The following is a 100146-nucleotide window of genomic DNA, read 5'->3' as shown; positions in this document are numbered from 1 at the left end:
AAAAAGGAAGGAAAGTATTAATATCGCGCATAAGAACGCCGGTTTGTTAGATGTGTTTGCTCGCACGAACATCATCAACCAAATCGGCGTTCTTGTTTCTGTGTTTCCCGGGATTCCGTGAAGAACCAAAAAAAAACCCGGCACCTTCAAGGGCCGGGTTTTCCACTGACGCCGCCCTCAGCGGGCGGCGCCGAGCTGGCCCTTATCGTCGGAAAACACGATCTCGACGCGGCGGTTCTGGGCCCGGCCACGCTCGGTGGCATTGACGTCCACCGGGTAGTCGTCACCGTAGCCTTCGACCTCGATGCGCTTTTCGTCGATGCCCAGGTCCACCAGCACATCCGCCACTGCCTGCGCACGGTCGCGGGACAGTTTGAGGTTTTCCTGGCGGCCACCGGTGCTGTCGGTGTAGCCCTCGATGCGCACCACGCGCTTGGGGTTGAGCTGCAGGAACTGGACGATCTTGAGCACGACCCGATTGGCCGAATTCTTCAACTCCGCTTCGCCGGTGTCGAACAGCACATCGCCCAGCGTCATCACCAGGCCGCGATCGGTCTGGGTAGTGGCCATCGCCATGATCTGTTCTTCAAGCCACTTGCCCTGTTGCTGCACGCTGAGCAACTTGGATTCGCGCAGGGCCAATTGCAGGCGCTGGCGCTCCAGTTCGAGCTTCGCCGCACGCTCTTCATTGAGCACCTGGTTGCTGTGCTCCCGGGCGATCGCGCTGTAGCGCTGGCTCAGGTACGCGTAGTGCTGCACGTCTTCCCCGCTGCCCCAGTAGGTGGACAAGCGATCGGCACGGGCCAGGGATTCGCCGGCGCGAATCACATCCCTGGGCGCGGCACGCAGCACGTTGGCGTCTTCCTTGACCTTCTGGAAATCGGCGCTGGCCTGGTCGAGCGCGGCTTCGCTGCGCTGGCCGGCACAGCCATACAGGCTTGCCAGGCCGGCCAGGACCAGGCCGCCGAGGGCGTGGGAGGACTTCATTGGGCATCCTCCCGCAGCTGTTTGCGCAAGCGCTTGATGCGTGTGTCGAGCACGTTCAGTTGCTCCTGGCTCTTGAGGGTCAGCACCTTCGCTTCAGCCAGGCGCGCATCCAGTTCAGCCTGTTCGGCACGCATGCGCGCCTTCTTGTAGGATTCGTCGGCCATGTTGGATTTGGCCCGGGCGAACTTTTCTTCAGCCAGTTTCAACTCCGGCACTTCGTCGGCATTGGCACCCACGGCCCGGGCTTGCTCCAGGGCCTGTTCGGTCAGGCGGATCTGTTCATTCGGCGCCGGATCGGCTGCGCAGCCCGCCAGAGCCAGGACGGCCAGGGCAGCGAAAAGAGGTCGAATAGTCACTAATATTCCCTACTGTTTTGGAGCACTGGCAGGCGTCTGCAACTGTGTGTTCCAGCGCTCCAGATTGCGTTGCAACACAGCCTCCGCCAGGCCGGACGCGGACAATTCTGTCATCTTTTGCGCCAGCTGTCCGCGTAACCATGGATCATTGCAGGCGGAGTTATGGGAAACCGCGAGGAACAGGCCAGGCTGGTCCACCGGTTGCGGCGCGGCCTGCAGGTCCTTCGCCATCCCCAGCGTCTGCGCCATCGCCAGGCCCGAATAGCGTCCCGCGAGGACATATTCCACCTCCCCCAACAACAATTTCTGAAAGGCCTGGGTCAGGTTTGGCGTGCGGGTCAGGGACAATTTCTGCTCTGCGAAAACGCCAAATTCCGCGGTCATGCGAGACTTTTCAGACAAGGCCCCCGAATGCCCGTGAAGGTCCTCGGCGCCGTTGACCACCAGCGTCGAGTCCTTGCGGGTCCAAACCAGGTAATCGTTCTGCAGCAACGGCGGATGGACGTAGTCCAGGGCTTCGAGCCCCGCCGTGGTCAGTGGCGCATCCGTGAGCAAATCCATGCGCCCACTGCGCACTTCGTCCAGCGCCTGGGCGCGCTTGCCGGCGTAGAGCAACTCGATCTTGATCCCCAGCTCCGTCGCCACCTGTGCCAGCAGGTCGGCGCCGGCGCCAATCAGGTGCTTGGGATCCTGAGGGTCTTGCCACAGATAAGGCGGCGCATCCGGACTGCCGGTGGCGATCAGTCGTTCACATTTGCCGGCAGCGAGCGTCAGCCCCGGGCCAACCGCCAGCAGCCCCGACAACGACCAACCAGCCAAACGGCGAAGATCCATGGCGATGCGCTCCCCTTGAAAAAATGCAGACAATAAAAAGCCCGGCCAGGGCTAATATCAGTCGCTTGACCGACTGGCATTAGCCCAAAACCGGGCTCTTTATAAGTGAAGACGCCGGATTAGACCAGCTTCTCCAGCTCGGGGACGGCTTCGAACAGGTCTGCCACCAGGCCGTAATCGGCCACCTGGAAGATCGGTGCTTCTTCGTCCTTGTTGATCGCGACGATCACCTTGGAGTCCTTCATGCCCGCCAGGTGCTGGATCGCGCCGGAGATACCGACGGCGATGTACAGCTGTGGCGCGACGATCTTGCCGGTCTGGCCGACCTGCATGTCGTTAGGCACGAAGCCGGCGTCGACCGCGGCGCGGGAAGCACCGACGGCAGCGCCCAGCTTGTCGGCCAGGGCGTACAGGTGCTTGAAGTTGTCGCCGTTCTGCATGCCGCGGCCGCCGGAAACGACGATCTTGGCAGCGGTCAGCTCTGGACGATCGGACTTGGCCAGCTCTTCGTTGACGAAGCTGGAGATGCCGGCGTCGTGGGCAGCACCTACGGCTTCGACAGCGGCCGAGCCACCTTCGGCGGCAACCGGGTCGAAACCGGTGGCGCGAACGGTGATGACCTTGATCGCAGCGCTCGATTGCACGGTGGCAATGGCGTTACCGGCGTAGATCGGACGCTTGAAGGTATCAGCGCTTTCCACCGAGATGATCTCGGAGATCTGGTCGACATCCAGGGCGGCGGCCACGCGCGGCAGGATGTTCTTGCCGTTGGACGTGGCGGCGGCCAGGATGTGGCTGTAGCCCTTGCCCAGCTCGGCCACCAGCGGTGCGACGTTTTCCGGCAACTGGTGCGCGTAGGCGGCGTTGTCGGCCGACAGCACCTTTGCCACGCCCGCGATTTTCGCAGCGGCTTCGGCCACGGCGCCAGCGCCTTGACCCGCCACCAGGACGTGGACGTCGCCACCGATTTTGGCAGCGGCAGCAACGGTGTTCAGCGTGGCCGGGGCCAGCGCCTTGTTATCGTGTTCGGCGATTACCAAGATAGTCATGTTCAGATTACCTTCGCTTCGTTTTTCAGTTTCTCGACCAGTTCAGCCACCGACTTGACCTTGATGCCCGCGCTGCGTGCAGCCGGCGCTTCGACTTTCACGGTCTTGTTGGTGGAGGCGGTGGAAACGCCCAAAGCGTCAGGCGTCAGCACTTCAAGCGGCTTCTTCTTCGCTTTCATGATGTTTGGCAGGGACGCATAGCGCGGCTCGTTCAAACGCAGGTCGGTGGTGACGATGGCCGGCAGCTTCAAGGAAACGGTCTGCGCGCCGCCATCGATTTCACGGGTCACGGCAACGCTGTCGCCGCTGACTTCGACCTTGGACGCGAACGTGCCCTGGCCGTAGCCGCTCAATGCAGCGAGCATCTGGCCGGTCTGGTTGTTGTCGCTGTCGATGGCTTGTTTGCCGAGGATCACCAGCTGGGGCTGTTCCTTGTCGACAACGGCCTTGAGCAGCTTGGCCACGGCCAGGGAGGTCAGGTCTTCGGCGGATTCGACGAGGATGGCGCGATCGGCACCCAGTGCCAGCGCAGTGCGCAGTTGCTCCTGGGCGGTGGTCGGGCCGATGGAGACAACGACGATCTCAGTCGCCACGCCTTTTTCCTTCAGGCGCACGGCTTCTTCTACGGCGATTTCGCAGAAGGGGTTCATCGACATCTTGACGTTGGCGAGGTCGACGCCGGAGTTGTCCGCCTTGACGCGAACCTTGACGTTATAGTCGACCACTCGTTTGACAGCTACAAGAACCTTCATGGATTCCTCGTTACTCTCCGGTGAAAAGAAAGTCGCCTAGGCGAACCTGGCGGTTGATGCTCATGGGCGCAAGGGCACCTCTAAAAACGCCGGCATGAACCACACATGACCCTGCTCACGGGAGTGAAGACCACTGGTCGGCGAGACCGATGAGTCATTCAATATCGCGGCGTGTAAACTGCGCATCCGAGCCACGCAATACGTCACTTCGTGCTGCCTTCGCCCTGTCTTTAGAGGTGCTCTTGAAACCAACAGTCAGCCTACGGCGAGCGCAAAACCGCCCGTATCTTGACCGGAACGCCTATTCCGGTCAATACGGCAAAATGGCCAGTCATAAGCCGTACGTCAGTGATTTATCTGGGCTGCGGCAATTTCAAACAAACGTTTGTATTGGACCCTGAGAGTGGTGTAGATATAATGCGCCACCAAGAGAGACCCGCGTCTCATCCCTTGTCGCTTTCGTCGATTTCGCGAAGGAAACAACGGATGCAACGCCCAACCTCCAATTAGAAAACACCGTGAGCCTTGAGTAGGAGATAGCCTGTGGAACGCGAATACATGGAATTCGACGTGGTCATCGTCGGTGCCGGCCCCGCTGGCCTGTCTGCCGCTTGCCGACTGAAACAGAAGGCCGCCGAAGCCGGTAAGGAAATCAGCGTCTGCGTGGTCGAAAAAGGCTCCGAAGTCGGTGCGCACATTCTCTCCGGCGCGGTGTTCGAACCCCGTGCCCTGAACGAACTGTTCCCGGACTGGAAGGAATTGGGCGCGCCGCTCAATACCCCGGTCAAGGGCGATGACATTTATGTCCTGAAGAGCGCCGACAGTGCGAGCAAAGTCCCTGGCTTCTTCGTGCCCAAGACCATGCACAACGAAGGCAACTATATTATTTCCCTGGGCAACCTGTGCCGCTGGCTGGCCCAGCAGGCCGAGAACCTGGGCGTGGAAATCTACCCCGGCTTCGCCGCCCAGGAAGCGTTGTTCGACGAGAACGGCGTGGTCCGCGGGATCATCACCGGCGACCTGGGCGTCGACCGTGAAGGCCATCCGAAAGAGGGCCTCTACACCCCCGGCATGGAATTGCGCGGCAAGTACACGCTGTTCGCCGAAGGCTGCCGTGGCCACATCGGCAAGCAACTGATCAAGCGCTTCAACCTCGACAGCGAGGCCGATGCCCAGCATTACGGCATCGGCTTGAAGGAAATCTGGGAAATCGACCCGGCCAAGCACCAACCGGGCCTGGTCGTACACACCGCCGGCTGGCCGCTGGACATCATGGGCACCGAGAACACCGGCGGTTCCTTCCTCTACCATCTGGAAAACAACCAGGTGGTGGTCGGCCTGATCGTCGACTTGTCCTACAGCAACACCTACCTGTCGCCCTTCGACGAATTCCAGCGCCTCAAGCACCACCCGGTGCTCAAGCAATACCTGGAAGGTGGCAAGCGCGTCAGCTACGGCGCCCGCGCCATCTGCAAGGGCGGCCTGAACTCGCTGCCGAAAATGGTCTTCAAGGGCGGCGCCCTGATCGGCTGCGACCTCGGCACCTTGAACTTCGCCAAGATCAAGGGCAGCCACACGGCCATGAAGTCCGGCATGCTCGCCGCCGAGGCCGTGGCCGATCGCCTGTTCGCCGAATCCGAAGGCGGCGACGAACTGACCGCCTACGTCGACAACTTCAAGAACAGCTGGCTGTACGAAGAGCTGTTCGCCAGCCGCAACTTCGGCGCGGCGATCCACAAGTACGGCGCGATCATCGGCGGCGGCTTCAACTGGCTCGACCAGAACATCTTCGGCGGCAAGCTGCCGTTCACCCTGCATGACAACAAGCCTGACTACGCTTGCCTGAAGCTGGCGGCCGATTGCAAGAAGATCGACTACCCGAAACCGGACGGCAAGCTCAGCTTCGACAAACTCAGCTCGGTGTTCATCTCCGGTACCAACCATGAAGAAGAACAGCCTTGCCACCTGAAGCTGACCGACCCGAGCATCCCGCTGGGCAAGAACCTGCCGCTGTACGACGAACCGGCCCAGCGCTACTGCCCGGCCGGCGTCTATGAAGTGGTGACCAAGGAAGACGGCGAGAAACGCTTCCAGATCAACGCCCAGAACTGCGTTCACTGCAAGACGTGCGACATCAAGGACCCTGCCCAGAACATCACCTGGGTGACCCCGGAAGGCGCTGGCGGACCGACTTACCCGAACATGTAAGCCGACGCCCTGAACATCGAGGCTCCCGCAACGGGGGCCTTTTTGTTGCCTACATTTCAAGGCATGCCACAGTCCAAATGTGGGAGCGAGCTTGCTCGCGATAGCGGTTTTTCATTCAATACAGATGTCGACTGACACACCGCTATCGCGAGCAAGCTCGCTCCCACAGGGCGACATCAGTGAATCAAGCGACGCGCTCTTCCCCAGGGCTGCGATCGAAGTAGCGCTTGTACTCCCGGCTGAACTGCGACGGGCTCTGGTACCCCACCTCATGGGCGACCTGGGCCACCCCCATGCCTTCGATGAGCAGCAGCCGCTGGGCCTTGAGCAATCGCAGTCGCTTGAGGTACTGCACGGGCGACAGCAACGTGCTGCGCTTGAAATGTTCATGGAAAGTCGAGGCGCTCATGTTGGCGCAACTGGCCAGGGTCTCGACGTTCAGCGGCTCGGTGAAGTGCGCGTGCAGGTGGCTCAGGGACGCGGCGATCCGGGCAAACTGCCCCTGCTGCTCCACCAGCGCGCGCAGGACATCGGCCTGCGGCCCGCGCAGGGCGACGAACAGCAACTCCCGCAACCGCGCCTGGCCCATGACCTGGCATTCCAATGGGTCGTGCAAACAGCGCAACAGACGTTCGACGCACCCACGCATGGCGTCGTCGAGCACTGCGCAGGTCATGGATTCCGGCGTCTGCGGCGGCAGGTTGCGCCCCGGCACCAGCCCCATGGCCAGCACCAGTTCCCCGAGCATCACCCGATCGATCGCCACGGAAACCCCGAGCAACGGAGCATTGGGCAAAGCGTAGGTTTCGCATTCGAACGGCACCGGCAACGCCTGGATCAGGTAATTGCCGGCACCGTACTCCAGCGTGCGCGGCCCCAGGTACGCCAGTTTGCTGCCCTGGGCGATGATCACCAGGCTGGGCTCGTAGAGCTGCGGGCCCCGGGCGACGTCCTGGCTGGCTCGGAGCGCCGCTACGCCAGGCAGTCGCGTGGGCACGAAACCGTCGCGGGTCGCCAGGGGTTCTATCAGCGAGACCAGGGTGGCGTTGGCATCAACATGACGGGTCAGCAACATGGGAAAACTTCACGGAAAAAGGGATGGGAGCATCATCGCAGGTCTGGCAAAGCATAGGATCAAAGCGCGGCCAATGTCGGAGGATTAGGCATGAGACGCGTAGGAATCGCCATCGTCGCCTGTCGTCCAGACTCCCACAATGGTCCCCTCACCGTTCAATGCTCAGCGAGGTCCATCATGTACACAGCCATCGGCTACGCCGCCCAATCGCCTACCACCCCCCTCGCCCCAATGAAATTCGAACGCCGCAGCCCTCGGGCCGACGACGTGGCGATCGAGATTCTCTACTGTGGCGTCTGCCATTCCGACATCCACCAGGCTCGCAACGAATGGGGCATCGCCGTCTACCCGTTGATGCCCGGCCACGAAATCGTCGGCAAGGTGACGGCCGTCGGTGCGGAAGTGACCCGCTACAAGGTCGGCGACCTGGTCGGCGTCGGCTGCATGGTCGATTCCTGCCGCGAGTGCGAAGCGTGCCGTGCGGATCTGGAACAATACTGCTACGAAGGCATGACCCAGACCTACGCCAGCCCGGACCGTATCAGCGGCGGCCATACCATGGGCGGCTATTCCAACAGCATCGTGGTCAGCGAACACTTCGTGCTGCGCATTCCGGAAACCCTCGACCCGGCCAGCGCCGCGCCGCTCCTGTGCGCCGGCATTACCACCTACTCGCCCCTCAAGCACTACGGCGTGAAGGCCGGCGACAAGGTCGGCGTGCTGGGCATGGGTGGCCTCGGCCACATGGGTATCAAGTTCGCCAAGGCCATGGGCGCCGAAGTGACGGTGTTCACCCGCTCGGCCAGCAAGGCCGAAGAAGCCCGCCGCCAGGGCGCGGACCATGTGATCGTCTCCACCGACGCCGAACAGATGAGCGCCGCGGCCGGGCGCTTCCACTTCCTGCTGGACACCATCCCGGTGCAGCACGACCTCAACCCCTACCTCGCCACCCTGCGTTTCGACGGCGTGCATATCCTGGTGGGCCTGGTCGAGCCGATCGATCCGCCGGTCCATGCGGCCAACCTGATCATGGGCCGTCGCGTCCTGGCCGGCTCGCTGATCGGCGGCATTGCCGAAACCCAGGAAGTGCTGGAGTTCTGTGCCGAACACAACATCAGCTGCGACATTGAAATGCTCGACATCCGCCAGATCAACGAGGCCTACAGCCGCATGATCGCCGGGGATGTGAAATATCGCTTCGTCATCGACATGGCCACGCTCAAGGCCTGACGCCCGTCAGACCTTGGCGCCCAGCTCCGCCGACAGCCGGGCTGTGACCCCTTTGACCAGGGGAATCAGCTCGGCCATCTTTTCCAGGGGCATGTACGGCACGGTACTGGCGATGCTGATACCGGCGACAATCCGCTTGCCGGCATCGCGAATCGGCGCCGCCACGCAGCGAATCGACGGTTCGTTGTCTTCCAGGTCGAACGCATAGCCCCCCGCCACGTATTCCAGCATCCGTTGCTGGAACTGCTCCCAGGATTGCTCCTGATGCTGAGGCCAGAACTGATTCTTCCCACCCGCCGGCAGGCTGATTTCATACAAGCGCTGCCACGTTTCCGGGCTATCGTCGAGCATCAACGCCTTGCCGATCCCGGTGCGCGCCAAGGGCATGCGATGGCCCACGCGCGAACGCATTTCCGGGCCATTGCGCCCTGGGTTCTTCAACAGGTAAAGGACTTCGTCGCCTTCGCGAATCGCCAGGTGCACGGTGTCCCCGGTGAGCGCCGACAGTTCGTCCAGGTACGGCCCCGCCAGGTTCACCAGCGGCAATTCCTCCCGGGCCTGGAAACCCAGCTCGATCAACTTCGGCCCGAGCAGGTAACCCACTTGCGGGACCACCCGCAGGTAACGCTCATCCACCAGGCAACTGGCGAGGCGATGGGTGGTGCTGCGGGTGGTGCCGATCAGCCGGGCGATTTCCTTCAGGTCACGGGCGCCACTGGCGACCGCCTGGACCACGCCCAGGCCACGCAGCAGGGTCTGGGTGCCCGTAGGCGCCGCGTCCTTGGTGGTTTTTGGATCGTCTTGCTGCATAGCCGGCCTTCAACAGTGAGCGGGAACGGGCGGCATTATGGTCGCCCGCCCCGTCGGACTACAACTCGATGCGCTCGACCTTCCCGACCAGCAGGATGTAGGACAGCGCGCCAACCAACGCCAGCACGGCGATGTAGGTGATGGCCGGGGCGAACGAATCGCCACTGGCCAGGAAGCCGATGACGATCGGCGTGGCGATGGCCGCCAGGTTGCCGATGAAATTGAACACCCCGCCCGTCAGCCCGAGCAAGCGCGCCGGCGCCAGGGTGGACACCAGCGACCAGGTGATCGACGCCAGGCCATTGCCGAAGAACGCCAGCGCCAGGAAAGCGATCACCAGCGGCGTCGACTCGACGAAGTTGGCGCCGATGATCGCGGTGGAGATCAGCAACCCGCCAATGATCGGCAATTTGCGCGCGAACCCTACGGTGGCACCGCGCCGGATCAGCCAGTCGGAGAAGAACCCGGAACACAGCACGCCGACGAACGCGGCCAGGAACGGCAACGACGCCAACAGGCCGGACTTGATGAAGTCCATTCCGCGATATTTCACCAGGTAGGTCGGAAACCAGGTCAGGAAGAACCACAGCGTCGAGTTGAGGCAGAACTGCCCCAGGTAGATGCCCCACAGCTTGCGCTGGGTCAGGACGATGCCGAGATCGGTCCAGCTGAATGTCGCCTTCACTTTGGCGGCCTCGGCCTGGATGTCCACCAGCCCGCCGCCCTCGCGGATCAGTTCGATCTCGGCGGCATTGGCGCCCTTGAAATCCCGTGGTTCGCGATACACCGCGTACCAGATCGCCGCCCAGGCAATGCCCACCGCACCGGTCACCACGAACACCATGTGCCAACCGAAGGCGTGTTGCAGCCACGCCAGCACCGGCGTCAGGAACGCCAGCCCGACGAACTGCCCGGAGGTGTAGAAACCGATGGCCGTGGCGCGCTCCCGTTCAGGGAACCAGGTGGTGACCACGCGACTGTTGATCGGGTACGCCGGCGCTTCCAGGGCACCGACCGCCATGCGCAGCACGAACAAGGCGATGAAGCTGGCGGCGAAACCGAGCATCACCGTCGCCGCCGACCACAGCAGCAACGCCACGCTGTACAGGATGCGCGGCGGCACGCGGTCCACCAGCCAACCGCCGGGAATCTGCATGGCCGCGTAGGTCCAGCCGAACGCCGAGAAAATCAGCCCGACATGAATCGGGTCGATGCCCAGTTCACTGGTCAGCGCAGGCGCGGCGATCGACAGGTTGCTGCGGTCCAGGTAATTGATCACCACGGTGATGAACAGCAGGACCATGATGAAAAAACGCTTGCGAGTGGGCGTCACCAACGACGCCTGCGCGCTCAGGGTGTGCGCTTGCATGTGAGGTGCCTCTTTTTATATTTGTCGAATACGGCAAGGATTGAGCAAGACCCTGTGGGAGCAAGGCTTGCCCGCGATGCAGACGATGCGTATTCCAGTCGGACCGCGTTATCGTTCATCGCGGGCAAGCCTTGCTCCCACAAAACTCCTTTGCTCCTACGCAGTGACTAGGCGTGACTCACCACTCGGCAAAACTGCCATCGGCATGGCGCCAGATCGGGTTGCGCCAGCGGTGGCCGATGGCCGCGCGCTCGATGACGTACTCTTCGTTGATCTCGATGCCCAGGCCCGGGCCGTTGGGGATCTTCACGAAGCCCTGGTCGTAGTCGAACACCCGCGGGTCCTTGATGTAGTCCAGCAGGTCGTTGCTCTCGTTGTAGTGGATGCCCAGGCTCTGCTCCTGGATGAACGCGTTGTAGCAAGCGGCGTCCAGTTGCAGGCACGCCGCCAGGGCGATCGGCCCCAATGGGCAGTGCAGTGCCAGCGCCACGTCGTAGGCCTCGGCCATGTTGGCGATCTTGCGGGTCTCGGTGATGCCGCCGGCGTGGGACGCATCCGGCTGGATGATGTCGACGTAGCCCTCGCTGAGCACCCGCTTGAAATCCCAGCGGGAGAACAGCCGCTCGCCCAGGGCGATCGGGGTGCTGGTCAGCGGCGCCAGTTCCTTGAGCGCCTCGTAGTTTTCACTGAGCACGGGCTCTTCGATGAACATCAGCTTGTACGGATCCAGCTCCTTCATCAGCACCTTGGCCATCGGCTTGTGCACCCGGCCATGGAAGTCCACGCCGATGCCGACGTTCGGCCCGACCGCGTCGCGCACTGCGGCGACGTTGGCCAGGGCCAGGTCGACCTTCTCGAAGGTGTCGAGGAACTGCAGCTCTTCGGTGCCGTTCATCTTCACCGCGGTGAAGCCGCGTCCTACGGCTTCTTTCGCCGCCCGAGCGGTGTCCGCCGGACGGTCGCCGCCGATCCACGAATACACGCGGATCTTGTCGCGCACCTGGCCGCCCAGCAGGTCGCTGACCGACACCCCCAGGGCCTTGCCCTTGATGTCCCACAGCGCCTGGTCGATGCCGGCCAGGGCGCTCATGTGCACTGCGCCGCCGCGATAGAAGCCGCCGCGATAGAGCACGGTCCAGATGTCTTCGATATTGCGTGGGTCCTTGCCGATCAGGTAGTCGGACAATTCCTCGACGGCCGCCGCCACGGTGTGGGCACGGCCCTCGACCACGGGTTCGCCCCAACCGGTGACCCCCTCGTCGGTCTCGACCTTGAGGAAGCACCAGCGCGGCGGAACGATGTAAGTGGTCAACTGGGTGATTTTCATCTTGTTGTCTCTCTTGTCAGATGCAGCGCACGGGGCGCTGGAAAAGTCTTCAGTTCAAGGCATTCCACGCGGCCACGTAGGCCTTGGCGCGCACCGCCACTTCATCCGCGGTCAGGCCCGGTTTGAATAACCCGGAACCGAGGCCGAAGCCCTTGACGCCCGCCTCGACGAACGGCGTCATGTTGTCCGGCGTGATCCCGCCCACCGGCACCAGCACGGTCCCGGCCGGCAACACCGCGAGCCAGGCCTTGACCACCGCCGGGCCCATTTGCTCGGCGGGAAACATCTTCAGCACATGGGCGCCCTCGGCCAGCGCGGCGAAGGCTTCGGTCGGGGTGGCGACACCTGGCGACAGGTACAGCCCCGCCGCTTTCGCCGCCCGCAGGACCTTGGCATCGCTGTGGGGCATGACGATCACCTGGCCGCCGGCGGCTTTCACCTGCGTCACCTGTTCCGGCGTGAGCACGGTGCCGGCGCCGATCAGGCAATCGGCGGGCAAGGTCTCACGCAAGATGCGGATACTGTCGTACGGTTCGGGGGAATTGAGCGGCACCTCGATGACGCGAAATCCGGCGCTGTACAGGACTTCGCCGATGGCGGCCGCCTCCTCGGGACGCAGACCGCGCAGGATCGCGATCAGCCCGTTGTGCGCCAGTGCTTGTGTGAGCATGTCCAGACCTCCAGTCAGGGTTAACGCGATGCGGTGGAACCGAGCAGCCCGGCCGCCACGGCCAGTTGCCACAACCCACGTTCGGTGGCCTGTTCGGCCAGGGTCACCCGGGCAAAACCGCAGGCGTCGAGGGCCCGTTGATAACGGGCACAGAGTTGGGAATTGCCGATCAGCACCACCATTGGCAGATGGACGCTGTTGCGGCGCTGGCGCTGTACGGCGGCCAGGGCCGTCAGCTCATGACCGATCAACAGGCCCGAGAGATAGTCGGCCTGGGCACTGGCGCCGAGTTCACCGGTCAACCCCAGGCTGCGGGCGCTGAACACCGTGGACAACGGGCCGGCCTGGCCGTCCGCCGACAACGCCACCTGCACCCCGCGATCGAAGGCCACGCCATCGAACGCCGCGCCACGCTGCTGGGTGCGGCCGAGAATGCTGTGGTCGCTGAGCACGGCGAAGATCTCGCCAGTCATGAAGGTATCGAAATGCACGATGCAGCCCTCGGCCACTTCCACCCATTTCGAGTGGCTGCCCGGCAGGCCGATCAGCACGGCTTCGTCCGGCAGGCTGGGCAACGCGCCGAGCACCTGGGTTTCTTCGCCACGCATCACGTTCGGCAGCCGCGAACGCTGGATCACGCCCGGCACGATGTGCACATCGACACCACGAAGGCTGCGAATGACTTGTAGGGAATGTCCGAGATCGGCCACGTTGGCCGGCGTGTCGCAGTAAGGCGCTTCGCGCCAGCCCTGGGCGCTGCCCACCATGCCGCAGGCAATCACGGGCAGGCCTGGCTGGGCATCGAGCCAATCGCCACAGGCTTCGTCGAACGCCAGTTCGAAACCGTCGACACACACCTGGCCGGCAACGGTTCGCGGCCCAGCGGGCAATTGCATGATCCCCGACGACAGCGAGCGCTGGTCCAGCACTTCGCCTCCGGCGGCGAGTTTATAAGCCCGTAGTGAGGTGGTCCCCCAGTCGAGCGCGATCAATTGCGCCTGCATCCGCTTCACCTGTTCTGTTTTTTGGCAGTGAGTGAGGCGGACTATAAACCTGCGCGCAGAAGAATCTCAATATATAAATGACTCTCCCATATATTGGGACATATGCGATTCCCTACAAAGCTGATCGCCATTCATCCAAGACCCTGCTACGTTTTCTGCCGGACGCCAAACAACTCAGGGAAAAAGTGATGGGACAACTGCTGAAAATCCTCGGCCGCACTTCCTCGATCAACGTCAGAAAAGTGCTGTGGACTTGCCAGGAACTGGACATCGCCTACGAGCGGGAAGATTGGGGCATCGGCTTTGCCTCGACCCATGACCCGGCGTTCCTGGCCTTGAACCCCAATGCCCAGGTGCCCGTGATCATTGATGAGAATGGCGTGCTCTGGGAATCGAACACCATTTGCCGCTACTTGGTGGGCAAGCACGGGCGCCACGATCTGTTGCCCGTCGAACCTGCCGCGCGGGCACGTGTCGAGCAGTGGATGGACTGGCAAGCCACGGAGCTCAACCCATCCTGGGGCGATGCATTCTACGGACTGGTGCGCAAAGACCCGGATTGCCAGGATCCGCAACTCATTGCCGCTGGCGTCAAAGGCTGGAACGAGAAGATGGCTTTGCTGGAACAGCAGTTGAGCCGCACCGGGGCCTACGTGGCCGGTACGGCATTTTCCCTCGCGGACGTGCTCATCGGTCTGTCCGCTCACCGCTGGCGCCAGACGCCCATGGAGCGCCCGGATTATCCAGCGGTGGCCGCCTACTGCAAGCGCCTGGAACAGCGTCCCGGATTTGCCGAGTACGCATCCAGCGCGTACTCATGAGTTCAGTTGCCGTTGGCGAAATCCCGTAGCACCTTGCCGTCCATGCGGTAGCGCACCCATTCCTCCTGGGGCTGCGCGCCGAGGGACTTGTAGAACTCGATGGCCGGGGTGTTCCAGTCCAGGACACTCCATTCGAAACGACCGCAATCGTTGTCGCAGGCGATCTTCGCCAAGTGCCGCAACAGTGTCTTGCCCGCCCCGCCGCCGCGCTGGTCGGGGGTGATGTAGAGGTCTTCGAGGTACAGGCAATTGCTGCCCAGCCAAGTGGAGTAGCTGAAGAAAAACACCGCGAAACCGATCGGCACGCCATCGCGCAGGCAGATCAGCCCGTGGGCGGTCGCGCCTTCGCTGAACAGGCTGCGCTCGATGTCGGCCACACTGGCGATGACTTCGTGACGGGCCTTTTCGTAATCGGCCAGCTCGGTGATGAACGCAAGGATTTGAGGCGCATCGCTGGGTTGCGCGGGACGGATCTCGATCGACATGGACAGGCCTTGTAGCCAATTGAAAGCGCCATACTAAGCCGCTACGTCGCGCTCGTCACGGGTGGCATCCAGCTTCGCCGAGGCGGCCAGGCGGTTTTCCCGACACGCCATTCGTCGCCCCCCCGGCACCAACCTCGAACCGCCAAGGCCCAAGATCAGGCAAGCATTCAAAAAAATGGAGGCGACACCATGATCACTTCAAGGCTGACTGCATTGACCCTGGCCACGCTGCTGTCCTCGGCGGCATTCGCGGCGACCACTTCCGGCACCGGGCCGACCGACCCGGTGCAGGCGCCCAACTCTCCGGCCACCCAAGGCCTGCCCAAGTTGAACACCGACGGAACCGGCGGCGGCACCTTGAACAATGGTCAACCACCGGCGACCGGCACCGATCCGCGCGTACAGGGCAATGACACGGGTCGCCAGGGCGGGTTGAACACCCCGGACGCCACCGCCCCCGACAACGCCGGCACCGGCGTCGGCTCGAAAACCACCACCGGGGGCTCGGGGTCCGAAGGCGGCGGCGCCAGCCAGTAAGCGCTGTTCACACACTGGAGGAGGAAGGTCTCATGCCTCGAGGAAGCAAAGACAAGTACACCGCCGAGCAAAAGCGCAAGGCCGAGCACATCGAGGAAAGCTACGAGAAGAAAGGCGTGTCCGAAGATAAGGCCGAGGCCCGGGCCTGGGCGACGGTGAACAAGCAATCGGGTGGCGGCGAACGCGCCGGCGGTTCGGGCAAGGCCAAGCCGGCGGCGCAAAAGAAAACCGACCGCAAGGAATCCGCCCGCCGCGCCGCCCAGACCCGCGAAGGGCACCCCCGCACCAGCAAGGCCTCCCACCAGACGCAAACGGTGGACAGCCTGATGAAGGAAGCCCGGGCGAAAAACATCCCGGGCCGCTCGAAAATGCGCAAGCAGGAGCTGGTGGACGCATTGCGCAAGGCGGGATGACGCCATCGCGAGCAGGCTCGCTCCCACACTGGATGTGCGCTGCCCCCGAGGGGTGAGATCCAGCACAATCCTGTGGGAGCGAGCCTGCTCGCGAAAGCGGTGGGTCATCCAATGCAATGTTGAAGCTGACGACGCCTTCGCGGGCAAGCCCGCCCCCACCCTGGATGTGCGCTGCCCCCCGAAGGGTGAGATCCAGCACAGAACCTGTGGGAGCGAGCCTGCTCGCGAAAGCGGTGGGTCATCCAATGCAATGTTGAAGCTGACGACGCCTTCGCGGGCAAGCCCGCTCCCACACTGGATGTGCGCTGACCCCGAGGGGTGAGATCCAGCACAAAACCTGTGGGAGCGAGCCTGCTCGCGAAAGCGGTGGGTCATCCAATGCAATGTTGAAGCTGACGACGCCTTCGCGGGCAAGCCCGCTCCCACACTGGATGTGCGCTGCCCCCGAAGGGTGAGATCCAGCGCAGAACCTGTGGGAGCGGGCTTGCTCGCGAAAGCGGTGGATCAGTCGCCAGTGATCAGTGCTGCTTCAGGCGATCGATCACCACCGCCAGCAACAGGATCGAGCCACGGATGACGTACTGGTAGAACGTATCGATGTTCTTCAGGTTCATCGCGTTCTCGATGATCGCCAGGATAAGCACGCCGGCAATCACGTGGCGAATCATGCCGATGCCGCCGCTCAGCGACACCCCACCCAGCACGCAGGCCGAGATCACGGTCAGTTCGAAGCCCTGGCCGATCATCGGTTGGCCCGAGGTCATGCGCGACGCCAGGATCACACCGGCCAGCGCGCCGATCACGCCGTGCACGGCGAAGATGATGATCTTGGTGCGATCGACGTTCACCCCCGCCAGCAACGCCGCTTCCTGGTTACCGCCGATGGCCATGGTGTTGCGCCCGTAGGTGGTGTAGTTCAACAGCCAGCCGAAAAACAGGAAGCAGGCGATGGTGATCAGGATCGGCACCGGCACGCCGAACAACTGGCCGTTGCCATACACGAAGAATGCTTCCTGGGACACGCCCACCGCTTTACCGTTGGCGAAGATGTAGGCCAGGCCGCGCACGATCTGCATCGTCGCCAGCGTGGTGATCAACGCATTGACCCGCAGCTTGGCGATGACGATACCGTTGATCAGGCCGACGATCAGTCCCATCACCAGCGCCGCGCCGATGCCCAGGAACACGCTGTTGGTGTCGCGCATCACCACCGCCGCGACCACGCCGGCGCAGGCGATCACCGAGCCGACCGACAGGTCGAAATGCCCGGATGCCAGGCAATACAACATGGTGCAGGCGGCGATGCCGGTGGTGGAAATCGCCAGGCCCAGGCCGCGCATGTTCAACGGCGAGAGGAAGTTGTCGATCAACAGCGTGCAGAGCACGAAGATGCCGATGGCCGCCAGCAGCATGACCCAGTCGTCCAGGAAGCGGCGCAGGTCCAGGGGTTTGCGTGCCGTTGGCAGTGCATTGTTTTGAATGGTCATGATTACCTCTCAGTTCGCCGCGTCGGCAACGCGTTGGCGCGGCAGCGCCAGTTGCAGCAGGTTGGATTCATTGGCCTGGTCACGCGGCAGTTCGCCACGCATGGCCCCTTCGCAGAGCACCAGGATTCGGTCGGAAATGCCCATCACTTCCATCAGGTCGCTGGACACCACGATCACCGCGATGCCGTCGGCCGCCAGGTTGTGGATAATCTGGTAGATCTCGGCCTTGGCGCCGATGTCGATGCCACGGGTCGGCTCGTCCAGCAACAGGACCTTCATCGGCATCGACAGCCAGCGACCGAGAATGGCCTTCTGCTGGTTGCCGCCGGACAGGTACATGATTTTCTGGCTGGCCGCCGGGGTCTTCACCTTCAGGGACTTGATCTGCTTGTCGGCATTGCCCCGCTCCCAGTCGCCGCGCAGCAGGCACCCCAGCGCGGAATGAGCCGGGCGCGCACTGATGTTGATGTTCTCGCCGACGCTGCCCAACGGGATGATGCCTTCCTTCTTGCGATCTTCCGGGCAGAGCAGCACGCCGGCGGCGATGGCATCCCGGGGTGAACGCAGCTTCAGTTCCTGGCCGTGCAGGACCAGGCGCCCCTCGCCCTGGCGCTCCAGGCCGCTGAGCAAGCGCAACAGCTCGGTACGACCGGCGCCGACCAGCCCGAACAAACCGAGGATCTCACCCTTGTGCACCTGGAAGCTCACCGGCTCGCGCAAGCCCGGCCCCATCAGGCCCTCCACGTGCAGCGCCACGTCGCCGCGCTCCCGGGGACGGTAGTCGTAGATGTCCTGGATATCGCGACCGACCATGCAGGTAACCAACTGATCGTGGGTCAACTCGCTCATGTTCTCGAAGGTGCGCACGTAGCGACCGTCCTTGAACACCGTCACCGCGTTGCAGATGCGGAACACTTCTTCCATGCGGTGGCTGACGTACAGCACCACTTTGCCCTCGTCCCGCAGGCGCGCAATGATCGCCATCAAGCGGTCGATTTCCCGGGCCGACAGGCTGCTGGTGGGTTCGTCGAAGGCGATGACATGGGCGCCACGGGACAACGCCTTGGCGATTTCCACCAGTTGACGCTGGCCGAGGGACAAGCGGCCGACCTTTTCCTGGGGGTCGATTTCATCGGCCAGCCCCTTGAGCAGGTTCAGCGCCTGCTGGCGCAGCAACCCGCGATTGACCAGGCCGAAGCGCGCCGGCAGATGGCCGAGGAACAGGTTCTCGGCCACGGTCATTTCCGGCACCAGGTGCAATTCCTGGTGGATCACCGCCACACCGCTGGCAATGCTGTCGGCGGTGGATTTGAAGGCCATGGTCTGCTCGCCGATCTGCAACTCGCCGCTGCTCGGGATATAGGCCCCGCCAAGGATCTTCAGCAACGTGGACTTGCCCGCGCCGTTCTCGCCCATCAGGGCATGGACCTGCCCCGGATGCGCGACGAAACTGATGTTGGACAGCGCCTGCACGCCGGGAAAGGATTTGCCGATCCCGTTGAACCGCAAGCTGCCGCCGCTGTTGTGTTGTTGTGTCGCTGTTTGCGCTTGCATAACCACCTCGAACTCACAGAGATCGAGCGGCCCTTTGCCAGGGCCACTCTTGAATCAACCGGCCGTCAGTTCCACAGGCCGATTTTTTCCAGCTCCTGCTTGAAGTTCTCGCGGGTGATCAGCGTCACCTCGTCCATGGCGGTGTACTTCGGCGGCTCCTTGCCAGTGGTGATCCACTCGTACATCATCTCGGCGGTCTTGTAGCCTTCGATGTGCGGGCTAGGCAGCATCGAACCGAAGAAACCGCTGTTGGGTTTTTTCAGCTCGCCGATGGCGTCGGTACCGTTGATGCCGATGCCGATCACGTTATCCGCCTTGAACCCCGCCGCTTCGGTGGCGCGCACGCCGCCCAGCACGGTGTTGTCGTTCATGCCGCCGATGATCAGGTTCTTCGCAGCGCTGGGCAGTTTCACCAGCGCCGAGTTGGTGGAGTCCATGCTGCCGGGCACGTCGAGGGTCTTGAGCGCCGAAAACAGGATGTGGTCTTGCGGCATCCCGGCCTTCTTCAGGGCGTCGACCGAACCGTCGGTGCGCTTCTTGCCGGTGTCCAGTTCGTTGAAGGTGTTGATCACCGCGTAGGTGTCTTTCCAATCCCAGTTGCGCTTCTTGGCTTCAGCCGCCATGGCGGCGCCCTGCTTCTGGCCGACCTCGAACGCGGCCATGCCCAGGTACGGCACGTCCTCCATGAACTTGCCGTTGGCGTCGACGAAGCGGTCGTCCACGGCAATCACCTTGAGATCGTTGAGCTTGGCCTTGGCCATGATGGCCGGGCCGAGGGACACGTCCGGCGGGCAGATCACGAAGCCCTGGGCACCGTTGGCCGCCAGGCTGTCGATGGCCGAGAGGGTCTTCTCGCCGTCAGGCACGGCGATCTTGATCAATTCGAAGCCCTTGTCCTTGCTCGCCTTCTCGGCGAAGGCCCATTCGGTCTGGAACCAGGGTTCCTCGGCCTGCTTGACCAAAAAACCGATTTTCACAGGATCAGCCGCCAGCAAGCTGCTGCTGAGGCTGACCGCGGTAACCGCCAGGGCGGCGCGGCACAGGGAACGGATTCCACGACGATGATTCATAGTTGACTCCTTGTTTTTTTTATTGAAAGCCAAACGTCCAGGGGTCTGCTCCACCGTCGGTGACAGCGCAGGCTGGGCGGTTACAGCAAGTTGCTACACAGCATAGGCCTAAATAGTCATATCGTATGATGATTGAATGACAGGCGAAGTTTCACCTTGCCATCCAGATTCGTTCAGTCGTGATACAGGACCGAACGCCCACCATCGATGGTGATGCATGAGGCATTGATAAAAGGTGCTTCATCGCTGGCCAGGAACACCGCCGTCATGGCCACTTCGATTGGTTGCCCGATACGTCGCGGCGGGTGCAGGTCCAGCGCCCGCTGGCGTTCGGCATGGGGATCGGCAAAGCCGTTCCAGTAGTCGACGTTCAGTTGGGTTTCGATGTACCCCGGGGCGATGGCATTCACGCGTACGCCCTTGGGTGCGTATTCGATGCCCAGGGCACGGGTCAGGCCCAGCAGGCCATGCTTGGCCACCGGGTAGGGGAAACAGCCGGGAATGATGTGGGACGAATGGGTCGAGGCAATGTTGATGATGCTGCCCACGCCCTGCTCGATCATCTGCGGCAACACGGCCTTGCAGCCGTACCACGCACCATCCAAGTCGATGGCGAAGCAACGCCGCCAATCCTCTTCGGTCATTTCCAGCGGGTCACGGAAGACGTTGACGCCGGCGCAATTGACCAGCACGTCGATGCGCCCGTGCAGCTCGACGGCCCGGCGGGCCATGGCGTCCAGGTCCTGCGGGTTCGATACGTCGGCCTGCAGGGCCTGGACGTCCGCCCCGCGTTCGCGCCAGAGCGCGGCCACCTGTTCGACCTTGTGCGCCTGGATGTCGCTGATGACCAGGCGCGCCTGCTGCGAGGCGAACGCGGCGACGATCGCTTCGCCAATACCCTGGGCGGCCCCGGTCAACAGCACGACCTTGCCCTTGAGGCGCTCGCCCTGGGGCGGCTCCGGCACGGGTGGCAGGCGAAGCGCATCAGCCATGGGCCAGGTCTCCGGTATGCAGGCATGGCGAAAACCGGGCATCCACGGATGACCGGTCCAAAGGCGCCTGGAGAACCACTGTGTCGCGTACGCCAGCGAGGCGTACGGGGGAAGATCGTTGCATCACGTCACCTGTCTTGTTTTTTTAGTGAGTGCGTCTTGCTGATGGAACCGACTATAAACCCGGCCACCCAACAATCTCAATATATATATTTACATCCCATATTTTGGGATTTATCCAGCAAACCGCGTACACGCCACGCCCGGCACATCGACCCGCATCGACAGCACCGCGCCGTCCAGTGGATGGCCCAACGGGCTCGCCGCGCTGGTGATGTACAGCGTCTTGAGGTCTTCGCCGCCGAACACGCAACTGGTCGGGCGGCTGACGGGTAACTCGACCACCCGATCGACCTGGCCGTCCGGCGTCAGCCGCAGCAGGCAACTGCCGTCCCAGCGGGCGTTCCAGATATAGCCGCGGGCATCCATCGCCGAGCCATCGGGCCCGCCGCGCGGATGAGGGCCGAACCAGACCTCGGCCGGCGCCAGGTGACCTTCAGGGTAGATAAAGTGCCGATAAAGCGTGCCATTGAGGCTCTCGCCGAAATACACCGTGGTGCCGTCGGGGCTCCAGAGCAGCGTGTTGGGAATGCCCAGCCCACGCAACAACGGCATGACCCGGCCATCGCCGCCGACGCGAAACAAACCGCCGGAACGCCGTTCGATCGGCAAGTCCTCACCCGCCTCGCCGATGTTGTTCTGCATGGTGCCAAGCCAGAGCTGGCCTTGGGCATCGCACCTCGCCTCGTTGGGCCGATTGCCCGGCTGGGGATCGGCCATGCACAGCAGCGTGAGGCGCGGTTCGAGGCCCGGCGAATCCAGGTCGAGCCGATAGACACCGCTGCTCAGGGTCACCAGCGCGTCGCCCCCCTGGGTCGGGATGAATGCCGAGACATGCTCGGGCATCTGCCAGATCTGCACATTGGCGCCGATCAGCCGCAGCGCCTGCTTGCCGGCGATGTCGACCCAGTACAGGGCCTGGGTCGGTTCATCCCAGAACGGCCCTTCGCCCAATTGCGCACGGTGTTCTGTCACGGCCTTCCACTTCATTGAAATCTCCTGTTCCCGATGGGTCCGGCGGTCTCCGTGCGACCGGCCATGACGGTGGGGTAGAAACGCTTGATGGCCAGGTCGGCATTATCGATCAGGGTCATGCAGGCCCAGACGCCCCGCGCCGCGTCACGGGCGGCGATGGCGTCGGCGATGTCCTTGTGGATGGGCAAGGTGCGTCGCAGTTCATCCGGGTCGGCCGCCGACACCTCGAACGACACCGCCAGCAGCGCCCCGAGGGCCGGGACCATCTGTTCGATGAACTGATTATGGCTGGCGGCGAGGATGCATTCGTGGAAAAACTGGTCGGCGCGGTTGTAATCGGCGCCGCTGTCCACCGCCCGTTCCAGGGCGTGGTAGGCCAGGCGAATCGCCTGCACCTGATCACCCGTGGCCCGCTCACAGGCCCAGCGCACCGCCATCGGCTCGATGGTACGGCGCAAGTCGAGCAAGTCATCGACGAAGTTTTCCGGCAAGCCGCTGCGTGACAACCAGCCAACCACCTGGGGATCGAACAGGTTCCAGCGCCGCACCGGCAACACCCGGGTACCGACCTTCGGCCCGACTTCCAGCATGCCCTTGGCGACCAGGGTCTTGATCGCCTCGCGAATCACCGTGCGGCTGACGCCCAACTGCTCGCCCAAGTCCGCCTCGACCTTGATGGTCTGCCCGGGCTTGACCTGGCCGGCGGCGATCCAGCCGCCCAGCCAATCGACGGTCGACGCGTGAAAACTGCTGGACATGAACACCCCGCTGGCCACTCTTATAGGTGGCTCACGCTAATCATCATATGATTGGGTGTCAATTTGAATTTTACGGCATCTCATCTGTGGGAGCGGGCTTGCTCGCGAAGCGGTGGGTCAGCTGAAAATATTGGATGTACTGGCGCCTTCGCGAGCAAGCCCGCTCTCACAGGGGAATCAGGGTTCCAGACCTATCGGGAAGAATATCCCGCCGCTCCACACGCCCAGCCATCGCTGCCCGTCGATCTCGCGGCTGACCGCCAGCTCCACCAGTTGGTAGAACACATTGCGATGGATCAACGCTTCGAGATTGCTGCGCACATGCACGTAGGGCGCCGGCTCCTCCGTCCGAGGATCGATCACCACCCGCAGCGGATGCTCGGCGCCAGCCTCGGTGATCTCGTCGACATTCGTGGTAAAGCGCAACACCTGGCCCTCCCCCTGCCCTTTGACCTCCAGGGTCACGGCCACGAACGGCGCGTCGTCGACCTTGATACCGACTTTTTCCACAGGGGTGATCAGGAAATAATCATCGCCGTCGCGGCGGATGATGGTGGAGAACAGCTTGACCATCGGCTTTCGCCCGATCGGCGTGCCCAGGTAGTACCAGGTGCCGTCCCGGGCGATGCGCATGTCGATGTCGCCGCAGAAGTCGGGGTTCCACAAGTGGACTGGCGGCAGGCCTTTGGTCTTGGGGATCTGCCCCAGCAAGTCATTGGCTTTTTGCGGTCCGCTCATGGTGACTCCTCATGGTTACTCGTCGCTCATCCCCAGCAGGCTGCGGGCATATTCACGCAATGGCGCGGCGATGAGGTCTTGGGGTTGTTCGTCGTGGAACGTCAGTAAACCGCCACGACTCTTGATGCGTGCAGTATCGATCAAATACTGGGTGCTGGTCTCGATCAACATGATCTGGATGACGCTGGTGTCGACACCCAGGCGATCCACCGCTTCCTCATCTGCCCATTCGTCGCTGTTGCCGATGCGGTTATCCGCCTTGGCGAAACGGGTGTACAGCAGGTAATGGGCGCCGGCCGCACGGGCTTCGCCCATGGCCTGGTCGAGGCCTTCGGGGGCGCGGGCGCGACGGACCATGGGGAAGTATTCGATGAAGCCGTTGAAAGCTTCCTCGGCCACCACGTTGGGCCGCGGATAGGCGCCGCCTGGCGGGGCGAAGGCGCCCTGGGCGATGAAAATGAACGAATCCGGCTGGATGCGCAGGTTGTTCACCCGGCGACTGTCACTGTGGTCCAGCAGGCCGGCATCGCTCATGTGATAACGAACGCCCTCCCCCATGTCGCTGACATTCATGCAACCGCCAAGCGCCAAAACGGCCAGCAGCAAAACCAGGCTACGCATCCTACCCTCCAAGAACCGGTGTCGGAAAACCGGCGAATGGTCGTGGGATGCAGCTTTTGCGCCAGCTCGAAGAGGGGACGCTTCGTTATTCCTGTGGCGAGGGGATTTATCCCCGCTGGGTGCGTAGCGCCCCAAAGGATAGGAATATCCGACCTGACGCTCCGAGGCGATTGTTCTTGGGGTTGCTGCGCAACCCAGCGGGGATAAATCCCCTCGCCACGAAAAACCGGTCAGCCGCCAATGATTTTCATGATGGTCGCGCCGCCGGAGAACGCCACGTCCTGCTTGTCCCCCAAGGCCTTGACCAGCAAGCGCTGGAGCGCCGGCAAGGCCTGGTGGCGGGGCTTGTCCAGGAGGTCGCCGACGAAGTGACGGTTACTCGACGACAGGCAACCGTGCAGCCAACCCGTGGAAGACAACCGCAGCCGCGAGCAGGTACGGCAAAACGGCACGCTTTCGTTGGCAATCACGCCGAAATACCCCACCCCAGGGATTTCGTAGCGTACCGCCGTGGCGTCCACCGGCGCGTCGGCTTGCAGGTATTCGTATTGGTCGCCGATCAGGCTCAACAACTGCTGGAGGCTGACGAACTGTTGCAGGAATGCATTCGAGTCGCTGGCCAGGTGCCCCATGCGCATCAGCTCGATGAACCGCAGTTCATAGCCACGCGCCAGGCAGTAGTCGAGCAGCGGCATCACCTGGTCCAGGTTCTGCCCGCGCAGCGGCACCATGTTGACCTTGATCTTCATCCCGGCGGCCCGGGCCTGCCCCATGCCATCGAGCACGGTCGCCAGGTCGCCCCCCCGGGCGATGCTGCGAAACGCCGAAGGATCCAGGGTGTCGAGGGAGACGTTGATGCGACGGATCCCGGCGTCCACCAGCAACGGCAGCTTCTTGGCCAGCAATTGGCCGTTGGTGGTCAGACTGATGTCTTCCAGGCCCATCTGCCCCACTGCCGCCATGAATCGTTCGAGCTTGGGGCTGACCAACGGCTCGCCGCCAGTGATGCGCAACCGCTCGATACCGGCGGCCTCGATCAGGTAGGCCACGCCCCGCGCCATCGCGTCGGCCGACAGCTCATCCTGCGCAGCCACCAGCCGCTTGCCGTCAGGCACGCAGTAGGTACAGGCGTAATTGCAGGCTGAAGTCAGGCTGATCCGCAAATTGCGGAAACGCCTGCCTTGACGGTCAACGATCATGGATCACTCCGGCGGAAGGATAATCGGGCTGCTAAAACTTGACCTAGAAATCAAGTTTGCGCAAGACCCATGCCTGAGTATATTCCTGGGGCAATGCGCCATGTAAGCGGACATGGCGCAATCAGGCAGCTGAATGTCAGTTGTTCGGCACGTCCGTATCGCGCTTGCGCTTGTTGCCCATGCGCACGCCGATGTCCATCAGGAACTGGAAGAAGCCTTCCTGGTCTTCCAGCACATTGCTCCAGAACGGCGAGTGATACAGCGCCACCGCGCCGTGCACCAGCGCCCAGGCCGCGCAGTAGTGGAAATACGGCGGCACGTCTTCGAGCTTGCCTTCGGTGATCCGGCCCTTGATCAGCAGCGTCAGGCGTTCGAAGTTCGAGGCGCGGATCTTGTGCAGTTCCTCGACCATCTCCGGCACCTGGTTGCCCTTGACCACCTTTTCTTCCAGGCGATCGAACAGGCGATAGCGCTGCGGGTCGCGCATGCGGAACTCGAAGTAGGCCCGGGACAGCGCCTCCTTGTCCTTGTCGACGTCGGCCGAATGCAGCAGCTCGTTCAAATCACGCTCGTAGTCGAGCATCAGGCGCAGGTAGATCTCCGCCTTGGATTTGAAATGTTTATAGATCGTGCCTTTGCCGATACCCACGGCATCCGCAATCATCTCGACGGTGACGCTGTCTTCACCCTGGTCGAGGAACAACTTGAGCGCGGTGTCGAGAATTTCCTGCTCACGGCGGCGAAACTCACGGACCTTACGGGGTTCTTTGTGCATAAGAAAAAGGTCTGAAGGGTCAAAATTCGAAGCCGGGTATTATGCCTAACTTACGCAAAAATGCACGGATCATCCGTTCTCGATAGCAGTTCTTCAGAAAACCGTGCATTCGCGTATCCCGGGATCGGGCTCGATACGCTCTGCCTCCCGGGCCGCGGCCACAGTGAGAACCTATCCGAAGCGAGCGTATTCCAAATTTGTTTAAAAACCGTCCGGGCCAGACTGGACGGGTCGGCATACTGATCAATACTTGAACTGTCGGCACGACATCTCCCCCAAGTGACGCGCCGATAAAGGTACCAAGGGACCGAGTGCCTTTGTTTTACTCCTAATGGTCTTAACCCGGATTCACCCCCCAGAACCCGGGTTTTTTTTGCATGAAATTCAGGCCTGCGCCGACCGCACATGGGCCAGCGGAAACAATTGCTTAAAATTCTCCGTGGTCTGCTCGGCGAAACGCTCGTAGGGCTCCCCTCGCAGCATCGCCAGGAACTCCGCCACTTCCCTTACGTATTGCGGCAGGTTGGGCTTGCCGCGATAGGGAATGGGCGCCAGGTAGGGCGCATCGGTTTCCACCAGCAGGCGATCGGCCGGCACTTTGCTGGCCACGTCGCGCAAGGCGTCGGCATTGCGAAAGGTGACGATCCCGGACAAGGAAATGTAATAGCCCATGTCGAGGGCAGCCTTGGCCATGTCCCAATCTTCCGTGAAGCAGTGCAGCACCCCAGCCTGGGGCAACGCGGCTTCGCGCAGCAAGGCCAGGGTGTCGGCCCGGGCACCCCGGGTGTGGATGATCACCGGCTTGCCGGTCTGCCGCGCCGCCTCCAGGTGCAGGCGGAACGACGCTTGCTGGACGTCGGCGGCTTCCGGCTCGTAGTGATAGTCCAGGCCGGTCTCGCCAATGGCGACCACCCGAGGGTGATCGAGCTCGCGCAACAGCCAGTCGAGAGCCGGCTCGGCGCCAGGCTGGACATCCAGCGGGTGCACGCCGACCGAACAATCGACATCGGCATAGCGCTCGGCCAGCGCCTTGACGTCGGCAGCGTTGTCGGCGCTGACGCCGATGCACAGGAAATGCCCGACGCCTCGTTGACGGGCCGCGTCCAGTGCGGCATCCAGGGAGCCGTCATGGGCTGCGAGGTCGAGGCGATCGAGGTGACAATGGGAATCTACGAGCATAAAAGACGGGCTACATCGTATGAGTGGGACGGTCGGACTTCAGGGAGCCGGCCAAGTGGGTTTCGATCTGGTTGCGGGCTGAATTGTCGCCATCGCTGAATTGCACGCCGACACCGGCGGCGCGGTTGCCCTGGGCGCCCCTGGGCGTCATCCAGATCACCTTGCCGGCGACCGGGATCTTTTCCGCTTCGTCCATCAGGCTGAGCAACATGAACACCTCATCGCCCAAGCGATAATGCTTGTTCGTGGGGATGAACAGGCCGCCATTCTTGATGAAGGGCATGTAGGCAGCGTAGAGCACCGACTTGTCCTTGATGGTCAAGGACAGGATGCCGTTGCGTGGCCCGGGGCTGAGAGGTTCGTTCATGCTGATCTCCACTGCGGTTGAGCTCAGTCTAGGCGGTGCCTGTCAGTTGCGGCCAGGCAAACTCGCCCACTGCACCAACAGCGCTTCGAGCAACAGTACCCGATTGAGGTTCGCCTTGCTCAGCACCTTCTGACGTTGGGCAAGAATCCAGTCCTGAATGTTCAAGATTTTCTCCTGGCTGCTTTTCTGCGCCAGGTACTGGATCACCTTGCGCATGTCCGCCAGCCCCAGGCCGGCCTCGTCCTCGGTGAGCTGGTAGCGCAGGACCAGGCTCGACCAGTCGCAGAACCAGTCGAACAACAACAGCAACGGTATGGCGTTCCAGCCTTCGGCCAGTTGCGTGGGCGATTGCTGCTGCTTGAGCAATTTCTTGACCCCGTCCACCACCAGCGCCCGTTGCTCGCGCACGCCCTGGGCCTGGAGGCTGACCGCCGCCAGGGGCGAGCCGGCCGCGAGGGTCAACAGCTGCGCACGCTCCTCATCGGTACTGTCGGGCAACGCCCGGGCCAGCCATTGCAGGCTCATCGCCTCGCTAGGCAGCGGACAGGCCTGCTGCACGCAACGGCTCTTGATGGTGGGCAGCAAGCGGCTCGGCTGGTGGCTCACCAGCAACAGCACGGTGTCGCCGGAAGGCTCTTCAAGGCTCTTGAGCAAGGCGTTGGCGGCGTTGATGTTCATCGACTCCACCGGTTCGATCAACACCACCTTGCGTCCGCCCAACTGCGAGGTCTGGACCACGAAGCTGACCAGGTCGCGCACCTGGTCGACCTTGATCGCCTTGTCCGCCTCTTCCGGCTCCAGCACGTAATTGTCCGGATGGCTGCCGGCCTTGAGCAGCAGGCAGGACTTGCATTCGCCACAGGCGTTGGAATCCGCCGGGCGCTGGCACAACAGGCTCGCCATCAGGCGTTCGGCCAATGCCCGCTTGCCGATCCCGACCGGGCCGTGCAACAGGTAGGCGTGGGCATGCTGGGCACGACCGGCCAGTTGCTGCCAGAGCCCGTCTTGCCAGGGATAGGCTTCAGCCACGGGCGCGCTCCAGCAAACCAGGCAGCAAAGCGTCCAGGGCCTGTTGGACCTGGGCCAGGGATTGAGCGGCGTCGATCAACAGGTAGCGCGCCGGATCGGCCTTGGCGCGGTCCAGGAAAGCGCTGCGCACCGCGTTGAAGAAGGCCTGGCCTTCCAGTTCGAAACGATCCAGCCGGCCGCGGGCGCTGGCGCGGGCCAGGCCGATCTCCACCGGCAGGTCGAACACCAGGGTCAGGTCCGGCCGCAGATCGCCCTGGACGAAGGTTTCCAACGCAGCGATGCGCTCCAGGGACAAGCCCCGGCCGCCGCCCTGGTAGGCATAGGTCGAATCGGTGAAACGGTCGCAGAGCACCACCGCGCCACGGGCCAGCGCCGGGCGTATCACTTCGGCCAGGTGCTGCGCCCGGGCGGCGAAGACCAGCAGCAGCTCGGTGTCCGGGTCCATGAGTTCGTCGATGGGCGCCAACAGCACCTCGCGAATCCGCTCGGCCAGCGGCGTACCGCCCGGTTCACGGGTCAACACCACTTCGATGCCGGCGGCCCGCAGGCGCTCGGCCAGGTAATCGCGGTTGGTACTCTTACCGGCGCCTTCCGGGCCTTCGAGCGTAATAAACAAGCCTGTCACGGGCGGTCCTTAATCAGAGTCATGCGGGCTCGGCGGCTCGCTGGCATTCGGCTCCGGGGCCGGTTGCTGCGCCGGCACCTGGGGCACGGCTTCAGGTTGCGTATCGGGCGAGGCGGCAGGAATCGGAGCCTGCTCCTGCGGCGCGACCGGGGCCGGGCTGGAACGGTAATCAGCCCGGCGCTTGAGCTGGAACTCGCGCACGGCGTTATTGTGCGACTCCAGGTCATCGGAAAACACGTGGCTGCCATCGCCCCTGGCGACGAAGTAGAGGCTGTCGCCCGGTGCCGGGTTCAACGCCGCATGGATCGCCTCGCGGCCCACCATCGCGATCGGCGTCGGCGGCAGCCCTGGCACCAGATAGGTGTTGTACGGGTTTTCCTCCTTGAGGTGGGCGCGGGTGAGCTTGCCGGTGTAGCGCTCGCCCAGGCCATAGATCACCGTGGGATCGGTCTGCAGCAGCATGCCCAGGCGCATGCGCCGCACGAAGACGCCGGCGATCTGGGCGCGCTCCTGGGGCACCCCGGTTTCCTTCTCCACCAGGGACGCCATGATCAGGGCTTGATAAGGCTGGGTATAGGGCACATCGGCGGCGCGCTGGGCCCATTCCCTGGCAAGCACGTCCTCCAGCCGGTCGTAGGCCTTTGCCAGCAGGTCGACATCCGTTGTCCCGCGCACGAAGCGATAGGTGTCCGGGAAGAACCGCCCCTCGGGGAACACGCCGGGATGCCCGAGGCGTTCCATGACCTGGCTGTCGCTCAGCCCGGCCAGGGTCTGCTGCAGTTTCTCGGTCTTGGCCAGCGCGGCACGCACCTGGCGGAAATTCCAGCCTTCCACGAAGGTCACGCCGTACTGCACCACTTCGCCGCGCTTCCAGACACTGATCAGGCCGTCCATGGTCATGCCCGGCACCATCCGGTATTCACCGGAGTGCAACGGCTGGTCGGCAAGGTTGAAGCGCCAGTAGATGCGCAACCAGAAAGCGTCCCTGATCAGGCCATCGGCCTCCAGGCGCTTGAGGGTTCCGGTCGGGGTGGTCCCGTTGGGTACGTCCAGCATTTCTTCCTGGGTGATGTTCAGCGGCTGTTGCAGCGCCGAATGAATCTTCCAGGCAGAAACGCCCATCAGCAGCCCTGCCAGAACCAGACCGGTCTCCAGCAGCAGCAAGAATTTACGTCTCACGAATCAGGCATCCAATAATGCGCGGGCAAGGGTCTGCAGTTTACGGGTGAGCGGTCCAACCGACCAGCGCGCCGAACCACATGCGCGCACTGGCCAGACGCCATAGACGCTGTTGCAGACGAACACTTCGTCAGCCTGGTGCAATTGTTCGAGGGCAATATCGGTGATCCGCGTGGCAATACCCCGGGACTCGGCTTGAAACAATAATTCCGCGCGCATCACCCCAGCCACGCCGCAACGGCCCAGGTCCGCCGTGATCAATACGCCATCGCGCACCATGAACAAGTTGCTGAATACCCCTTCGATCACCCGCCCGGAGGTATCCAGCATCAAGCCCTCGGCGTACTGTGCATCGGTCCATTCGGCGCGGGCCAGCACCTGTTCCAGGCGATTGAGATGTTTGAGGCCGGCGAGCAAGGGCTGCTCGGACAGGCGCACGGTACAGGGAAACAATTGCACGCCCTGTTCGGCGTGAGTGGCAGGATAAGCCGGCGCAGGGTTGCCTTGCAGGATTCGCCGCGCCGGGGCCGCAGGGTCCGCGGCATAGCCGCGCAGACTGTCGCCCCGGGTCACGATCAGCTTCAGCACGCCGTCGCCCAGGCCACGGGCATAGGCCCCCAGCTCGGCCCCCAGCGCCACCGGATCGACCTTGAGCGCCAATCGCCGGCAGCCGGTCTCCAGGCGTTGCAGATGACGCTCCAGCAGCACCGGTTGGCCGCCACGCACGGCGAGGGTTTCGAACAACCCGTCGCCGTAAGCCAGGCCGCGATCTTTCAGCGACAGGACGTCGGCCGGCAGACCGTCGACCCAGCTCTCCATCAACCGGCGAATCGGCGGAACACCAGCGAGCCGTTGGTCCCGCCGAAGCCGAAGGAGTTGGACAACACCACATCGATGTCCATGCCGCGGGCCGTGTGGGGCACGAAGTCCAGGTCGCAGCCCTCGTCGGGCTCATCCAGGTTGATGGTTGGAGGCGCCACTTGGCTGTTGATCGCCAGCACGCTGAAGATCGCCTCCACCGCCCCTGCCGCGCCCAACAGGTGACCGGTCATGGACTTGGTCGAACTGACCGCCAGCTTGTAGGCGTGATCGCCGAACACCGTCTTGATCGCCTGCGCTTCGGCCAGGTCGCCGGCCGGGGTCGAGGTGCCGTGGGCGTTGATGTACTGCACCTGGTCACCGTTGATCCTGGCGTCACGCAGGGCGTTGGCGATGCAACGGGCGGCACCGGCGCCATCGGCCGGTGGCGAGGTCATGTGGTAGGCATCGCCGCTGGTGCCAAAGCCGATCAGCTCGGCGTATATGGTCGCGCCGCGCGCCTTGGCGTGCTCCAGCTCCTCGAGCACCAGCGCACCGGCGCCGTCGGACAGCACGAAGCCATCGCGACCCTTGTCCCACGGCCGGCTGGCGCGGGTCGGCTCGTCGTTGCGGGTCGACAAGGCACGGGACGCGCCGAAGCCGCCCATGCCCAGGCCACACGCGGCCATCTCGGCGCCACCGGCGATCATCACGTCGGCTTCGTCGTACATGATGTTGCGCGCGGCCATGCCGATGCAGTGGGTGCCGGTGGTGCATGCCGTGGCGATGGCGTAGTTGGGTCCCTGTGCGCCCAGGTGGATGGACAGGAAACCGGAAATCATGTTGATGATCGAGCCCGGCACGAAAAACGGAGAAATCCGCCGTGGTCCCGAATCGTGCAACGTGCGGCTGGTCTCTTCGATATTGGTCAAGCCGCCAATACCCGAGCCCATGGCGACGCCGATGCGCTCACGGTTGGCGTCGGTGACCTCCAGGCCCGCGTTGCGCACTGCCTGGAAACCGGCTGCCAGGCCGTATTGAATGAACAGGTCAAGCTTGCGGGCTTCCTTGACCGACAGGTATTCCTCGACATTGAAACCCTTTACCGAGCCGCCAAAACGGGTGGAATAGGCAGAAAGGTCGGTGTGTTCGATCAGACCAATGCCACTGCGGCCAGCCAGAATGCCCTGCCAGCTGCCCGGCACATCCGTGCCCAGTGGCGACAACATACCCATACCGGTGACTACGACGCGTCTACGCGACACAGCACTCTCCTTTTTCTAATGACGACTTTGCATCAGGCCTAAAGAAAAAACCGCACGCCGTTATGGCAGTGCGGTTTTTCCATGACAGCGAGCAACGACTAAAAACGATTAGCCCTGGTGGCTGGTAACGTAGTCGATAGCAGCTTGTACAGTAGTGATCTTCTCAGCTTCTTCGTCAGGAATCTCGGTCTCGAATTCCTCTTCCAGAGCCATCACCAGCTCAACGGTGTCAAGGGAGTCGGCACCCAGGTCTTCAACGAAGGAAGCGGTGTTCACAACTTCTTCTTCTTTAACGCCCAGTTGCTCGGCAACGATTTTCTTGACGCGCTCTTCGATGGTGCTCATACCTTGTTTTCACTCCTAATGGACAAATTCAGGCAGCTGGCCAGTGGGTAAGTGTATAGAAGAACTTTTCGATTTTTCAACCGAAAGCTTCACTCCTCAAACCCTGCGGCCCGCTGTCTATAAATTGGTTGCAGCTTTATAACGGATTTTAGACAGCTCGTATGACATTTTTTTGAAGCAATCCGTCACATTTAACTCATGTACATCCCGCCGTTCACCGGGATTGTAGCCCCGGTCACGTATGCCGCACCGTCCGACGCAAGAAAAGCGACCACGGACGCGATTTCTTGAGCTTGCCCCAGACGGCCCAGCGGAATCTGTGTCTGCAGGGCTTCGCGCTGTGCTTCCGGCAATTCACGGGTCATGTCGGTGTCGATGAAGCCCGGAGTCACCGAGTTCACCGTAATCGACCGCGAGCCCACTTCACGCGCCAGTGCACGACTGAAGCCTTCCAGGCCGGCTTTCGCCGCAGCATAGTTTACTTGGCCTGCGTTGCCCATGGCACCCACAACCGAACCGATACTGATAATTCGACCCCAACGGGCCTTCGTCATGCCGCGCAGGACGCCCTTGGACAGCCGGTAAAGGCTGTTCAGGTTGGTGTCGACGACGTCGAACCATTCGTCATCTTTCATGCGCATCATCAGGTTATCGCGGGTGATACCGGCATTATTGACCAGGATCGCCGGTGCGCCGAACTGCTCCTGGATGCTGGCCAGCACGGCCGCGACGGATTCGTCACGGGTGACGTTCAGCTCCAGGCCAGTGCCCTGGATGCCATGCTCCTTCAGGGTCGCGGCGATGCGCTCGGCACCTGCGGCGGAGGTCGCGGTACCCACGACAGTGGCGCCTTGGCGACCCAATTCCAGGGCGATGGCCTGGCCGATGCCACGGCTCGCACCGGTCACCAGTGCAACTTTACCTTGCAGACTCATGCAAGCTTCTCCTGTTCAGGCCTGCGCTGCACGGGCGGCAGCGAAGGCGTCTGGGGTGTTGAGGTTGGAAGTCGACACGCCTTCGGCGCAACGTTTGTTCAGGCCGGCAAGCACTTTGCCAGGGCCGCATTCCACCAGTTCGGTCGCGCCCTTGGCGGCCAGGGTCTGTACCGACTCGACCCAGCGAACCGGCTTGTAGAGTTGTTCCAGCAGGTCACGCTTGAGTGTCTCGAGATCCGCCGCCACGTTGGCGCTGACGTTCTGCACCACGGGGATCTGCGGCGCCTGCCAATCGATGGCGGCGATGGACTCGGCAAAACGCTCGGCAGCCGGACGCATCAGTTCGCAGTGCGACGGCACGCTGACCGGCAGCGGCATGGCGCGCTTGGCACCACGGGCCTTGCAACCTTCGATGGCGCGCTCGACGGCCGCCTTGGCACCGGCGATCACCACCTGGCCCGGCGAGTTGAAGTTCACCGCACTGACCACATCGCCTTGCGCGGCCTCGGCACAGGCCGCCAGCACATCGGCATCGTCCAGGCCCAGGATCGCGGCCATGCCGCCCTGCCCGGCCGGAACGGCCTCTTGCATCAGCTGGCCACGACGCTCCACCAGCTTGACGGCGTCGCCGAGGCTCAGGCTGCCAGCGGCCACCAGGGCACTGTATTCGCCCAGGCTGTGGCCGGCGACGAACGCCGGGCTCGCGCCACCTTCGGCCAGCCACAGGCGCCACAGCGCGATCGAGGCGGTTAGGATGGCCGGTTGGGTCTTGTCGGTTTGATTGAGCAACTCTTCCGGCCCCTGCTGGGTCAGCGCCCACAGGTCATAGCCAAGGGAATCGGAAGCTTCTTTGAAGGTTTCAAGGACCAGCGGGTATTGCGCGCCCAGCTCGGCCAGCATGCCGAGGGACTGCGAACCTTGTCCTGGAAAGACGAATGCGAGGGAAGCAGACATGAAAACAAAGCCCCTAATGATCTTGTCGTCAGAAAGTGACGCCCCTGGGGGCGCTAGGAAACTGACAATTGGATGGCCGGTTGAACCAGCCGGTCACATTTAAGCATTGTCGGAGCCAAACGCCTAAGTTAACAAATCTTCGAGGCGGCCATGCAGGCGCTCGGGGAGGTTCTCCTGGATCTCGATCACCGCTCGGTTGATCGCACTTTGAAACCCCTGTACACCCGCCGAACCATGGCTCTTGATCACAATGCCCTGTAGCCCGAGGAAACTCGCACCGTTGTGCCGCGCCGGGGCCAGGTCCGCCTGCAACCGGCGCATCAAGGGCAGCGCCAGGGCGCCCACCACTCGCGAGACCAGGCTTTGCCTGAACAGGGCCTCGATCCGTTCGCTGATCATCGTGGCCAGGCCTTCGCTGGACTTGAGCAGGATATTGCCGACAAAGCCATCGCAGACCACCACGTCGGCCTCGCCACGGTACACCCCGTCACCCTCGACGAAACCGATGTAGTTGATGCCCCGAGCGCTCTGCAGCAGGGTGGCCGCCAACTTGACCTGCTGATTGCCCTTGATGTCTTCGGTGCCGATATTCAGCAGCGCCACCCGGGGCCGCACGATGCCCAGGGTCTGCGCCGCGACCGAGCCCATCACGGCAAACTGCAATAGGTGCTCGGCGCTGCAATCGACATTCGCCCCCAGGTCGAGCAACTGGCAGAAACCTCGCTGGGTGGGAATCGCCGCCACCATGGCCGGCCGGTCGATACCGGGCAGGGTCTTGAGCACATAGCGCGACAGCGCCATCAGCGCCCCGGTGTTTCCCGCACTGACGCAGGCCTGCACCTTGCCGTCGCGCAGCAGCTCAAGGGCCACTCGCATCGAGGCATCGGGTTTGCCGCGCAAGGCTTGCGCCGGCTTCTCGTCCATGGTGATGACTTCGGACGCCGGCGTAATCGTCAGGCGCGCGCGATCGGCAGCCGATTGGCCGTTGAGCAGGTCTTCCAGGAGGGAGGGTTGACCGACGAGGGTCAGGTGCAGCGAGGGCGTAGCATTCAGGCAAGCGAGACTGGCCTGAACAATGCTGCGGGGACCGAAGTCCCCGCCCATTGCGTCAATCGCGATGACTTGAGCGGACAAGGATTACTCGTCAGCGCCCTTGTCGATCACTTTACGACCACGGTATACGCCTTCTGGCGATACGTGGTGACGCAGGTGAACTTCACCGGTGGTCTTTTCTACGGACAGGGTGCTAGCCTCGAGAGCGTCGTGCGAACGGCGCATGTCACGGGCAGAGCGGGATTTTTTGTTCTGCTGAACAGCCATAATTGATTAACTCCTAAACGTTTGGGTCACGCTTTAACTGCGCCAATACACTGAACGGGTTGGACCGCGTTACCTCGTCCTCGCTCGGTTCGGGCTCATCTGCTCCCGCCGGCTGCTGGCATTCTTCCGGATGATGAGCAGGCACAATGGGCAAGGCGAGCAGAAGCTCCTCCTCGATCAGTGACTGCAGATCCAATGGATCTTCGCCCAGTTCCAGCACGTCATAACCTTTCGGCAACGACTGGGTATTCGCACCCTCCTTCACCACGGCGTAACTGCATTCGCTGTGGATCGGCAGGGTGACCAGCTCAAGACAACGCTGGCAAACCATTTTGACTTCAGTGTCGATAAAGCTGTGGATCACCACAGATTTACGTTCATCTCGTTCAAAAACGAATTTAGCCTGGACCGTACCGACATCGTCGGAAAGCGGGTCGCAGAGTCTCTTCAAATCGGCCAGCAGCAGTTCACCCTGGAGGGTGGTGCCACGGTCAGCCAATTTGCGCGGGTCAACGTGAGGTGGAATCGGGTCATTCAACATAGGCGCAGCATTATAGGGATACACCCTGCCATGTCAAAGGAAATTCAGCCCTGTCCGTCACTTGCGCGGCTCGCTAGAATTCGCCCCTGCCTCTTGGAGATGCCCATGCTGCCTTTATTACTTGCCTCCAGCTCGATCTACCGCCGGGAATTGCTCGCCCGCCTGGGGCTGCCATTCGTCTGCGGCACCCCCGGCATCGACGAAAGCCATCGCGCCGGCGAGCCAGCCCTCGAACTGGTGAAGCGCCTGGCCCGGGAAAAAGCCCAGGCATTGGCGAGCAGCCACCCGGCACACCTGATCATCGGCTCGGACCAGGTGGCCGTGCTCGGCGAGCGCATCCTCGGCAAGCCGCACACCTTCGAAAAGGCCCGCGAACAACTGCTCGCGGCCAGCGGCAAGCAGGTGACGTTCCTGACGGGACTGGCACTGCTCAATAGCCAGACGGGAGCCTGCCAGGTCGATTGCGTTCCGTTTACCGTCAACATGCGCACACTGGATCCGGCGCGCGTGGAACGCTACCTGCGAATCGAACAGCCTTATGATTGCGCCGGCAGCTTCAAGGCCGAGGGGCTGGGCGTCAGCCTGTTCCAGAGCACTGAAGGCCCGGACGCCACCAGCCTGGTCGGCCTGCCACTGATCCGCTTGGTGGACATGCTGCTGGCCGAGGGCGTGCAGGTGCCCTGATCCAACATACAACGTGTGGCAAGGGGATTCATTTGTGGGAGCAAGGCTTGTGTGGGAGCAAGGCTTGCCCGCGATCCAGGCACCGCAATGGTACAGGCCAGCCGAGTCAGCGCTCATCGCGAGCAAGCTTTGCTCCCACAGCAATCTCCTCGCCACAGAAGATCGCGGGAAACGAGGAACTAGCGCAACGCTGGCCCCTGGAAGCCCATCCACATCGCCAGGTGCTCGGCGATGCTTGCGCCGAGCTTTTTCGAGAAGCGGTCGAACGGCGACTCTTCGATGGTGAAGTCCACCAGTTCCTTTTGCCCGATGACATCGCGCGCCACCGAACTGGCACTGCCCAGGCCGTCGATCAGGCCCAGCGGCAGCGCCTGCTCGCCCGACCAGACCAGCCCGGAGAACAGCTCGGGATGCTCCTTGTCCTTCAGGCGCTCGCCCCGGCCTTTCTTGACGCTGGCGATGAACTGCTTGTGGGTGGTGTCGAGCACGCCCTGCCAGAAGGCGGTTTCCTCGGGTTTCTGCGGCTGGAACGGGTCGAGGAAGGACTTATGTTCGCCAGAGGTGTACACCCGGCGCTCCACACCGAGCTTTTCCATGGTCCCGACGAACCCATAGCCGGCCGCCGTCACGCCGATGGAGCCCACCAGGCTGGCCTTGTCGGCATAGATCTGGTCTGCCGCACTGGCGATGTAGTAGGCACCGGAGGCACCGAGATCGGAAATGACCGCGTAGACCTTGATATCCGGGTGCAACCCACGCAACCGCACGATCTCGTCATAGACATAGCCCGACTGCACCGGACTGCCACCCGGGCTGTTGATGCGCAGCACCACGCCCTTGACCTTCGGATCCTCGAACGCAGCCCGCAGGCTACCGACGATGTTGTCCGCGCTGGCGGCCTCCTTGTCGGCGATCATGCCTTCGATGTCGATCAATGCGGTGTACGCCGAACCGCTGACGGCGCTTTTCTCCATGTTCATCAACGGCGTGAACAGCGCCAGCGCCAGAAAGATGTAAATAAAAGTCAGCGACTTGAAGAAAATACCCCAGCGACGGGCACGACGCTGCTCCTGCACACTGGCCAGCAGGGTCTTTTCCAACAGCTTCCAGCTTTTGTCATCCCCGCCCTCGGCGCTCGCCTTGGCAGGTGCCTTCCATTCATCGGTCATGCGTGGTTCCCCAGCAAACGTTAACGGGCGCGCCGGCTCAGCCAGGCGTGCAACTCAGGAAAATGATCAATGGCCAAGCACGGCTCGAACGCCCGCAGCGCCTCGATCGACTGGGCCCCGTAGCTGACCGCCACCGAACCCATGCCGGCATTGCGCGCCATCTGCAGGTCGAACGACGAGTCGCCCACCATCAGCGCCTGATCCGGACGCATGTTGCAGTGCGCCAGGATCTGCTCAAGCATCAGAGGGTGTGGCTTGCTGGCAGTTTCATCGGCGGCGCGGGTGATATCGAAATAATCGTCCCAGCCATGGGACCTGAGCACCCGGTCCAACCCGCGCCGGGCCTTGCCGGTCGCCACGGCCAGGCGATACCCCTCGGCGCGCAGGGCGTCCAGGGTGGCCGCCACGCCATCGAACAACGGCGAAGGCTCGGCTTCCAGGGCAATATAGTGGTCCGCATAGTGCTGGCGAAAAGCAGGCAGCGCCAGGTCATCGATCTCCGGGTAGAGACTGCGGATGGCTTCCGGCAACCCCAGGCCGATGATGCCCTTGACGGCCATGTCATCGCACCGGGCGAACCCCATGCGATCCGAGGCGGCATGCATCGCCTCCACGATCCGCTCGATGGAGTTCGCCAGCGTGCCGTCCCAATCGAAAATCAGCAGTTTGTAGTCAGGATGCACTCAACCGCTCCACGGTCTTGGCCCACATCTCATCCACCGGCGCCTGCAATTTCAGCTCGCCGCCATCAGGCAACGGCACGGTGAGCATGTAGGCATGGAGAAACAGGCGCTTGCCGCCCAGCTCGCGGATTTCCTTGGTGAAATCCTCATCGCCGTACTTGCTGTCGCCCGCGATGCTATGCCCGGCGTGCAGGGTATGGACGCGAATCTGGTGGGTACGACCGGTCACCGGCTTGGCCTCGACCATCGTGGCGAAGTCACCGAAGCGGCGCAGCACTTTGAACACCGTCAACGCCTCCTTGCCCTCCTCGTTGACCTCGACCATGCGCTCGCCAGACCGCAGGTTGCTCTTGAGCAGCGGCGCGCGCACCTGCTTGACGGAGGTTTCCCAGCGACCGCGCACCAGAGCCATGTAGCGCTTGTCGACGCCGTCGCCCCGCAATTGCTCATGCAAGTGGCGCAACATGCTGCGTTTCTTGGCGATCATCAGCAGGCCGGAGGTGTCGCGATCGAGGCGATGGACCAGCTCCAGCTCCTTGGCCTCGGGGCGCAGCTGACGAAAGGCCTCGATCACGCCGAAGTTCAGCCCGCTGCCGCCGTGAACGGCAATGCCCGCGGGCTTGTTGATCACGATCAGGCCTTTGTCTTCATGGACAATCGAGGCTTCCAGGCGCTGCAGCAGGCCCTGGGCCAGGGGCACCGGCTCATCGCGCTCGGGTACCCGCACGGGCGGGACGCGCACGATATCACCGGCCTGGAGCTTGTATTCGGGCTTGATCCGCCCCTTGTTCACCCGCACTTCGCCTTTGCGCAAGATGCGGTAGATCAAGGTCTTGGGCACGCCTTTGAGCCGGGCCAGCAGGAAGTTATCGATTCGTTGGCCGGCATATTCCGGCGAGACCTCGAGCAGTTGAACGCCAGGGGTCGAAGGGGCAGTAGTCGTCATGGCGGCGATCATAACAATTTTTTATGGAATTGAAGCACTTAATCATTGCTGCTATAGTCGCGAACGCCGCCAAAAGTGGCTGGACAGCGGACTAACGGTCAAAAACCGGCCCTGACCAACGCAATTCACGAGGACGAGAGGCCGTCCTACGGGGCTTTCGCTACGAACGGTAGAGTTTGCAGGTGTAACGAGCGCAGGTGACATGAGGCCTGAAATACGCCGCAAAGCAGAGTTCTGACTCGCCTTGCGCGCCACATTCACGGCCAGTTCACAAAGTGCAGTCAGCTACGAACGACCCCGAGCGAGAGCTTCGGAAACAACGCCTAAATGAGCCATGATGCGTGACCTCCCCTTCCGGAGCTCACGGTAAATGCCAACCCGCTGCGGATTCTGCGCGCGGCAGCACCCGAATTATCAGGGATACGTGTAGGGTGGAGATGTACAACCGTCGGACTGTGTAGCACTAGGCTTATATTTAGACGCTTCATCTCGTCCACAGGCGTCGGTTGATTCCTCCTCCTGACTGAGTGCTTGAGTACCAGCAAGCAGGACGCGTCCGTCGCGACTTCGCCATCATTGGGTCGAACTCGCTGGGCACTGGGGTGGCCCTGCCACTTCCAGGACGCACCTGACACCGACCGTGAGAAGTCGTGTGTGCCGAACGCCGTTTCCGGCAGCCCGGAAACCGACGGTACTACATGAAAAGAATGCTGATTAACGCAACTCAACCCGAAGAGTTGCGTGTTGCCCTGGTAGACGGCCAGCGCCTCTACGACCTGGATATCGAATCCGGTGCACGCGAGCAGAAGAAGGCCAACATCTACAAGGGCCGGATCACTCGCATCGAACCCAGCCTGGAGGCTGCCTTTGTCGATTTCGGCTCCGAGCGCCACGGCTTCCTGCCCCTCAAGGAAATCTCCCGCGAGTACTTCAAGAAAGCCCCTGAAGGTCGCGTCAACATCAAGGACGTCCTGAGCGAAGGCCAGGAAGTCATCGTCCAGGTCGAAAAAGAAGAGCGTGGCAACAAGGGCGCCGCCCTGACCACCTTCATCAGCCTGGCCGGCCGTTACCTGGTCCTGATGCCGAACAACCCGCGCGCCGGCGGCATCTCGCGCCGCATCGAAGGCGAAGAGCGCAACGAACTGCGTGAAGCCCTCAATGGCCTGGTCGCGCCAGCCGACATGGGCCTGATCGTTCGCACGGCCGGCCTCGGCCGCAGCAGCGAAGAGATGCAGTGGGACCTCGACTACCTGCTGCAACTGTGGACCGCCATCAAGGAAGCCTCGCTGGACCGCTCCGCGCCGTTCCTGATCTACCAGGAAAGCAACGTGATCATCCGGGCCATCCGCGATTACCTGCGCCAGGACATCGGCGAAGTGCTGATCGACAGCGTCGAAGCCCAGGACGAAGCCCTGACCTTCATCCGCCAGGTGATGCCGCAGTACGCCAGCAAGATCAAGCTGTACGAAGACAGCGTGCCGCTGTTCAACCGCTTCCAGATCGAAAGCCAGATCGAGACCGCCTTCCAGCGCGTCGTCGAGCTGCCGTCCGGTGGCTCCATCGTCATCGACCCGACCGAAGCCCTGGTGTCCATCGACATCAACTCGGCCCGCGCCACCAAAGGCAGCGACATCGAAGAAACCGCCCTGCAGACCAACCTTGAAGCGGCCGAGGAAATCGCCCGCCAGTTGCGCCTGCGCGATATCGGCGGCCTGATCGTCATCGACTTCATCGACATGACCCCGGCCAAGAACCAGCGCGCCGTGGAAGAAAAGGTCCGTGAATGCCTGGAAGCCGACCGTGCCCGCGTACAGGTCGGTCGCATCTCGCGCTTCGGCCTGCTGGAGATGTCCCGCCAGCGCCTGCGTCCCTCCCTGGGCGAGAGCAGCGGCATCGTCTGCCCACGCTGCAACGGCACCGGCATCATCCGTGACGTCGAGTCGCTGTCCCTGGCGATCCTGCGCCTGATCGAGGAAGAAGCCCTGAAGGACCGCACCGCCGAAGTGCGTGCCCAGGTGCCGATCCCGGTGGCCGCGTTCCTGCTCAACGAAAAACGCAACTCGATCACCAAGATCGAACTGCGCACCCGCGCCCGTATCGTCATCCTGCCGAACGACCACCTCGAGACGCCGCACTTCGAAGTGCAGCGCCTGCGCGATGACAGCCCGGAAGCCCACACCAACCAGTCCAGCTACGAGATCGCCGCTGCCGCTGCCGAAGCGGAAGACGTCCAGCCGGCCGCCGCCACCCGCACCCTGGTTCGCCAGGAAGCCGCGGTCAAGACCGCACCGGCCCGCGCCAACGCGCCAGTGCCGACCGAAGTCGCCGCCCCGGTTGCCGCACCGGCCGCCGCGCCCGAGCCAAGCCTGTTCAAGGGCCTGGTGAAGTCCCTGGTCAGCCTGTTCGCCACCAAGGAAGAGCCTGCCGCACCGGCCGTCGTTGCCAAGCCTGCCGCACCCGAGCGCCCTGCCCGTAACGAGGAACGCCGTAACGGTCGCCAGCAGACCCGCAACCGCAACGGTCGCCGTGACGAGGAGCGCAAGCCTCGCGAAGAACGTGCGCCACGTGAAGAACGCGCACCGCGCGAAGAGCGTGCACCGCGTGAAGAGCGCGCCCCACGCGAAGAGCGCCAGCCTCGCGAACTGCGTGAAGACGCCCCGGCCGTGGCCCGCGAAGAACGCGCACCGCGTCCGCCGCGTGAAGAGCGCCAGCCTCGCGCACCGCGTGAAGACCGCAAGCCGCGTGGCGAGCGTGAAGAACGTGTTCGCGAACTGCGTGAGCCCCTGGACGCCGCACCTGCTGCTGCCGCCACCGCTGAAGAGCGTCCGGCCCGCCAGCCTCGTGAAGAACGCGCACCGCGTCCGCCGCGTGAAGAGCGTCAACCACGCGCCGAGCAGGCCGCCGCTGCCAGTGAAGAAGAAGTGCTGAACGCCGAGGAACAACTGCAGGAAGACGGCCAGGACAACGCCGAAGGTGATCGTCCACGCCGCCGCTCCCGTGGCCAGCGTCGTCGCAGCAACCGTCGTGAGCGCCAGCGTGACGCCAACGGCAACGTGATCGAAGGTTCGGAAGAGTCCGAGTCCTCCGAGAACGCCCCGACCCCGAGCGCTGCCGACCTGGCTGCCGGCCTGGCCGTGACCGCCGCCGTGGCCAGCAGCGCCATCAGCGCCCCTGCCGAAGCCGAGGCTCACCAGCAGGCCGAACGTGCGACCGCTGCCGTGGAAAGCGCCCCGGTGGCTGAAGCGCCAGTGGTTGAAGCCACGACGCCGGTGCAAGCCACCGCTTCGCCGGAAGTTGAACGGGCCCCGGCGGCTGAACCCCAGGCGCAAACGCCAGTGGTTGCCGAGCCTGCACCGGTGGTCGAGCAGCCAGTGGTTGCCGCTGAACCGGTCGTTGAACCGGTCGTTGAAGCACCTGCCGCGCACCAGGCATCCGAGCCCGTGCGCGAAGAGCAGACCGCGTTCAACTGGAGCGCCGAGCCAGCCGCTCCGGCACCGGTTGCAGAGCCAGCGCCGACGCCAGAACCGGTGAAGGCGATCGAGCCTGCAGAGGTCGAGACTGCGCCCGTGGTCGAAGCCCCTGTCGTTGCCCCAGTGGCGGCGCCCGTGCAGGAGCCGGCACCTGCCAGCGCCCTGACCGAAAACGGCCGTGCACCGAACGATCCGCGTGAAGTGCGTCGTCGCAAGCGTGAAGCCGAGCGTCTGCAGAAGGAAGCCGAACAAGCTGCCGCTGCCCAGGCGCCTGCCGCCGAGCCTGCACCGGTCGTGGAAGTCGTCGAGGCGGCCCCTGCCCCGGCGGTTGAAACCATCGTCGAGCCAGCTCCGGCTGAATCGGCCCCGGTGATCGACGAGCCGCTTCACACCGCTGAAGAAGTCGCACCGCGTCACACTGAAGCCCTGGAAAAAGAGCACGAGCCTAAACCTCACGCCTGATTCCACCGCCCAGTAAAAAGCCCCGCCTGGTCATGCCAGGCGGGGCTTTTTTATGCCTGCGTACTTATCCACAGTGGGTTGATGCCCACTGGGGACCCACTGTGGGAGCGGGCCTGCCCGCGAAGGCGTCGGGCCAGGCGATACACCGCCTTCGCGAGCCACCCCGCTCCCACAAGGATCCGCGTCGCCTGTTATTTGAAGGCCAGGGCCTCGGGCCCATCGACGTCCCACGTCACACCCGGATCGTCCACCGGCACTTCGACCACGCGAGCCCCGGCAAACAACGCCTTGGCGCCGCGATCCCCGCTCAATGCCATCAGCTTCGCCGCAAATGCCCGGCCGAACCCGACCGGGTGACCATAATTACCCGCGAAAACCGGCACGCTGATGCCATCCTCATGAATCCCCTCCACCACCCGCTCGATACTCGACGGCAGGATGAACGGCATGTCGCCCAGCACAACCAGCCATCCCTCAAGGTCCGGGCAGGCCCGGACGCCCGCGGCAATGCTGTCGCCCAGCCCTGGGGAGTCCAGTTCCACGCAATCACACCCATAGGCCTGGGCCATGCGCACGGCTTGGGGACGGTCCTCACGGGTCACCAGCACGCGCCGCTCCAGATGGGCCGGCAGATTCACCAGCACCTGCTCGATCACCGATCGCACGCCGCCGTCACGCCCGGTGCAGTCGGCCAGCAGCTTGTCCTTGTCCGGGCCGGCCACCTGGCGGAAACGATTGCCCAAACCGGCTGCGAGAATGATCACGCCAATGGTTTCACTCATACGCCCTCCTTGCCTGCGACTTACAGCGATTTCTTCTGGCGCAGTTCAACGCCATTCTTGATCGCGACGATTTCGGCCAACAGCGACAAGGCGATCTCCGCCGGGGTGTGACTGCCGATGTGCAAGCCGATCGGCCCATGCAGCCGCTCGATGGCCTCATCGGACAAGCCTAGCTGAGCCAGGTTATCCCGGCGCTTCTGGCTGTTGACCCGCGAGCCCAGCGCACCGACATAAAAGGCCCTGGAGTCCAGCGCCGTCAGCAAGGCCATGTCATCCAGCCGCGGGTCGTGGGTCAAGGCGACGATGGCCGTGCGCTCGTCGGTCTGGATATTCAACACCGCCTCGTCGGGCATCCCCGTGACGAAGCGTCCGTGCTGTTCCTCCCAGCCATAGACGAACTCCTTGCGCGGATCGCAGATCAGCACCTCGAAGTCCAGCAAGCGGGCCATTTGCGCCACGTAGCGCGACAGTTGCCCGGCACCGATCAACAACAAACGCCAGCGCGGACCGTAGATGGCGCGCAGCGTGCGGCCATCGAACACCAGCCCATCGCCCTTGTCGGCCGGTGTCAATGTCACATGGCCGCCGGCGATATTCAGTTCGCGGGCGACAATCTCGTGGGCCTCGCAACGTCGCAACAGTTCAGCGACCCACTCAGGGTCGCCGATCCGTTCTTCAGTCAAGCGCAAGGTGCCGCCGCACGGCAGGCCGAAACGCGCCGCCTCTTCACGGGTGACACCATAGGTGATCATCTGCACCGGCGGGCCGTCCGCCGGGATGCGCCCGTCATGCAGCCGGGCGATCAGGTCATCCTCGACACAACCGCCCGACACCGAGCCGATCACCACGCCGTCTTCGCGCAGGGCCAGCATCGCCCCCGGCGGCCTGGGCGCGGTTCCCCAGGTCTGGACCACGGTGAACAACACCACCCGCTGCCCGGCGCGGCGCCACTGGAGCACGCTGCGCAGAACGTTCAGATCAACGCTGTCCATCAGGCGCTGGCCTGCTGCCAACCCTGCAACTGATAACGCACGGGCAAGCTACGAATGCGCTTGCCGGTGGCGGCGAACAGCGCATTGCACAGGGCCGGCGCAATCGGCGGCACACCCGGTTCGCCGACGCCGCCCAGCGGCACCTCGCCCGGCGGCGTCACCAGGTGCACCGCCACTTCCTTGGGCGCCAGGGACATGCGCGCCACTTCGTACATGTGGAAGTTGTCCTGCTGGACCTTGCCGTCCTTGAAGCTGATTTCCCCCACCATCGCGTTCCCCAGGCCCATGACACAGGCCCCTTCGAACTGCGAGCGAATACGCTCGGGGTTGATCTGCGGACCGCAATCCACGGCGATATCGGCCTTGTGCACGATCACCGTGCCATCGTCCTTGACCTCCACCTCGATGACCGCGGCGACATAGGTGACGAAGCTGTAGTGCACCGCCAGGCCGAGGCCGCGGCCCTTGGGCAGTGTCCGGCCCCAACCGGCGGCCTTGGCCGCTGTTTCCAGGACTGTCCTTATCCGCGCCGTGTCGATGGGATAACGTTCGGGCGACTCGCCGTAGTTCCACTCGTCGCTGACGGTGCGCGGATCGATCTTGCGGTCCGGACCGAGCAACTTGAGCTGGTACTTCAACGGATCCTGCCCAGCCTTGTGGGCCAGTTCATCGATGAAACTCTGGATCGCGAAGCCGTGGGGAATGTTCGACACCGAGCGGTACCAGCCCACCCGGGCATGTGCCGTCGCCTCGGGGTTCTCCATGCGCATGTTGGGAATAGCGTAGGCCATGTTGGTCACGCCCATGCCGATTTCGAACGGCGCTTCGTGGGTCATTCCCGGCGCGAACAGCGCGGTGATGCTCGGCGCCACGGTGCGGTGCAGCCAGCCGGACGGCATGCCGTCCTGGTTCAGGCCGGCCTTCAGGTATTCGGCCGATACGGTATGGAAGTACGAGTGGTGGATGTCGTCCTCGCGGGTCCATTGCACCCGGATCGCCTGGCCGGGGAATTCCTTGGCCAGCACCGCCGCCTCCACGACGAAATCCGGCTTGGACTTGCGCCCGAAACCACCGCCCAGCAACGTGATGTTCACCGTGACCTTGTCGAACCCGATGCCCAGGCGCTCGGCGATGCGCTCGCGCGTTACCTGCGGGGCCTGGCTCGGCGCCCAGGCTTCGCATTGGCCATCCTTGAAGCGAGCGACGGCGACCATCGGTTCCATCGGCGACTGGGACAGGTGCGGCAGGTAATACGCCGCCTCCAGCGTCGAGTCGGCCTTGGCCAGCGCGTCGTCGAGGTTACCGCTGCTGCGCACGACCTTGCCGGGCTTGAGGGCGGCCGCTTCCAGTTCCTTGCGATAGGCGATGGAGTCATAGCCGGCGTTCGGGCCGTCGTCCCATTCGATTTTCAGCGCTTCACGGCCCTTGATCGCCGCCCAGGTGTTCTTCGCCACCACCGCCACGCCGCCCAGGGGCTGGAATTCCGACGGCAGCGGGCGGCCTTCGATGGCCACCACCTTGACCACGCCGGGTACTTTCAGCGCGGCGCTGCTGTCCACGGCCCTGACCTTGCCACCATAGACCGGCGGGCGGGCCACGACGGCATAGAGCATGCCGTCGAAATGCACATCGGCGCCAAACACCGCGCGACCGTTGACGATGTCCGCGCCATCGATGGCGCGGCTCGCTTCCTTGCCGATGTAGCGAAATTCCGACGCCTGCTTCAGGCGCAAGCTGTCGCGGGCCGGCACGGGCAAGGCACTGGCAGCGGCCGCCAACGCGCCATACCCCAACTCCCGACCAGAGGGCTGGTGCAGCACTTTGTGCAACTGCGCCCGGCATTCCGTCACCGGGACGCCCCATTGCGCGGCAGCGGCCTGCTCCAGCATGGTCCGCGCGGCGGCCCCGCAGCGGCGCATCGGCTCGTACCAGTGACGCATGCTGCGCGAGCCGTCGGTGTCCTGGTTGCCGAAGCGCGCTTCATCGGCCGGTGCCTGTTGCACCTTCACCAGCGCCCAGTCGGCCTCCAGCTCGTCGGCCACGACCATGCTCAGGCTGGTGCGTACGCCCTGGCCCATTTCCGAACGGTTGCAGATCACCGTCACGCTGCCGTCGGCGGCAATGCTCACATACACCTTCGGATCATCGACCGCACCATGGGGCATGCCCTCGGCGCCGAATTTCTTGTCCTCGGCAAAGGCATCCGGCAGGCCCCAACTGGCGGCCAGCACCAGGACGCCGGTGGCGCTCGCGCCCTTGAGGAAACCGCGACGGCTGAGGTTGCTCAACACAAAATCCGTGGGCAAGCGGCTCATGCCTTGGCCTCCTTCAGGTGGGTGGAGGCTTGGCGGATGGCGGTCTTGATCCGGTTGTAGGTGCCGCACCGGCAGATGTTGCCGACCATGGCTTCCTCGATCTGCTCATCGCTCGGGTTGGGGTTGGTCTTGAGCAAGGCCGTCGCGGACATGATCTGTCCGCCCTGGCAGAAACCGCACTGGGCCACGGCGGTATCGAGCCAGGCCTTCTGCACGACTTGCCCGATCGGGTCGGCGTGCAGTTCGTCGATGGTGCTGATGGCTTGCCCTTGCACCGAGCCGATGGGGGTGATGCAACTGCGCGCAGGGGCGCCGTCGATGTGGATGGTGCACGCGCCGCACAGGCCCATGCCGCAGCCGAACTTGGTGCCGTTGTAGCCGGCGACATCGCGGATCGCCCAGAGCAGCGGCATGTCCTCGGTCACATCCAGTTGATGGTCTTTTCCATTGAGTTTCAGGGTAATCATGGGCACGCCCGCATAGTGGTCGAGTTATGGGGTCGAGCAATCTGCCGCTTGGGTAACGGTTCGGGTATCGCAGACTGGCTCAGGCTGATCGGCTCTCTTATGCACACGCACACAGGCGTCTGCACCGGGCCTTGCGGATGCGATGGTCGCATCGTTTGGAGGCTAAATTAACCCAGGATCAAGCAAAACGCCCTGCACAATCCTGCACAAATGCTCTTTGCGCACGATTGGACAGGGCGTCGCCGGGTCGTCATGACCAAAGACCGGTTCAGTAGCGGTTGGGTTCCATTTCCAGCTCCACCTGGAAACGCTCGGCGATGTCTCTCTGGATGCGCTGGGCCAGTTCCAGCAATTGCAGGCCCGTGGCGCCGCCGTGGTTGACCAGCACCAGGGCCTGCAACGCATGCACCCCGGCGTCACCCTCGCGGAAACCTTTCCAGCCGGCCCGTTCGATCAGCCATCCGGCGGCGATTTTCATCTGCCCTCCAGGCTGTGGATAAGCCACCAGGTCCGGGTATTGCTGCTTGAGGTGCGCGACATGCTCGGCCGGCACCAGCGGGTTCTTGAAGAAACTGCCGGCATTGCCGAGCACCGCCGGGTCCGGGAGTTTCTCGCTACGGATGCTGCAAATGGCCCGGCTGACATCCGTCGGGGTCGCCTGGTCGATGCCCTGCTCGTTCAACCGCTGGCGGACCGGGCCGTAGTCCAGGTGCAGGTGGGCGGCGCGACTGAGGGCGAAGCGCACCCGCAGGATCAACCAGCGGCCCGCTTGCTGCTTGAACAGGCTGTCGCGATAAGCGAAGCGGCATTGCTCCAGGTTGAACTCGCGTAATTCGCCGGTCTGGCGATCGAGTGCCGTGAGGCCGGCGAAAACGTCCTTGACCTCCACGCCGTAGGCGCCGATGTTCTGCATCGGGGCCGCGCCGACGGTGCCAGGAATCAGGCTGAGATTCTCCAGCCCCGACCAGCCTTGCGCCAGCGTGTACTGGACAAAGGGGTGCCAGGGTTCGCCGGCTTCGGCCTCGACCACCACCCGTTCGCCGTCATCGCTGAGCAAGCGAATCCCCTGGCTGGCCATGCGCAACACCAGCGCGTCGATGTCCCCGGTCAGCAACAGGTTGCTGCCACCGCCAATCACCAGCAGCGGTACGTCGTGGTCGCGGGCATAGGCCAGCGCCTCGCGGACATCCCCGTCGCCGTGGGCCTCGGCGAACAAGCGTGCCGCCACGTCGACGCCGAAACTGTTGAACGGCTTGAGGCTGACGCCGGCCTGTAGCTGCAAGGTCATAACCGTCCCTTCAATTCGATCACCAGGCGATCCGTGGCCTGTTCAATCAGGTCCAGCACCTGCTCGAAACCTTGTTCGCCGTCGTAGTACGGGTCCGGCACCTCGTCGAGTTCGGCTTCGTAGCGGCGCAGGAACAGGTCCAGCTCGGCCCTGCCCTTGGCCGGCTGCAGGGCCTTGAGATTGCGCAGGTTGCTGTTGTCCATGGCCAGGATCAGGTCGTAGGCCGCGAAGTCGGCGCGGGTCACCTGCTGGGCACGCTGGGCCGACAGGTCGTAGCCACGGCGCAGGGCCGCGGCCTGGCTGCGTTTGTCCGGGGCCTTGCCGACATGCCAGTCACCGGTGCCGGCGGAGGCGACCTCGACCTGGTCGGCCAGGCCGGCCTCGCGCAGCTTGTGCCGCAGGATGCCTTCGGCGGTGGGTGAACGGCAGATGTTGCCGAGGCAGACGAACAGAACCCGCATCAGGCCTCCAGCAGGCGACGAACGCGCTCGAGGTCTTCCGGGGTGTCGACCCCTGTCGGCGGGGCGACCAGCGCATCGGCGACATGAATCCGCACGCCGTGCCACAAGGCGCGCAGTTGCTCCAGCGCCTCGGTGTCTTCCAGCCAGCAGGGCCCCCAGGCGACGAAATCCTGGAGAAAGCCTGCGCGGTAGGCATAGATGCCGATGTGGCGACGATACGGCACGCCTTCGGGCATCACGTCGCGGCCCTGGGCGAATGCTTCGCGGGCCCACGGCAATGTCGTGCGGCTGAAGGTCAGGGCCAGGCCGTTGAGGTCACTGACCACCTTGACCACGTTGGGATTGAACAGGGCCTGCACGTCGTCGATCGGTTCGGCCAGGGTGGCCATGCGCGCCTCGGTGTGGGCCGCGAGGTTGGCGGCGACCTGATCGATCACGCTGGGCGGGATCAGCGGCTCGTCGCCCTGGACGTTGACCACGATGGCCTCCGGTTCAAGGCCGAGCTTCACCGCGACTTCCGCCAGGCGATCGGTGCCGGAATTGTGGTCCTCGCGCGTCAGCACGACGTCGGCGCCGAAGCCCTTGCAGGCCTCGACGATGCGCGCATCGTCAGTCGCCACCACCACACGCTGGGCGCTGCTCTTGCAAGCCTGCTCCCACACATGCTGGATCATCGGCTTGCCGGCGATCGACAGCAGTGGCTTGCCTGGCAGGCGCGTCGAGGCGAAGCGCGACGGAATGACAACGGTAAAGGCGGTGGTCATTTATCCAGGCGCTCGTCGGTGCTCAGGGTCCGGGCTTCGCTTTCGAGCATCACCGGGATGCCGTCACGAATCGGGTAGGCCAGGCCGGCGCCCTTGCTGATCAGTTCGGTCTTGTCGGCGCTGAGCTTGAGCGGTCCCTTGCAGACCGGGCAGGCCAGGATATCGAGCAGTTTGGTGTCCATGGAAATTCCCTTGGATGAAAGGTGTTAAGGCAAAAGTCGATCCGGCAACAGGCGCATCAGTTGGGTGTCGAACCAGGTCGCGAAGGCCGGTGACGGCGCAGCATCCACCGCCAGGTACCACCAGTCGGGACCGGCGAAGGCACGGCACTTGACCGCGTCCTTTTCCGTCATGACCAATGGCAGCGAAGGCGTGAAATCCAGGGCCTGGGCGCTGTAGTGGGCATGGTCGGCAAACCCGTGCGGTATGGGTCGCCAGTGTAGCGTCTCGAGGGTCTTGAAGAAACGCTGGGGATTGCCGATGCCGGCCACGGCGTGCAAGGCCTGGCCGGGCGGGAAATGGTCGAGGTCGCGGCGTTCGCCGCTGGCCAGGTTCACCAGGGCAGTGGGCCGCAGTTCAAAGGCGAAGCCATCGTCGCGATCGGCGCGGGCGCCGTTGTACAGCACGGCATCGACCGCTTGCAGGCGCTCGACCGGCTCGCGCAACGGCCCGGCCGGCAGGCAGCGGCGATTGCCCAGGCCGCGGGCGCTGTCGATCAGCACCAGCTCCAGGTCCCGGGCCATACGGTAATGCTGCATGCCATCGTCGGACAGGATCAGGTCCAGCGCCTCGCGCTCCAACAGCGCCTGGACCGCGCGGCTGCGCTGCGGGTCGATCATCAGCGGCACGCCGGTGCGCTGGACGATCAACAGCGGTTCGTCGCCGGCCACGTCGGCGCCCTGCCCGGCCTCGACCCGCCATGGCAGCTGCGGCGGCTTGGCACCATAGCCGCGGCTGACCACGCCGACCCGCAGGCCGCTGCGCTGGCAATGCTCGATCAGCCACAGGATCATCGGCGTCTTGCCGGTCCCGCCGACCGTGATATTGCCGACCACCACCAACGGCACGGGCGGTTGGTAGATCGAGCCGTCACCGGCCAGGAAGCGCTCGCGCTTGCGCACGACTACGCGCCGGTACAACCACTCCAGCGGCCGCAGCAGCGCCAGGGCCGGATGCCCCTGGTACCACGCGGCAAGCAAACGATCGGACATGGCCATCAGGGTGCGGGCGCCGCCTCGACCGTGGTCATGCGCAAATGGCTGAAACCGAGCTTGCCGGCTGCATCCATGGCGGTGATCACCGATTGATGAGGGGTCTTGCCGTCGGCGCTGATGGACAACGGCAGGTTGGTGTCGCCGCCGGACTCTTTCTGCAGGGCCTCGATCAGGCTCGCCAGGTCACTCTTGGGCAGCAGTTGGTTGTTCACCGAGAACGCCCCTTCGGCGCTGATGGTGACTTCCAGGTTCTTGAGTTGCTGGTCCTCGGCCGGCGAGCCACTGACGGCCTGAGGTAACTCGACCTTGAGCTGGGTTTCCCGGGTGAAGGTGGTGGTCACGACGAAAAACAGCAGCAGGATGAACACCACGTCGATCAACGACGCCAGGTTGATCTCGATGTTTTCCCGGGGTTTGCGACGGAATTTCACTTCTTGTCCCCGGCCAGGTCCACATCACGATCGCCCTGCACCACCTCGACCAGCTTGATGGCTTCCTGCTCCATGCCCACCACGAGTTCGTCGACGCGGCGTTGCAGGAACCGGTGGAAAAACACCGAGGGGATACCCACCATCAGGCCGGCAGCGGTGGTGATCAGCGCCTTGGAGATCCCGCCCGCGAGCACGGCGGCGTTGGTGGACATGCCGGAACCGGTGAAGGCGCTGAAGATATCGATCATGCCCAGCACCGTACCCAGCAGGCCCAGCAACGGGGACATGGCGGCGATGGTGCCCAGGGCGTTGATGTAACGCTCCAGCTCATGGATGACCCGGGCGGCGGCTTCCTCGATGCATTCCTTCATGATCTCGCGACCATGCTTGGAGTTCGCCAGGCCGGCGGCGAGGATCTCCCCCAGGGGAGAGCTGGCGCGCAGCTCCTTGAGTTTGTCCTTGTTCAGCTGCTTGTCCTTGATCCACACCCAGACCTGCCCGAGCAGGTGCTCCGGGGTCACGCGGCTGGCCCGCAGGGTCCACAGGCGTTCGGCAACGATACCCAATGCCGCGATGGAACTCAGAATGATCGGCAACATCATCCAGCCGCCGGATTTGACCAATTCCCACACAGTGACTGCCCCCTCGAAAAAGTGCGCCACTTTATCACACAGACTCGCCTTGGAGACCCGGCTCGCCGATAGGCGCGCGCCCGCTTGAGCTGGATCAATGCTCGCCCGGGGCGCCGGAGGGCGGTGGGTCGCGCCAGTAGCGGCGCTGCCCGGCCTGGGTCCGCGGCGGGGCAAAGGCGCCCAGTTGCAGACGAATGGCACCTTGTTCGGCGCTGTCGTAGATCGCCATCCCCGCGCGCCGGTAGCGGGCCATCACCTGGGGATGAGGATGGCCAAAGGCATTGCCCTGGCCGCGCGAAATCAGCACCGAGTGAGGCTTGAGGCGTGCCAGCAGCGCCATTGATGACGAACTGCGGCTGCCATGATGGGGCGCGGCCAGCCAGTGGATCGGCAGCGCCAGGGGACCGTCGAGCAAGGCGCGCTCGGCCTGGCGATCGATGTCGCCGGTCAGCAACAAGCGTTCGCCACCCGCCTCCACCAACAAGACGCAAGATTTCTGGTTGCTGTCGACGGCAGAGGACCAGTGCCACAACTCGAAGCCGACGCCGTCCCACTCCCATCGCTGGCCGCTGTCGCAGGGGCCGGCCGACAGCGCCTCGGGCAGCGCGGCAGGATCGCCACTGATCAACCGCCGGGTGGGTAGCCCGTTGCGCACCGCCTGGGCACCGCCGGCATGGTCGGCATCGGCATGGCTGAGCAGCATCAGGTCCAACCCTCGCACGCCCAGCTTGCGCAAGGTGGGCAGCACGACACGCTCGCCCGCATCGGCGTCGCCGAAACGCGGCCCGGCGTCGTAGAGCAAGGCATGGCCCCGGGTGCGCACCAGCACTGCCAACCCCTGGCCCACGTCCAACTGCCAGATTTCGGCCTGGCCGGGCGGCAGGGTTTCCCGTGGCGCCAAGACCATCAAGGGCAACATCGGCCAGCCCAGCACGCGTAGCGGCACCCCCTTGGGCAACAACAGCAGGAACGCCCCCAGCGCGGCGATCCCCAGAGCCCACGGCGGAACCGCCGCTGAGTTCCAGGCAGGCACCTGCCCGGCCACCCGCGCCAGCCCCCGGAACCACAGGTCGAGCAGCCCTCCGGCGATCCACAACAGGCCCTCGCCCATGAACGGCACGGGCAGCAGCAACGTCCCGAGCAGCGCCGGCGGCAGCACCAGCAGGCTGATCCAGGGCACCGCCAGCAGGTTGACCAACGGTCCGCTGAGGCTGACCGGTAACCCCAGGATCAACAACAACGGACACAGTCCAAGGGCAACCAGCCACTGCGCCCGGGTCCAGGTTTGCCACCAGCGCCAGGGCCCCAGGCGGCCGCCGAAGGTGAACATCAGGATCGCCACGGCGGCGAATGACAGCCAGAACCCCGGCCGCAGGCAGGCGAGCGGATCGAACAAAAGCACCCCATCGAACGCCAGCAACCAGGCCCGCCAGGGCGCCGGGGGCTTGAAGCGCCAACGCCACAGCAACACCAGGCCGATCATCGCGCAGGCCCGCCGCACCGGCACCTCGAACCCGGCCAGCAAGCCGTAGCCCAGCGCCGCCATGAAAGCCAGCGCGCAGGCCCAGGGCAGCCACGGCAGGCTCACTGGCCACAAGCCAACACGCGCCGCCCCCGCCACCAGCAGGTACACCAGGCCGGCGAGCAGGCCAATGTGCTGCCCGGAGATCACCAGCAGGTGGACCGTGCCGGTGTCTTGCAGCACCCGCCAGTCTTCGCGGCTCAACCCGCCGCCATCCCCCAGCACCAACGCCATCAGCGCACCCGACCGGCCCTGGGCATCGACCCCCGCCAACGCCTGGCGCACTCCATCGCGCCAGGCGCCCTGGGCCGGCTGCAGCAGCTGGCCTTCCTTGATCGTACCGGTGGCGCCGACGCCCCGGCTCAACAACCAGGCCTCGTAGTCGAAACCATGAGGGTTCGACAGCCCGGCGGGCCGCTTGAGCTTGACCGCCAGTCGCCAACGCTCGCCACTGCTGACCGGCGGCCCTGCGAACCAGGCGAGTCGCATCAACGCCGGCAGCCGGTCGCGTCGTGAGCGGGCATCGGCCAGTTCGAAGCGCACCACGCCATCGCCCTGTTGCGGCAAACCGACGACGCGTCCTTCGACCCAACGGGTTTCCCCGTCCAGCGCGACCGGCAACCGGTCGTCCAGCGCGGACTGCGCCGACAGGCACGCCCAGGCCAATCCGCAGAGGAAGAACCCCAGCGGGTAGGTTCGAAACGGCAGCGTCATCAGTGCCAGTACCGGCAGCGCCACGATCAACCACGGCGGCGGCAACGCCGGGAAAAAAACCGGGGCCACCAGCCCCACTGCAAGCGCGACCAAACCCGTGCGCATGACCCATCCTTGAGAGTTGCCCTCTCCAGGCTTAGCCGCTGGATCGCACCCCGGGCGTTATCAATTGTCACAAAGTCTGAATCTGCCGACCGTAGAATCCGGACATACTTGCCGCCTTACTGCTTTGAACCGACCGAGAAGCCTTATGCCCCGGCGCCTATTCAAACGTTACATGCCTGACCCGCAGAGCATCCGGGAACACAAATCCTTACGCTTTCTCGGCACCTTGCTGCACGATCCCAACCTCTGGCACCTGAACCGTCATTCCGTCGCGCGCGCCATGGCGGTCGGCCTGTTTGCCGCGTTCCTGCCCATCCCGTTGCAGATGTTGCTGGCCGCCGCCCTGGCCGTCGCGGTACGCGGCAACCTGCCGATCGCCGTGAGTCTGGTCTGGCTGACCAATCCGATCACCATGCCGGCGGTGTTCTTCTGCACCTACCAGACCGGCGCCTGGCTGATGGACGTACCCGCCCGGACCCTGCCGGAAGCACTGACCTGGGAATGGATCAGTGGCCAGCTGTCGACCTTGTGGCAACCGTTCCTGCTTGGCTCGGTGGTCACCGGCCTGGTACTGGGCGCCCTGGCCTACTTCGTCACCATGAGCTACTGGCGTTGGTGGGTGACCCGGCAATGGAAACGGCGCAAGAAAAGCCGGATGTGAAATGCAAAAAAGGCCTCCTGGAATGGAGGCCTTTTTTGTGCTGCTCTATGGGTGCTATCGCGAGCAGGCTCGCTCCCACATTGAAATGCATTGCCTGGTGGGAGCGAGCCTGCTCGCGATAGGCGATGTATCAGTCAACACACAGGCCGGGTCAGGTGCGCATGCCGCGCCCGCTGACCAGCAACCGCGAACAACCGATGTAGAGCACCACGGTGGCCACCAGCATGAAGGTGATCGCGATGCTGATCTTGATATCGGAAACCCCGAGGATGCCGTAGCGGAAGGCGTTGACCATGTGCAGCACCGGGTTGGCCAGGGAGACGGCCTGCCAGAACGGTGGCAACAGGGAGATCGAGTAGAACACCCCGCCCAGGTAGGTCAACGGCGTGAGCACGAACGTCGGGATGATGGAGATGTCGTCGAAGTTGCGCGCGAACACCGCGTTGATGAACCCCAGCAGCGAAAAGATCGTTGCCGTGAGCACCACCACCAGGACCGTCACCCCCAGGTGATGCACCTGCAGATGAGTGAAGAACAGCGACAGCAACGTCACGATCAGTCCCACCGCCAGGCCACGCAACACGCCGCCCAGGGCATAGCCGATGAGGATCGTGTGGGGTGAAACCGGCGAGACCATCAGTTCCTCGATGGAACGCTGGAACTTGCTGCCGAAGAAACTCGACACCACGTTGCCGTAGGAGTTGGTGATCACCGACATCATGATCAGCCCCGGCACGATGTAGTCCATGTAGGTGAAGCCACCCATGTCGCCGATCTGCCGACCGATCAGGTTACCGAAGATCACGAAGTACAGGACCATGGTGATCGCCGGCGGCAGCAGGGTCTGCGGCCAGATCCGCATGAAGCGCCGCACTTCACGGTAGACAATGGTATTGAGGGCGATCAGGTTGGGGCGCAGTTCGGAACTCATACCGCCACCTTCGCCAGGTTTTTTTCCACCAGGGACACGAACAACTCCTCGAGGCGATTGGTCTTGTTGCGCAGGCTCTGCACTTCGATGTTCTGCAAGGCCAGTTGGCCGAACAGGCCGGTGATGCCGACGGCCTTGTCCACCTGGACCTCCAGGGTGTGGCTGTCCACCAGGCGGGCCGGGTAGCCGCTGAGTTGTGGCGCGGCCCTCAGGTCGTGCTTGAGGTCCAGCACGAAGGTTTCCACATGCAGTTGGCCGAGCAACTGCCGCATGCTGGTGTTCTCGACGATGGTGCCGTGGTCGATGATGCCGATGTTGCGGCACAACTGCTCGGCCTCCTCCAGGTAATGCGTGGTCAGGATGATGGTGATGCCTTTCTGGTTCAGTTCGGTCAGGAAGGTCCACATCGAACGACGCAGCTCGATGTCCACCCCCGCCGTCGGTTCGTCGAGAATCAGCAGGCGTGGCTCGTGCACCAGCGCACGGGCAATCATCAGGCGGCGCTTCATGCCACCGGACAATGAACGGGACGGCACGTCGCGCTTGTCCCACAACCCCAGCTGGGTCAGGTACTGCTCGGCACGCTCGTTGGCGATCTTCGGCGGGATGCCGTAGTAACCGGCCTGGGTCACGACGATGTCGAAGGTCTTTTCGAACTGGTTGAAGTTGAACTCCTGGGGCACCACGCCGATGCAGCGCTTGAGGGCGGCGGGCTCGCGGTCCAGGTCATGGCCGAAGACATTCACCGTGCCGCTGGTCTTGTTCACCAAGGTGGAAAGAATGCCGATGGTGGTGGATTTGCCGGCACCGTTGGGGCCGAGCAAGGCAAAGAAGTCACCTTCGGCGACGTCCAGATCGATACCACTCAGGGCCTGGAAACCGTTGCCGTAGGTTTTGGTTAGCTGCCGGATGGACAGAGCGGAACTCATATCGGATTACGCACCAAGAAGGGAGGAAAGAAGTACATGAGGGCGCGCGGCGAGCAAAACAACCACGGCGCACGAAGGCCATGGTGCGGGGCGTCGCCGCACAAGTACAGTCAAGCGTGTCGATAGTAAGTATTAAGTCAACGCGGTCATGACCGCCTTGCGGTACGCCGGACGCTGCTGCAACCGGTGGTACCAGGCTTCCAGGTGCGGCAAGTCGGCCCGCTCGATGGGCATCTCGAACCAGGCATAAATGAAACTGCCCAAGGGCATGTCGCCCATGCCGATCTGCGCGCCGCTCAGGTACGGTTGTTCGCCCAGCGCGCGGTCGGCCATCGCCAGCAAGCCGTCGCATTCCTTGATTGCGGCACGGATGGCCGGCCAGTCCTGCTGCTCGGCCGGGGTGCGCAGCACGCCCCAGAACACCGTCCGGAACGGTCCGGCAAAGGACGAGGTGGTCCAATCCATCCATTTCTCGGCGCTGGCCCGCGCCTGGGCATCGGCCGGGTACCAGGCCGAATCCGGCGCATGGCGAGCCAGCAGATAGCGCACGATGGTGTTGGATTCCCACAGCACGAAACCGTCATCCTCGATCATCGGGACGCGCCCGTTGGGGTTCTTCGCCCGGTACTCGGGCGTGTCCACCACCCCGAATGCGCCGCCCGCGTCGATGGACTCATAGGCCAGTCCCAGCTCCTCGGCACACCAGAGCGCCTTGCGCACGTTCGACGAGTTCTTGCGACCCCAGATCTTCAGCATCACGGTTTCCTTCAATGGATAAAGTGCCGCAGCAGCATACGCCGGATCAGCCGCGACTCAAATCGTCCTGCATGTCGCCGAGCAAGGGCGGCGCCTGATCACCGAACAGGTGTGGATAACATTTTTCCAGGTGCTCGAAAAAGAACGTTTCGGGGACGTCGACGAACTGGCCATGGTCGGTGATGTACTCCATCAGCTTCGCCCCTTGCCGATTGAACGGGTGGAAAACGCTGTCATGGCGGCCGTCGAATTCCAGCGGCGCGACATCGAACAACTCGCACAGGCTTTGGTTGAACGCCGGCGTGGCCTTGACCCAGCGCTCCCCCAGGTACAACTCGGTGTAACCGTGCATGGCGAACACGTCGCTCCTGAGCAGTGCCAGCAAGCGCGGCGTGGACAGGTGATTGCGCACATCCGCCAGGCCAATGCGCGCCGGGATACCGCAGTGCCGGGCGCAGCCGGCAAGCAAGGTGGCCTTGGGCACGCAATAGCTTTCGCCGTGGGCAAGCGCATGGCTGGCGCGCAGCGTCGCCGGATCGCGGCTGAAGGTGTAGGGGTTGTACCGCACCGCCTCGCGCACCGCGTAATACAGGCTGACCGCCTGCGCCAGCGGCGCGCGATCGGCACCGCGATGCGCCTCGGCGAAGGCGATGACCGCTGGATGATCACTGTCGATGAAGCGGCTGGGGCTCAGGTAGGGCTGCATGCTGGAAACGCCTCCGGGGAGTGCCGGCTGTCGTGGCTGGCATCGTTGGAACCGGAGTCTATCCATAGCCCCGCCGCCGCGATAACGGCGTTTCGGCCAAACAATGGCGTTTTCTCACCTGTTTGACGAACGATTTCCCACGGCTGTTGCCAACCAGACTGGCGCATCGCATCCAGGGTTTCCCACGAAATCAATCACATCGCGCCGACCGCCGGTTTTGCAGAGGCCGTCTAAGCTCTGTGGGTCGGTTTTGCCCTGGTTCACGGAGGATTACCTATGCTGTTGTTGTGGATACTGGTCCTGGTCATCGGGATCGCCTGGCTGGCCCATCGGCGCACCGACCCGTTGCCGGCGCTGGGCATCGTCGCGGTCTACCTGCTGGCCATGGGCATTTTCAGCCACGCCCCCGGATGGCTGATGCTGGTCCTCTGGGTGGTGCTCGCCGCCGTCGCGGCCCCGTTGCTGCTACCGGACCTGCGTCGCCGCTATTTCAGCGCGCCGATGTTCGACTGGTTCCAGAAAACCCTGCCGCCCATGTCCCAGACCGAACGCGACGCCATCGACGCCGGCACGGTGTGGTGGGACGGCGAACTGTTCAGCGGGCGCCCGGACTGGGACCTGCTGCTGTCCTACCCCAAGGTGCAACTGACCGAGGAAGAACAGGCGTTCCTCGACGGCCCGACGGAAGAACTCTGCGCGATGGTCAGCGACTGGCAGATCGGCCAGGCCATGGACCTGCCGCCCGAAGCCTGGGCCCATATCAAGGCCCACGGCTTCTTCGCCCTGATCATTCCTAAGGAATATGGCGGCAAGGGGTTCTCCGCCTACGCCCACTCCCAGGTGGCGATGAAGCTGGCGACCCGCAGCGGCGACCTGGCCTCCACGGTGATGGTCCCCAATTCCCTTGGCCCGGCGGAACTGCTGCTGCACTACGGCACCGATGAACAACGCGATCACTACCTGCCACGGTTGGCGCGGGGCGACGATATCCCCTGCTTCGCCCTGACCGGTCCGCTGGCCGGTTCGGACGCCGGGGCGATGCCCGACACCGGCATCATCTGCAAGGGCGAATGGGAAGGCCGGGAAACCCTGGGCCTGCGCCTGAACTGGGAAAAGCGCTACATCACCCTGGGCCCGGTGGCCACCCTCCTCGGCCTGGCCTTCAAGGCCTATGACCCCGATCACCTGCTGGGTGACGAAGAGGACCTGGGCATCAGCCTGGCGCTGATTCCCACCGACACCCCCGGCGTGCACATCGGCCGCCGTCACCTGCCGCTCGGCGCGGCGTTCATGAACGGGCCGAATTGGGGCAAGGACGTGTTCATCCCGCTGGACTTCCTCATTGGCGGCCAGCCAATGCTCGGCAAGGGTTGGATGATGCTGATGAACTGCCTGTCGGTCGGGCGCTCGATCTCCCTGCCCGCAGTGGGCACCGGCGCGGCGAAGTTCACCAGCCTGGTGACGGGCCAGTACACCCAGGTACGCGAGCAGTTCAACGTACCGCTGTCGGCGTTCGAAGGCATCCAGGAAGCCATGGCGCGCATCGGTGGCAATGCCTGGATGATGGACGCGGCTCGCATGCTGACCGCCAACGCCGTGGACCTGGGGGAGAAACCCTCGGTGCTGTCGGCGATCCTCAAGTACCACCTGACCGAGCGCGGTCGCGAGTGCATCAGCCACGCCATGGACGTGCACGGCGGCAAGGGCATCATCATGGGCCCGAACAACTACCTGGGGCGCAGTTGGCAAGGCGCGCCGATCTTCATCACCGTCGAAGGCGCGAACATCCTGTCGCGCAACCTGATGATCTTCGGCCAGGGCGCCATCCGCTGCCATCCGTTCGTGCTCAAGGAAATGGCCCTGGCCACCCGCGAGGACAAGGACCAGGCCCTGCTGGAATTCGACGGCCTGTTGCTCAAGCACATTGGCTTTGCCGTCAGCAACGCCGCCAGCACCCTGGTGCTGAACCTCGGCCTCGGTCGCTTCGAGCGCGCCCCGGGCAACGCCTTGAGCCAGGGTTATTTCCGCGCGCTCAACCGGCAGGCGGCGGCATTCGCCCTGCTGGCGGACCTGAGCATGATGCTGCTGGGGGGCGAGCTCAAACGTCGAGAACGTCTGTCGGCCCGCCTGGGAGACGTGCTAAGCAATCTTTACCTGGCATCCGCAGCCCTCAAGCGCTACCACGACCTGGATTCGCCCGACCATATGGCGCCGCTGTTCAGCTGGGCCATGGAGGAAAGTCTCGGTCAATCGGAGCGCGCGCTGGACGAATTGCTGGCCAACTTCCCGAACCGACTGCTGGGTTGCCTGTTACGTGTTGTGGTATTCCCGTTTGGTCGTCGCCACAAGGGCCCGAGCGACCGGCTGGATGCCGAGGTGGCCACGGTGATAGGCCGGGCCAAGGGCGACCCGACCCTCGAGGAATTGCTGCAAGGTTGCTATCGCCCTCAATCGGCGGAAGATCCAGTGGGCGCCCTGCAGCATGCCGCCGACCTGCTGGCCGCCGCCCATCCGGTGCAGAAAAAACTCCACGGCGCGCTCAAGCAAGGGCAGCTTAACCCAACGCCAGGCGAGTCCCTCATCGATGCAGCCCTCGAAGCCGGGGTGGTGCAGGCGGGTGAGGCCGAGGCCCTGCGCGTGGCCGAAGCAGCGCGGCGCAAGGTCATCGACGTGGATGACTTCGACAAGGAGGCGCTGACGCTGGCCGAGGCCAAGGTCCGCTGAAACCGTGGCGAGGGGCCTGGCTCCCTCGCCACGGCGTCATCCTGATCCACGGCCATGTAAAAGCCGGCGCAGGGGCTTTATACTCCTGCGCCCGTTTTGCTCTTGAGGACTTATCTCGTGTCCAATGTCGTTGCCGATCACCTTGTCCTGCTCGACCACCTGCGCAGCATCCTGGTCGCCGTAGGTGAGGCCGAACAGGTTCCCGAAGAAAGCCATGCCCTGTTCCTGGAGCGCTTCGACGAACTGCGCGCACAGCTGCCCGTCGACCCGATCGAAAGCCAGTACCTGGGCCAGGACCTCCTGTGCCAGGTGATCGTCCGTTATCCACAGATCGCCCACCTGGTGCCGCGCGACCTGCTCTGGTACTTCGGCGGCGACTGCCTGCACTACATGCCCGACGAGGAAATCGACCTGTACCAGGCTTTGGAGGAACGTCGTTTCGAAGCCGAACAAAACGACGAGCCCTTCGACTGGAACCAGGAGAAACAATTGCTGGCGATGTCGGACCAGGACAGCAAGCACTGATCGCACCCTGTTGCACGAAGGCCCGCATGGATCACCCTGCGGGCCTTTTTCATTGCGTGGGCGTGCCATCGACCTCATTCCCTTTGCAACTTGTATCGAAGTCATAATATCTGGCACTGCCAGCTCGAAGAAAACTCAAGTTCAACCACTATCTATCGCACTTGGGGCGCCAAGCCGAAACAACATGAATCATCATGTCGTTAACGGTAATTCTTTTTTGACTGAAATGTACGCTGCTCGCCTTGCATAATGCCGGCCGTTTCCGAATGGATGAAACGCGCCACACATCCTTGGTTCGCTCCAAATACTGCGGAGGCGGACACTCGTTGGCACGGTTCATTCACAATCAAATAGAGCAATGATGGTTATATGAAGGCGATCAGTTTAGTGAGCGGACGACAATTGAGCCTGGTGAATCACGACGAGCTCAAGACACTGCCTGTCGATGGTGTGGAGATAGATGTTGTACTTTCCGGTATTTGCGGAACCGACTTGGCGGTGTTATCCGGCCGAGAAGAAGGACAGCTGGGAATCGTTCGCGGCCATGAAGCAGTCGGCGTCGTCGTCAATGTCGGAACCGGCGTCACCCGCACGCATATAGGCATGCGTGTGGTCATAGATCCCAACGAATACTGCGGTCACTGTGAATATTGCACCTCAGCCAAAACCCACTTATGTAACGGTGGTATGGGTGCTGGCCTGGACATCGCCGGCGTCAACAAGCACGGTACGTTTGCCGAGCGCTTCGTCACACGCGAACGTTTCGTGCATGGCATCCCGGACGATATGAACTGGGAAACAGCCGTCCTGATCGAACCCGTCGCGTGTATCTTGAATAACATCGAGCAAGCGTCGATCAAAGCGGGCGAACGCGTACTGCTGCTTGGCTCAGGCCCAATGAGCCTAGTCGCGCAGATACTATTGCGGGCGATAGGAGTTCATACGCGTGCCACCGACCTGAACACCTTTCGAATTGAATTCGGACGCTCCCTGGGCTTGGACATCGTCCTCCCCGAGGCGCTGGAGCGCCATGGACAGGTCCCTGAAAAATTTGATGTGGTCATCGATACCGTCGGCAATCAACTGGAAATAGCCGCCAGCAGAATCAACCGGGGTGGCCGAATTGTTCTGTTCGGTTTCAACGGAAACTACCAGTACTCACTTGCTGTAAAGCACTTCTTGGTGAATGCCATCAGTATTATTGCAGCGGGAGAATACAACCAACACTTCCCCCTGGCGCTGCGTATGGCCCATAGACTTCCTGAATTAGGAAAGCTGGTCACCCATCGTTATCCCCTTGAGGCGCATCCAACAGCCTTCGATCGTTTGCTGAATGATCCGTGCGCGCCAATGATCAAAAGTGTTTTCACCCCCAACCTCAAGTACCTGTCACGTTAATTTTCCTCAGCACTCCAAGTGAAGCCCTATGAAAGTCACTGTATTTAGCCAGATCTCCATCGATGGCAAGCTTACGCTCGGCAACGAAGCATCCAGCAAACCGCTTTTCCAGCATTTCGACGAGGAGGACATGCGGTTCATTCACACATTCCGCAGCCAAGTAGATGCCATCATGGTCGGGCGTAATACGATTATCACCGACGACCCTCAGTTGACCAATCGGTACGGAACCGGCCGCAATCCTGTTCGTATCATTCCGACGGCCTCGCTGAACTTTCCTGCCTCAGCAAAAGTTCTAAGCTCCCCCGAAAGAACGATTATCGCGACCACGGAACAGGCCCGTCACCACGAAATGGTCGAGCAGATCCGCGCCCAAGGTAAGGAAGTGCTATTTGCGGGTGACGCGCGTGTCGACTTCAAACAACTCTTTCCCATGCTGGAAACACGCGGAATAAATCACATCATGGTTGAAGGTGGCGGTCATCTGAACTGGCAGGTATTCAACCTTGATCTGGTCGACGAAATAATGCTCATGCAATTACCTATCATCATTGGCGGATCTGACACCACCACGCTAATCGACGGTGAAGGGTTCCAGAATATTGAAATGACAAAAACCTTCAAGCTGCATGAGTTCGAGGCACGCTCACACTATAACTTCTTGCATTTCAAGCGAGATCCCAAACAACCGCGCGTGCACTGATGTCGACTATCCAAGGCTTCATTTTCGATATGGACGGTGTCCTGGTTGACAGTGAGCCGCTCTACATGGAACAGGAAAGAGACTCTTATGCACGCCATGGCGTGGTCCTTGACGAGATGTCCCTGTCGCGATTTGTAGGCACCACGCAGCGGCATATGTGGAGCGTCATCAAGGCTGAATACGGGCTTGTCGAATCCCTGGACTGCCTGATGGCTGAGCATCACCAGCAGTTGATGACCATGCTCGCTTCAGTGCCCCTGCCTCCGATGCCCGGGGTCACAACACTTCTCGGTGCACTTCAGGTGGCGGGAATCCCGTGCGCGGTAGCCTCTTCTTCACCTCGGGAACTGGTTGAGCTGGTGTTGCGTAATGCTGGGCTTCACCTTTTTTTCAATGAAACCGTTTGCGGCGATGATGTTGAGCGCAGCAAGCCGCATCCCGAGATTTTCCTCAAGGCCGCCATGCAACTGGACATCCCACCTTCGTCTTGCGTGGTGATCGAAGACTCCACCCATGGTGTAGCGGCGGCAAAAGCCGCCACCATGTTCTGCGTGGGCTTGCTCAACCCCAATTCAGGACAGCAGGACCTGAGTGCGGCGGACCTGTGTGTTCATCAGCACAGTGAAATAAATCATTGGTTTTTTCGGCGATGACAACATGAAAACACTGAGTCGTTCAGATTGGACGTGGATCAACATGCCCGAACGGTCGTCCATCGGTGACGACGAAATCATTATCCATACCACCCCGGATACTGATTTCTGGCGAGGTACCTATTACGGCTTGGAATATGACAATGCTCCGGCCATCGTGATTGCCAGCGAAGAACAGTACTGGACATTGAAGGCCAAGGTATCTTTTACCTCAAGCACCTACTTCGACCAATGTGGCCTGTTCATCTATCAAGATAAAAACACGTGGATGAAAAGTGGCATCGAGTATCAGAATAACGGCTTTCAACAACTGTTTTCCGTCGTGACCAACCATGGCTTTTCAGACTGGGCCATGACCAACTTTGACCGTGTTACCCAGACTATGTATTACCGGCTCAGCCGAAGGGGCAGTGATTTCCTTCTTGAAAATTCGGTGGATGGTCAACAGTTTTGCATGATGCGTATGTTCCATCTCTTTCACGCAGAAAAACTCGTTCAATTCGGCTTCTTTGCCAGCAGTCCAGGTGATTCCTCCTTCGCCGCGCGCTTCTCGGCGATTGAATGGACTGAATGCTGCTGGAAGGCACACGACGCCCCACGTTTCTAACTTCAAGAGTTCCATGCCTGATGCCTGCCGCCAAACCCGATCGCTACGCGCTTTACGCCTGTTATGCAGCCATGATGTGCTTGGCCATGGCCCTCAACTTTCTGCCGGTCTATCTGACAACGTTCAGTGATGCCTTCGGCTCCTCGTCAGGCTTGACGACGGAGCAGCTGGGGCGAATTCCCGCGGTCATGTTCCTCAGCTTTATAGTGGCCATCCTGATAACCGGCCCCCTGGCGGACAGAGGGGAGCCGAGGCTGATCATCCTATTCGGGCTGCTAACCACTTCGGCGGGCCTGGGCCTTGTAGCTGTCGCCCCTTCCTATGTCTTCCTGCTGGTGGCCGTCGCCATCATGGGATTTGGTGCAGGGGTGCTGGACATGATCCTCAGCCCCCTTGTTGCAGCGCTGCAACCCGAACGGCGAAGCGCCGCCATGAACTGGCTGCATTCGTATTTCTGCATCGGCGCGGTAACTGCCGTGCTGATGGCAAGTATTGCGCTGAAATGGGATATTTCCTGGCGCATTGTCGCCCTGGCCCTGGTCGTTGTCCCGCTTGTCACCTTCATGGCGTTCATGCGGTTACCCTTGCCGCCTCTGGTACAGGAGCACACGCAGCGTGAACCATTGCCAACCCTCATCAGGCAGCCCTATTTCATCGCCTGCATGATCGCGATCTTTCTAGGAGGGGCTACGGAAACGGGGTTGTCCCAATGGCTGCCCGCCTTTGCCGAACAAGGATTGGGGTATTCGAAAGAAGTGGGTGGTTTTTCTCTGGCCGGGTTTTCAGTCGGCATGGCCCTCGGGCGCATGGCTGCTGCCCTGCTGCAAGATCGAGTACCCGCCATTTCACTGATGCTGGGCTGTTGCGCCGTGACCGTCGGCCTGTTTTTCGTGATCAGCTTTTCGCCCAGCCCCGCCCTGGCGCTAACCGCTGCCATCACCGCTGGGTTCTCAGGCAGTTGCCTATGGCCCACGATGCTCGCCATTACTGCAGATGCCTTTCCGCAAGGGGGAGCCACCATGTTCTGCGTATTGACCGCCGCTGGCAATGCGGGGTGCAGCCTGATTCCCTGGCTTGTGGGGATTATTTCGGCGCACTCGGATCTGCACATAGGACTATTGGTGGTAACGCTCTGCCCCGCCAGCATGATGCTATTACTGGCATGGATGTCTCGGTGGCCGCATAAACAACCTCATCCGTGTCGCACCTAGTGTCCTGTCTCGCAAATAAGCTGTTCACTTTTGGCGGCGTCTTGAGCGCCCGGCCGGCGTTGCCACTCCTCGCCATAGCCCTGCTATGACTCGTCGCGGCGCCTTGGCCGAACACCCAAGCCACTCGCCAAAAGAGAACGTACTTGCGAGACAGGACGCTAGCGTCCCGTCATCCCCAGCCATGATCTAGAGAGCCGTGACGAAACCACCCCGCCATCCAGGCATGACGTCCTTGCCGGTTGGAGGGGATTTTTTCACAGGCATAAAAAAACGCCGCTCAATGAGCGGCGTTTTTTTGAATTTGGAGCGGGAAACGAGACTCGAACTCGCGACCCCGACCTTGGCAAGGTCGTGCTCTACCAACTGAGCTATTCCCGCAAATGGCGTCCCCTAGGGGACTCGAACCCCTGTTACCGCCGTGAAAGGGCGGTGTCCTAGGCCACTAGACGAAGGGGACACGCTGCCCGGAACACATGGTGTGTGTTCCAGTGCCCAGGCCCGCATCCGAAGATGACGTTCCTGGTTTCACTCAGCGTCGCCCGAGAGCAACGCTGTTTAAAATTGGAGCGGGAAACGAGACTCGAACTCGCGACCCCGACCTTGGCAAGGTCGTGCTCTACCAACTGAGCTATTCCCGCATTGGCGTCCCCTAGGGGACTCGAACCCCTGTTACCGCCGTGAAAGGGCGGTGTCCTAGGCCACTAGACGAAGGGGACACACGTACAACATTCACTGCTTATGGCGTTTCGCTGAGTGCTTTACGCTGTAAGTGGCGCGCATTCTATGGATGGATTCGAGGGTCGTCAACCCCCAGATATAAATTTATTTAAATCAATGACTTCCCAGGGTTTGAGGGCGATTCGGCGATTTGGCTCAGCCGATCTCTGACGCCTATATTCTGTCACTCGCCAAGGCGTTATAGTCGCACCCGACAAATAGTGGCAATGTGCACCCATTCGCTCGCGTTCCCGCGTAAACAGCGCGACGCCCGTCTAATCGCGTCGCCCGGGCCTATGCGCTTAAAAGCCAAGCCACTACACTCATGACATGCGTACCCCAATAAAGAGGTCTTACCGGTGACACCACTCATGATCACCCTGCTCGTCGTAGCCGGGATCGCACTGTTGATCGCCATTGGCTACATGAACCATGTGGTGGAAAACAACAAGCTGGAAAAGGTCCGCACCAAGGTTGAACTCAACGACCGGATGCGGCGCTGTGGCGAGCTCACCGAAACCTTCCCCGGGCAATTGATGACGCCGGCCTTGAAGCTGCTGCTGACGCGCCTGGAGATGAACGTCTGCCAGCGCTTGCTGAACCTGGACAAGACCAACACAGGGGTCAAGGCACGCCTGGACGAACTGACCGCGCTGGCCGCCCAGGGTGAATCGATACCGGTGGGCAATCCGCCGGCACCGATCCTGACCGAAGCCAAGGCCAAGGACGTCCGCTTCCTGCTCGAAGCCCTGCACGGCCAGATCACCCGCGCCGCCCAGGACGGTTTCCTGCCGCCCAACGAAGCCAAGCGCTGGATCCGCGAAGTCCGGCACATCCTGGTCCTGCTGCACATCGAGTTCTTCAACAACCTCGGTCAGCAAGCCTTGCAACAGGAACAACCGGGGCAAGCGCGCCTGGCGTTCGAACGTGGTGTGCAATACCTGCGCAAGCAGCAGGAGCCACAGGTCTACGCTGAACAGCTCGATTACCTGGAAAAGCTCCTGGCCCGCGCCAACGCGATGGTCCTGGCCAGCACCCAGCCCGTCGAAGGCGAGGTCAACCAGTTGACCGAAGGCTTGAAGGAAGACGAAATAAACGACGAGTGGAAGAAGAAGAAGGTCTACGACTGAGACGGCAGGGCCGGACCGAGTTCCTTCGTGACGAGGGAGCTTGCTCCCGCCGGGCCGGCCCGATACTTCGGGCGCAACGGCCCATCTTTAACCAGGGTGCCTGGCGCCCAGGCGAAACCAACGCCACAGGTTCAGATGTCGGGGCAGCACCGACTCACAGCTTGAAGTGCCCCACCATTCCCTTCAGCTCAACCCCCAACTGCGCCAACTCGATGCTGGAAGCGGCATTGCCCTGCATCGCCAGGGAGGATTGATCGGCACTGGCGCGAATGCTGGTGACGCTGCGGTTGATCTCTTCCGCCACCGAACTCTGCTGCTCGGCCGCCGCCGCGATCTGCTGGTTCATCTGCTGGATCAACGACACCGCCGCCGCGATACTGCCCAGGGCGCTTTCGGTTTGCAGCGCATCGCTGACCGCCATCTTGACCAGCTCGCCGCTGCTCTGGATCTGCTGCACGGAGGCCTGGGCGGCTGAACGCAACGCGCTCACCAACCGCTCGATCTCCTCGGTGGACTGCTGCGTGCGCCTGGCCAGGGCCCGCACCTCGTCCGCCACCACCGCAAACCCCCTGCCCTGTTCGCCGGCCCGGGCCGCCTCGATGGCGGCGTTGAGCGCCAGCAGGTTGGTTTGCTCAGCGACGCTCTTGATCACGCTCAACACCGTGCCGATGTTCTGGATCTCGGCACTGAGGCTTTCGATGCTGGAACTGGCCGACGTGGCCGAGTCAGCCAACTGTTCGATACGCACCATGCTCTGGCGCACCACCTGCTGGCCGCTTTCGACCTTGTCATCGGCGGTCTGCGCCGCCTGGGCCGCTTCTTCGGCATTGCGCGCCACGTCATGCACGGTGGCGGTCATCTGGTTCATGGCCGTGGCAACCTGTTCGGTCTCCTCTTTCTGGCTGCTGACTTCCAGGTTGGTCTGCTCGGTCACGGACGACAGCGATTGGGCGGAGTTGGCGAGTTGTTCGATCCCCGCCTGCAAGCCGCTGACGATGCCGCTCAGTCCCGCGCCCATCTGCTGCATGGCAAGCATCAGCTGGCCGATCTCATCCCGGCGTGTCACTTCGACCGTGGCGCTCAAGTCGCCCGCCGCGATCCGCTGGGCGACGCGAATGACGCTACGCAGCGGGGCGACAATCAGCCGGGTAATGACCCAGGCGGCAACCAGCCCCACCAGCAGGGCAAGGGCCGAGGAACCGATGATCAGCAGCGAGTTCTTCTTCAACTCGACCTGCATCGCATGGTCTTCGGCGGCGTAGGCCTGGTTGACCCGCTCCACCACCTGGCCGGCACGTTCGTGCAGTTGCTGGTAGACGCCTTTTTCCTTCGCCAACAGGCCGGTGTACTCGGCCAGTTGCGTATTGAACCCGGCGATGTGCCCGGCCACTTCGTTGAGCACGGTCTGGTAGCCCGGGTCCTTGACCTGGGTCTTGAGCTCTTCGGCCTGCTTCATGGCTTGCTCGGCCTGCTCGATCTGGCCTTGCCCGCCGTCCTCGCTGCCCTTGCGGCTCTGGTCCAGGCGCACGCGCGCCTCGTTCATGGCTTGCAGCATCAACCGCGACACTTCGCTGACCTGGTTGGCCTGCTCGATGAACTCGGCCCCTTCCTTGCCTTCGGAATCCTTCAGGGTGTAGGCGCCATCGTCCGCCAGCCCGGCCTGCAACACGTCCAAGTTGTTGGCGACACTGGACACCGACCAACTGGCCATTTCCAGCGCCAAGTCCTTGCTCTGGCTCAACCCGACGAACTCATCGAAGGCCTTGCGATAGTCCGCCAAGGCCTGCTGCACATCGTTCATCACCGGCACGTTTTCGGGTGACTGGGCCTTGAGCGCATCGGCCTGGGCCACCAACCCGTCGACACCCTGGCGCAGGGCGTCGGCCGTCTTGGGGTCGGAGCGCAACGCGTATTCCTGCTCGAGCAAACGCACTTTCAGCAGTTCGCCGTTGAGGGAAGACATCTGCTTCAGGCCGTCGAAACGCAGGCTGATGGTGCGTAGGGACCACACGCCGATGGCCGCGACCACGGCAGTGAGCAACAGTACCAGGACGAACCCGATACCCAGTTTCTTTGCCATACCGAGGTTGGCAAAACGTCCTTGCACGGCCGATTTCATTGCGCTCAGTCCTCTGCCAGTGTGTGTTGTTCGCAGATTCGCAACGAGACGCCCTGCAACACAAGATGCCGGCGTCGGAATAATGGCAAAAAGCTACAGCCGCGTCGTTTTCAGGATACTTGAGGTCGATCCAGGGCCGCTCCGCGGAAAAACGCCAACGCCCTCGGATCACAGGCGTAAGCCACGTTGATCCGTAGCCAGGGGCCGTCGGTGCCCGAAGGGCTGAATGCGCTGGGCGAGGACAGCTGTACGTCGAACCGCTTGGCCAGGCGCTGCAATCGAGCATAGTCGCACAAGGGCGGACGTGCCCAGATGAACAACCCGCCACTCGGCTTGCCGAAGACGTCCCAATCGGCATCCTCCAGTGCCTGCAACACCACCGCCATGTCGGCCCCCAAACGCTGCCGCTGGCGTTGCACCAGCTTGCGATAGGCACCGTTGGCCAGGAGATTGGCCAGCACCGATTCGCTGAATCGCGAAACGCCCAGGCTGGTGATTTCCTTGACCTCGCTCAGCCGAGCGATGACGGGGCGTGGCGCCACCACGAAGCCGACGCGCAACGAACTGCTCAGGGTCTTCGAGAAGCTGCCCACGTAGATCACCTCGGCGTCCAGCGCGGCCAACCGGGTGCGCGTCGAACCCTGGAAATCGGCGTAGACATCGTCTTCGATCACCAGCATCGCGTGTTCCCTGGCCAACGCCAGCAAGCGTTGCGCTACCACCGGGGCCAGGCTGCTGCCGGTCGGGTTATGGCAGGCGCTGTTGACGAACAGCGCACTGGGCCGGTGAATCGCCAACAGGTTCTGCAACGCCTCGACATCCGGGCCACGCGGGGTCCTGGGCAGTTCGAGCATGTCGATGCCGTGCAGCCTCAACAGGTCGAACAGTTTCGGATAGCCAGGGCTCTCCACCACCACGCAGCTGCCGGGCGCGAGCAGTGTGCGCACAATCAGGTCCAGGCCTTGGGTGGCGCCGTGGGTGGTCAGGATAAGGTCTTCATCGGCAGCGATATTGAGGTGCTTCAAGCGCCGGGACAGTTGCTCGCGCAGGGCAGGCAGGCCCAACGGTGTGCTGTAGCCGAACAGCCCCGCCATGTCGGTGCGGGTGACCTGGCGGATGGCATAGCCCAGGTCGTCGCTTTCACGCCAGCTTTCGGGCAGCCCGCCCTCACCCAGCTTCAACGCCGACGGTGGGCTGCCGGCGAGGCCGTCCCGAGGGAATGACGGGTGCTCCTGGCACGTCCTGTCGTTGGAGGCGGGTCCGAAGGAAGGAGGCGGCGCGACGAAGAAACTCGAGCCATGCCGGGACGCCAGCAAGCCTTGGGCGACCAGGCGTTCACACGCCTCATTGACACTCGACTGGCTGAGCAGGTTCTGCCGCGCCAATTGCCGGATGGACGGCAACCGTGTCCCCGGTTGTACGGCGTCCTGGCGGATCCAGCCGGTCAGCGCGTCGACTATTTGCTGCACGACAGGCACCAGGGCCTGTCGGTCGATTCTCAATTCCATGAGTAACCAGACTCCTAAGCGTTTGTTTTATTTCCGGAAACAGTTAAGCACAGGCCGCCCTTCGGCGATGTACGACAAACCCGCCAAAGCAGCGTTTTCACATCCCTTGAAATACATTGAGGGGCCGCCTCGGGACTTTTGCCATCACCCAAGAAAAAGCCCGCAACAGTGCGGGCTTTTTCCTACAAACCTGGGTTCGCGTCCTCAGAACGCCGTGACACCGCCGTCCACCGCCAGGGAATGGCCGGTGGTAAAGGCCGCGCCATCGCTGCACAGGTAGAGCACGGCGCTGGCAATCTCTTCGACCTTGCCGATCCGTCCCACCGGGTGCATGGCGTTGGCGAAATCGGCTTTTTTCGGGTCCGCTTCATAGGCCCGCCGGAACATATCAGTGTCGATCACGGCCGGGCAGACCGCATTCACGCGGATTTTCTTCTTGGCGTACTCGATGGCCGCCGACTTGGTCAGGCCGATCACCGCATGCTTGGAGGCCGCATAGATGCTCATTTTCGGTGCCGCGCCGAGGCCGGCCACCGAGGCCGTGTTGACGATGGCGCCACCGCCCTGGGCCAGCAGCAACGGCAACTGGTACTTCATGCACAGCCAGACGCCCTTCACATTGACGCCCATGATCGCGTCGAATTCATCGAGGGTGCCATCGGCCAGCTTGCCCTTCTCGATCTCGATCCCGGCATTGTTGAAGGCGTAGTCGAGCCGACCGTAGTGCTGGATCACCGCGCTCATCAGGTCCTGCACGTCGCTTTCCGACGTTACGTCGCAACGCACGAATACCGCCTCGCCGCCGGCCTCGCGAATCGACTGCACCGTGCCCTCGCCGCCCGTCATGTCCAGGTCGGCCGCCACCACCTTCAAGCCTTGCGCGGCGAAGGCCTGGGCAGTCGCTCGGCCAATGCCAGCGGCAGCGCCGGTGACCACGGCGACCTGTCCGGAAAACGTCATGTTCATTTGTCAGTTCCTCGAAGATGGGCGGTCGCGCAGTGTAGCCACGGCCCGGTGCCGCACGGCAGCACTATCCAGGTGCCGGTTGGTGGCTCATGGGCGGCGGTGATAACGGGGTCGGTGGCACTATCACTGCGTTGGATCGAAGTGCATTCGCTTGGCCGGCAAACCTTGCGGCGGTCGCCTCGAAGGACTATCAACAAGGCTTCATTCATCTTGAGTGCCAGCCATGACTGCCCAGACCAATCGCCAATTCCTGCTCGCCAAGCGCCCGGTGGGCGCGGCGACCCGCGAGACGTTCACCTACCAGCAAGTGCCGGTCGGCGAGCCGGCCGCCGGCCAGATCCTGGTGAAGAACGAATACCTGTCCCTGGACCCGGCCATGCGCGGTTGGATGAACGAGGGCAAGTCCTACATCGCGCCGGTGGGCATCGGCGAAGTGATGCGAGCCCTGGGGGTCGGCCAGGTGATCGCCTCGAACAACCCCGGGTTTGCGGTCGGGGACTACGTCAACGGTGCACTGGGGGTGCAGGATTATTTCCTCGGGGAGCCCCGGGGCTTCTACAAGGTCGATCCGACACTCGCGCCGCTGCCCCGTTACCTGTCGGCGTTGGGCATGACCGGCATGACGGCCTATTTCGCCCTGCTGGACGTGGGCGCACCAAAGGCCGGCGAGACCGTCGTGCTGTCGGGCGCCGCCGGGGCGGTGGGGAGCATTGCCGGGCAGATCGCCAAGATCAAGGGCTGCCGCGTGGTGGGTATCGCCGGCGGGGCCGACAAATGCAAATTCCTGATCGATGAACTGGGCTTCGACGGCGCCATCGACTACAAGAGCGAAGACGTCCACGCCGGCCTCAAGCGCGAATGCCCCAAGGGCGTCGACGTGTATTTCGACAACGTCGGCGGCGACATCCTCGACGCGGTGCTCAGCCGCCTGAACTTCAAGGCCCGCGTGGTGATCTGTGGCGCCATCAGCCAGTACAACAACAAGGAGGCGGTGAAGGGCCCTGCCAACTACCTGTCGCTGCTGGTCAATCGGGCGCGCATGGAAGGCTTCGTGGTCATGGACCACGCCGCGCAATTCGCCGCCGCCGGGCAGGAAATGGCCGGCTGGATGGCGAAGGGGCAGCTCAAGAGCAAGGAAGACATCGTCGAAGGACTGGAGACATTCCCCGAGACCCTGACCAAATTGTTCAGCGGGGAGAACTTCGGGAAGCTGGTGCTGAAGGTCTGATACACATCAGTTGTGGAGGCTGGCCAAGGCCTGCACAAACAACTGTGGCAGCGAGCTTGCTCGCGATGGGACCCTGTCAGTCAACATGGATATTGACTGACATACCGCTATCGCGCGCAAGCTCGCTCCCACAGGTTCATTCCCACATCAAGGGATCTTCAGGGTTGGGTCAGGCCAGTTCGGCCACGACCGCCGCCAGCGCCTGGGCCGGATCGGCCGCCTGGCTGATCGGACGGCCGATCACCAGGTAGTCGGAACCGGCGTCCAGTGCCTGGCGCGGGGTCAGGATGCGGCGCTGGTCGTCCTGGGCGCTGCCCGCCGGACGAATCCCCGGGGTCACCAGTTGCAGCGACGGGTGTGCCGTCTTCAATGCATGGGCTTCCAGGGCCGAACAGACCAGGCCGTCGAGGCCGGCTTTCTGCGCCAGCGCGGCCAGGCGCAGCACTTGCTCCTGGGGCTCGATGTCCAGGCCGATCCCGGCCAGGTCCTCGCGCTCCATGCTGGTCAGCACGGTCACGCCGATCAGCAGCGGTTGCGGACCGCTGCGCTGGTCCAGCACCTCACGACAGGCCGCCATCATGCGCAGGCCACCGGAACAATGCACGTTGACCATCCAGACGCCCATCTCCGCCGCCGCCTTCACGGCCATGGCGGTGGTGTTGGGAATGTCGTGGAATTTCAGGTCCAGGAACACCTCGAAGCCCTTGTCGCGCAGGGTGCCGACGATTTCCGACGCGCAGCTGGTGAACAGTTCCTTGCCGACTTTGACCCGGCAGAGCTTGGGGTCCAACTGGTCGGCCAGCTTCAGGGCGGCGTCACGGGTAGGGAAATCCAGGGCGACGATGATGGGCGTCTGGCAGGCGGACATGAGCGGGCTCTCAGGCAAGTCGAAATCGGCGCGCATTGTAGCGGAACCAGCGCCGCTGGGGGACCCGATGATCGGTAAATCTCATCGCGCCCGCACCAGCATGGACGATCCCGACCTTTGTGTCGAAGTCGATACAGGGCTGACACGCGCCCAACACGCCGGCGCGCTACCGTCCGCCGCCGCAACCCATCCTTTCAGCGCTTCACGCCTCACGGTCCGAAGCCTATGCTGAAGCCTCAACCTCGCCGCCTCCTTTGCGATTGGCAGCCTACCTGGCAGATGATGCATCCATGCAGAACACCCCCGTAGCAAATGCCGATGACCAGAAAGTGCCCGACGATGACAAGCGCTGGAACACCCGGGCGCTGATCGTCGACGACGATGTGCCGATCCGCGAACTGCTGATCGATTACCTGGCCCGCTTCGGCATACGCGCCAGCGGCGTGACCGACGGCGCGGCCATGCGCCAGGCGCTGCAGGCCGAGCATTTCGACGTGGTCGTGCTCGACCTGATGCTGCCCGGCGAAGACGGCCTGCAACTGTGCCGCTGGCTGCGGGCCGAATCGGACATCCCGATCCTGATGCTCACCGCCCGGTGCGAACCCACCGACCGCATCATCGGCCTGGAACTGGGCGCCGATGACTACATGGCAAAGCCGTTCGAGCCGCGGGAGCTGGTGGCCCGCATCCAGACCATCCTGCGCAGGGTGCGCGACGACCGCAGCGAACAACGGGCCAACATCCGCTTCGATAACTGGCGGCTCAACAGCGTGCTGCGCCAATTGATTTCCCTCGACGGGCTGGTGGTGCCACTGTCCAACGCCGAGTTCCGCCTGCTGTGGGTGTTCATCGAACGACCGCGCCGGGTGCTCAGCCGCGAACAACTGCTGGACGCCGCGCGTGGACGCTCCATCGAGGCGTTCGACCGCAGCATCGACCTGCTGGTCTCGCGCCTGCGCCAGAAACTGGGTGACGACCCCAAGGCCCCGCAGTTGATCAAGACCGTACGCGGCGAAGGCTATCTGTTCGACGCCCGGGACATCGGCTGATGCGGCTGCGCCTCGACTCGCTGTTTGGCCGGCTGTTTGGCGTCCTGCTGCTGGCGATTGTCCTGGCGCACCTGTTGGCCTTTGCCTGGTTTTCCGTCTATGACAAGCCGCCGCCCGGGCCACCGCCCGGTTTTTCCCAGGCTGGCGACGGCCCGCCGCCCTTCGGTCCTGGGCCAGGGCACGCGCAACGCCCGTGGTTCGGCGGGCCGGTGGTGCCGCTGACGCTGCAGCTCGTGTTCCTGATCGTGGCCGCCTGGTTTGGCGCCAAGCTGCTGACCCGGCCGATCCAGCGCCTGAGCGACGCCGCCGAGCGCCTGAGCGAAAACCTCGACAGCCCGCCGCTGGTCGAAGACGGTCCACGGGAAGCGCGCCAGGCCGCCCATACGTTCAACCTGATGCAGCAACGGATTCGCGAGCAGGTGCAACAGCGCTCGCGCATGCTCGGCGCGGTGTCCCATGACCTGCGCACGCCGCTGTCACGGCTCAAGCTGCGCCTGGAGCAGATCGACGACGTCAGGTTGCAGGGCCAGATGCGCCAGGACCTGGACGACATGATCGGCATGCTCGATGCCACCCTCACCTACCTGCATGAACAGCGCACCAGCGAAGCCCTGCAATGGATGGACGTGCAGGCCCTGGTGGAGTCACTGAGCGAAAACGCCCAGGACCAGGGCGCGGATGCGCAAGCCAGGGGGGCGTGCGCGCCGTTGCACGTGCAGCCCATGGCGCTGCGCTCGTGCGTCAACAACCTCCTGGACAATGCCCTGCGCTATGCCGGGCACGCCTTGATCACGCTCGAAGACCAGGAGGATCGGGTGCTGATCCGGGTCATCGACCACGGCCCGGGCATTGCGGCAGACAAGCGCGAAGCGGTGTTCGAACCCTTCTATCGCCTGGAAGGCTCGCGCAACCGCAACTCCGGCGGCGTCGGCCTGGGCATGACCATCGCCCGGGAGGCCGCCGAACGCCTCGGTGGGCAATTGAACCTGGAAGAAACCCCTGGCGGCGGCTTGACCGCGGTGATCAGCCTGCCCCGCCACTGACCTGTGGCGAGGGATAAATCCCCTCGCCACGACCAGTGCCCGTGCCACAGGCACCCACCCTTTCAAGCTAGCCCTGGCTTTTGCTCCAGTCCGTCAACAGGCTGTACGCCACTGCCAACAAGGTCGGGCCGATGAACAGGCCAATGAAACCGAAGGCAATCAACCCGCCGAACACCCCCAGCAGCACGATGACCAGCGGCAGGTTCCCGCCGCGGCTGATCAGGTAGGGCTTGAGCACGTTGTCCACGCCGCTGATGATGAACGTGCCCCAGATGCCGAGGAACACCGCCATCCCGTACTCGCCTTTCCATGCCAGCCAGGCCGTGGCGGGAATCCAGACCAGGGGCGGGCCCATGGGGATCAGGCTCAGCAGGAAGGTGACGATCCCCAGCACCAGCGCGCCCGGTACGCCGGCGATCAGGAAGCCGATCAGGGCCAGCAAGGCCTGGGCCGCCGCAGTGCCGATCACGCCGTTGACCACCCGTTGCACCGTCCCGGCCACCAGCTCGATGTAGTAGCCGGCGCGGTCGCCGATCAGGCGCTCCAGCAAACCGTGGACGAACGCGGCGAGGCGCGGGCCGTCGCGATAGAAGAAGAACACGAACACGATGCTCAGGGTCAGTTCGAGCATGCCGCCGCCAATCTGCCGGCTGCGGGCAAGCAGCCAGTTGCCAACCTGCCCCAGGTACGGCTTGAGGGTGACCATCATCGCCGCGCCCTGCTGGTCGATGCTGTTCCAGATCGCCACCAGCCGCCCGCCCACCAGCGGCAAGCCACCCAGCCAGGCCGGGGCATCGGGCAGGCCATCGACCTGCACGTCCCGGATAAATGCCGTGGCATCGCGTACATGATCGGCCAGGTTGAACCCCAGCCACACCAGCGGCACTGCCACCAGCAGCATCCAGCCCACCGTCAGCAGCGCGGCTGCCAGGGATTCGCGACCATTGACCCAGCGGGTCAGCAGGCGCATCAACGGCCAACTGGCGAACGCCAGCACCGCGCCCCAGAACAGCGCCGACCAGAACGGCGCCATCACCCAGAGGCTTGCGCCGAACAACACCAGGAGCAAGATCTGCACCAACAGCCGATCGTTATTGAGCATGTAGGGTCTCGAAAAAATGTCCAGGGCGGGACAACGGCGTATCACCCGTCATCCCCAACAGCTTAACGCAGCAATTCCAAGTGCAGGCCCGGCGCATCGCCACTGGCGGTTTCCATGCGCGCGGCCCGGACACCCTGGTCCGCCAGCGCCTGCCGCCAGTCTTCGGCCCGGGAGCCGGCAATACTGACCCGCAGCCCCGTATCCAGGTTCAATGCCCGGGACAACAGCCGCAGCCAGGTATCGTCCGGCTCCCCGGCCAGGCGCGGCAGGTCCAGCACGCCGGTGTCCTTGAGCTGGCGCAAGAGGGTGGCCGAGGTCGGCAACAGGTCCCCCAGCGCAGCGTTCGCCGCGAACTGTTCGACATGCAGGTAGGCCTTGCGATTGCCCCGCGTGATGCCGTACAGCGCAATCAAGGTGTTGTCCGAAGGCGGCGCCAGGCGCAACAGCAGGTAGGCCTGGCCGTTGTCGGCACCGTAGAGCTTGGCGTTGCCGAATACCTCGTTGGCCCACAGGCTGCTTTCGCCGCAATCGCGGGCCTGGCACCAGAACAACAGTTCGGCGCCCTGCTTCTGCAACGCCTCCCGGGCCGCCGTGAAGGCCTGGGTCGAGGCATGTTCCGGCGGCAGTTCGTAGGTGACCGAGGTCACGTCGCCCCGGGCATCGACCTGGCCGTCGAAACGCAGCTGGCCGCTGATCCTGCGGATCGACCCCATGGGGTAGACGCGTTCCAGGTCATTGGTTTGCCGGTAATCGACGATCTGCGCATCGGGCATGCGTGGCAGCCCCTCCAGGTCGCGACTGCCCGGCACGTCGGCGGCGAACGATGCCGGGCTGAAACAGGCCAGCACCAGCAGGATGAGTGGACAGGCGGATGATTTCATCGGATCGACTTGGCCTGGAGCGCCCGGACGCGGCGGGCGTCGGCGGAACACCGCGAGGTGGGTAAGCAGCGGTCTGTCATGGTGGTCTCCCTTTCAACCCGCCCAGCCTCGACAGTTGCCCGGCGCAAGTCAAGAAACGCTGAAGAACCGATTGAAACAACCTGCTACAAGCGCCGCGCCCCCCTCGTCGTTCAGGTGCAGGTGATGGCCGCCCGGCAATTGCTCATGACTGAAGGGTAGACGCTCCAGCAGTTCCGGGTGCTGGGCCAGCATGCCGTCGGCCGCCACCACCAGGTGCGCCGGACAGGCGACCCGCGCCACGAACGCCATGGCCTGCTCGTCGGTCAGGCGCAGCGGCGAGGGCAAGGTCAGGCGATTGTCGGTGCGCCAGGTATAACCGCCGGGTACCGGCATCAGGCCGCGCTGGGCCAGCAGTTCGGCCGCCTCGCGGCTGACGGCTACCAGGCCCTTCATGCGGGCCTCGATGGCCCGGTCGAGGGTCTTGTAGACCGGCTTGCGTTTGTGCTGCAAATCCAATTGCGCCTGCAGGGCCATGCCCATGCGTTCGGCCGCGCCATCGCCCTTGCCGGTGGGTGGAATGACGCCGTCGATCAACCCCAGGTGGGTCACCCGCTCCGGCAAGGCGCCGGCCAGCACCAGCGAGACAATCGCGCCCATGGAATGCCCCAACAGGGCGAAACGCTTCAAGCCGAGCTGCTCGGCGACTTGCAGCACGTCGTGAGCATAGTCCCAGAGGGCGTAGCCGGCACCCGGCGGCCGATGCCCGGAGTGACCGTGACCGGCCATGTCCAGGGCAATGACCCGCAAGCCTTCCAGGCGCGGAGCCAGCCGGGCGAAACTGTTGGCGTTGTCCAGCCAGCCATGCAGGGCGATCACCGGCCGCCCGTTTTCCGGGCCGAACAGGTGGGCCGCCAGTTCGATGTGGGGCAGGCTCAGGCGGACCTCTTCAACCGTGCTCATGGGTGATGCCCTTCCCAGCGCTGGAACAGGTCCTTGAGCAGGTTGGCCGTGTCCTGCGGTCGCTCCAGGGGAAACATGTGGCCGCCGGGCATGCTCAGGGCTTCGCCATGGGGCATGCGCCGCACCGAACGGGTGTGATGACGCATCACCACGCGACTCTGCCGGCCCCGCACCACCGCCAGCGGCACCTGGAGCTTGCCGGCCCGTCCCGGGCTGGTGTGCGGCACACCGCGATAGATGCTGATTTCCGTGGCCGGGTCGAAGCGCAGCCGCAAGCGGTCGCCGACAGGTTGCAGGCCATGTTGCAGGTAGGCGTCGAAGCAGTCCGGGTCGAAGCCGCGGAACAGTGTCTTGCCGGCGAAATACTGCCGGGCCGAGGCCAGGTCGGCGAACTCCTCGCGCCGCCCCAGCGTCCGGCCGGCCGGAGTCAGGCGATCGATGAAGCCCAGGCGCTTGGCGGCCAGGATCATCCAGCGATCGGCGCGGGTCAGCACCGGCGAATCGAGCATGACCACGCCCCGGTACAGCTGCGGGCGGCGCATGGCCGCGTGCAGGTGCAGCACGCCGCCCAGCGAATGCCCGACGCCCCACACCGGCGCGGGTTGCCGCTCCAGGTGATGGATCAGTTCGTCCACCAGGTTCTGCCAGTTGTCGTCCACCGGAAAGCGCGGGTCATGGCCGTGCAACTCCAGGTGCGCGACCTCGTATTGCGGCGCCAGCGCGGCGAACAGCTTGCCGTAGGTGGCCGAGGGAAACCCATTGGCGTGGGCGAAAAATACCTGTTGCGACATGACAGCCGATCCATTGGGAGAACTGGTCCCGATTCTGCGCAGAACCGGCAGGCGCGGCAATGACCGTAACTGCCAGGAATGATGACAGTCGGGCCTGGGCTGTGGGGTGCACTGAACAATGTGGCGAGGGGATTTATCCCCGCTGGGGTGCGAAGCAGCCCTGAAACCCGGCAACTCGGTATGCCAGGTGGATCGAGTCGACCGGTTTGGGGGCGCTTCGCACCCCGACGGGGATAAATCCCCTCGCCACCAGGGACCGGCGCCAGGTCAGCCTCACCGCGCCGGCGGCTGCTCACCCAGCGGCACCACTGCCATGGTCAGGCGCGATACGCAGTTGACCTTGCCATCATCGTTGGTCAGGCGGATGTCCCAGACCTGGGTGGTGCGGCCCAGGTGGACCATCCGGGCCGTGGCCGTGACCCGGCCGCTGCGCACGCCGCGCAGGTGGTTGGCGTTGATCTCCAGCCCGACGCAATAGAACTTGCTGGTGTCCACGCACAGGTACGCCGCCATGGACCCGACCGTCTCGGCCAGCACCACCGAGGCGCCGCCATGCAGCAGGCCGAAGGGCTGGTGGGTGCGATGGTCGACCACCATGCTGGCGGTCAGGGATTCGTCGTCGAACGACTCGAAGCGAATATCGAGCACTTCGCTGATGGTGTTCTTGCCGGCGGCATTCAGTTGTTCGATGTCAGGGGTGGTGCGCCACAAACTCATCGTGTTCATTCCTTTATCGTTGTTATTGGCTCGAACCCCCGGCCTTCGCCCAGGCTCTGTCTGAAAGGTGTTTGCGCGAGTGCAGACATCTTTCAGACAGCGCCTAGGGGTGCCGAAGGCCCTTGAGGGTCATCGCCCCGGCCAGCGGCAGGTCGCCTTCCAGCTCGGCCAGGCCGGCGGTCTGCACCTGTTCGGGTTGTTGCAGGTGGCCGTGTTGCAACAGGCCCAGTAGGCTGCCCACCAATGGGTTGTGGCTGACCAGTAATACCGGGGCCTCGTCCCCCAGGTGCTCCAGGACTTTTTGCGGACGGGTCTCCGGCGTCAGCCAGTCGACCGTGATCAACTGCGCCTCGAACCCCAGCGCTTCGCGCACCAGTTGCGCGGTCTGCTGGGCGCGCCGGTAGGGGCTGGCATAGATGGCCGCCAACGGCTGGCCGATCAGGTGCGCGGCACTGCGCAGCACCTCTTCGCGACCGTGCTCGGTCAGGGCCCGCTCGGGGTCGGGGCGGCTGCCGTAGGGTTCGGCCTCGCCGTGACGCAATACCCAGAGCTTCATAGCTTGGGCTCTTCGTCCCGGACCGGATGCGCGGCCGGTGCCACCACGTGAGGGGCTTCACCTTCCGGCGTGCGGGGGGACGGCCAATCGGCGAACGGCCAGGGCTTCTGGTCGCTGTGGAAGGTGCCGAAACGGCCGATCTGCGCCAGGAACTGGCTCAGGCTGTCGCCGAAATTCATCAGGCTGGCGCTGGGCGCGCCGTAGATCAGCCGATAGATCAACTGCACCAGCACCACGGCGCCGAGGATGAACTGCGCCACTTGCCAGACCAGCAGGTAGATCACCATCCACAGCACGCGCAGCAGGATGGATTCGTATTGGGGTTGTCCTTTCGGATCGTTCATGGCTCGCTCCGGCTTGCGGTCAAAAGACTCAGTTGAAACCGCTGGTGGAAATGAAATCGACGTCGGTCTTCGGTTCGCCACGCATCAGCAACTCGATCACCTGCTCCAGCGTACGCCCCTCGAACAGGATGGCATGCAGCCCGGCCACCAGCGGCATGTACACCCCGGCCTCCTGGGACTTGGCCTTGAGCACCTTGAGGGTGTTGACCCCTTCGGCCACCTCGCCCAGGCGCGACACGGCCTCATCGAGGCTCAGGCCCTGGCCGAGGGCGAAGCCGACCTGATAGTTGCGGCTCTTGGGCGACGAACAGGTGACGATGAGATCGCCCACCCCGGCCAGGCCGAGGAACGTCATCGGGTTGGCCCCCTGGCTGACGGCAAAGCGGGTCATTTCCGCCAGCGCCCGGGTGATCAGCATGCTCTTGGTGTTCTCGCCCATGCCCAACGCCACCGCCATGCCGGCGATGATTGCATAGACGTTCTTCAGCGCCCCACCCAGCTCCACGCCGAAGCGGTCGGCACTGGCATAGACGCGGAAGGTGCGCCCATGGAGCGCCGCCTGGACCCGCTGGCACAGTTCCTCGTCTTCGCTGGCCACCACCGTTGCGGTCAAGGCGTGCTCGGCGATCTCGCGCGCCAGGTTCGGCCCGGAAATCACACCGATCCGGGCCTTGGGGGCGATGTCCTGGAGAATCTCGCTCATCAGCTTGAACGTCTGCGCCTCGATGCCCTTGGTCAGGCTCACCAGCAACTTGCCGCTCAGGCGTTCGGCATGGGGCGCCAGGACCGTGCGCAAGGCGCTGGAGGGCAAGGCGACGAAAAACAGTTCGCTGTCATCGAGGGTCGCCTGCAGGTCAGTGACCGGCTCCACTTCCGGGCGGATCTTGATGCCCTTGAGGTAACGCGGGTTCTCGCGGTTGACCCGGATGGCCTCGGCCTGCTCCGGGTCACGCATCCATTGGCGCACCGGATGGCCATTCTCGGCCAGCAGGTTGGCCACGGCGGTACCGAAACTCCCGCCTCCCAGGACCGCAATCGGGCGCTGATCAGTCATATGCAATCCGTTCATCCATACCAAGTGGCAATGCGGGGCATTATACGGAGCGGCCGCAGCGCGACCAGCCCCGGCAACAATTACCGACGGTTGTAGGAAGCTGACCACCGATTCCTAGGAAAATGCTGTCAACGCGAATGGAAAAGTCGTTCGGCTCGGTTAACATGCGCGCCATTCCCCTGTTATCAAAGGCTGCACCGTGCCCGCTGGCCCTTCCCGCTCCGGTTCGTCCCTGCTATTGGCGCTGCTCCTCAGCCCGCCAGTGCTGGGCGACGACCTGTTCGTGGACAGCCAGGCCCTGCCCCAGGTGCTGACGGCCACGCGGCTGAAACAATCGCCGGCGGCGGTGCCCGGCAGCATGACCGTGCTCGACAGCGAGTTGATCAAGGCCAGCGGCGCCCGCGACATCAGCGAGCTGCTGCGGCTGGTGCCGGGCATGATGGTCGGCAACATCAGCGGCAACCAGGCCGCCGTGAACTACCACGGCACCAACGCCAGCGAAGCCCGGCGCATGCAGGTGTTGATCGACGGCCGCTCGGTGTACCGCGCCGGCCTGGCCACCGTGGACTGGAGCGATATCCCGGTGGCCATGGAAGACATCGAGCGGATCGAAGTCTTTCGCGGCCCCAACACGGTCAGCTACGGCGCCAACGCGCTGATGGCCGTGGTCAACATCATCACCCGCGCCCCGGCCGACAGCCACGGCACCCGCCTGAAGTTCACCCGGGGCCAGCGCGGCATCAGCGACTGGTACGCCAGCCAGGGCAGCGGTTGGGAGGGCGGCGACCTGCGCCTGTCCTTGTCCGGCCAGGAAGACGACGGTTTCGACAGTGACCGCAATGGCGCCGACTACCGCGACAGCCGGCGCCTGGAGCGCTTCAACCTGTCGGTCAGCCAGACGCTGGACGAACGCCAGAGCCTGGACTGGCAATTGAACGCCAAGGACGGCACCAACCAGCGGCCCTACACCTACCGCCCGGTGTTTGCCGGGATTACCGCCGCCGGGGATAACTCCGACGTCATTGCCAAGGACTACGCCGGTTCGCTGCGCTGGAACCTGGACCTGGACCCCGACCACAGCCTTTATGTGCAGGGCTCTATCCAACACTGGGATCGCCAGCAGACCTGGCGCGCCTGCGACGCCGAAGTGTCCTTCAGCCCGCAACTGACCGACCTTTGGCAACTCAACCCCAACTACGCCGAGAAGCTGGCGCGCAACATGCCGTCGTTCACCGGCACCGGCGCGCCGCCCGGCGGCACGCCCCAGGAACAGGCACTGGCCAACCAGGTGATCGACCAGTGGCGCAACGGTGCCTCGCAAACCCTGTGCGGGGACATCGACCAGAGCACCCGGGAATCGCGCTACGACCTGGAAGTCCAGGACACCTTGAGCCTGTCCGACAGCCTGCGCCTGGTGAGCGGGGCGAATTACCGCTACGACCGGGCCGATTCCGAGACCTACTTCAACGGCACGCTGGACGACACCACCTGGCGCCTGTTCGGCCAGCTCGAATGGCGGGCCAGCGAGCACTGGCTGTTGCAGGGCGGCGCCATGTTCGAGGACACGCGCCTGACCGGCAGCTCGCTGACGCCCCGGGTGGCCGTCAACTACCTGATCACCCCGCGCCACGGCCTGCGTGCGGTGTACTCCGAAGCCGTGCGCTCGCCGGACATGTTCGAGAACAACGTCAACTGGAGCTACCAGGTCACCAACCTGCAGCCTTCCGCCTTCGGCCAGCGCAGCGCCCGCTACTTCGTCGTGACCCGCGGCCCGGGCAACCTGGAACAGGAACACATGCGCTCCCGGGAACTGGGCTACAACGGCTACTTCATGGACCTGGGCCTGACCGTCGACGTGAAACTGTTCCACGACGACATCACCGGCATGATCAGCGAACCGCTGCGCAACAACCAGTACATCGCCAGCAACAGCAACCAGGCGCAGTTCTCCGGGGCCGAAACCCAGTTCGACTGGCGCGCGACCAGCGCCGACCGCCTGCGCCTGACCTACGCCTACGTCGACGCCCAGGCGAGCAACCCCCTCGATGAGCAACTGACCGCCCGCAACAGCGGTTCGGCCGGCTGGCTGCGGGACTGGGGCCAGGGCTGGAACAGCGCGGTGTTCTATTACGCCGCCAACGCCCTGGACGGCTATCGTTTCGAACGGGTCGACACGCGGGTCGCCCGGCGCATTCCCCTGGGCAAGGCCAGCCTGGAATTGGCCGGGACCCTGCAACAGCGCCTGGACGACCAGCCCACCACCTTCGTCGACAACCGCTACGACTCCCGCCATGTGCTGTATTTCAGCGCAGAGTTGAGTTTCTAGATGTTCCGCCACCCACCCCGCTCGACGCCACTGCGTGGCTGCCGGAGGCTGGCGCTAGGGTTGTTGCTCATGCTCGGGTTGACGACCCAGGCCCGGGGCGCCGAGATCCTGCTGACCGGTGCCGAGGACAGCCCCGGCGTGCAATCCTTCACCCAGGCGCTCAAAGCCCTGCGCCCGGAAGACAGCGTGCGGTTCACGCCGCTGGCCAGCCTGCCGACGCCCGACAAGCTGCCCGGCAGCACCCGCCTGGTCCTGCTCGACCTGCCCAGCCTGGACTGGCGCCTGCAAGATACTCGCGGGCCGGCCACCCTGGTGCTGCGCATCAGTCGCCTGCAAGCCCGGGACCGCCTGGGCGAGGCGACGCCCAATCACCTGAGCCTGCTGTGGAGCGACCCGCCCGTGGCACGGCAGCTGCGCCTGATCCGCACGATCCTGCCGCAGCTGCGCCGGGTCGGTGTGCTGTACGACGGGCACAGTGAGTTTTTGCTCAACGACATCCGCCAGGCCGCCGCGCCGCTGGGCCTGGAAGTCGTCGCCGAGCGCTGGGACGACACCCGTGACAGCCGGCCCCTGCAAAACCTGCTGGGCCAGAGCGATGTGTTGCTGGGTCTCGACGACCCCGACCTGTACAACCCCAAGACCGTGAAGAACCTGCTGCTCAGCAGCTATGCCCGGCAGCGGCCGTTGATCGGCCCCAGCGCCGCCTTCGTCAAGGCCGGCAGCCTGGCGAGCACCTACAGCGACCAGGACGACTGGCTGGCGATCCTCGACGAACTGCTCGATCGCCCTGCCGCGACCTGGCCGCGCACGTTGTACCCGGCCCGTTTCAAAGTCCTGGGCAACCGCCAGGTCACCCGCTCGCTGGGGATCGAACCGATTGATGCCGAGTCCGTCGCTGCAACGTTGGCCGAAGGAGAACACCGCCCATGACCTTGCGTCGCCGTTGGGACATCAACACCCGCACCCAGCTCATCGCCCTCGGCCCGGCGTTGCTGCTGACCGTGCTGTTGATCAGCTTCTTTACCTTCGTGCGGATCCAGGACCTGCGCCAGGAACTCAATCACACCGGGCAACTGATCGCCAACCAATTGGCTCCCGCCACGGAGTACGGGGTCATTTCCGGCAACAACGATGTCCTGGAAAGCTTGCTCACGGCGACCCTGGCGACGCCCCACGTGCGCTTCCTCGAAGTGCAGGACAGCACCGGCAAGGTGCTGGTGTATGTCGAGCAACCCGAGCAGGCCCGCAGTCACTCCCAGCAGATCGAGGTCTTCCAGTCCCCGGTCCGCCTGCAGCGCATCGCCCTGAACAACGATTTCCTGCAAGGCAACGCCACCGCCGTCGAGACGCCGGTGGAGGATTACCTGGGCCGGGTGATCGTCGGCATGTCCAGCGACGCCTTCAGCCAGCGGCAACAGGAAATCCTGTTCAAGGCCGCGATCCTGGCGCTGTTCGCCCTGCTGTTCACCTTTCTCGTGGCACGCCGGCTGGCAGCCAACCTGTCGCAGCCCATCCGTGACATCGGCAACGCGGTCAAGGCCATCCAGCAAGGCGACTACAGCACGCCGCTGCCCATCGTCGACGACGCCGAACTGGGCGCCTTGTCGCGGCACATCAACAACCTCGCCGACGGGCTGGAGCAGGCCAGCCGGGAACAGCACCAGACCATTGCGCAACTGATCCAGACCCGCGAAGAAGCGGAAAAGGCCAACAGCGCCAAGTCCGAGTTCCTGGCGATGATGAGCCATGAACTGCGCACGCCCATGAACGGCGTGCTGGGCATGCTGCAACTGCTGGAAACCACCCGCTTGAGCGACGAGCAGCACGAGTACACGGCGCTGGCGTCGGAATCCACCGAACACCTGCTCAAGGTGATCAACGACATCCTCGACTTCTCGCGCATCGAGCGCTCGGCCCTGGAGCTGGAACACATTCCGTTCAACCTGGCGGAACTGGTGGGCAGTTGCGCGCAGTCGTTCCAGCACAGCGCCGCGCAACGCCAGTTGGGCCTGGACCTGCTGATCCCCGAGGACATGCAGGCCTTGCAGGTCCAGGGGGATCCGACGCGGATACGGCAGATCCTGGTGAACCTGATCGGCAACGCGTTGAAGTTCACCGAGCAGGGCCAGGTCACCGTGCAATGCCAGTGGCAAGCCCTCGACCACGAGTTGCTGTGGTTCACCTGCACGGTCCGCGACAGCGGCATCGGGATCGCCGGCGAGACCCTCGAGCGCATGTTCGACGCCTTCCAGCAGGCCGACAGCTCGATTTCCCGGCGCTACGGCGGCACCGGCCTGGGCCTGCCGATCGCCCGCACCCTGGCCGAACGCATGGGCGGGACGCTGCGCGCCCAGAGCGAGGAAGGCCAGGGCTCGGTGTTCACCCTGGAAATCCCGCTGGCGCTGTCGCGGCAGACACCGCCGGTGCTGGCGGCGCGCCAGCCGGACGCCGAAGGTGACGGCGCGGGCCGTACCATCCTGCTGGTGGAGGACAACCCGGTGAACCAGACCGTGACCCAGGCGATGCTGCGCAGCCTGGGCTTCACCGTCAGCGTCGCCACCGACGGCGCCCAGGCCGTGCGCAGCGCCGAGCGCCAGGCCTTCGAGGCGATCCTCATGGACTGCCGGCTGCCGGTCATCGATGGCTACGAGGCCACCCGCCGGATCCGCCGGCTGCCAGGGTGCGACGCGGTGCCGATCATCGCCCTGACGGCCAACGCCTTGCAGGGCGATCGCGAAGCGTGTCTCGACGCGGGGATGAACGATTACCTGGCCAAACCGTTCAAAAGGATTGACCTGCAGCAAATTCTGCAGCGATGGGTGGGCTAGAGGCCCGCGCGAAATAGCCACTGGAACCATCTGCGACTGGCGTGAAAGGCGAAAGTGCGGCAGTCTTAGGCACCCGAACACGCCTCGATTGGGGCTTGATTTAAAATTTCAGTGCACAGGTGTACATTCATTTCCCGTGTGCTGTGACTTTCACTACAACGCAATAGTCTATGAGTAGGCTGTCGATTCGAGGCATGACCGCTTCTATCGACCGGGAAGATTTGCCCCACCCTGCCGCAGGGGACTATTGAGGAGCTCGCATGACCAAACAAAACGCCTTTACCCGGGAAGACCTGCTGCGCTGCAGTCGCGGTGAGCTGTTCGGCCCAGGTAACGCGCAACTGCCCGCCCCGAACATGCTGATGGTGGATCGCATCACCCATATCAGCGAAGAGGGTGGCAAGTACGGCAAAGGTGAATTGGTCGCCGAGCTGGATATCACTCCGGACCTGTGGTTCTTCGCCTGCCATTTCGAAGGCGATCCGGTGATGCCGGGCTGCCTGGGCCTCGATGCCATGTGGCAACTGGTCGGTTTCTTCCTCGGCTGGCAAGGCCTGCCGGGCCGCGGCCGCGCCCTGGGTTCGGGCGAAGTGAAGTTCTTTGGTCAGGTCCTGCCGACCGCGAAGAAGATCACCTATAACATTCATATCAAACGCGTCCTCAAGGGCAAGCTGAACATGGCCATCGCCGATGGTTCGGTCGCCGTGGACGGGCGCGAGATCTACACCGCCGAAGGCCTCCGGGTTGGCGTTTTCACCTCCACTGACAACTTCTAAGGGTTATCCGCATGCGCCGCGTCGTTATCACTGGTCTGGGCATCGTTTCGTGCCTGGGCAATGACAAAGAGACCGTCACCGCTAACCTGCGTGCAAGTCGCCCTGGCATCCGGTTCAACCCGGAATACGCCGAAATGGGTCTGCGTAGCCAGGTTTCCGGCTCCATTGACCTCAATCTCGAAGAACTGATCGATCGCAAGATCTACCGTTTCGTCGGCCATGCGGCGGCCTACGCCTACCTGGCCATGAAGGATGCCATCGCTGACTCCGGCCTGACCGAAGAGCAGGTTTCCAACCCGCGTACCGGCCTGATCGCCGGCTCCGGCGGCGCCTCCACGCTGAACCAGATGGAAGCGCTGGACATCCTGCGCGAGAAAGGCGTCAAGCGCGTTGGCCCGTACCGCGTCACCCGGACCATGAGCAGCACCGTTTCCGCCTGCCTGGCCACGCCATTCAAGATCAAGGGCCTGAACTACTCCATCGCTTCTGCCTGCGCCACCAGTGCCCATTGCATCGGCACCGCCATGGAACAGATCCAGATGGGCAAGCAGGACATCGTCTTCGCCGGCGGCGGTGAAGAGGAACATTGGAGCCAGTCGTTCCTGTTCGACGCCATGGGCGCCCTGTCCAGCAAGCGCAACGACACGCCGGAGAAAGCCTCCCGCGCCTACGACGCCGACCGTGACGGCTTCGTCATCGCCGGCGGCGGCGGCATGGTCGTGGTCGAGGAGCTGGAACACGCCCTGGCCCGTGGAGCGAAGATCTACGCGGAAATCGTCGGCTACGGCGCGACTTCCGATGGCTACGACATGGTCGCGCCAAGCGGTGAAGGTGCCGTGCGTTGCATGCAGATGGCCATGTCCACGGTCGATGCGCCGATCGACTACCTGAACACCCACGGCACCTCGACCCCGGTCGGCGACGTCGCGGAAATGAAAGGTGTGCGCGAAGTGTTCGGCGACAAGGCCCCGGCCATCAGCTCCACCAAGAGCCTGTCGGGTCACTCCCTGGGCGCCGCCGGCGTCCACGAAGCGATCTACTGCATGCTGATGATGGAAGGCAACTTCATGGCTGGCTCGGCCAACATCGACGAGCTGGATCCGGAAGTGGCCGACCTGCCGATCCTGACCAAGACCCGCGAAGACGCCACCATCAATACGGTGATGAGCAACAGCTTCGGCTTCGGCGGCACCAACGCCACCCTGGTCCTGAAGCGCTGGCAGGGCCAGTAAGCCCCGCCGCTGTGCCGCACACAAAAACGCCCCGACTGGTTCGGGGCGTTTTTTTGCCTGTTCCATACACCACAAAGTCCCTGCGGAATTGCCCTTGTGGGAACGAGCTTGCTCGCGATAGCGATCGGTCAGGCAACAATGATATGGAATATCAGCTTGCTATCGCGAGCAAGCTCGCTCCCACAAGGGCCTGACTCAGCGCACCACGAACCGCTGCTGCGCCAGCAACCGATCCCCCTGGAACACCATGAACCGCCACTCCCCCGGCACCACTTCATGGCTTTCGGTGAATTCATAGGCCATGACATCCTGCGGCGCGCCGGGCACCAGTTTCTGCACGACTTCGAATTTATCGTGGCGCACGCCGTCGGGGGTACGGATGCCCGGAGTGAAGTACAGCAGGGTCAACGGCTGGTCATCCGCGACCTTGCCCGCCAACTGGTAGCGCATGCCGAACTTGGTGCCCAGCTTCGCCGGTACGCTCTCGGTCTGGCGAATCTGCTCGTTGCTGCGCCGCAGGACCCGCTCGCCCGATTGCAACTCGGCCTTGGGCCCTTCGAACACGCCATATTCCACCGGGCCTTCGACACGGACTTCGGCCTGCGCCAGGCCGCAGGTCAACAACAGCGCGACCAGTGCGCTTGAACGGGTGAGGTGCATAGTGCGCTCCTTGATTGAGATGAGCGCGAGGGTATGACGCGGGCGTGACAGGCTGATGACAAAGCCAATGCACCCTGATGCTCTTGTGGCGAGGGGATTTATCCCCGTTGGACTGCGCAGCAGGCCCCAAAACCTACTGGCATGATCGCTCTGGCACACCGAAGTGCCGGGTTTGGGGCCGCTTCGCGACCCAGCGGGGATAAATCCCCTCGCCACAGTTCTTAACGCGGGGCAGCCCCTGGCAATACCGAAAGGAAGTTATCCCGCGCCACCTTCCTGGCCACGTCCTCCGGCAAGGCATCCAGGAACGGGTCGAAGCGGTGCAGTGCCTTGCCCAGCTTGTTGAATCGCCCGACCACATCAGAACCCACCATGAAACGCTCAGGAAAGCGCTCCACCAGCTTTACCCACTCATCCCGGGGCTTGCCCGCCTCGTCCAGCAGGTACGGCGTGAGCAGGCTCCAGGACAGGTCAACGTACAGATTCGGGTAGGACTCCAGCAGCCGGGTCAGGGTCGGCAGGAGAAAGTCCAGCCGGGTCTGGTGCCGATGGATTTCCTTGCTGGTGCCGGCGTGGGCCCAGATGAACCGTGTGTGCGGGTGATTGCGCAACGGCTCCTCGATTTCGGCCAGGTACAGCGGATTTCTCTCGCGCTTGGAGGTGATGTTGGAATGCAACATCACCGGCAGGTCGTTCTCGGCCGCCAGATGATAGATCCGCGTCATCGCCTCGTTGTTGGCCCGCGGCGTATCGCCCGCGGTCAATGCGGTGAGGTCGTCATGGCGGGTGAACACTTCGCCGATGCCCTGCCAAAGGCCCGGGTACAGGTCGAGCATGCGCTGGATATGGGCGTCGGAGTTCTTGTCGTTGGGGTTGAAGCCCGACAGGAACGGATGAAAGTGCTGGCGTTGCTCGGCGGTCAACTTGCTCACCGCCGCGGCCACGATCACGTCGGTGGCGCTGTACCAGTAGGCGTCCGCATCGTCGCCGGCGTAATAGCGTGGACGCTTGGGCTCGTCCTCGTGCCATTTCTTGGCGACCGGGATGCCGGAAATCATCACATGCTCGATGCGATTGTCCGCCATCGCCTGGAGCAGCTTGGGCATCCCGGCGGTTTCCTGGAAGAAATCCACGTAATGCAGGTGTGCATCGCTGTAGGCGTATTCGCGTGCCATTGCGCTGCCGCTGGAAACGGCGAGCAGGCAAGCGAGGATCAGGCGGGTCGGGGACACGGGCACACTCCAGGGGTCGACAACAGCAGCATAGACCCTGACCGTCCCGCCTGCGTTCAAGCACACGTGCCGAGGCCAGCGACGGCGGGTTATGCTGCGCGCAACCGTTGCTCAACCTGGAAGACAACATGACCACGCTCCTGACCCTCCGCCCCCGTGCCGAAGATGTCGAAGGCCAGCCGATCCTGCGCCCGCTGCCGTCCGCCAAATGCCGCAGCGTCGGGCCTTTCGTGTTTTTCGATCACATGTTGCAGACCACCTACCCGGCCGGCCAAGGCATGAACATCCGCCAGCATCCCCATATCGGCCTGTCCACCCTCACCTACCTGTTCGAGGGCCAGTTGCAGCACAAGGACAGCCTCGGTTCCGACCAGGTGGTGAACGCCGGGGACGTCAGCTGGATGACCGCCGGCAGCGCCATCGCCCATGTCGAGCGCACGCCTGCGCCGTTGCTGGCCAGTGGCTTCAGCCTGCACGGCCTGCAAGTCTGGCTGGCCTCGCCCAAGGCCCACGAACAGGGCCCGGGGCACTACAGCCATCATCCGGCCCACAGCCTGCCGGTCAGCGATAACCTCGGCGTGCGCATCCGCATGATCGCCGGGACCGGCTTCTGCCTGGAATCACCGGTACCGGTGCTGTCGCCCACGCTGTACGCCGAATTGAACCTGCAAACGGCGACGACCCTGCTGATCCCCACTGAACACGAGGAACGGGCGCTGTATGTGCTGAGCGGTGAGGCGCTGCTGGACGCAGAGCCATTGGAACCCCATTCGCTGGTGATCCTGCCGGCCGGGCAGGAAATGGCCTTGTTTGCCGACAGCGACTGCCATGCCGTGCTGTTCGGCGGCGCGCCACTGGACGGGCCGCGACGGATGAATTGGAATTTCGTCTCCAGCGACCCGGCCCGGATCGACGAAGCCCGCCAGCGCTGGGCGGCCGGGGACTGGCCGACGGTGCCTGGGGAGAGCGAGCGGATCGAGTTGCCCTAGATTCAGGGTTGTCTGTCAGGCAGTCATCGCGAGCAAGCTCGCTCCCACACAGGACCGAGGTGCTCGCAACATTGTGAACGACCAAGATCCACTGTGGGAGCGAGCTTGCTCGCGATGGCGCTGTATCAGACCACTGAGATCCCGCACCAACCTCAACCCTTGAACACTTCATCCAGCAAGTTATGCATCGACCGGAACGCCCGCCCGGCGACCGTGGGGTTGTACATCATCTTGCCCGGCACATTGGCGTGGGGGTCGGTGAACGAATGCACCGCGCCGCCGTAGCTCAACAGTTGCCAATCGACCCCGGCGGCGTTCATTTCATCCTCGAACGCCGGCAGTTGCTCTTTCGGCACCAGCGGGTCGGAGGCACCGTGCATCACCAGCACCGCGCCCTGGATGTTCTGCGCATCCGCCGGGTTCGGCGTATCCAGGGTGCCGTGGAACGAGATCGCGGCCTTGAGCGGCGCTCCGCTGCGGGCCAGCTCCAGGGCGCAACAGCCACCGAAGCAGAAGCCGAACACCGCCAACCGAGACGTATCGACCTGCGCTTCGCCCTGGCTTTGCAACTGCTCGAATGCCGCCTGCATGCGCTTGCGCAGCAGGGCTCGATCATTCTTCAGGGGCATCATCGCCGCCCCGGCCTCGTCGGCATTGCCAGGGCGCACCGTTTGCCCGTACAGGTCGGCGATCAACACCACGTAGCCATTGGCTGCCACTGACTTGGCGATCTCCTCGGCACCCGCCCCGACACCCATCCAGTTCGGCGCCATCAGCAAACCCGGGCGCGGGCCCTGCTGGTTGACGTCGAAGGCCAGGCGGCCCTCATAACTTTGACCATCGATCTGATAGACCAGCGAACGCACCGTGACCTGACTCATGACGGATTCCTCTTGATAAACCTTTCAAGAAGCCCTTGTGGGAGCGAGCTTGCTCGCGATATCGGTCCACCCTTCAACAGATGCGTTGACTGGTTTACCGTCATCGCGAGCAAGCTCGCTCCCACAAGGGACTTTCCTGCGTCAGATTAAGCTGACAGTTCAACCAACAGCTTGTTCAGGCGACGCACATACGCCGCCGGATCTTTCAAGCTGTCGCCGGCCGCCAGGGCCGCCTGGTCGAACAGGATGTGGGACAGGTCGCCGAAACGCTCCTCGCTCTGCTCGTTGTCGAGCTTCTCAACCAGCGGGTGGGCCGGGTTGAATTCGAAGATCGGCTTGGAGTCCGGGACTTTCTGGCCGCTGGCTTCGAGGATCTGGCGCATTTGCAGGCCCAGGTCCTGTTCGCCGATGGCCAGGATCGCCGGGGAGTCGGTCAGGCGGTGCGAGACACGCACTTCGCTGACCGCATCGCCCAGGGCGGTCTTGATCCGCTCCACCAGGCCTTCCTTGCTCTTGGCGACTTCTTCGGCGGCTTTCTTGTCTTCTTCCGAATCCAGGTTGCCGAGGTCCAGGTCACCACGGGCCACGTCGACGAAGCTCTTGCCGTCGAATTCGCTGAGGTAGCTCATCAGCCACTCGTCGATGCGGTCGGTCAGCAGCAGCACTTCGATGCCTTTCTTGCGGAAGACTTCCAGGTGCGGGCTGTTCTTGACCTGTGCATACGTCTCACCGGTCAGGTAGTAGATCTTGTCCTGGCCTTCCTTGGCGCGGGCCAGGTAATCAGCCAGGCCAACGATCTGCTCGCCATCGTCACCCTGGGTCGACGCAAAGCGCAGCAGGCTGGCGATTTTCTCTTTGTTGGCGAAGTCCTCGGCGGGGCCTTCCTTCATCACCTGGCCGAAATTCTTCCAGAAGCTCTTGTACTGCTCGGGCTCGTTCTTCGCCAGCTTCTCCAGCATGTCCAGGACACGCTTGGTCAACGCCGACTTCATCGAGTCGATGATCGGGTCTTTCTGCAGGATTTCCCGCGACACGTTCAGGGACAGGTCGTTGGAGTCCACCACCCCCTTGATGAAGCGCAGGTACAACGGCAGGAACGACTCGGCCTGGTCCATCACGAACACGCGTTGCACGTACAGCTTCAAGCCACGCGGTGCCTCGCGCTGGTACAGGTCGAACGGCGCACGGGCCGGCACGTACAGCAGCGAGTTGTACTCCAGCTTGCCTTCGACCTTGTTATGGCTCCAGCTCAGCGGGTTCTCGTAGTCATGGGCGATGTGCTTGTAGAACTCCTGGTATTCCTCGTCCTTGACCTCGGTGCGCGGACGGGTCCACAGGGCACTGGCGCGGTTGACGGTTTCCCATTCCACTTCAGGCTTTTCTTCGCCTTCGGCAGCGGTGACTTCCTTCGGCAGCTCGATCGGCAGCGCGATATGGTCGGAGTATTTCTTGATGATGTTGCGCAGACGCCAGCCATCGGCGAATTCGTCCTCGCCAGACTTGAGGTGCAGCACGATGCGGGTACCGCGATCAGCCTTGTCGATGGTAGCGACTTCGAACTCGCCCTCGCCCTTGGAGGACCAGTGCACGCCTTCGCTCACGGCGAGGCCGGCGCGGCGGCTGAACACTTCGACCTGATCGGCCACGATGAACGCCGAGTAGAACCCGACGCCGAACTGGCCGATCAGGTGGGAATCCTTCTTCTGGTCACCGGACAGGTTCTTCATGAAGTCGGCGGTGCCGGACTTGGCGATGGTGCCCAGGTGCGTGATCACTTCTTCACGGCTCATGCCGATGCCGTTGTCTTCGAGGGTGACGGTCTTGGCGTCCTTGTCGAAGCTCACACGGATTTTCAGTTCGGCGCCACCTTCCAGCAGTTCAGGCTTGGACAGGGCTTCGAAACGTAATTTGTCGACGGCGTCAGAGGCGTTCGAAATCAGCTCGCGAAGGAAAATTTCCTTATTCGAATACAGCGAGTGAATCATCAGGTGCAGCAGTTGCTTCACCTCGGTCTGGAAGCCCAGGGTTTCCTTTTGAGTTTCCACGCTCATGGTCATCAAACTCCAAGTGGATGGTGGTGTCCGCCTCGCTGAGATTGGCGGCGGGATGTCCACAAGGTGGGGGCGTGCTGGATGATTTCAAGGGCGATCGGCTTTCGTGGGCTCCTGGATCTTGAAATGCGCCCGGGCCGTGGCGATCGGTTCGGCTTCGATGCCCTGCCAGGCCGTGATGGCGACGTTGGCGACGCGGCGCCCCTGGCGCCAGACCTGGCATTTGGCATAGGTGTCGCGAAACTGCCCGGTGCGCAGGTAATCCAGGGAAAAATCGATGATCTTCGGCACGCTCGGCACACCGGTGGCGATCAGCAGATGAACGGCCGCCGCCAGCTCCATGAAACCGGCGATGACCCCGCCATGGATCGCCGGCAGTAAAGGGTTACCAATGTTGTCCTTGTTCGCCGGTAGGCGGAACAGTAGTTCATCGCCCTGGCGCGAGCATTCCACCCCGATGAGCTGGGCATAGGGGATCGCCGCCAGTAGCAGCGCATAGTCGCCCTGCTCGCAGGCCTGGCGCAGTTGTTCGCGGCTGATCTCGCTCATGGCGTGCCCCCCGCGGTGGTCGGGCTGCGCAGGTTGATGCCCCGGGCGTGCTGGCCCAGGCGCATGAACGTGCCCACCACATGGGCGATGGGTTGCCCGGGGTCGTCCTGGTAGGCGAAGCCGCGGGTGAAGATCACGTCTGGCGTCACCCGGTAGCATTGGGCGAAACCGTAGACATCCTTGTGGGGCTCGGCGGCATGCATGTAGTCGATGCGCAGGTCCAGGGTCGGGCACACCTCGAACTGGGGAAGCACGCACAGGGTCGACATGCCGCACGCGGTGTCCATCAATGACGTCAACGCGCCACCATGAATGATGCCGGTCAGCGGGTTTCCGACGATCCGGGGGCTGAACGGCAGGATCACCGTCAACCCTTCGGCACCGGCGCTGTGCAGTTTCAAGCCCAGTACCTGGCAATGCCTGAGGGCCGATAGAAAACGTGTCGCGCGCTCAAAAACGGGGTCTTCGGCCATGTGCTCGGTGCTCGGGTAAGTGACGCGACCGGTTATCAGCCGCGTTCGGTAAAGTTCCATTGCAGATCAAGGTTATATATCTGTGACAACGCAGGAACTTAATCTCCGGGGCTGCGCTCAAAAGGCCAGTAGTTATTTCCATAAGGAGAAACACCCCATGCGTAAGACTTTAGCTATTGCCTTGATGTTGGCCGCCTCCCTCGGTCTCGCTGCCTGCGATAAGAAATCCGAGGACAAAGCTCAAGATGCCAACCAACACGCTGAGCAAGCTCAGCAAGACATGAACAAAGCACAGGATAAAGTGAACGACGCCGCGAAAGAAAACGCCGAAGCTGCCAAAGATCAGGCCGAAGCGAACAAAGCCGCCGAGCAAGAACAAGCCCCCGCTACAGCGCCTAAAACCAACTGATCCGGTTTTAGCGACAAAGGAAAACCCGCCTGGTGCGGGTTTTTCTTTGCCTGCCATTCGGCGACCGATGCCGTCACGTCCCATCCTGGAGAACTTCAGGGGCCGGTGCTTGTGTCGGGGTATAGACCATGACGTCCAGTACATCGGAATGAAACTCGCGCTGATAAAGCACAAACACCACGCCGGCACTCATCAACATGAATAACCAGGGACTGACGAACCAGGCCAACAGGGTCATGCCGAAATAATAAGCGCGCAGGCCGAAGTTGAACTGGTTGGCCGCCATCGAAATTACCCGCGCCGCGCGAAGGGCGAAGGCCTTGCGCTCCTGCTCCGACACATGGCGCTCGCCGATCATCGGCGCCGACCCCACCAGGACCGCCGCGAAGTTGTATTGGCGCATGCACCAGCTGAACGTGAAGAACGCATACACGAACACCAATGCCAGGCACAGCAACTTGACCTCCGCCATGCCTTGGGAGGCCTGCTGCACCATCGGCAGGTCCGCCAACAGCGACACTGCCCGATCAGACGCCCCGAGCACGGTCAGGATGCCGGCGAGGATGATCAGCGTGCTGGACGCGAAGAAGGAGGCATTGCGCTCCAGGTTGCCGATCACGCTGGCATCGGCGATGCGGTTCTCGCGCAACAGCATGCGGCGCATCCAGTCCTCGCGGTACAGGTGCATGACGCTGGCCAGGCACGCCGTGTCGCGGGCCTTCCAGGTGGCGTAGCGGGTATAGCCGGCCCAGCAGACGATGAACCAGGCGGCGGCCAGCAGATGGATCAGGTTGGCTTGGATGAATGACATTCGATTTCCTGTACTCCTAAAACATGATGTCTAAAGCCAGACTTGCCTGGAAAGACAGTCCTGTGGGGGGGGGGGGGGGGGGGGGGGGGGGGGGGGGGGGGGGGGGGGGGGGGGGGGGGGGGGGGGGGGGGGGGGGGGGGGGGGGGGGGGGTGGGGGGGGGGGGGGGGGGGGGGGGGGGGGGGGGGGGGGGGGGGGGGGGGGGGGGGGGGGGGGGGG

At 63.3% G+C, this 100146-nt stretch carries 99 protein-coding genes, 4 tRNA genes and 1 pseudogene; 26 read left to right on the top strand and 78 right to left on the bottom strand.

Features of this window, described 5'->3' with window-relative positions:
• Positions 1 to 177: 177 nt before the first annotated feature.
• From Q6A48_RS14195 to Q6A48_RS14175, 5 genes are all read right to left on the bottom strand, one after another.
• Positions 178 to 987: an OmpA family protein gene (locus Q6A48_RS14195; protein WP_304554736.1), complete on the bottom strand. Its 810-nt coding sequence runs from the start codon at positions 985 to 987 to the stop codon at positions 178 to 180.
• Positions 984 to 1343, bottom strand: a complete 360-nt coding sequence (locus Q6A48_RS14190; protein WP_042732091.1) for a DUF4398 domain-containing protein — start codon at positions 1341 to 1343, stop codon at positions 984 to 986. Before Q6A48_RS14190 ends, Q6A48_RS14195 begins: the two co-directional genes overlap by 4 nt.
• Positions 1344 to 1352: 9 nt before the next feature.
• Complete coding sequence (locus Q6A48_RS14185; protein WP_304554735.1) at positions 1353 to 2177, bottom strand: substrate-binding periplasmic protein; 825 nt, start codon at positions 2175 to 2177, stop codon at positions 1353 to 1355.
• 119 nt (positions 2178 to 2296) lie between these two features.
• Positions 2297 to 3226, bottom strand: a complete 930-nt coding sequence (locus tag Q6A48_RS14180) for an electron transfer flavoprotein subunit alpha/FixB family protein (RefSeq protein WP_304554734.1) — start codon at positions 3224 to 3226, stop codon at positions 2297 to 2299.
• A 2-nt stretch (positions 3227 to 3228) separates the two neighbouring features.
• The gene (locus tag Q6A48_RS14175) at positions 3229 to 3978 is read right to left on the bottom strand and encodes an electron transfer flavoprotein subunit beta/FixA family protein (protein ID WP_028620627.1); all 750 of its coding nucleotides are present in this window, start codon (positions 3976 to 3978) and stop codon (positions 3229 to 3231) included.
• 543 nt (positions 3979 to 4521) lie between these two features.
• Between Q6A48_RS14175 and Q6A48_RS14170 the strand changes: the two genes are divergently transcribed.
• Positions 4522 to 6186 (top strand): electron transfer flavoprotein-ubiquinone oxidoreductase, encoded by a 1665-nt coding sequence (locus Q6A48_RS14170; protein WP_304554733.1) that lies wholly within the window; start codon positions 4522 to 4524, stop codon positions 6184 to 6186.
• Between the two features lie 184 nt (positions 6187 to 6370).
• Here Q6A48_RS14170 and Q6A48_RS14165 read toward each other — a convergent pair whose 3' ends face one another.
• Positions 6371 to 7261 carry an AraC family transcriptional regulator gene (locus Q6A48_RS14165; RefSeq protein WP_304554732.1) on the bottom strand — a complete coding sequence of 297 codons (891 nt, stop codon included), beginning with the start codon at positions 7259 to 7261 and terminating at the stop codon, positions 6371 to 6373.
• A gap of 177 nt (positions 7262 to 7438) precedes the next feature.
• Here Q6A48_RS14165 and Q6A48_RS14160 point away from each other — a divergent pair, with 177 nt between their 5' ends.
• The gene (locus tag Q6A48_RS14160; RefSeq protein ID WP_304554731.1) at positions 7439 to 8491 is read left to right on the top strand and encodes an NAD(P)-dependent alcohol dehydrogenase; all 1053 of its coding nucleotides are present in this window, start codon (positions 7439 to 7441) and stop codon (positions 8489 to 8491) included.
• Between the two features lie 6 nt (positions 8492 to 8497).
• Here Q6A48_RS14160 and Q6A48_RS14155 read toward each other — a convergent pair whose 3' ends face one another.
• From Q6A48_RS14155 to Q6A48_RS14135, 5 genes are all read right to left on the bottom strand, one after another.
• On the bottom strand, positions 8498 to 9301 hold the full coding sequence (locus Q6A48_RS14155) for an IclR family transcriptional regulator (protein ID WP_304554730.1): 804 nt from the start codon (positions 9299 to 9301) through the stop codon (positions 8498 to 8500).
• Between the two features lie 58 nt (positions 9302 to 9359).
• On the bottom strand, positions 9360 to 10670 hold the full coding sequence (locus Q6A48_RS14150; RefSeq protein ID WP_304554729.1) for an MFS transporter: 1311 nt from the start codon (positions 10668 to 10670) through the stop codon (positions 9360 to 9362).
• A gap of 178 nt (positions 10671 to 10848) precedes the next feature.
• Entirely contained in the window at positions 10849 to 11997 is a 1149-nt protein-coding gene (dgoD, locus tag Q6A48_RS14145; RefSeq protein WP_304554728.1) for a galactonate dehydratase, read from the bottom strand.
• Positions 11998 to 12046: 49 nt separating this feature from the next.
• Complete coding sequence (locus Q6A48_RS14140; protein WP_304554727.1) at positions 12047 to 12667, bottom strand: 2-dehydro-3-deoxy-6-phosphogalactonate aldolase; 621 nt, start codon at positions 12665 to 12667, stop codon at positions 12047 to 12049.
• A gap of 20 nt (positions 12668 to 12687) precedes the next feature.
• Positions 12688 to 13671, bottom strand: a complete 984-nt coding sequence (locus Q6A48_RS14135) for a 2-dehydro-3-deoxygalactonokinase (RefSeq protein ID WP_304554726.1) — start codon at positions 13669 to 13671, stop codon at positions 12688 to 12690.
• Positions 13672 to 13859: 188 nt separating this feature from the next.
• Here Q6A48_RS14135 and Q6A48_RS14130 point away from each other — a divergent pair, with 188 nt between their 5' ends.
• The gene (locus Q6A48_RS14130) at positions 13860 to 14492 is read left to right on the top strand and encodes a glutathione S-transferase family protein (protein ID WP_304554725.1); all 633 of its coding nucleotides are present in this window, start codon (positions 13860 to 13862) and stop codon (positions 14490 to 14492) included.
• A 2-nt stretch (positions 14493 to 14494) separates the two neighbouring features.
• On the opposite strand, the gene Q6A48_RS14125 is transcribed toward Q6A48_RS14130, so the two are convergent.
• Complete coding sequence (locus tag Q6A48_RS14125; RefSeq protein WP_018613598.1) at positions 14495 to 14977, bottom strand: GNAT family N-acetyltransferase; 483 nt, start codon at positions 14975 to 14977, stop codon at positions 14495 to 14497.
• A gap of 189 nt (positions 14978 to 15166) precedes the next feature.
• Here Q6A48_RS14125 and Q6A48_RS14120 point away from each other — a divergent pair, with 189 nt between their 5' ends.
• Both Q6A48_RS14120 and Q6A48_RS14115 read left to right on the top strand, forming a co-directional pair.
• Positions 15167 to 15514, top strand: coding sequence for a hypothetical protein (locus Q6A48_RS14120; protein WP_304554724.1), 348 nt, complete (start codon positions 15167 to 15169; stop codon positions 15512 to 15514).
• A 32-nt stretch (positions 15515 to 15546) separates the two neighbouring features.
• Positions 15547 to 15927 (top strand): Rho termination factor N-terminal domain-containing protein, encoded by a 381-nt coding sequence (locus Q6A48_RS14115; RefSeq protein ID WP_304554723.1) that lies wholly within the window; start codon positions 15547 to 15549, stop codon positions 15925 to 15927.
• A 518-nt stretch (positions 15928 to 16445) separates the two neighbouring features.
• Here the strand turns inward: Q6A48_RS14115 and araH are convergent.
• The 23 genes from araH to Q6A48_RS14000 form a co-directional block, all read right to left on the bottom strand.
• A complete protein-coding gene (gene araH, locus Q6A48_RS14110; RefSeq protein ID WP_304554722.1) occupies positions 16446 to 17414 on the bottom strand; it encodes an L-arabinose ABC transporter permease AraH in 969 nt (322 codons plus the stop codon).
• A 9-nt stretch (positions 17415 to 17423) separates the two neighbouring features.
• The gene (gene araG / locus Q6A48_RS14105) at positions 17424 to 18968 is read right to left on the bottom strand and encodes an L-arabinose ABC transporter ATP-binding protein AraG (protein ID WP_304554721.1); all 1545 of its coding nucleotides are present in this window, start codon (positions 18966 to 18968) and stop codon (positions 17424 to 17426) included.
• A 65-nt stretch (positions 18969 to 19033) separates the two neighbouring features.
• Positions 19034 to 20038 carry a substrate-binding domain-containing protein gene (locus tag Q6A48_RS14100; protein WP_304554720.1) on the bottom strand — a complete coding sequence of 335 codons (1005 nt, stop codon included), beginning with the start codon at positions 20036 to 20038 and terminating at the stop codon, positions 19034 to 19036.
• A 173-nt stretch (positions 20039 to 20211) separates the two neighbouring features.
• Positions 20212 to 21030, bottom strand: coding sequence for an SDR family oxidoreductase (locus Q6A48_RS14095; protein ID WP_304554719.1), 819 nt, complete (start codon positions 21028 to 21030; stop codon positions 20212 to 20214).
• Positions 21031 to 21264: 234 nt separating this feature from the next.
• A complete protein-coding gene (locus Q6A48_RS14090; protein WP_304554718.1) occupies positions 21265 to 22140 on the bottom strand; it encodes an SMP-30/gluconolactonase/LRE family protein in 876 nt (291 codons plus the stop codon).
• On the bottom strand, positions 22137 to 22883 hold the full coding sequence (locus Q6A48_RS14085) for a FadR/GntR family transcriptional regulator (RefSeq protein ID WP_304554717.1): 747 nt from the start codon (positions 22881 to 22883) through the stop codon (positions 22137 to 22139). Before Q6A48_RS14085 ends, Q6A48_RS14090 begins: the two co-directional genes overlap by 4 nt.
• A 177-nt stretch (positions 22884 to 23060) precedes the next feature.
• Positions 23061 to 23621, bottom strand: coding sequence for a DUF1285 domain-containing protein (locus Q6A48_RS14080; RefSeq protein ID WP_304554716.1), 561 nt, complete (start codon positions 23619 to 23621; stop codon positions 23061 to 23063).
• 15 nt (positions 23622 to 23636) lie between these two features.
• A complete protein-coding gene (locus tag Q6A48_RS14075; protein WP_304554715.1) occupies positions 23637 to 24242 on the bottom strand; it encodes a DUF4823 domain-containing protein in 606 nt (201 codons plus the stop codon).
• Between the two features lie 230 nt (positions 24243 to 24472).
• The gene (locus Q6A48_RS14070) at positions 24473 to 25441 is read right to left on the bottom strand and encodes a GTP 3',8-cyclase MoaA (RefSeq protein WP_304554714.1); all 969 of its coding nucleotides are present in this window, start codon (positions 25439 to 25441) and stop codon (positions 24473 to 24475) included.
• 136 nt (positions 25442 to 25577) lie between these two features.
• Positions 25578 to 26216, bottom strand: coding sequence for a TetR/AcrR family transcriptional regulator (locus tag Q6A48_RS14065; RefSeq protein WP_304554713.1), 639 nt, complete (start codon positions 26214 to 26216; stop codon positions 25578 to 25580).
• 384 nt (positions 26217 to 26600) lie between these two features.
• Entirely contained in the window at positions 26601 to 27395 is a 795-nt protein-coding gene (locus Q6A48_RS14060) for a TatD family hydrolase (RefSeq protein WP_304554712.1), read from the bottom strand.
• Between the two features lie 10 nt (positions 27396 to 27405).
• Complete coding sequence (locus tag Q6A48_RS14055) at positions 27406 to 27762, bottom strand: PilZ domain-containing protein (protein WP_304554711.1); 357 nt, start codon at positions 27760 to 27762, stop codon at positions 27406 to 27408.
• Between the two features lie 42 nt (positions 27763 to 27804).
• A complete protein-coding gene (locus tag Q6A48_RS14050) occupies positions 27805 to 28791 on the bottom strand; it encodes a DNA polymerase III subunit delta' (protein ID WP_304554710.1) in 987 nt (328 codons plus the stop codon).
• Positions 28784 to 29416, bottom strand: a complete 633-nt coding sequence (tmk, locus tag Q6A48_RS14045; protein ID WP_304554709.1) for a dTMP kinase — start codon at positions 29414 to 29416, stop codon at positions 28784 to 28786. The genes Q6A48_RS14050 and tmk overlap by 8 nt, the downstream gene beginning before the upstream one ends.
• A 9-nt stretch (positions 29417 to 29425) precedes the next feature.
• Entirely contained in the window at positions 29426 to 30595 is a 1170-nt protein-coding gene (gene mltG / locus Q6A48_RS14040; RefSeq protein ID WP_304554708.1) for an endolytic transglycosylase MltG, read from the bottom strand.
• A 3-nt stretch (positions 30596 to 30598) separates the two neighbouring features.
• Positions 30599 to 31414: an aminodeoxychorismate lyase gene (pabC, locus tag Q6A48_RS14035; protein WP_304554707.1), complete on the bottom strand. Its 816-nt coding sequence runs from the start codon at positions 31412 to 31414 to the stop codon at positions 30599 to 30601.
• Positions 31414 to 32658 carry a beta-ketoacyl-ACP synthase II gene (gene fabF / locus Q6A48_RS14030; RefSeq protein ID WP_304554706.1) on the bottom strand — a complete coding sequence of 415 codons (1245 nt, stop codon included), beginning with the start codon at positions 32656 to 32658 and terminating at the stop codon, positions 31414 to 31416. Before fabF ends, pabC begins: the two co-directional genes overlap by 1 nt.
• A 108-nt stretch (positions 32659 to 32766) precedes the next feature.
• On the bottom strand, positions 32767 to 33003 hold the full coding sequence (gene acpP, locus Q6A48_RS14025; protein ID WP_304554705.1) for an acyl carrier protein: 237 nt from the start codon (positions 33001 to 33003) through the stop codon (positions 32767 to 32769).
• A 191-nt stretch (positions 33004 to 33194) separates the two neighbouring features.
• Complete coding sequence (gene fabG, locus Q6A48_RS14020) at positions 33195 to 33938, bottom strand: 3-oxoacyl-ACP reductase FabG (RefSeq protein ID WP_304554704.1); 744 nt, start codon at positions 33936 to 33938, stop codon at positions 33195 to 33197.
• 15 nt (positions 33939 to 33953) lie between these two features.
• Positions 33954 to 34892: an ACP S-malonyltransferase gene (gene fabD, locus Q6A48_RS14015; protein WP_304554703.1), complete on the bottom strand. Its 939-nt coding sequence runs from the start codon at positions 34890 to 34892 to the stop codon at positions 33954 to 33956.
• A 123-nt stretch (positions 34893 to 35015) separates the two neighbouring features.
• Positions 35016 to 36026: a phosphate acyltransferase PlsX gene (gene plsX / locus Q6A48_RS14010; RefSeq protein WP_304554702.1), complete on the bottom strand. Its 1011-nt coding sequence runs from the start codon at positions 36024 to 36026 to the stop codon at positions 35016 to 35018.
• Positions 36027 to 36029: 3 nt separating this feature from the next.
• On the bottom strand, positions 36030 to 36212 hold the full coding sequence (rpmF, locus tag Q6A48_RS14005) for a 50S ribosomal protein L32 (protein ID WP_003179396.1): 183 nt from the start codon (positions 36210 to 36212) through the stop codon (positions 36030 to 36032).
• Between the two features lie 13 nt (positions 36213 to 36225).
• Complete coding sequence (locus Q6A48_RS14000) at positions 36226 to 36753, bottom strand: YceD family protein (protein ID WP_003204262.1); 528 nt, start codon at positions 36751 to 36753, stop codon at positions 36226 to 36228.
• A 105-nt stretch (positions 36754 to 36858) separates the two neighbouring features.
• On the opposite strand from Q6A48_RS14000, the gene Q6A48_RS13995 reads away from it, so the two are divergent.
• Positions 36859 to 37437: a Maf family protein gene (locus tag Q6A48_RS13995; protein WP_304554692.1), complete on the top strand. Its 579-nt coding sequence runs from the start codon at positions 36859 to 36861 to the stop codon at positions 37435 to 37437.
• Positions 37438 to 37616: 179 nt separating this feature from the next.
• On the opposite strand, the gene Q6A48_RS13990 is transcribed toward Q6A48_RS13995, so the two are convergent.
• From Q6A48_RS13990 to rluC, 3 genes are read right to left on the bottom strand one after another with little or no spacing between them, the layout of a single operon-like run.
• Positions 37617 to 38606, bottom strand: coding sequence for a S49 family peptidase (locus Q6A48_RS13990; protein WP_304554691.1), 990 nt, complete (start codon positions 38604 to 38606; stop codon positions 37617 to 37619).
• Positions 38607 to 38626: 20 nt separating this feature from the next.
• Positions 38627 to 39289: an HAD-IA family hydrolase gene (locus Q6A48_RS13985; protein ID WP_304554690.1), complete on the bottom strand. Its 663-nt coding sequence runs from the start codon at positions 39287 to 39289 to the stop codon at positions 38627 to 38629.
• On the bottom strand, positions 39279 to 40235 hold the full coding sequence (gene rluC / locus Q6A48_RS13980) for a 23S rRNA pseudouridine(955/2504/2580) synthase RluC (RefSeq protein ID WP_304554689.1): 957 nt from the start codon (positions 40233 to 40235) through the stop codon (positions 39279 to 39281). The genes Q6A48_RS13985 and rluC overlap by 11 nt, the downstream gene beginning before the upstream one ends.
• A 698-nt stretch (positions 40236 to 40933) precedes the next feature.
• Here rluC and rne point away from each other — a divergent pair.
• Complete coding sequence (rne, locus tag Q6A48_RS13975) at positions 40934 to 44167, top strand: ribonuclease E (protein WP_304554688.1); 3234 nt, start codon at positions 40934 to 40936, stop codon at positions 44165 to 44167.
• A gap of 191 nt (positions 44168 to 44358) precedes the next feature.
• Here rne and Q6A48_RS13970 read toward each other — a convergent pair whose 3' ends face one another.
• The 12 genes from Q6A48_RS13970 to Q6A48_RS13915 all read right to left on the bottom strand — a co-directional run bounded on the left by Q6A48_RS13970 (position 44359) and on the right by Q6A48_RS13915 (position 55854).
• The gene (locus tag Q6A48_RS13970; protein ID WP_304554687.1) at positions 44359 to 44949 is read right to left on the bottom strand and encodes a nucleotidyltransferase family protein; all 591 of its coding nucleotides are present in this window, start codon (positions 44947 to 44949) and stop codon (positions 44359 to 44361) included.
• 20 nt (positions 44950 to 44969) lie between these two features.
• Positions 44970 to 45941 (bottom strand): XdhC family protein, encoded by a 972-nt coding sequence (locus Q6A48_RS13965; RefSeq protein WP_304554686.1) that lies wholly within the window; start codon positions 45939 to 45941, stop codon positions 44970 to 44972.
• Complete coding sequence (locus Q6A48_RS13960) at positions 45941 to 48256, bottom strand: xanthine dehydrogenase family protein molybdopterin-binding subunit (protein WP_304554685.1); 2316 nt, start codon at positions 48254 to 48256, stop codon at positions 45941 to 45943. Before Q6A48_RS13960 ends, Q6A48_RS13965 begins: the two co-directional genes overlap by 1 nt.
• The gene (locus tag Q6A48_RS13955) at positions 48253 to 48723 is read right to left on the bottom strand and encodes a (2Fe-2S)-binding protein (protein WP_304554684.1); all 471 of its coding nucleotides are present in this window, start codon (positions 48721 to 48723) and stop codon (positions 48253 to 48255) included. The genes Q6A48_RS13960 and Q6A48_RS13955 overlap by 4 nt, the downstream gene beginning before the upstream one ends.
• A gap of 268 nt (positions 48724 to 48991) precedes the next feature.
• Positions 48992 to 50011 carry a UDP-N-acetylmuramate dehydrogenase gene (gene murB / locus Q6A48_RS13950; RefSeq protein ID WP_304554683.1) on the bottom strand — a complete coding sequence of 340 codons (1020 nt, stop codon included), beginning with the start codon at positions 50009 to 50011 and terminating at the stop codon, positions 48992 to 48994.
• Positions 50008 to 50472 (bottom strand): low molecular weight protein-tyrosine-phosphatase, encoded by a 465-nt coding sequence (locus Q6A48_RS13945; protein WP_304554682.1) that lies wholly within the window; start codon positions 50470 to 50472, stop codon positions 50008 to 50010. Before Q6A48_RS13945 ends, murB begins: the two co-directional genes overlap by 4 nt.
• Positions 50472 to 51236, bottom strand: coding sequence for a 3-deoxy-manno-octulosonate cytidylyltransferase (gene kdsB, locus Q6A48_RS13940; RefSeq protein WP_304554681.1), 765 nt, complete (start codon positions 51234 to 51236; stop codon positions 50472 to 50474). Before kdsB ends, Q6A48_RS13945 begins: the two co-directional genes overlap by 1 nt.
• Positions 51233 to 51418: a Trm112 family protein gene (locus Q6A48_RS13935; protein WP_042728811.1), complete on the bottom strand. Its 186-nt coding sequence runs from the start codon at positions 51416 to 51418 to the stop codon at positions 51233 to 51235. The genes kdsB and Q6A48_RS13935 overlap by 4 nt, the downstream gene beginning before the upstream one ends.
• A 24-nt stretch (positions 51419 to 51442) precedes the next feature.
• The gene (lpxK, locus tag Q6A48_RS13930; protein WP_304554680.1) at positions 51443 to 52453 is read right to left on the bottom strand and encodes a tetraacyldisaccharide 4'-kinase; all 1011 of its coding nucleotides are present in this window, start codon (positions 52451 to 52453) and stop codon (positions 51443 to 51445) included.
• Positions 52453 to 52881: a flagellar polar localization protein PocB gene (gene pocB, locus Q6A48_RS13925; RefSeq protein WP_053123850.1), complete on the bottom strand. Its 429-nt coding sequence runs from the start codon at positions 52879 to 52881 to the stop codon at positions 52453 to 52455. The genes lpxK and pocB overlap by 1 nt, the downstream gene beginning before the upstream one ends.
• Positions 52878 to 53513, bottom strand: a complete 636-nt coding sequence (gene pocA, locus Q6A48_RS13920) for a flagellar polar localization protein PocA (RefSeq protein WP_304554679.1) — start codon at positions 53511 to 53513, stop codon at positions 52878 to 52880. Before pocA ends, pocB begins: the two co-directional genes overlap by 4 nt.
• Before the next feature lie 94 nt (positions 53514 to 53607).
• Positions 53608 to 55854 carry a DNA internalization-related competence protein ComEC/Rec2 gene (locus tag Q6A48_RS13915; RefSeq protein WP_304554678.1) on the bottom strand — a complete coding sequence of 749 codons (2247 nt, stop codon included), beginning with the start codon at positions 55852 to 55854 and terminating at the stop codon, positions 53608 to 53610.
• A gap of 145 nt (positions 55855 to 55999) precedes the next feature.
• Here Q6A48_RS13915 and Q6A48_RS13910 point away from each other — a divergent pair, with 145 nt between their 5' ends.
• A complete protein-coding gene (locus tag Q6A48_RS13910) occupies positions 56000 to 56515 on the top strand; it encodes a DUF2062 domain-containing protein (RefSeq protein WP_304554677.1) in 516 nt (171 codons plus the stop codon).
• 151 nt (positions 56516 to 56666) lie between these two features.
• Here Q6A48_RS13910 and Q6A48_RS13905 read toward each other — a convergent pair whose 3' ends face one another.
• From Q6A48_RS13905 to Q6A48_RS13890, 4 genes are all read right to left on the bottom strand, one after another.
• Entirely contained in the window at positions 56667 to 57446 is a 780-nt protein-coding gene (locus Q6A48_RS13905) for an ABC transporter permease (protein ID WP_304554676.1), read from the bottom strand.
• Positions 57443 to 58375 carry an ABC transporter ATP-binding protein gene (locus Q6A48_RS13900; RefSeq protein ID WP_304554675.1) on the bottom strand — a complete coding sequence of 311 codons (933 nt, stop codon included), beginning with the start codon at positions 58373 to 58375 and terminating at the stop codon, positions 57443 to 57445. The genes Q6A48_RS13905 and Q6A48_RS13900 overlap by 4 nt, the downstream gene beginning before the upstream one ends.
• A 132-nt stretch (positions 58376 to 58507) precedes the next feature.
• Positions 58508 to 59131, bottom strand: coding sequence for a glutathione S-transferase family protein (locus Q6A48_RS13895; RefSeq protein ID WP_304554674.1), 624 nt, complete (start codon positions 59129 to 59131; stop codon positions 58508 to 58510).
• A gap of 46 nt (positions 59132 to 59177) precedes the next feature.
• The gene (locus Q6A48_RS13890) at positions 59178 to 59837 is read right to left on the bottom strand and encodes a transglutaminase-like domain-containing protein (protein ID WP_304554673.1); all 660 of its coding nucleotides are present in this window, start codon (positions 59835 to 59837) and stop codon (positions 59178 to 59180) included.
• 276 nt (positions 59838 to 60113) lie between these two features.
• On the opposite strand from Q6A48_RS13890, the gene Q6A48_RS13885 reads away from it, so the two are divergent.
• The 7 genes from Q6A48_RS13885 to Q6A48_RS13855 all read left to right on the top strand — a co-directional run bounded on the left by Q6A48_RS13885 (position 60114) and on the right by Q6A48_RS13855 (position 67658).
• Positions 60114 to 62561 carry an acyl-CoA dehydrogenase gene (locus tag Q6A48_RS13885; RefSeq protein ID WP_304554672.1) on the top strand — a complete coding sequence of 816 codons (2448 nt, stop codon included), beginning with the start codon at positions 60114 to 60116 and terminating at the stop codon, positions 62559 to 62561.
• 117 nt (positions 62562 to 62678) lie between these two features.
• Positions 62679 to 63086: a PA2817 family protein gene (locus tag Q6A48_RS13880; RefSeq protein WP_024776930.1), complete on the top strand. Its 408-nt coding sequence runs from the start codon at positions 62679 to 62681 to the stop codon at positions 63084 to 63086.
• A gap of 369 nt (positions 63087 to 63455) precedes the next feature.
• A complete protein-coding gene (locus tag Q6A48_RS13875) occupies positions 63456 to 64484 on the top strand; it encodes an alcohol dehydrogenase catalytic domain-containing protein (RefSeq protein WP_304554671.1) in 1029 nt (342 codons plus the stop codon).
• A gap of 28 nt (positions 64485 to 64512) precedes the next feature.
• Complete coding sequence (locus Q6A48_RS13870) at positions 64513 to 65187, top strand: dihydrofolate reductase family protein (RefSeq protein ID WP_304554670.1); 675 nt, start codon at positions 64513 to 64515, stop codon at positions 65185 to 65187.
• On the top strand, positions 65187 to 65840 hold the full coding sequence (locus tag Q6A48_RS13865) for an HAD family hydrolase (RefSeq protein WP_304554669.1): 654 nt from the start codon (positions 65187 to 65189) through the stop codon (positions 65838 to 65840). The genes Q6A48_RS13870 and Q6A48_RS13865 overlap by 1 nt, the downstream gene beginning before the upstream one ends.
• Positions 65841 to 65844: 4 nt before the next feature.
• Positions 65845 to 66447: a DUF1349 domain-containing protein gene (locus tag Q6A48_RS13860; RefSeq protein WP_304554668.1), complete on the top strand. Its 603-nt coding sequence runs from the start codon at positions 65845 to 65847 to the stop codon at positions 66445 to 66447.
• Positions 66448 to 66467: 20 nt separating this feature from the next.
• Positions 66468 to 67658 carry an MFS transporter gene (locus Q6A48_RS13855; RefSeq protein WP_304554667.1) on the top strand — a complete coding sequence of 397 codons (1191 nt, stop codon included), beginning with the start codon at positions 66468 to 66470 and terminating at the stop codon, positions 67656 to 67658.
• 302 nt (positions 67659 to 67960) lie between these two features.
• Here Q6A48_RS13855 and Q6A48_RS13850 read toward each other — a convergent pair.
• From Q6A48_RS13850 to Q6A48_RS13835, 4 genes are all read right to left on the bottom strand, one after another.
• Positions 67961 to 68036: transfer RNA gene (locus Q6A48_RS13850), tRNA-Gly, on the bottom strand.
• A gap of 3 nt (positions 68037 to 68039) precedes the next feature.
• Positions 68040 to 68115 (bottom strand) — tRNA-Glu (locus Q6A48_RS13845).
• 105 nt (positions 68116 to 68220) lie between these two features.
• Positions 68221 to 68296: transfer RNA gene (locus Q6A48_RS13840), tRNA-Gly, on the bottom strand.
• A gap of 2 nt (positions 68297 to 68298) precedes the next feature.
• Positions 68299 to 68374: transfer RNA gene (locus tag Q6A48_RS13835), tRNA-Glu, on the bottom strand.
• Positions 68375 to 68746: 372 nt separating this feature from the next.
• On the opposite strand from Q6A48_RS13835, the gene Q6A48_RS13830 reads away from it, so the two are divergent.
• Positions 68747 to 69505: a hypothetical protein gene (locus tag Q6A48_RS13830; RefSeq protein ID WP_304554666.1), complete on the top strand. Its 759-nt coding sequence runs from the start codon at positions 68747 to 68749 to the stop codon at positions 69503 to 69505.
• Positions 69506 to 69659: 154 nt separating this feature from the next.
• Here Q6A48_RS13830 and Q6A48_RS26100 read toward each other — a convergent pair whose 3' ends face one another.
• From Q6A48_RS26100 to Q6A48_RS13815, 4 genes and pseudogenes are all read right to left on the bottom strand, one after another.
• A complete protein-coding gene (locus tag Q6A48_RS26100; protein WP_369811702.1) occupies positions 69660 to 70523 on the bottom strand; it encodes a methyl-accepting chemotaxis protein in 864 nt (287 codons plus the stop codon).
• A pseudogene (locus tag Q6A48_RS26095) lies at positions 70521 to 71585 on the bottom strand (HAMP domain-containing protein); the annotation flags it as partial. The gene Q6A48_RS26100 and the pseudogene Q6A48_RS26095, both read right to left, overlap by 3 nt.
• A 149-nt stretch (positions 71586 to 71734) precedes the next feature.
• The gene (locus Q6A48_RS13820; RefSeq protein WP_304554664.1) at positions 71735 to 73132 is read right to left on the bottom strand and encodes an aminotransferase-like domain-containing protein; all 1398 of its coding nucleotides are present in this window, start codon (positions 73130 to 73132) and stop codon (positions 71735 to 71737) included.
• A 204-nt stretch (positions 73133 to 73336) separates the two neighbouring features.
• Positions 73337 to 74098: an SDR family oxidoreductase gene (locus Q6A48_RS13815; RefSeq protein ID WP_304554663.1), complete on the bottom strand. Its 762-nt coding sequence runs from the start codon at positions 74096 to 74098 to the stop codon at positions 73337 to 73339.
• Between the two features lie 223 nt (positions 74099 to 74321).
• Between Q6A48_RS13815 and Q6A48_RS13810 the strand changes: the two genes are divergently transcribed.
• Positions 74322 to 75326 carry an NADP-dependent oxidoreductase gene (locus tag Q6A48_RS13810; protein WP_304554662.1) on the top strand — a complete coding sequence of 335 codons (1005 nt, stop codon included), beginning with the start codon at positions 74322 to 74324 and terminating at the stop codon, positions 75324 to 75326.
• 169 nt (positions 75327 to 75495) lie between these two features.
• Here the strand turns inward: Q6A48_RS13810 and pyrF are convergent, their stop codons facing one another.
• Positions 75496 to 76194: an orotidine-5'-phosphate decarboxylase gene (pyrF, locus tag Q6A48_RS13805; RefSeq protein ID WP_304554661.1), complete on the bottom strand. Its 699-nt coding sequence runs from the start codon at positions 76192 to 76194 to the stop codon at positions 75496 to 75498.
• 290 nt (positions 76195 to 76484) lie between these two features.
• Here pyrF and Q6A48_RS13800 point away from each other — a divergent pair, with 290 nt between their 5' ends.
• Positions 76485 to 77243: a response regulator gene (locus Q6A48_RS13800; RefSeq protein ID WP_304554660.1), complete on the top strand. Its 759-nt coding sequence runs from the start codon at positions 76485 to 76487 to the stop codon at positions 77241 to 77243.
• The gene (locus Q6A48_RS13795) at positions 77243 to 78286 is read left to right on the top strand and encodes a sensor histidine kinase (RefSeq protein WP_304554659.1); all 1044 of its coding nucleotides are present in this window, start codon (positions 77243 to 77245) and stop codon (positions 78284 to 78286) included. Before Q6A48_RS13800 ends, Q6A48_RS13795 begins: the two co-directional genes overlap by 1 nt.
• 67 nt (positions 78287 to 78353) lie before the next feature.
• Here Q6A48_RS13795 and Q6A48_RS13790 read toward each other — a convergent pair whose 3' ends face one another.
• From Q6A48_RS13790 to Q6A48_RS13755, 8 genes are all read right to left on the bottom strand, one after another.
• Complete coding sequence (locus Q6A48_RS13790) at positions 78354 to 79388, bottom strand: AI-2E family transporter (protein WP_304554658.1); 1035 nt, start codon at positions 79386 to 79388, stop codon at positions 78354 to 78356.
• Positions 79389 to 79450: 62 nt separating this feature from the next.
• Positions 79451 to 80269 carry a DUF4892 domain-containing protein gene (locus Q6A48_RS13785; protein ID WP_304554657.1) on the bottom strand — a complete coding sequence of 273 codons (819 nt, stop codon included), beginning with the start codon at positions 80267 to 80269 and terminating at the stop codon, positions 79451 to 79453.
• A gap of 129 nt (positions 80270 to 80398) precedes the next feature.
• Positions 80399 to 81250: an alpha/beta hydrolase gene (locus tag Q6A48_RS13780; RefSeq protein WP_304554656.1), complete on the bottom strand. Its 852-nt coding sequence runs from the start codon at positions 81248 to 81250 to the stop codon at positions 80399 to 80401.
• Positions 81247 to 82041 carry an alpha/beta fold hydrolase gene (locus Q6A48_RS13775; protein ID WP_304554655.1) on the bottom strand — a complete coding sequence of 265 codons (795 nt, stop codon included), beginning with the start codon at positions 82039 to 82041 and terminating at the stop codon, positions 81247 to 81249. Before Q6A48_RS13775 ends, Q6A48_RS13780 begins: the two co-directional genes overlap by 4 nt.
• A 273-nt stretch (positions 82042 to 82314) precedes the next feature.
• Positions 82315 to 82758, bottom strand: a complete 444-nt coding sequence (locus tag Q6A48_RS13770) for a hotdog fold thioesterase (protein ID WP_304554739.1) — start codon at positions 82756 to 82758, stop codon at positions 82315 to 82317.
• Positions 82759 to 82861: 103 nt separating this feature from the next.
• Positions 82862 to 83314, bottom strand: coding sequence for a phosphohistidine phosphatase SixA (gene sixA / locus Q6A48_RS13765; RefSeq protein ID WP_304554654.1), 453 nt, complete (start codon positions 83312 to 83314; stop codon positions 82862 to 82864).
• The gene (locus Q6A48_RS13760) at positions 83311 to 83658 is read right to left on the bottom strand and encodes a DUF4389 domain-containing protein (protein WP_304554653.1); all 348 of its coding nucleotides are present in this window, start codon (positions 83656 to 83658) and stop codon (positions 83311 to 83313) included. The genes sixA and Q6A48_RS13760 overlap by 4 nt, the downstream gene beginning before the upstream one ends.
• A 28-nt stretch (positions 83659 to 83686) precedes the next feature.
• Positions 83687 to 84712, bottom strand: a complete 1026-nt coding sequence (locus Q6A48_RS13755; protein WP_304554652.1) for an NAD(P)H-dependent glycerol-3-phosphate dehydrogenase — start codon at positions 84710 to 84712, stop codon at positions 83687 to 83689.
• 199 nt (positions 84713 to 84911) lie between these two features.
• On the opposite strand from Q6A48_RS13755, the gene Q6A48_RS13750 reads away from it, so the two are divergent.
• The 5 genes from Q6A48_RS13750 (at position 84912) to fabB (ending at position 91874) form a co-directional block, all read left to right on the top strand.
• Positions 84912 to 87038 carry a TonB-dependent receptor plug domain-containing protein gene (locus Q6A48_RS13750; protein WP_304554651.1) on the top strand — a complete coding sequence of 709 codons (2127 nt, stop codon included), beginning with the start codon at positions 84912 to 84914 and terminating at the stop codon, positions 87036 to 87038.
• Positions 87039 to 87968 carry an ABC transporter substrate-binding protein gene (locus tag Q6A48_RS13745; RefSeq protein ID WP_369811699.1) on the top strand — a complete coding sequence of 310 codons (930 nt, stop codon included), beginning with the start codon at positions 87039 to 87041 and terminating at the stop codon, positions 87966 to 87968.
• Entirely contained in the window at positions 87965 to 89866 is a 1902-nt protein-coding gene (locus Q6A48_RS13740; RefSeq protein WP_304554649.1) for an ATP-binding protein, read from the top strand. Before Q6A48_RS13745 ends, Q6A48_RS13740 begins: the two co-directional genes overlap by 4 nt.
• 260 nt (positions 89867 to 90126) lie before the next feature.
• The gene (gene fabA / locus Q6A48_RS13735; RefSeq protein ID WP_003204400.1) at positions 90127 to 90642 is read left to right on the top strand and encodes a 3-hydroxyacyl-[acyl-carrier-protein] dehydratase FabA; all 516 of its coding nucleotides are present in this window, start codon (positions 90127 to 90129) and stop codon (positions 90640 to 90642) included.
• 11 nt (positions 90643 to 90653) lie between these two features.
• A complete protein-coding gene (gene fabB / locus Q6A48_RS13730; protein WP_304554648.1) occupies positions 90654 to 91874 on the top strand; it encodes a beta-ketoacyl-ACP synthase I in 1221 nt (406 codons plus the stop codon).
• 195 nt (positions 91875 to 92069) lie between these two features.
• Here the strand turns inward: fabB and Q6A48_RS13725 are convergent, their stop codons facing one another.
• Positions 92070 to 92534 (bottom strand): DUF3859 domain-containing protein, encoded by a 465-nt coding sequence (locus tag Q6A48_RS13725; protein ID WP_304554647.1) that lies wholly within the window; start codon positions 92532 to 92534, stop codon positions 92070 to 92072.
• A gap of 221 nt (positions 92535 to 92755) precedes the next feature.
• Positions 92756 to 93709 (bottom strand): amidohydrolase family protein, encoded by a 954-nt coding sequence (locus Q6A48_RS13720; RefSeq protein ID WP_304554738.1) that lies wholly within the window; start codon positions 93707 to 93709, stop codon positions 92756 to 92758.
• A gap of 185 nt (positions 93710 to 93894) precedes the next feature.
• Between Q6A48_RS13720 and Q6A48_RS13715 the strand changes: the two genes are divergently transcribed.
• Positions 93895 to 94755, top strand: coding sequence for a pirin family protein (locus tag Q6A48_RS13715; protein ID WP_304554646.1), 861 nt, complete (start codon positions 93895 to 93897; stop codon positions 94753 to 94755).
• 152 nt (positions 94756 to 94907) lie between these two features.
• Here Q6A48_RS13715 and Q6A48_RS13710 read toward each other — a convergent pair whose 3' ends face one another.
• The 4 genes from Q6A48_RS13710 to Q6A48_RS13695 all read right to left on the bottom strand — a co-directional run bounded on the left by Q6A48_RS13710 (position 94908) and on the right by Q6A48_RS13695 (position 98709).
• Positions 94908 to 95636, bottom strand: a complete 729-nt coding sequence (locus Q6A48_RS13710; protein ID WP_304554645.1) for a dienelactone hydrolase family protein — start codon at positions 95634 to 95636, stop codon at positions 94908 to 94910.
• Positions 95637 to 95782: 146 nt separating this feature from the next.
• Entirely contained in the window at positions 95783 to 97687 is a 1905-nt protein-coding gene (gene htpG / locus Q6A48_RS13705; protein ID WP_304554644.1) for a molecular chaperone HtpG, read from the bottom strand.
• Between the two features lie 87 nt (positions 97688 to 97774).
• A complete protein-coding gene (locus Q6A48_RS13700) occupies positions 97775 to 98236 on the bottom strand; it encodes a PaaI family thioesterase (protein WP_304554643.1) in 462 nt (153 codons plus the stop codon).
• Positions 98233 to 98709, bottom strand: coding sequence for a PaaI family thioesterase (locus Q6A48_RS13695; protein WP_304554737.1), 477 nt, complete (start codon positions 98707 to 98709; stop codon positions 98233 to 98235). The genes Q6A48_RS13700 and Q6A48_RS13695 overlap by 4 nt, the downstream gene beginning before the upstream one ends.
• Positions 98710 to 98866: 157 nt before the next feature.
• Here Q6A48_RS13695 and Q6A48_RS13690 point away from each other — a divergent pair, with 157 nt between their 5' ends.
• Positions 98867 to 99118: a hypothetical protein gene (locus Q6A48_RS13690; protein WP_304554642.1), complete on the top strand. Its 252-nt coding sequence runs from the start codon at positions 98867 to 98869 to the stop codon at positions 99116 to 99118.
• Between the two features lie 73 nt (positions 99119 to 99191).
• Here the strand turns inward: Q6A48_RS13690 and Q6A48_RS13685 are convergent, their stop codons facing one another.
• A complete protein-coding gene (locus Q6A48_RS13685) occupies positions 99192 to 99929 on the bottom strand; it encodes a DUF599 domain-containing protein (RefSeq protein WP_304554641.1) in 738 nt (245 codons plus the stop codon).
• Between the last annotated feature and the right edge of the window lie 217 nt (positions 99930 to 100146).

Origin of the sequence: Pseudomonas citrullilanati (genome assembly GCF_030580855.1) — a bacterium.
Classification (GTDB): Bacteria; Pseudomonadota; Gammaproteobacteria; order Pseudomonadales; family Pseudomonadaceae; genus Aquipseudomonas; species Aquipseudomonas citrulli.
The sequence above is the reverse complement of the archived record's forward strand: the minus strand, read 5'-3'. Positions and strand labels throughout refer to the sequence as shown.

Bases quoted from the DNA above. Each gene is read 5' to 3' on its own strand.
- Q6A48_RS14195 (WP_304554736.1), bottom strand. From the start codon at position 987: ATGAAGTCCTCCCACGCCCTCGGCGGCCTGGTCCTGGCCGGCCTGGCA.
- Q6A48_RS14185 (WP_304554735.1), bottom strand. From the start codon at position 2,177: ATGGATCTTCGCCGTTTGGCTGGTTGGTCGTTGTCGGGGCTGCTGGCG.
- Q6A48_RS14180 (WP_304554734.1), bottom strand. From the start codon at position 3,226: ATGACTATCTTGGTAATCGCCGAACACGATAACAAGGCGCTGGCCCCG.
- Q6A48_RS14175 (WP_028620627.1), bottom strand. From the start codon at position 3,978: ATGAAGGTTCTTGTAGCTGTCAAACGAGTGGTCGACTATAACGTCAAG.
- Q6A48_RS14165 (WP_304554732.1), bottom strand. From the start codon at position 7,261: ATGTTGCTGACCCGTCATGTTGATGCCAACGCCACCCTGGTCTCGCTG.
- Q6A48_RS14160 (WP_304554731.1), top strand. From the start codon at position 7,439: ATGTACACAGCCATCGGCTACGCCGCCCAATCGCCTACCACCCCCCTC.
- Q6A48_RS14155 (WP_304554730.1), bottom strand. From the start codon at position 9,301: ATGCAGCAAGACGATCCAAAAACCACCAAGGACGCGGCGCCTACGGGC.
- Q6A48_RS14150 (WP_304554729.1), bottom strand. From the start codon at position 10,670: ATGCAAGCGCACACCCTGAGCGCGCAGGCGTCGTTGGTGACGCCCACT.
- dgoD (WP_304554728.1), bottom strand. From the start codon at position 11,997: ATGAAAATCACCCAGTTGACCACTTACATCGTTCCGCCGCGCTGGTGC.
- Q6A48_RS14140 (WP_304554727.1), bottom strand. From the start codon at position 12,667: ATGCTCACACAAGCACTGGCGCACAACGGGCTGATCGCGATCCTGCGC.
- Q6A48_RS14135 (WP_304554726.1), bottom strand. From the start codon at position 13,671: ATGCAGGCGCAATTGATCGCGCTCGACTGGGGGACCACCTCACTACGG.
- Q6A48_RS14130 (WP_304554725.1), top strand. From the start codon at position 13,860: ATGGGACAACTGCTGAAAATCCTCGGCCGCACTTCCTCGATCAACGTC.
- Q6A48_RS14125 (WP_018613598.1), bottom strand. From the start codon at position 14,977: ATGTCGATCGAGATCCGTCCCGCGCAACCCAGCGATGCGCCTCAAATC.
- Q6A48_RS14120 (WP_304554724.1), top strand. From the start codon at position 15,167: ATGATCACTTCAAGGCTGACTGCATTGACCCTGGCCACGCTGCTGTCC.
- Q6A48_RS14115 (WP_304554723.1), top strand. From the start codon at position 15,547: ATGCCTCGAGGAAGCAAAGACAAGTACACCGCCGAGCAAAAGCGCAAG.
- araH (WP_304554722.1), bottom strand. From the start codon at position 17,414: ATGACCATTCAAAACAATGCACTGCCAACGGCACGCAAACCCCTGGAC.
- araG (WP_304554721.1), bottom strand. From the start codon at position 18,968: ATGCAAGCGCAAACAGCGACACAACAACACAACAGCGGCGGCAGCTTG.
- Q6A48_RS14100 (WP_304554720.1), bottom strand. From the start codon at position 20,038: ATGAATCATCGTCGTGGAATCCGTTCCCTGTGCCGCGCCGCCCTGGCG.
- Q6A48_RS14095 (WP_304554719.1), bottom strand. From the start codon at position 21,030: ATGGCTGATGCGCTTCGCCTGCCACCCGTGCCGGAGCCGCCCCAGGGC.
- Q6A48_RS14090 (WP_304554718.1), bottom strand. From the start codon at position 22,140: ATGAAGTGGAAGGCCGTGACAGAACACCGTGCGCAATTGGGCGAAGGG.
- Q6A48_RS14085 (WP_304554717.1), bottom strand. From the start codon at position 22,883: ATGTCCAGCAGTTTTCACGCGTCGACCGTCGATTGGCTGGGCGGCTGG.
- Q6A48_RS14080 (WP_304554716.1), bottom strand. From the start codon at position 23,621: ATGAGCGGACCGCAAAAAGCCAATGACTTGCTGGGGCAGATCCCCAAG.
- Q6A48_RS14075 (WP_304554715.1), bottom strand. From the start codon at position 24,242: ATGCGTAGCCTGGTTTTGCTGCTGGCCGTTTTGGCGCTTGGCGGTTGC.
- Q6A48_RS14070 (WP_304554714.1), bottom strand. From the start codon at position 25,441: ATGATCGTTGACCGTCAAGGCAGGCGTTTCCGCAATTTGCGGATCAGC.
- Q6A48_RS14065 (WP_304554713.1), bottom strand. From the start codon at position 26,216: ATGCACAAAGAACCCCGTAAGGTCCGTGAGTTTCGCCGCCGTGAGCAG.
- Q6A48_RS14060 (WP_304554712.1), bottom strand. From the start codon at position 27,395: ATGCTCGTAGATTCCCATTGTCACCTCGATCGCCTCGACCTCGCAGCC.
- Q6A48_RS14055 (WP_304554711.1), bottom strand. From the start codon at position 27,762: ATGAACGAACCTCTCAGCCCCGGGCCACGCAACGGCATCCTGTCCTTG.
- pabC (WP_304554707.1), bottom strand. From the start codon at position 31,414: ATGGAGAGCTGGGTCGACGGTCTGCCGGCCGACGTCCTGTCGCTGAAA.
- acpP (WP_304554705.1), bottom strand. From the start codon at position 33,003: ATGAGCACCATCGAAGAGCGCGTCAAGAAAATCGTTGCCGAGCAACTG.
- fabG (WP_304554704.1), bottom strand. From the start codon at position 33,938: ATGAGTCTGCAAGGTAAAGTTGCACTGGTGACCGGTGCGAGCCGTGGC.
- fabD (WP_304554703.1), bottom strand. From the start codon at position 34,892: ATGTCTGCTTCCCTCGCATTCGTCTTTCCAGGACAAGGTTCGCAGTCC.
- rpmF (WP_003179396.1), bottom strand. From the start codon at position 36,212: ATGGCTGTTCAGCAGAACAAAAAATCCCGCTCTGCCCGTGACATGCGC.
- Q6A48_RS14000 (WP_003204262.1), bottom strand. From the start codon at position 36,753: ATGTTGAATGACCCGATTCCACCTCACGTTGACCCGCGCAAATTGGCT.
- Q6A48_RS13995 (WP_304554692.1), top strand. From the start codon at position 36,859: ATGCTGCCTTTATTACTTGCCTCCAGCTCGATCTACCGCCGGGAATTG.
- Q6A48_RS13990 (WP_304554691.1), bottom strand. From the start codon at position 38,606: ATGACCGATGAATGGAAGGCACCTGCCAAGGCGAGCGCCGAGGGCGGG.
- rluC (WP_304554689.1), bottom strand. From the start codon at position 40,235: ATGACGACTACTGCCCCTTCGACCCCTGGCGTTCAACTGCTCGAGGTC.
- rne (WP_304554688.1), top strand. From the start codon at position 40,934: ATGAAAAGAATGCTGATTAACGCAACTCAACCCGAAGAGTTGCGTGTT.
- Q6A48_RS13970 (WP_304554687.1), bottom strand. From the start codon at position 44,949: ATGAGTGAAACCATTGGCGTGATCATTCTCGCAGCCGGTTTGGGCAAT.
- Q6A48_RS13965 (WP_304554686.1), bottom strand. From the start codon at position 45,941: ATGGACAGCGTTGATCTGAACGTTCTGCGCAGCGTGCTCCAGTGGCGC.
- Q6A48_RS13960 (WP_304554685.1), bottom strand. From the start codon at position 48,256: ATGAGCCGCTTGCCCACGGATTTTGTGTTGAGCAACCTCAGCCGTCGC.
- Q6A48_RS13955 (WP_304554684.1), bottom strand. From the start codon at position 48,723: ATGATTACCCTGAAACTCAATGGAAAAGACCATCAACTGGATGTGACC.
- murB (WP_304554683.1), bottom strand. From the start codon at position 50,011: ATGACCTTGCAGCTACAGGCCGGCGTCAGCCTCAAGCCGTTCAACAGT.
- Q6A48_RS13945 (WP_304554682.1), bottom strand. From the start codon at position 50,472: ATGCGGGTTCTGTTCGTCTGCCTCGGCAACATCTGCCGTTCACCCACC.
- kdsB (WP_304554681.1), bottom strand. From the start codon at position 51,236: ATGACCACCGCCTTTACCGTTGTCATTCCGTCGCGCTTCGCCTCGACG.
- Q6A48_RS13935 (WP_042728811.1), bottom strand. From the start codon at position 51,418: ATGGACACCAAACTGCTCGATATCCTGGCCTGCCCGGTCTGCAAGGGA.
- lpxK (WP_304554680.1), bottom strand. From the start codon at position 52,453: ATGGCCATGTCCGATCGTTTGCTTGCCGCGTGGTACCAGGGGCATCCG.
- Q6A48_RS13915 (WP_304554678.1), bottom strand. From the start codon at position 55,854: ATGCGCACGGGTTTGGTCGCGCTTGCAGTGGGGCTGGTGGCCCCGGTT.
- Q6A48_RS13910 (WP_304554677.1), top strand. From the start codon at position 56,000: ATGCCCCGGCGCCTATTCAAACGTTACATGCCTGACCCGCAGAGCATC.
- Q6A48_RS13905 (WP_304554676.1), bottom strand. From the start codon at position 57,446: ATGAGTTCCGAACTGCGCCCCAACCTGATCGCCCTCAATACCATTGTC.
- Q6A48_RS13900 (WP_304554675.1), bottom strand. From the start codon at position 58,375: ATGAGTTCCGCTCTGTCCATCCGGCAGCTAACCAAAACCTACGGCAAC.
- Q6A48_RS13895 (WP_304554674.1), bottom strand. From the start codon at position 59,131: ATGCTGAAGATCTGGGGTCGCAAGAACTCGTCGAACGTGCGCAAGGCG.
- Q6A48_RS13890 (WP_304554673.1), bottom strand. From the start codon at position 59,837: ATGCAGCCCTACCTGAGCCCCAGCCGCTTCATCGACAGTGATCATCCA.
- Q6A48_RS13885 (WP_304554672.1), top strand. From the start codon at position 60,114: ATGCTGTTGTTGTGGATACTGGTCCTGGTCATCGGGATCGCCTGGCTG.
- Q6A48_RS13875 (WP_304554671.1), top strand. From the start codon at position 63,456: ATGAAGGCGATCAGTTTAGTGAGCGGACGACAATTGAGCCTGGTGAAT.
- Q6A48_RS13870 (WP_304554670.1), top strand. From the start codon at position 64,513: ATGAAAGTCACTGTATTTAGCCAGATCTCCATCGATGGCAAGCTTACG.
- Q6A48_RS13865 (WP_304554669.1), top strand. From the start codon at position 65,187: ATGTCGACTATCCAAGGCTTCATTTTCGATATGGACGGTGTCCTGGTT.
- Q6A48_RS13860 (WP_304554668.1), top strand. From the start codon at position 65,845: ATGAAAACACTGAGTCGTTCAGATTGGACGTGGATCAACATGCCCGAA.
- Q6A48_RS13855 (WP_304554667.1), top strand. From the start codon at position 66,468: ATGCCTGCCGCCAAACCCGATCGCTACGCGCTTTACGCCTGTTATGCA.
- Q6A48_RS13830 (WP_304554666.1), top strand. From the start codon at position 68,747: ATGATCACCCTGCTCGTCGTAGCCGGGATCGCACTGTTGATCGCCATT.
- Q6A48_RS26100 (WP_369811702.1), bottom strand. From the start codon at position 70,523: ATGGGCGCGGGACTGAGCGGCATCGTCAGCGGCTTGCAGGCGGGGATC.
- Q6A48_RS13820 (WP_304554664.1), bottom strand. From the start codon at position 73,132: ATGGAATTGAGAATCGACCGACAGGCCCTGGTGCCTGTCGTGCAGCAA.
- Q6A48_RS13815 (WP_304554663.1), bottom strand. From the start codon at position 74,098: ATGAACATGACGTTTTCCGGACAGGTCGCCGTGGTCACCGGCGCTGCC.
- Q6A48_RS13810 (WP_304554662.1), top strand. From the start codon at position 74,322: ATGACTGCCCAGACCAATCGCCAATTCCTGCTCGCCAAGCGCCCGGTG.
- pyrF (WP_304554661.1), bottom strand. From the start codon at position 76,194: ATGTCCGCCTGCCAGACGCCCATCATCGTCGCCCTGGATTTCCCTACC.
- Q6A48_RS13800 (WP_304554660.1), top strand. From the start codon at position 76,485: ATGCAGAACACCCCCGTAGCAAATGCCGATGACCAGAAAGTGCCCGAC.
- Q6A48_RS13795 (WP_304554659.1), top strand. From the start codon at position 77,243: ATGCGGCTGCGCCTCGACTCGCTGTTTGGCCGGCTGTTTGGCGTCCTG.
- Q6A48_RS13790 (WP_304554658.1), bottom strand. From the start codon at position 79,388: ATGCTCAATAACGATCGGCTGTTGGTGCAGATCTTGCTCCTGGTGTTG.
- Q6A48_RS13785 (WP_304554657.1), bottom strand. From the start codon at position 80,269: ATGAAATCATCCGCCTGTCCACTCATCCTGCTGGTGCTGGCCTGTTTC.
- Q6A48_RS13780 (WP_304554656.1), bottom strand. From the start codon at position 81,250: ATGAGCACGGTTGAAGAGGTCCGCCTGAGCCTGCCCCACATCGAACTG.
- Q6A48_RS13775 (WP_304554655.1), bottom strand. From the start codon at position 82,041: ATGTCGCAACAGGTATTTTTCGCCCACGCCAATGGGTTTCCCTCGGCC.
- Q6A48_RS13770 (WP_304554739.1), bottom strand. From the start codon at position 82,758: ATGAGTTTGTGGCGCACCACCCCTGACATCGAACAACTGAATGCCGCC.
- sixA (WP_304554654.1), bottom strand. From the start codon at position 83,314: ATGAAGCTCTGGGTATTGCGTCACGGCGAGGCCGAACCCTACGGCAGC.
- Q6A48_RS13760 (WP_304554653.1), bottom strand. From the start codon at position 83,658: ATGAACGATCCGAAAGGACAACCCCAATACGAATCCATCCTGCTGCGC.
- Q6A48_RS13755 (WP_304554652.1), bottom strand. From the start codon at position 84,712: ATGACTGATCAGCGCCCGATTGCGGTCCTGGGAGGCGGGAGTTTCGGT.
- Q6A48_RS13745 (WP_369811699.1), top strand. From the start codon at position 87,039: ATGTTCCGCCACCCACCCCGCTCGACGCCACTGCGTGGCTGCCGGAGG.
- Q6A48_RS13740 (WP_304554649.1), top strand. From the start codon at position 87,965: ATGACCTTGCGTCGCCGTTGGGACATCAACACCCGCACCCAGCTCATC.
- fabA (WP_003204400.1), top strand. From the start codon at position 90,127: ATGACCAAACAAAACGCCTTTACCCGGGAAGACCTGCTGCGCTGCAGT.
- fabB (WP_304554648.1), top strand. From the start codon at position 90,654: ATGCGCCGCGTCGTTATCACTGGTCTGGGCATCGTTTCGTGCCTGGGC.
- Q6A48_RS13725 (WP_304554647.1), bottom strand. From the start codon at position 92,534: ATGCACCTCACCCGTTCAAGCGCACTGGTCGCGCTGTTGTTGACCTGC.
- Q6A48_RS13720 (WP_304554738.1), bottom strand. From the start codon at position 93,709: ATGGCACGCGAATACGCCTACAGCGATGCACACCTGCATTACGTGGAT.
- Q6A48_RS13715 (WP_304554646.1), top strand. From the start codon at position 93,895: ATGACCACGCTCCTGACCCTCCGCCCCCGTGCCGAAGATGTCGAAGGC.
- Q6A48_RS13710 (WP_304554645.1), bottom strand. From the start codon at position 95,636: ATGAGTCAGGTCACGGTGCGTTCGCTGGTCTATCAGATCGATGGTCAA.
- htpG (WP_304554644.1), bottom strand. From the start codon at position 97,687: ATGAGCGTGGAAACTCAAAAGGAAACCCTGGGCTTCCAGACCGAGGTG.
- Q6A48_RS13700 (WP_304554643.1), bottom strand. From the start codon at position 98,236: ATGAGCGAGATCAGCCGCGAACAACTGCGCCAGGCCTGCGAGCAGGGC.
- Q6A48_RS13695 (WP_304554737.1), bottom strand. From the start codon at position 98,709: ATGGCCGAAGACCCCGTTTTTGAGCGCGCGACACGTTTTCTATCGGCC.
- Q6A48_RS13690 (WP_304554642.1), top strand. From the start codon at position 98,867: ATGCGTAAGACTTTAGCTATTGCCTTGATGTTGGCCGCCTCCCTCGGT.
- Q6A48_RS13685 (WP_304554641.1), bottom strand. From the start codon at position 99,929: ATGTCATTCATCCAAGCCAACCTGATCCATCTGCTGGCCGCCGCCTGG.